The sequence below is a fragment of the Nonomuraea sp. NPDC049269 genome, from assembly GCF_043197155.1.
In the GTDB taxonomy this organism is placed as follows: domain Bacteria; phylum Actinomycetota; class Actinomycetes; order Streptosporangiales; family Streptosporangiaceae; genus Nonomuraea.
On sequence record NZ_JBICSO010000001.1, the window covers coordinates 756791 to 870253 of the forward strand.

Sequence of the window (113463 nt, forward strand, 5' to 3'; positions counted from 1 at the left end):
GCGACGCTCGGGCCCAGGAGGCGTCGGGTGACTCAGGGGGAAGAGGCAGTTGTCCGGCTACAAGTACAAGATTGAGCACTCGGCCGACACCACCGATCCGAGCGGCTGGACCAGCCTGGAGGACCACACGACCGCCCTGACCACGTACTTCCCTGCCCCCGAGCGCGGTGAGCGCCCGAGCAACGGCTCGAGCTCCTCGGGTGGCGGCATCTACGAACTCGGCGTCTACGGCGCTCCGGCCGCCGGGTGAAGCGGGTCGGCTGAGCTGGGCCATCCGCGCCACCGCCTGGTGGCGCGGACAGCGAGGGTTACCGCACGGCTGCGAACGCCACAGCAGTGGTAGAGGCGATGGCCGTCGTCAAGACCACCATCAAGAGCACCGTGCCCAGCGGGTTCTTCCGCGGTCGCGGCGGCACGGCGCGCTTGGCGCGGACGTAGGTCACCGTGGGCTTGGGGGTCGGCTTGATCGTCGGTTCGTGCTTCGGTTTCGGAGTCGGCTTGGCCCGGACGGGCGCGGGTACGACAGCGGGCACCCGCACCCGGTTGGGGGTCGGACGAGAGGTCGGTCGCTGGGTCGGCTTGGGTTTCGCGGGGCGGGGAGTGATCACGACCCGGACCCTGGGCGTCGCCTTCGGAGTGGCGACGGGTCGCGGGTTCAGGGTGACGCCGGGCTGTGGGTTGGGGACGGCTTGGGGCGGCGGGTTCGCGGCCGGCGACCCGCATCGTCCGATGTGCACACTCACCAGTGGCACGTCCACGCAGACGGCCACGTCGGCGCTGACGCTCACGGTCGAGTCGCCGGGGTCCGGGTCGGCCGCGGCGGGAGCGCCCGCGGACAGCGCCAACAGCGTGCCCGCGAGGAGCAGTGGCATGCGCCAGGCGCCCACGGTCAGACGCCTCCGGAAATCCGTGCGAACTCCTGCAGCGCGCTCTTGTACGCCTCAGGCTCCACGGCCAGCGGGCCGTTGAAGGCGTGGGAGATGTCCCAGGTGAGGTAGATGCCGAAGCCGAGCATCGCGGCCATCGCCACCACCGGCAGGAGCGCCAGGCCGCGCGGCCTGGCCCCGGCCAGGAACGGGAACAGGACGACCAGCAGGCCGGTGATGATCGTCAGGGCCAGCAGTCCGTCGGGTGGGGTCGCGGCGGCGTCGGCGGTGCGCTGGGCGCGGGCGGCGGCGATCGCCGCGAGGTGGTCGAGCACCGCGGTCCTGGCCTCCTTCTGGTCCGTGGTCACCTGCAGCGCGTCGACGCGGGCCCGGAGCGCGTCGAGCCGCTCCGTGCCGACGGGGTCCATCGAGCCACGCTCCATGACGGGCCACTCGTCCTTGACGATGAACGTGATGTAGTCGCGCAGGCCGGCGCGTACCAGGGCGGGGGCGGTGCCGGGCAGGCCGGAGGCCGACCAGTAGGCCTCCACCGCGGCCTGGCTCTCGGTCTGCGTGTTCTGGGCGGCGGTGTCGGCGGTGGTCCACGGCACGATGATCGCGATGGCGAAGACCAGCAGGAACATGGCGGACAGCATCGCGCCCGCGTGCCCGGCCGACGGTCCGCCGGCGTCGTTGTCGTCGCTGCCCTTCTTCGCGAGCCGGAACAGCGTGGCGGCGACAGCTACCACGCCTACCGCGGCCGCGGCCGCGATGATGTATTGCAGCATAAGGATCTCCCCAATCCCCACCGGACACTGAGCGTGACATTACTATCACAGATAGCACGGCTACTCAGGGGATACATTGCGGTACAGGACGTCACCGAATGGTCTCGGCCGGGCGCGAAGGTGAGGTCACCGGTCAGCCCGGCACTGAAGAGCCGGATTCGTGACAAGTCCCGATTCGTGGCCCTTGCGGCTGGACGGATCGCCGACGAGATCATGGCGCGGGGAGAGAAATGTCCAGGCTGACTCTCCGTGTCATGAAATATCGGGACCATGGGCGGCGTGAACCTTCTCAACGGCCGCAGATTCGTGATGGTGAGTTCGACGGCGAGCGTGGTGGACCTGGAGCGGCCCACCGAGTTCGACTACTGGGAGGCCGACGGGGTGGTGTGGGGCAGCTACACCGGCGACACCGTCGCGCACGGCCGTTTCGTCGGCACCAGGGACGGCGACGTCGTCTCCATCGCCTACGCGCACGCGCTCAAGGCCGGCGGCAAGGCGGGCGGCCAGAGCAACAGCCGTATCGAGACCGACGCCGACGGCCGGCTGCGCCTGATCGAGGAGTTCCAGTTCGAGGGCGACGACACCCGGCACGTCAGCGTGTGCACGGAGGTCGTCACCCCCTGACCGCCCAAAGCACGGTGAAGGCCCGGCCGATGCCAGATCAGCCGTCCTTGCGCAGGGCGGCCCTGCCCTCCGCGGCGCCGACGAAGCGCATCTTGCCGAGCGGCACGTCGCCGGGGGCCTCCTGGGCCGCCCGCCGTACCGGACGGGCCTTGTCACGGTCGCTGGGCAGCACGTACGGCCGCCTGAGCACCTCGTCCAGGATGAAGACAGTCTCGGTCGCCTTCACGGCCGGGATGTTGGCCAGCCGGTCGGTCACCATGGCGTGCACCTCGGCCACGTCAGACATTCGCACCTGGATCATCGCGTCGTGCTGGCCGGTGGTGATCGCGCAGTACTCCACCTCGGGCATCCTGGCCAGCTCCGCCCTGAACTGCTTCCACATCTGCTGCCGCACGGTCACGAAGATCAGCGCGGTGATGCCGAGCCCCGTCCTGACGTGGTCGATCTCGGCGGTGAACCGCTTGATCGCGCCGTCGGCACGCAGCGCCTCGAAACGGGTGTACGCGTTGGCCCGGGAGATGCCCACCCGCTCGGCCAGTGCCGAGACCGAGATCCTGCCGTTCTCCCGCAGGACCTCGAGGATCTTCATATGGACCGCGTCGAGCTCGAGGCCGATGCCGATCCGTCCAGGCTGACCACCAGCACCGGCACCATTTCTGGAAATTTCACTCATAGTTACCCCCGGCCTATTTATATACGTCTCAGCGACCGCACAGCGCCTGGACGTTCTGCCGGACAATCCTCGGCATCTTTCGGCCAATCGTCCAACTGGAGGACTCAATGGCGACCCGCTCGCAGACGGCGGCTGTGCTGCTCGCCGGTGCACTCGCCCTCGCCGCCTGCGGAAGCGGCGGTTCCCAGACCCCCGCCGCCCAAGGTGGCGGCGGCAAGACCCTGGTGATCGACACCTCCTTCGACCTCAAGACGGCCGACCCCGGGCGTACGTACGAGCCGACGGGCCTGTTCGTGGAGAAGGCGATCTACGAGACGCTGCTCACCTTCGAGGGCGCCGACGTGACCAAGCCGGTCCCGGCGCTGGCCGAGTCGTACGAGCTGTCCAAGGACGGCAAGGTGCTCACGCTCAAGCTCAAGCAGGGCGCGACGTTCGCCGACGGCTCCCCCGTCACTGCGGACGACGTGGTGTTCTCGCTGACCCGGGTGCGGGACATGAAGGGCACCCCGTCGTTCCTGCTCGACGGCGTCGAGGTGGCCAAGAAGGACGACTCGACGGTCACGCTGACCTCCAAGGCGGCCAACCCCGCGCTGCCGTTCATCCTGCCCAACCCGGCGCTCGGCATCATCAACAGCAAGCTCGCCAAGCAGCATGGCGCGACCGCGGACGCGCAGGACAAGGCCGAGCAGTACCTGAACTCGGCCGCCGCCGGGTCGGGCCCGTACACGATCGAGTCGTTCAACGTGAGCAGCCAGGTCGTGCTGAAGGCGAACGCCAAGTACTACGGCACCAAGCCCGCCTACGACAAGGTCGTCATCCGCAACGTCGAGGCCGCCACCCAGAAACTGAACGTCCAGCGCGGCGACAGCCAGGTGGCGCTCAACCTGTCGGGCGACCAGGTGACCGGCATGCCGGCGAACCTCCAGGTCAAGAAGACCGCCTCGGCCAACGTGATCTTCCTGCTGGCCAACCAGGACGACAAGGTCAGCAAGACCACGCCGAACGCCAAGTTCGTCGAGGCCGTGCGCAAGGGCGTCGACTACACGGGTCTGCTGGAGCTGGCCGGTGAGGGCTCCACGCAGGCGCCCGGCGTGATCCCGTCGCAGCTGCTCGGCGCGCTGCCCGCCGACCAGGCGGCCAAGCGCGACGTCGAGGGCGCCAAGGCGGCCCTGGCCGCGAGCGGCGTGGCCAACCCCACGGTGAAGCTGGAGTACCCGAGCGAGCTGACCGTGAACGGCCTGTCGTTCCAGCCGCTGGCCGAGCGGATCCAGGCCAACCTCAAGGAGGTCGGCATCACGGTGGACCTGCAGCCCGCACCGGTCACCACCGCGCTGGACAACTACCGCAACGGCAAGGAGGAGATGGGGCTCTGGTACTGGGGCCCGGACTACCCGGACCCCAGCGACTACCTGGCCTTCCTGCCGGGCAAGACGGTGGGCCTGCGCGCCGGGTGGAAGACCGGCGCGGCCAAGGAGATCGAGGCCGCGGGTGAGAAGGCCGCGACCGCGATCGGCGACGACGCGCGCAAGCAGGCGTACGCCGACGTGCAGACGAAGCTGAACGCCTCGGGCCCGTTCATCCCGCTGATCCAGCCGAGCCAGAACATCGTGACGGCCGCCTCGGTGACCGGCCTTGAATACCACCCGGTCTGGACGGTCGACGTCGCCCGCCTGGGCGCGAAGTAAGCATGTCCGCCACGGACGACACGCCCCGCGCGCCCCGGCGGCGCGGGGCGCACCCCCTCGCCCGGTTCCTGATCCGGCGCATCCTCCTGGCGCTCCTGCTGGCCTGGGGCATCACGCTGGTGACGTTCGTGCTGACGAACCTGGTGCCCGGTGACCCGGTGGCCGCGAACCTGGGCCAGCGGGCCCTGGGCGACCCGGCCATCGTCGCGCAGTGGCGCTCCGAGCACGGCCTGGACAAGCCGCTGTGGGAGCAGTACCTGCTGCACCTCCAAGGCGTCGTCCACGGCGACCTCGGCACCAGCCAGCAGAGCCATCGGCCGGTGAGCCAGGACCTGGCCGAGTTCGTGCCGGCGACGCTGGAGCTGGCCGGGGCGGCGATCCTGGTCTCGCTCGTGCTCGGTGTGGCGTTCGGCGTGATCGCCGCGCTGCGCAGGGACCGGCTGGCGGACCACGCGCTGCGGGTGCTGAGCCTGATCGGCATCTCGGTGCCGACGTTCTGGCTGGCGCTGGTGGCGTTCTACGTGTTCTTCTACCGGCTGCAGATCACCCCGGGCAGCGGCAGGGTCGACGCGGCGCTGGGCTCGGCCCCGGCCGTCACCGGCCTGCAGACCGTGGACGCGCTGCTCGCGGGCCGATGGGACATCTTCGGCTCGGCCGTCGGCCACCTGATCACGCCCGCCCTCGTGCTGGCCCTGTACACGATCGGGCTGCTCACCCGCTTCACCCGCTCCGCCGTGCTGGAGGTCCTCGGCCAGGACTACGTGCGGGCCGCCAGGGCCAAGGGCCTGCCCGGCCGGACGATCCTGTTCCGGTACGTGCTGCGCTCGGCGCTGGTGCCGATCATCACGGTCGCGGGCCTGGCGTTCGGCAGTCTGCTGTCCGGCACGGTCCTGGTCGAGGCGATCTTCGCCTGGCCGGGCGTCGGCCAGTACGCCTACAAGAGCGCCACCACCCTCGACCTGCCCGCCGTCATGGGCGTCGGGCTCGTGGTCGGCGTCGTGTACCTCGTCATCAACCTGATCGTGGACGTGCTGTACGGCGTCATCGATCCCCGAGTGAGGCTTCAGTGAAACGGGATCCCCTGGCCCGCAAGGGCCTGACCGGGCGGCTCCCCCACGCGTGGCGTCAACCGCTGGCCGTCATCGGCGCCGTGATCGCGATCCTCTGGCTGGTGGTCGCGCTGGCCGCGCCGGTGCTCGCGCCGCACGACCCGCTGGCCCAGGACCTGCCGCGGCTGGCGGCCCCCGGGCCCGGGCACTGGTTCGGCACGGACCAGCTCGGCCGCGACATCCTCAGCCGGGTCATGCACGGCGCGCGGGTGTCGATCCCGCTGACGCTGATGCTGGTGGCGCTGTCGGTGCTGGTCGGCGGCCTGCTCGGCGCCTGCGCCGGATATTTCGGTCGATGGGTGGATGAGACGATCATGCGGGTGGCGGACCTGGTGTTCGCCTTCCCGACGGTCATCCTGGCCATGGTGGTGGCCGCGGCGCTCGGGGCGAGCCTGACCAACGCGGTGCTGGCCGTACTCGTCGTGGCCTGGCCCGCCTACGCCCGCGTGACCCGCGGGCTGGTGCTGGGTGTGCGGGAGCGGGAGTTCGTGCTGAGCGGGCGGCTGCTGGGCTTCTCGGCCTGGCGCTCGCTGCGCGTGGACGTGCTGCCGAACGTGACGGGCCCGGTGCTCGTCCTGGCCACGCTCGACATCGGCACCGCGCTGCTGCTGCTGTCGGGGCTGTCCTTCCTCGGTCTCGGGGCCAAGCCGCCGTCTCCGGAGTGGGGCGCGATGGTGGCCTCCGGCGTGGAGGTCTTCGACAGCTGGTGGGTGGCGACCTTCCCCGGCCTGGCGATCCTGACCGTGGTGCTGGCCTTCAACTTCCTCGGCGACACGCTGCGGGACGCCCTCGATCCCCGTACGGCCCGCGCCATCAAGGAGCGTGCGCTTTGACATCCTCCACCCGCCTGAAGACGGGGGATTTCAACAGCGACTACCTCGCGAGGAGGAGGTCGCGTTGAGGTTCGCGGTTCACGGGCCCGCCCAATGGCGAGCTTCCCCGCGCAGCAACGGCATGCCCTGCCGCCGTGTCGCGTACGTTCTTGGCCGCGTTGACGTCGGCGTTGTCCTGGTGCCCGCACGCGACGCACAGGAAGAGGGCTTGGCTCTCGCGGCTCTCCCTGGCGATGTGCTTGCAGGCGTTGCAGGTCTGCGACGTGTAACGCGGGTTAACCGTCTGGACACGACCCGGAGCCTTGTGCTCCAGCCGGACCGCGAGTCGGCCCCAACCGGCGGCGAGGATTGCCCTGTTGAGCCCTGCCTTCTGGCGGACGTTCCTGCCAGGCTCGGCCAGGGTGCCCTTCGCGGAGCGGGTCATGTTGCGAATCTGAAGGTCTTCGATGGCGATCATGTCGAACCGGCGGGCCAGATCGGTCGAGGTCTTCTCGATCCGGTCCTTGCGCCGGTCGCTCTCGCGGGCCTTAAGCCTGGCGATGGCCTGCTTGACCTTGACGCGGCGCTTCGACCCGCGCTGTGCGCGGGCCAGCTTCCGCAGCACCCGCAGCAGACGCACCTTCTCCGTGCCGTGGTATGTCGGCACGGACAGCAGTTCGCCCGTGGACAGAGCCGCCGACACGCAGACACCCCGATCTACTCCGACGACCTCGCCCGTACCCGGCGCGGGGATAGGCTTTGGGATCGCGGCGAAGGCGACATGCCAGCGGCCCGCCCGGTCACAGGTGATGCGATACGACTTCATTCCCTCGGGCATGTTGCGGGACCAGCGGAACCGAACCCAGCCCACCTTGGGCACCTTGACTTCGCCCACGTTGCGGGACAGGCGGCGCACATCTCCCGCCTTGACCGCCACGATCCGGAAACCTTCTCCCCGTCCGCGCTTACGCCAACTCGGGCGCCTGTGGGTCTTGCCGAAGAAGTTCGCCATCGCCTGCGCAAAGTCTTTGAGCGCCTGCTGCTGCACGATGATCGACCCGGCACGCAGCCACGCGAACTCTGCTCGCGCCTCCGTCAGTTGGCGGCACTGCTCGGCGAAACCGGGCGCGCTCGCGCCCCCCGCCTTCCAGTGCTGATGCTGCTCGACCGCGAGATTCCACACGAACCGGGCATGCCCGCAATGCTCGAGCAACGCCGCCTCTTGGGCAGGCGTGGGCTGGAGCCGGTAGCGGGACATGCCGATCAAGCTACAGATCAACACCGACAAAACCGGGAGCCAGAGTGTCTGTCCGCTTCGCGTTTCCTCCCTGTCCTAAAGGACGGGGCATCCACGCTGAAGGTGCTTGGTGACCCTGGACATCACCGATCTGAAGGTGACCATCGGCGACAAGAAAATCCTTCGCGGCGTGGACCTGTCGCTCCAGGAGGGCAGGGTGCACGGGCTGGCGGGCGAGAGCGGGTCCGGCAAGACGATGACCGGGCTGGCCGTCCTGGGCCTGCTGCCGCACGGCTCGCGGACCACCGGCAGCATCGCGCTCGGCGACCGTGAGCTGCTCACGCTGCCGCCGAAGGAGCTGAACCGGGTCCGCGGCGGCGAGGTGGCCATGGTCTTCCAGGACCCGGCCACGAGCCTGCACCCGATGCTCACGATCGGCAAACAGCTCACCGAGCACATGCGCCACCACCTCGGCGTCGACAAGCGGGAGGCCCGGCGGCGGGCCGTCGAGCTGCTCGGCAAGGTGCGCATCCCCGGCGCCGAGGAGGCGTACGGGCGCTTCCCGCACCAGTTCTCGGGCGGCATGCGGCAGCGCGTCGCGATCGCCATCGCGCTGGCCTGCTCCCCCAAGGTGCTGATCGCCGACGAGCCGACGACGGCGCTGGACGTGACCGTGCAGGCGGGGGTGCTGCGGCTGCTGCGCGGGCTCTGCGACGAGCTGGGGCTGGCCGTGCTGCTCGTCACCCACGACCTGGGCGTCATGTCGGCGGTGGCGGACGAGGTGAGCGTGATGAAGGACGGCCTGGTCGTGGAGACGGGGCCGCGCGGCCAGGTGCTGCGCGAACCCGCCCATCCGTACACCCGCTCCCTGCTCGACTCGCTGCCCGAGACCTCACTGCCCGAGACCTCACTGCCCGACGCCGAGCCCTCTCCCGCTCCCCGTTCGGAGGATTCATGACCCTGCTGGCGATCGACGACCTGGTCGTCGAGCACCGCTCGCCCGGGCGCCCGATCGTCAGGGCGGTCGCCGGGGCGAGCCTGTCCGTCGGCCCCGGCGAGGTCGTCGGCCTGGTCGGCGAGTCCGGCTGCGGCAAGTCGACGCTGGCCCGCGCGGTCTGCGGGCTCAACCCGGTCACCGAGGGGTCGATCACGTTCGACGGGCAACCGGTCACGCCGCTCGGGCTGCGCCGGCGGAAGCTGACGGGCATCCAGATGGTGTTCCAGGACCCGTACGCGTCGCTGAACCCGCGCCGCCGCGTGGGCGACCAGATCGCCGACGGGCTCCGTACCTCAGGCGACACCGCCACCGCGCCCGCCGACCTGCTGGAACGCGTCGGGCTGCCCCGTGACTTCGCGGGCCGGCACCCGCACGAGTTCTCGGGCGGGCAGCGGCAGCGCATCGCGATCGCCAGGGCGCTGGCGGCCAGGCCCCGGCTGCTGATCGGCGACGAGCCCATCTCGGCGCTGGACGCGTCGGCCCAGTCGCAGGTCGCCACCCTGATGCGCGACCTGGCCGTGGACTCGGGGGCGGGGCTGCTGTTCATCAGCCATGACCTGTCGGTGGTGCGGCTGATCGCCGACCGGATCGCGGTCATGTACCTCGGTAAGATCGTTGAGGTGGGCAACACGGCCGAGGTGTGGGCGAACCCCCGGCACCCGTACACACAGGCGCTGCTGCGCGCCATCCCCAAGCCCGACGGGATGGGCGTGCTGCCCGCCGAGCTGCCCGGCGACGTGCCGGATCCGGCGCACCCGCCGCGGGGCTGCCGGTTCAACCCGCGCTGCCCGCAGGTCATGGACGTCTGCCGGGACAAGGAACCCGACTTCGGACCGGTCGCCTGCTGGCTGCACGAGCCTGCGACGTGACCGAGCCCATCCTGGACGCCGTGCGGGCGGCCATGGTCGAGGCCGAGGTCGACGCCCTGGTTCTGCGGCCCTCACCCGACTTCAGGTTCCTGGGTGGGAAGGGCGAGGGGTTCCTCGTCGTCACCCTGGACACGGCCGCCGAGACCGCCGATCCCGGCCCGCTCGTGCCCCGCGCGGCGCGGCGGGTCGGCGTGGACCCCGAGATGCGGGTCCGCGAGCTGTTCGGGCTCACGATCGAGGCCGAGCTGGTGCCGGCCACGGCCGTGCTGGCGCCGCTGCGGCTGCGCAAACGGCCGGAGGAGATCGAGGCGGTCCAGCGCGCCGTCGTGGCCGCCGAATCGGTGCTCGGCCAGGCCCGTGAGCTGGCCTGGTTCGGCGCCACCGAGGGCGCGATGGCCGCGCGGCTGCGGCGGCTGCTGCTGGAGAGCGGCTGCGAGGAGGTCCTGTCGCTGCGGGTCGCGGCGGGTGAGCACACCGCGCGTCCCGCGCACCAGCCCGGCGGCCGGGTGATCAACCCCGGTGACGCGCTGCTGGTCTCGCTCTGCGGCCGATGGAACGGCTACTGCGCGGAGGTGGCGCGTGTGTTCGCCGTCGCCGAGCCGCCGGAGGACTTCGAGGCCATGTACTCGGTGGTACTCGCCGCGCGGGCCGCCGCCCTCCGCTCGGCACGGCCGTCGGCCGCCGCCGAGAGCGTGGCCAGGGCGGTCAGGGACGTGATCGACGGCAGCGGGTACGGCCGTTTCGCCGCCGCGCACTTCGGCCGGGGCGTGGGGCTGGGCCATGATGAGGGCCCGCGGGTCGTCCCTGGTGACGACACGCCGCTGGAACCGGGGATGACCCTGTGCCTGGAGCCCGCGATCTACGTACCGGACCTGTTCGGCGCCCGGGTGGCCGACGTGGTCGCCATGACGGCGGAGGGCCCCGTCGCCCTCGGCTCCGGCCACCACACCCTGCACGTCCTCGACCGCTGACGCCGCCTCCCCCACGGCTGACGCTTCACCGAGGCCGTCCGTGAGCTCGGCCGACCACCCGTCTAGGCTGATTCGGGGGATCATCGGAGGGCGTCTTGGACCAGTTCGTGCTGCTCATGCTCATCCTGCTGGGCGCACTGATCACGGTGCCGCTCGGCGACCGGCTCGGGTTGCCGTCGCCGGTGCTGATGACGCTGCTCGGCATCGTCCTGGCCCTGCTGCCGTTCGTGCCGGACGTGGACGTACCGCCCGACATCGTGCTGCCGCTGCTGCTGCCTCCGCTGCTGTACGCGGCCGTGCGGCGGACGTCGTGGCGGCAGTTCGCGGCGAACTGGCGGCCGATCTTCCTGCTCGCCGTGGCGCTGGTGTTCGTGACGACGGCGGTCGTGGCGGTGACGGCGCACGCGCTCATCCCAGGCCTGCCGATCGCGGCCGCGGCGGCGCTCGGCGCGCTGGTGGCGCCGCCCGACCCGGTGGCGGCCACGGCGGTGGCGGGCCGGCTGGGGCTGCCCAGACGGCTGGTGTCGCTGCTGGAGGGCGAGGGTCTGTTCAACGACGTCACGGCGATCGTGCTGTACAAGGTGGCGATCACGGCGGCGGTCACCGGCGTTTTCTGGTGGCCGGGCGCGCTGGGCGAGTTCGTGCTGTCGGCGGTGGTGGCGGTCGCGGTGGGTCTGGCGCTCGGCTGGCTGGCCGGTCGGCTGATGGCCGTGCTCGGCGACGCCACGCTGCAGGTGGGGCTGTCGCTGCTGGTGCCGTTCGTCAGCTACGCGCTGGCCGACAGGTGGCACGGCTCGGGGGTGCTGGCCGTCCTGACCACGGCGTTCTACCTGAGCGAGCACATGTCGGACGCCGACGACGTGAAAGGCAGGTTCGCCTCGGCGACGTTCTGGCAGATCGTCGACACGCTCGTCACGGGGGTGGCGTTCGGGCTGATCGGCCTGGAGCTGCACACCGTGTTCGGCACGCTCGGCGGGCGGCTGGGCGAGGCGCTCGGCTGGAGCGCCGCCGTGGTGGGCGTCGTGGTGGTGGTACGGCTGGTCTGGCTGCTGCCGGCCGCCTGGGTGGCCAGGAAGACTCGCCGGGCCGGGGACGACGAGTCGGAGGTGCCGCTGAGCTGGCGCGAGACGGTCGTCATGTGGTGGGCGGGCATGCGTGGCGTCGCCTCTGTGGCGCTCGTCCTGGCGATCCCGCTGCGGACGGATGACGGGGCGCCGTTCCCGCAGCGGGCCATGCTGGTGTTCATCGCGTTCGCGGTCATCCTGGCCACGCTGGTCGTACAGGGGCTGACGCTGCCCTGGCTGGTGTCCAAGCTGGGCGTCAAGAGCGACACCGCGGCCGAGCGGGACCTGGAGCGGCGGCTGGCCATCAGCGCGGCGACCGCGGCCAGACGGCGGCTCAAGGAGATCGACGAGGCCGAGGACCTGCCCGAGGAGGTGGTGGAGCTGCTCGCCAAGCGGATGACGGACATCGGCATGCGGATCAGCGCCGAGGCCGCCGACGCCGAGCGGCGCGCGGCCTACGAGAAACGCGCCGAGCGGGTACGCACGGTCAGGCGGGTCGAGTCGGAGATGATGTCCGCCGCCCGCCAGGCGGTGCTCGACGCGCGACGCGACCCGAACGCCGACCCGGAAGTGGTCATCCGGGTGCTGCGCCTGCTCGACGCGCGGAGTCTGCACTGACCGTCATGCCGGCGCCGCCTGCCCGGTGAGGATCGACTGATGCAGCGCGGCCAGCCGCTCCCCCGGATCGAGCCCGAACTCGGCCCGCAGGTGCCGGGCATGGGAGCGGTAGGCATCGAGCGCTTCGGCCTGCCGCCCGGCCAGGTAGAGGGCGCGCATCAACTGGCTGTTGAGCCGCTCGCGCAGCGGGTGCCGTCTGGTGACCGCGATGAGCTCGGCGATGAGTTCATGATGGTTGCCGTGCGCCAGTTCGAGCTCGAAACGCTGCTCGCTCGCCTGAAGGCAGCGCTCCGTCAAGGCGGGGACCACCTGGTCGTGCAACGTCATCGACGGCACATTCGGCAGCAGCGGGTCGCGCCACAATGCCACCGCCCGCCGAAGAGGGCTCAGCATCCGAGCCGGATCTCCGGCAACCTTTCTGGCCAGCTCGCACAGCGTTTCGAACTCGGCGAGGTCCACCTCACCATTCAGCAGATAGCCGTCCCCCGAATTGTGGATCCCGTGGCCGTGGCCGAGAATCTTCCGCAGCCGCGAGATGTACACCTGAATCGCGCACCGCGCGCCGGCCGGTGGCTCGTCGTCCCATACGCGTTCGATCAATGTCCGCACCGTTACCGGATGGCCGGCGGCCAATGCCAGGCTGGCCAGAATCGTGCGCTGCTTGGCGGCGGGCACCGCGACGATCCGCCCGTCCCGTACGACCTTGAGCGGTCCGAGCACTTCGAACCGGAGAACGCTCCCCATGGGAACGACTGTGACCGATTCCAGCGTCGTGGGGCTGTCCGCCCGCTGACGCCGACCTGACGCCGCCTCAGTCGATCAGCAGGAGCCGCGACCAGGCGAGCGGCTCTCCGGCGGCGGCGGACAGCAGGGCGAGCGCCACGCCGGCCGCCCCTCTGAGCAGGCCGGGATGGTCGACCGCCACTCCGTTGTCCTCCACGTCGAGGTAGCCGAGGAGCGAGTCGGACCGGTAACGATTGAACAGTTCGCCGACCAGCCGCTGCACGGCGTGCCGGAAAGCGGGCTGGTCGGTGTCATGGGCGAAGGCCAAAGTGATGAGGAGCTGTCCGGCCGTACCGTGGCAGAGGTTGGGAGAGGGCAGCCACGGCGGTAGCGCGCAGTGGGTCAGGAAGGCGTCCACCGCGAACTCCTGATAGCGCGGCGCTCCGACGGCGGCGCCGGCCAGGTAGAGCGCGCGGGCGATGCCCGAGCCGCCGTGGCACCAGGATCCGGCGTTGACCCGCGGCCGGTCGGAGCTGCCGCTCGGATCCAGTTCGACGGCATCCGGCCAGAGGACCACCCCGCCCTCGGCCCCGGCCTGAGCCATCAGCCACCGGGCGCCCCAGTGGATGGCGGTCTCGACGTCGGGCCGCTGGAAGCGGTGGTGCCGTTCGAGCAGGGACAGCGCCGCGAGCGGTCCTGCCACACCGTGCGCCAGCCCGCAGTCGACCAGCCTGGCTCCCTCCCCCTGCCGGAACCGGTAGCTCAGCCGAGGGAGCCCGTCCTCGCTCAGGACCGCGACCAGCGCGTCGGCCACCGAGGCCGTGACCCGGTCGGCCTGTTTCGAGCCGGCGCGGCCACGCAGGTAGCCGCACCAGCCGGAGATTCCCGTGACCGTGTCGTATCCGCGAGGCGCGGGCCGCTCGTCGGCGGCCAGCCCCTGCGCGAAGCCGCCCATCCTGGCCAGCAGCCGGTCCTCGAAGGGCAGGAACGACGCGCGGTGGGCACCGAGACCGGGCTGCCAGGCCGCGGTGGCGTAGCCGACGGTGCCGGAGAACAGCGACAGCGTCGCGTCCGGCGCCCTCGCCTGATCGAGGCCGGCCGCCAGGAACTCCTGTCCGAGCGCCTCCCACCCCGTGTCCGGGAACCGATCGGCGAACGCCGCGGACATGAGCCCCAGCCCGGCGTCCCCCATGGACAACCCGGCCGCGGACCAGGTGTTCGCCTGCCGTTTCGCGGTGACGCGCGCCAGTGTGGCCAGAGCCCGCCGGCGCAGCCGCGCATCCGCCACCTGCCCGGCGACCTGCCGCGCGCACACCGCGATGAGCGTGTTCATGGTCAGCAGAGCTTCGATCCTGCTTCGCAGCAGGTGTCGTAACACGTCGCCCAGACCGTGCCGCACCCTTCCACGCCGTCCAGGCACAGGGTCTGATGCACCGTGTCCGCCATCGGGACGGTCGCCGCGACGGCCGGATCAGGCAGGCTGCGTAGCTGCAGATCAAATGAATTATCCATGTATCGAGTCCTCGAGTCTCAGCAGACGGTGGGCGGCGACTGGCAGGTGTCCTTGCAGGTCTGGTAACAGGTGGCGCCGCTGACGGTGGGGCAGTTGCGCGTGTTGCACATTTCGATGGTCATCGACATGTCATGGATCCCGTATTCCGCGGATTTCGTCGGCAGGCTGCGCAATTGCAGGTCGAAAAGCTTTTCCATGTTCCACTCCTCCGGCTGGCATTCGCATGCTGAACCCAGAACGTATCTCACGCTTCCTTCGTATCGTTTACGCGCCGCCTACGCGGCTCGCGAAATCGGCGCGTAAGCGGCAGGTATGCGCGGCCGATTAATCTGGGGGCGCGGTAATACCAAATGAAGGGGTTTCTGTGCCGGAGGAAATTGAATTCGCCGTGGCCGACTTCGCCCTGCTGCGTACGCCGGCCCTTTCCGCCGGCCATGCCGCGGTGACCCTCGAGGACCTCGACCCCGACGATCCGGGGCAGTGCGATCGGATGATCGACTATCTGCGTCGAGTGTCGGCGCCGCCGCTGGTCCGCGAGGCGCTGGAGGTGTCCAGCCGGTCCTTGGCCAGGATTCTCGGCAAGGTGGAGCGCGGCGAGGACGTCTCTCACGCCAGGCTGCGCCGGGCGATCTACGCGGTGACCAAGTACGTGCTGCGCATGTCCACCAGGCCGACGCCCTTCGGGCTGCTGGCGGGCGTGGAGATCGCCGGGTTCGGCGACCGGACGCGGGTGTCGCTCGGCGGCGCGCACCGTAAGGCCGTGCGGCCGGACATGGACTGGCTGCTCGCCGTCGTTCGCAGGTGGGAACGGGATCCGGAGATCCTCCGGGGGCTCCGGGTGGTCGTCAACGATCTCGCGCAGGTTCGCGGGGATCGGCTGGTGCTGCCGTACATCCGCGCCGACGACCAGGGCGGGCACGCGCACGAGACCTCCGTGCGGCACTCCGCCGCGGTGCGCAGGGTCTGCGAGCTCGCCGGCACGGCAACGCCGTACGCGGAGCTGGTGGCGCTGCTGACAGCGGAGTTTCCCGAGGCGTCCGAGCAGGTCGTCGAGTCGATGCTGGCGGAGCTCGTCCGGCACGAGTTCCTGCTGACCGACCTGCGGCCGCCTTCGTACGGCCGCGATCCGGTCCGGCATGTGCTGGACCGGGTCGGCGCGAGGGAGCCGGAGGCCGTCGCGCTCGCCGAGATCGACCGCGCGCTGCAGACCTACGCGCGGCGGCCGCCTGGGGAGGGGATCGCGCAGCTCAGGGCCGTCATGACGGCCATGGACCGGCTGCGGGCCGCCGACCAGCCCGTACAGGTGGACCTGCGGGTGGACGCGCGGGTCACGCTCCCGGCCGCGGTGGTGAACGAGCTGGAGCACGCGGTCACCACGCTGCGGCGCGTCACGGCCGACACCGGGCTCACGCACCTGTCGCAGTACCACGAGGAGTTCGTGGAGAAGTACGGCATCGACAACCCGGTGCCGCTCAAGGAGCTCCTCGACCCGGCCAGGGGACTCGGTCCACCGGCGGGCTATCTGCGGCCGTCCGGCTCCCGGCGTCCGGCTCCGCATGCCGACGTGCCGTCCGGCAGGGCCCGGCTGCTGGCCGAGCTCGCGCAGCAGGCCGGCCGGGACGGGCGCCAAGAGGTCCTCCTGGAGGCCGACCACGTGCGACGGCTCAGCGTCAACGGCGCCGACGCGCCGCCGTCGGCCATGGAGCTGCCCGTGACGGTGCTGGCGGACTCGGCCCGCGCTCTCGACGAGGGTGATTTCCGGCTGGTGATCCCGGCAGCCTCAGGCTCGTCGCAGTTGGGGGCGTTCTTCGGCCGTTTCCTGCACCTGTTCGCGGACTCGCCACGGCCGATCGCCGGCCTGCGTGATCTCCACACCACTACAGCCGGCGCGGTCGCGGCGCAGCTCACCTTCCAGCCGCACCGGACCCGCCTGGGCAACGTCTCCCAGGTGCCACGCGTTCTCGACCAGTTGGTCAGCGTCGGCGTCTACGTGGCCGATCCCGGTGTGCTGGGTGTGGACGACCTCGCCGTCTATGCCGACCTCGCGCGGCTCCGCGTGCTGTCCCTGTCGCTCGGGCGTGAGATCAGGCCGATGCCGTTCCACCTGATGAACCTGTACACGGGCGCGCCGAACGCCGCGCGGCTGCTCGCGGAGATCTCCCAGGCGGGCACGGGTGTCTGGCGCGGCTGGCAATGGGGTTCGCTGAACCATCTGCCGTTCCTTCCGCGCGTGCGGTACGGCCGGACGGTCGTGGCATCGGCGCGCTGGCTGCCGCCCGCGTCCCTGCGCGACCCCGCCCGGCAGGGCGGCCAGTGGCCCGGCCTGCTCGACGAGTGGCGAGCCCGATGGGCGGTCCCCGACCAGGTCGAGGCCACCCTCGGCGATCAGCGGATCACCCTCGACCTCACCTCCCCGCTGCATCGCGGGCTGCTCAGGCGCGAGCTGGCCCGGCAGCCGGACCTGGTGCTCCACGAAAGACCGTGCGGGGGCGAGCCGGGCACCGGCTGGCTGCACGGCCTGGCCAACGAGGTCGTCGTCCCGTTCGTGCCCCGGCACCGGCCGCCGAGCGCACCCCGCGCTCCCGTCCGCCTCACCTCGTCCCGGCCCCGTCACCTGCCGGGCGGGCAGTGGCTCTACGCCAAGCTGTACGTCCCGGCCGAGCAGCAGGACGACCTCCTGGCCACGGCCGTTCCGCCGCTCATCAACGCGGTGCGATCCCGGATCGGCCGCTGGTACTTCCTCAGGTACGCCGACCCCGATCCGCATCTGCGGCTCCGCTTCCACGCCGGCCGGCGCGTGCTGCCGCTGCTGCACGACTGGGCGCGGGACCTGTGTGATTCGGGAAGGGCGCAGCGGCTCGTGCTCGACACCTACGAGCCCGAGGTGGCCCGCTACGGCGGGGAGAAGGCCATGGAGCTGGCCGAGCAGGTGTTCCATGCCGACTCCGAGGCCGTGCTGGCCCAGTTGCGGCTCCGGCTGGACGGGATGGATGGCCTCCCGTCCGAGGTGCTCGCGGCGGCCAACTATGTCGACATCCTGCGCGGGCTCGGCGACGAGTCGTGGCAGCAGTGGCTGCTGGCGAACTATCCCAAGGGCGCCCACCATCACGCCTTCCGCCGCCACCGCGAACCGGCCATGCGCCTCATCGATCCGGCGGGTGACTGGCACGCGCTGCGGGCGTACGAGAAGAACCTTCCGGCGCTCTGGGCACCCCGGTCGAGAGCGGTCTCCGAGTACGGCGAGGTGCTGCGCCCCGGAGAGCCGAGCTGGACGACGGCCGTCAACAGCCTGCTCCACATGCACCACAACCGGCTCGTCGGCGTCGACCGCGAGACGGAGAGCGCGTCCTACGCCATCGCCCGCGGCGTGGTGCGGGCGGCGCACGACCGGCGGGCGTTCGGGACATGAACCTGCTCCAGGTGACGGCGGAGCACGTTCTGGGCCACGTCGCCGACGGACTGAGTGACCCGGGGCGAATGGCGAGCGCGGCGACCGTCATGTCGAGCCTGCCCCCCGATCTCAGGGTCATCGACACCGGCGCGCTGTCCATGAGCGGCGGCCACACCGGCGTCGCGCTGCTGTTCGGTGTCCTGGGCGACCGTGAGCGCGCCTACGCGCACCTCGCCAGGGCGGCTTCGCTGCCCGATCCGCCCGGCAGCGGCGGGCTGTGGACCGGGCTGCCCGCCCTGGCGATGGCGACCTGCCTCACCGCCGCCGCTCCCGGTGACTACGCGACACTGCTCGGGCAACTCGACACGTTCGTGGCCGGCGTCGTCCGGCGACGGCTGCGTGCCTTCCGCCAGGAGCTCACCCGGCGGCGGCCCCGAGGATTTCATCACTACGACATCCCCTACGGGCTGACCGGCCTGGGCAGGTATCTCCTCCTGCGCGGGGAACACGACCTCGTCGCCGACGTACTCGCCTCATTGGTCGAGCTCACCCGGCCCATCGCGGTTGGCGGCGACGAGCTCCCCGGCTGGTGGGTCGAGGGCGGTCCCACGCTGAGGGACGTCGACGGATACGAGCTCGGCCACGGCAACCTGGGCGTCGCGCACGGGATCACCGGGCCGCTGTCGTTGCTGGCCATCGCCATGGAACAAGGGGTCCGTGTCCCCGGCCAGGACGCGGCCATGGAGCGGATCGTGGAGTGGCTGCTGGACCGGCGCCTTGAGGACGGTCATGGCCCGTTCTGGCCGGCGACCGTGACGCTGCCCGAGCAACTGGGGATCCGGCCGCGGTCCGACACGGCGTTCCGGGCGAGCTGGTGCTACGGCACGCCCGGCATCGCCCGCGCCCTCCAATTGGCCGGGCGGGCCCTGGGGCGTTCCTCGTGGGAAGAGGCCGCCGTGGGCGCCATGCGGGCGATGCGCGATCGGCCGGTGGCGGACTGGGGAGTCTCCGGTGCGTCGCTGTGCCACGGGTGGGCCGGGATACTCCGGACAAGCTGGCGGATCGCCGAGGATTCTGGAGATAGCGCGGTCCGCTCCATCGTCGGCACCGCGGCCACCCGGTTGCTCGCCCTGTACGACGCCGGGTCGCCCTTCGGCTTTCGATACCCGCTCGGACACGGAGTCGAGATCGACGTGGCCGGCGCCATCGAGGGTGCGGCCGGGATCGGCCTCGCGCTGCGGAGCTGCCTCCTCGCGGAGGCACGCTCCGACTGGGACACGCTCCTTCTGCTGAGCTGACCGAACGGGCCTCGCCGGGGAATCGCCCCGGCGAGGCCCGCATTCGGCCCGATCAGCAGCACCTGGTCACGGTCACTGGATCTTGTGAGTCTCGGTGACCATCGGCGTGTCGGACCCGCCGTCGGCGGCCTGGGCCACGGACGCGGCCCCGTACACCGTCACGGCCGCGAACAACACGGCCCCGATCATCGCCGCCACTCTCGATCTGCCGCGCATAGCGACTCTCCTTCGCCTTCGATGGGATGTCTCCATCTTGGAGATCTCGCATGTCGTGCTCCTGGCGGCGCGATGTCGTCACGCCGACCGGTGCGCCGTCACCGCGGGCTCAGGCGCCGTACCACCACACCGACCAGCCGATCCGCGGCCACGTACCCGAAATGCCGCGAATCCAGTGACTGATCGGGGTTGTCGCCTACCAGCACCAGCCGACCCACCGGCACGGTGTCCCCCGCCACGTCACGCAGCGCGGGGACGCGGTCCCTGGGCACCGGGTCGCCGGGGATCGCCACCGCCCGCTTCAGCAGCCACGCCCCGTCCTCGGAGGCGCCGGTGACCACCACGACCTGCCCGCGCCGTACCTTGCCCGCGGTCGTACGGCGCAGCAGCACCCGCTCACCCTGCCGGTAGGTCGGCCGCATGCTCGGTCCCCGCACCACGACCACCACATAGCCGGTGCGCCCCCACCACAACGCCCCTGCCACGGCGATGGCCAGGACGGCCCACCCGATCATCCCGACCGCGCCATCGCGTAGCCCTGGGCCTGCAACGTGAACAGCCGCGCGTACGTCCCGCCCGCCGCCAGCAGGTCTGCGTGGCTCCCCCGCTCCGCGATCACCCCGTCCACCAGTACCGCGATCAGATCCGCCGCACGCACCGCACCCAGCCGATGCGAGATCAGCACTCCCGTACGGCCCGCGCGGATCTGCCGTAACCGCGTGTGCAGGTCGTACTCGGCCTCGGCGTCCAGCCCCGCGCTCGGCTCGTCCAGGATCATCAGATCCCGGTCCTCACGCAGGAACGCCCTGGCCAGTGCGAGGCGCTGCCACTGCCCGCCCGACAGTGTCACCCCGCCACCCGGGTCGTCGGGATCCTGGTGGAACATCCGTGTCAGCAACGTGTCATAGCCGTGCGGCAGGGCCTCGACCATCTCGTGCACCCCGGCGTGCCCGGCCGCCGTCTCGATCCGCCCCTGATCACCGAGGGCCGCCAGATCGCCCACCGCGATGTTGTCCGCGGCGCTGAAGTCGTAGGCCATGAAGTCCTGGAACACCGCCCCGATCCGCTCGCGTAGCCGCCCCACCTCCACGTCGCGGAGGTCCACCCCGTCCCACAAGATCGCACCGCGGGTCGGGTCGTAGAACCGGCACAGCAGCTTGACCAGCGTGCTCTTGCCGCAGCCGTTGCGCCCGACCAGAGCCACCGCTTCGCCGTACGGGATGAACAGGTTGAGCCCCCGCAGCACCCACGGATGCGCCGGGCTGTAACGGAACCACACGTCACGCAGCTCGATGCCCCGCCGTAACACGGGCAGCGCGCCGGCGGGCGAGGCGGCCGCCGGCAGATCCGGATCGGCCTCGACCACGTCGACATAATGGCCGAACATCAGCAGTTGCTGATGCGCGCCGGCCGCCGTGCTCACCAGCCCCGCGACCGCCGACTGCACACCGGCCGCCGCCGCCGCGAACATCGACACATCACCCACGCTCAGCCTGCCCTGACCCGCGCTGACGAGCACCCAGATCAGCCCGCCACCGGAGATCGCCGCCGACAGCAGCGACAATCCCGCCTGTGCCGACAGCTCCCGCCGCTCCAGCCGCCGCTTGGCCGCCGTGGACGTACGCAACTCATCGATCATCCGGCCGCGCAGGAACGGGCCGATGCCCAGCAGCCGGATCTCCTTGGCGGCGTTCACCGTCGACAGCAGTTGCCCGTAGAAGAACTCTCGCCGCTCCACCGGGCCGATCTTCCACATCACGTCGGCCCGCCGCCGCGACAGCCGCAACTCCACCATCAGCGCCGGAACGGCCGCCACGACCACCACGCCGGTGAACACCGGCGTGAGCACCGCCAACGACACCATGAACCCCACCAAGGTGACCACACCGCGCGCCAGCCCGAAACACGAGTCGACCATCAGCTGCAGAGCCCGCGCGCTCTCCTGGGCGAACCTCAGCCGATCCAGGAAGGCCGGGTCCTCGAACCGCGCCAGACCGTCCAGCCGCTCCACCGACGCGAACAGCTCGTCCTTGGCCACCAGCGTCGTCCTGCGGCTCACCTCTCCGCGCAGGTACTGGCTGCCCTGCAGGCTGACCGAGGTGAACAGGCCCGCCACCGCCAGCCCCACCGCCAGCCCCAGCAGCACCCCCGGCGGCCCCGGAGCGGCCACCCGGTCCAATGCCAGCTTGGTCAGCCACGCCACCACGATCGGCACCAGACCGGCGACCAACGTCACCGCCAGATAGCCCAGCACCGGCACCGGAGCCGCCCGCCACACCAGCCGGGCCGCGACCAGCGCCTGCCTCACGACCGGCTCGGCGCGGGCAGGACCGCCACGTTCACCGACGAGGCCGTGACCACCCCGTCCGCCACCTGGCAGAACGACGGATAGCCCCGCACCCCGAACGCGTCGTTGACCGCCTTGCCCTGCGGCTCCAGCACGATGTCGGCGACCCCCGCCAACGGCTCGACGAGCTGCGCCGCCTCGGCCTCCGGCCCGGACACGACCGCCACGATCCGCTCCCCGCGATGTTCACGCGCCCGCTCCAGCAGCCGCGGAATCTGCGGGCCGCACCCCCCGCAACCGGCGCTCAGGAACGCCACCAGCGCCCCCTCGCCCAGCGACTCCCGCGACAGGATCCGCCCGTCCCGCGCCGCCACCTCGAACTCACCCACCACCGCCCCCGGAACCGGCAGGCCGACCGGCGACGACGTCCCCTGTCCTTCCTTCAGCCGCCGGATGACGCCGAACGTCAGCAGCAGATTCACCACGCACAGCACCCCTGTCAGGGCCACCGCGACCGCGAGCATGCTCATCACCATCCTCCTTATGCGACTGTGGAATCCTGGCGGGCCGCGCTGTCGTGACCCTGTCGGCCCGCTGACGCGGCCATTAGAGAGAAAACCCAGGCCGGTGCGAAGACTCCCGGCCTGGGTTTCCTGTGAATGGGCGTCCGTGATTACGGCACCTTCCACCAGAAGTAATAGTAGTGCGCCACATTCGAATAAAGGCAGGGTCCGGTCAGCGGGTCGGTCTCGTACCGCGATCGGGTGACCGCCAGATCGATATTGCAGAGAAATTGGACGTCGTAGGTGGCGAAACGCCACTCCTCGGCCGTCACCGCCGCCGAGGCTGACGGCGGGGAGTCGGCGTTGGCGGCCGCGGGCATCATGGCCCCGAGCCCCAGCGCGGCGACGAGAATCGCCGATCGGGCTGACTTGCGCATTGCGCCCTCCACTTGTTCTCGCGACGACGATAAAGTCAGGCGCAGTTACGCACCTCCCAGTCGTTGGTCACCAGGGGGTCGGCGAAGTAGCCGAAGCTGTACCCCGGTATGTAGTGGCACCCGGCCCAGCTGTACCGCCCAGCGGTCGGGAAATATATCTGGACGTTGATTCCGCCCGAGCACTTGTTCCGGACGATGTAGGTGAGCTGTAGCCCGGGGCCGGCGGTGGTTCCGTTGCGGACGCCGCAGAAGCCCGGGTCCGCGAGGGCTGAATTCGGCGAGACCGGAATGAACAATGCGGCCGCCGCGGCTGTGGCGGCGAGCTTCCCCGCCCAGCGTTTTGTCGGTGATGACATGATCGCGATGCTCCTCCGACCAGATCTAGCAGGCCCTGATGGTCCAGTTCGAGTCGTCAGCGGGGTAGGTGTAGGTCTGGTAGCCGCCCGGCAGAACATAGTTGCAGGACGTGTCCCGCCCGTTGCCGGGGAGATGGACCAGCAGGTTCAGCCCGTAGCCGCATTTGTTCCTGACGGTATAAGCCCAGTAATAAAAGGTGCCCCCACCCGTTATGGGCGTCGGACCTTGTACGCGTACGCCGCAGAACCCTGGGTCGGCCACCTTTGCCGCCTGGGCCGATTGCGCGGGGAGCGCCATGGTGGCGGCGCATACCAGCAGAGCCGTTGTTGCGATGATTTTCATCTTTTCTCCGTCGACTCGTTCAGCAGCAGTTGGTGCACACGCCGTACCAGTTGTTACAGTGAACGCCGTCCCTGGTCAGGCAGCAGGTCCGGTGATAATAGACCGACCCTTGCGAGTCCCGGTCGCACCAGTAGTCCTCCCAGCAGTCGATGGCGTGCGCTTGAGTCTTGGGCAGGAAAGCGCCCAGCATTCCGTCGATCAGTTTCTTGACCACTGTTTCTCCCCTCGTCGGCTGATGTACGCACACTGCCGTATTCGGCTGTCGCGTCCCTGACCTCGTGCTGACTCGGCGGCCGGAACACGGCTGTCGCGTCGCTGTCGTCACGCCCATGGCTCCTGCCTGGCCGTCTTCAGCCGCGAGGATCCCGGCGGACCAACGGCGTGAGGGGGCTGAAAGAGAAATGTGAGTGGAACGTGAGGGCTGATCGTTACGATCGAAAACCACCGCTGTGACGTCAGGATCATTGTGGATACAGAATCAGAACCGTTCTTCCATTTCGGGGTGCTGGGCACACTGGAGATCTCGCGTGCCGGCCGACCGGTTTCCCTTCCAGCCGCCAAGCAACGGGGCGTTCTGGCCACCCTTCTCCTGCAGGCCAACCAGAAGGTGTCGCACGACCAGCTGATCGAGCGGATCTGGGACGGCACACCGCCGAACGACGCCCGCGGCGCGCTGCACACGCATGTCGCGCGGCTACGGCGCGCGCTGGGCGACGGCCACCATGACGCCCGCCGCCTGATCCATACCTTCAACGACAGTTACGTCATCAACCTCACGCCGGGCAGCCTCGATCTGTCGACGTTCCGGGATCTGACCGTGCGGGCCGCCGCCACCCAGGACGCCACCGGTAAGGCCGATCTTCTCCGGCAGGCGCTGGCGCTGTGGCGGGGACCCGTGCTGGCCGATGTCCCGTCGGAGTCGTTGCACCGCGACGAGGTGCCCTGGGTCATGGAGGAACGGCTCCGGGCCATAGAACGGTGGTTTCAGCTCGGCCTTCAGCTCGCCCGTCACGACGAGACGATCATCACGCTGAAGGAGGCGACGGCGGACCATCCCTACCATGAGCGACTGTGGGCCCAGTTGATGATCGCGCTCCACAAGGCCGGTCGCCGGGCGGAAGCGCTGGAAGCCTATCGGACCATCGACACCCTGCTGCGGAAAGAGTTCGGCATCGACCCGACCCAGGAACTGGTCCGGGTCCATTCCGCCATTCTGAACGACGATCCCGAACCTGCCCGGATCCTTGACGAGACTCAACCGGGGCAACTGGCGTCTCCTCGGCAGGTGCTCCCACCCGACAGCGGCGAGGTGCCGGATTCAGAAGTCAGCGATGGCGTCCCTCAGCAGCTTCCGTCCGGCATCGCCTATTTCACCGGGCGCGACAAGGAGCTGAAAGCTCTCGACGGTCTCCTCGCGGGCGACGACCACGAGACGTCGCCGCCCATCGTGATCGCCACGATCAGCGGCATGGGCGGCGTGGGCAAGACGACGCTGGCGGTGCACTGGGCCCATCGGGTGATGGACCGGTTTCCGGATGGGCTCCTCTACCTCGACCTGCGCGGCTTCGGGCCGGGCGGGCACGTCGACCCCGGCACCGCGCTCGAACTGCTCCTCCACACGCTCGACGTGCCGGCCGAGCGGATCCCCGCGCGAACGGACGCCCGCTCGGCGATGCTGCGCAGCGTGCTGGCCGGACGCCGGGTGCTGATGCTGCTCGACAACGCCCGCGACTCGGCGCAGGTGCGGCCGTTGCTGCCGGGTTCGCATGCCGTCGTGCTGGTCACCAGCCGCAGTCAGCTGCGTGGACTGGCCGTCCGCGAAGGGGCGCACCGCGTCCTGCTCGACCAGTTCTCCCCCGCCGAATCCACTGCCCTGCTGACCAGGATCCTCGGCCCTGAGCGGATCAGCGCCCAGGCGCGGGCCGCCGAGGAGCTGGCCCGGTCGTGTGTTCACCTGCCGCTGGCTCTGACGATCGCCGCCGAGCACGCCACCTGCCGTCCTGGCAGCTCTCTGAAGGACCTGGCCGACGAGGTACGGGACCAGCGGACCGCCTTGGACACGCTCGACACCGCCGACGACCATGAGGCCAGTCTCCGGGCGGTGTTCTCCTGGTCGTACCGGGCGCTGGAACCGTCGGCCGCGCGCATGTTCCGCATGCTGAGCCTGCACCCGGGCGCCGACTTCAGCCCGCCCGAAGCGGCGGCGCTGGCCGGCGTCACCACCCCCGAGGCGCGGCGGCTGCTCGAACTCCTCACCGATCGGTCTCTGCTGGAGCGGACCACCCGTGATCGGCACCGGTTCCACGACCTGCTCCACGCGTACGCCATCGAGCAGTCCCACCAGGAGGACAGCGAAACCGAGCGGACGACCGCGATCCGCCGCGCGCTGGACTGGTACCTCCACACCGCCGATCGCGCCGCCGACCTCCTCGAACCCACCAGGAGACGCTTCCCCCTGGCGATCACCCATGAGCCCGCCGACCCGCCCGTCCTGGCCGGCCCTGCGGACGCGATGGCGTGGCTGGACGAGCAGCGGGCCAACCTCATCGCGGCCATCACACTGTCGGCCGAGTACGGATGGCATGCCCTCACCTGGCGGCTCCCCCATGTCCTGTGGCGGTTCTTCTTCGTCCGCGGGCATGTCAGCGACTGGATCGACACGCATCTCCTGGCCCTCGACGCCGCGCGGAACGCCGGCGATCCGCGCGCGCTGGCCGAGACGACGAAGAATCTCGGCTTCGCGTACTGGCGATCCGGGCACCTGTCCGAAGCGCTCAAGCATCACCACCGGGCGCTCGTCCTGGACCAGGAGAGCGGCGACTGCTGGGGCGAGGCCAAGACGCGGAACCATCTGGGTTTCATCTATGACCGCTCGGGCCGATTCGCCGAGGCGCTCGACCAGCAGCACCGGTCTCTCGCCCTCTATGAGAAGGCGGGCGACCGGTGCGGCCAGGGTCGCGCCCTCATCGGCATCGGCAACGCCTACCGCCAGCTCGACCAGCACGCCGCGAGTGTGCCCCCGCTGCAAAGGGCCCTCGCCATCACCCGGGAGATCGGCGACCGCTGGGGCGAAAGCCTCGCACTCATCGCCATCGGCTTCACCTACCTCGCCACCGGCCGCCACCCCGAAACCACCGACCACCTCCACCAAGCCCTCGCCATCACCCGCGAGATCGGCGACCGCTGGGGCGAAAGCCTCGCACTCATCGCCATCGGCTTCGCCCACCTCGCCACCGGCCGCCACCCCGAAACCACCGACCACCTCCACCAAGCCCTCGCCATCACCCGCGAGACCGGTGACCGGTGGGGCGAAAGCCTCGCACTCATCGCCATCAGCTTCACCCACCCCGAAACCACCGACCACCTCCGCCAAGCCCTCGCCATCACCCGCGAGATCAACGGCATGGGCGACGACGGCCTGCTCGAAGAGCCGCACTTCGCCCCCGTCCATGGCCGCGAAGCCGTCATCTCCGCCTTGCACCTGCACACCCGGCTCCAGCTCGCGTCGGCTCGGGGAGACTCCCTTCCCTCTTCCGCGTAGGGCTTCCGCGTAGGGCTCGGCGACGAAGAACCCTCGCCTCTTGGTGGGCCGGCACGAATCCGGCCGCCCTCACTCTGGCGTACGGTCGCGGGTGACATCGACGACTCGGAGGGCCGGCAGGTTGATCGCGGTCAGGGAACTACAGGAGATCGCGGAGTTCGAGGGACTGTTCGCGCTGTTCGACGGCATCTGGCGGTTCGACCAAGGCGGGCAGCCGATCACGGTCGAGCTGATGCGGGCGCTGTCGCACGCCGGTGGCTACGTCGCGGGCGCCTTCGACGGCGACCGGCTGGCCGGCGGGTCCGTCGGGTTCCTGGCGGCGGGCAACGCGCTGCACTCCCACATCACCGGCGCGTCCGCCGGACGCGGGGCCGGGTTCGAGCTCAAGCTGCACCAGCGCCGGTGGGCGCTGGAGCGCGGGCTGGAACGCGTCACCTGGACATACGATCCACTGGTGCGCCGCAACGCCCATTTCAACCTGGCGAAGCTGGGCGCCCGGCCGCACGAGTACCTGCCCAGCTTCTACGGCACCATGGGGGACGAGATCAACCAGGGCGACGAGTCCGACCGGATGCTGGCCATCTGGGAGCTGTCCGCGCCGCATGTCGAGGCGCTGGCCAGGCGGCAGCCGCGTCCCGTCCACGTGCCGCGGGACGCGGTGGTCGGCCTGGCCGACGACGGGGGCCGGCCGGTGCCGGGCCGTACGGACGCCGAGGTCGTGCTGGTCGCCGTGCCCGCGGACATCGAGGGGTTGCGCCGGGCCGACCCGGGAACGGCCAAGGCATGGCGTTATGCCGTACGGGACGTGCTGGGCGGTCTGATGGCCGAAGGCCGCATCGTCACCGGGTTTCACCAGAAGTCCTCTTATGTAGTGGAGTCAGGATGAAGATCACAGGAGTTGAGCTGCGGCGGATCGCGATGCCGCTGGTGGCGCCGTTCCGCACCTCGTTCGGCACCGAGACGGCCCGTGACGTGCTGCTGGTCCGGGTGGTGACGCCCGACGCCGAGGGCTGGGGTGAGTGCGTGGCCATGTCGGAGCCGTTCTACTCCAGCGAGTACGTCGACGGCGCGGCCGACGTGATCCGGCGCTTCCTGCTGCCCGCCCTGCCCCGCACCCTCGACGCGAACGCCGTCGGCCGGGCCCTGGAGCCGATCAAGGGGCACCGGATGGCCAAGGCCGCCCTGGAGACGGCCGTGCTCGACGCCCAGCTCAGGGCGGCGGGCGAGTCGTTCGGCCGGTTCCTCGGCGCGGCCCGCGACCGGGTGCCGTGCGGCGTCTCCGTCGGCATCATGGACTCCATCCCGCAGCTGCTCGACGCCGTCGAGGGCTACCTCGACGAGGGGTACATGCGGATCAAACTGAAGATCGAGCCCGGCTGGGACGTGGCGCCGGTCAGGGCGGTGCGCGAGCGGTTCGGCGACGACGTGCTGCTCCAGGTGGACGCGAACGCCGCCTACACGCTCGTGGACGCCCGCCAGCTGGCCAAGCTCGACGACTTCGGCCTGCTGCTCATCGAGCAACCCCTGGCCAACGACGACTTCGTCCAGCACGCCAAGCTGGCCACCCAGCTCAGGACGCCGATCTGCCTGGACGAGTCGATCGAGTCGGTCGAGCACGCCGCGGCCGCGATCGCGCTGGGCTCGTGCTCGATCGTCAACATCAAGCCCGGCCGGATCGGCGGCTACCTGGAAGCCCGCCGCATCCATGACCTGTGCCGGGCGAACGGGATCGCGGTGTGGTGCGGCGGCATGCTGGAGACCGGGCTCGGCCGGGCCGCGAACGTGGCGCTGGCCGCGCTGCCCGGGTTCACGCTGCCGGGCGACACCTCGGGGTCGCGCCGCTACTTCGCGACCGACATCACCGAGCCGTTCGAGCTGAGCGACGGCCACCTGGCGGTGCCGACCGGGCCGGGCCTGGGCGTCGCGCCCATCCCGGCCGTGCTGGACGAGGTCACCACCGCCACCGAGTGGATCACCCTGTAAGCCTGGGTACCGCCTCCAGCAGGGCACGCGTGTAGTCGTGGGCGGGCTCGCCGACGACCTGCTCGGTGGGTCCCGTCTCGACGACGCGGCCCTGGTGCATGACCGCGACGACGTCGGAGACGTACCGGACGACGGCCAGGTTGTGCGAGATGAACAGCATCGACAGGCCCAGCTCGTCGCGGAGTGAGCGGACCAGGTTGAGCACCGCGCCCTGGACGGACACGTCGAGCGCGCTGGTGATCTCGTCGGCGACGAGCAGATCGGGGGCGGCGCCGAGCGCCCTGGCGACGGCGACCCGCTGCCGCTGGCCGCCGGACAGCTCGCGCGGGTAGCGTCCGGCCAGGTCCGCGGGGAGCGAGACGAGCCCCAGCAGCCGCTCCACCTCGGCCCGCCGCCCCGCGCGGTCGCGTCCGCCCGGCCATCCCGCGCGGTCACGTCTGCCCGGCCGTCCCGCGCGGTCACGCCTGCCCGTCCGTCCCGCGTGGTCCGGACGCACCCCCTCCCCCACCGAGTCGCCGACCGTCATGCGCGGGTCCAGCGAGGCGTACGGGTCCTGGAAGACCATCTGGACGTTGCGCGCCCCGTCGATCCGGCCCGTGTACGGCACCAGCCCGCTGACCGCCCTGGCCAGGGACGACTTGCCCGACCCCGACTCGCCGACCAGCCCGACGATCCGGCCTGGGGGGATCTCCAGGGTGACCCGGTCGACCGCGGTGAAGGCGCCGAAGCGCACGGTCAGGTCTTCGATGATCACGTGACCTCCCAGCAGGCCACGCGGCCCGCCTCGCCGTACGGGATGAGCGGGGGACGTTCGGCGGCGCAGCGGGTGCGCACCAGGGCGCACCTGTCCGCGAAGGCGCAGCCGGGGCCCACGTCCGAGGGTGCGGGCTGGCGGCCGGGGATGCTCGCGAGGGGCCGGTCCCGGTCGGTGTCCATGTCGGGCAGGGAGGCGAGGAGCGCCCGCGTGTACGGGTGCGCGGCCTCGGCGGCGAGCCGGGCGACGGGCAGTTCCTCCACCACCCGGCCCGCGTACATGACCATGACCCGGTCGCACAGCTCCCCCACCACGGCGATGTCGTGCGAGATGAACAGCGCGGCCGCGCCGGTCTCCTCGGTGACCTCGCGCAGCAGCCGCAGGATCTGCCGTTGTACGGTCACGTCGAGCGCCGTGGTCGGCTCGTCGGCGATGATCAGCCGCGGCGTGGCCATGAGGCCCATCGCGATCACCGCGCGCTGCCGCATGCCCCCGGACAGCTCGTGCGGGTGCTGCCGGGCGCGCGCGGCCGGGTCGGGCAGGTGGACGTGGCCGAGCCGGTCCACGGCCCGCCGGTTCGCCTCGGCACGGCCGGCGCCTTGGTGCACGATGGCCACCTCGGCGAGCTGCCCGCCCACCCGGAGCGCCGGGTTGAGCGAGGCCATGGGGTCCTGGAACACCATGGCCAGCGCGGTGCCGAGCTCCTTGCCCGACAGCGTGGCGACGTCCCGGCCGCCGAGCAGCAGCCGTCCGTAGGTGACCGTGCCCGGGTAGGGGACGAGCCCGCCGATGGCCGCGGCGGTCAGGCTCTTGCCGCTGCCCGATTCCCCCACCAGGCCGACGATCTCACCGGGGGCGATGCTCAGCGACAGCTCGCGTACGGGCGTCGCGCCGCCGGGGAACGCGACGGTCAGGCCCCTGACCTCCAGCACCGCGCCGGGATCCGGCTCGCCGGGCTCGGGCGGCACCGCCGCGATCCGCTTCTTCCCGGCCGGGGCGGTACGGGCGGCGGCCTTGGCCATGGCGTCGCCCAGCAGGTTGAACCCGATGCCCGCGAGCGCCACGGCCGCCGCCGGGCCGAGCGCGACCTCGGGCGTGACGTAGATGCGGGCGAACCCGTCGAACAGCAGCCTGCCCCAGTCGAAGGACGGCGGCTGCACGCCCAGGCCGAGGAACGACATCCCGGCCAGGCCGAGCAGGGCGCCGCCGAGCGACTGGGTGAGCTGCAGGATGAGCGGCTCGGCGATGTTGGGCAGCACGTGCCCGGTCAGGACCCGGCGGCGGGACACGCCGAGCATGCGGGCGGCCGAGACGTAGTCCGATCCGGCGACGGTGGCGGCCAGCGTCTGGGTGAGCCGGGCGAAGCCGGGCGCGATGGCGACCCCGATGCCCAGGACCGCGCCGCGGGCGCCCAGCCCGCTGACGACCGCGGTGAACATGGCCAGCAGCAGCCCGGGGAAGGCGACCAGCGCGTTGACCGCTCCGGTGATCAGCCGTGCCGCCCGGCCGGGCAGCACCGACGGCAGGGCGCCTAGCACGATCCCGGTCAGGCCACCGATGAGCGTGGCGGCCAACGCCAGGGCCAGGGAGAACCGCCCGGCCACGAGCACCCTGGCGAGCAGGTCGCGGCCCAGGCTGTCGGTGCCGAGCGGGTGGGCGGCGGACGTGCCCTGGAGGATGGCCGCCGCGTCGATGCGCTCGGCGGTGGCGCCCCAGATGGGCGGCCCGGCGATGGCCAGCACGACCATGGCCGCGACCAGCGCGGCTCCGGCGACGGCGGCGGGCGTGCGGGGTGCGCGGGGCAGGCGAGGCGGGCGGGGCAGGCGAGGCTTCACTTACGCCTCTCTGATCTTGGAGGTGGGGTCGAGCGCGGCCAGGGCCAGGTCGACGGCGAGGTTCACGACGAGCACGATCGCGCCGTAGACGAGGATGACGCCCTGGGCGACCGGATAGTCCTTCTGCGTGATCGACTCGACGATCTTCAGGCCGAGCCCCGGCCAGGCGAAGACGTACTCGACCAGCACGCTGCCCGCGATCAGCGCCGACAGCAGCAGGCCGCCCAGCGTGAGGGTGGCGGTGAGCGTGTTGGGCAGCACGTGCCGGAGGTAGAGGCGGGCGGCGGGCAGGCGTTTGGCGCGCGCCAGCCGTACGTAGTCGGAGCCCAGCTCGCGCAGCGTCTCCGCGCGGGAGATGCGGGCGATCATCGCGACCGGGCCGATCGCCAGGGCGAGGACGGGCAGCACGTACGAGGCGGCGCCCGCCTTGCCCGCGGGCGGGAACGCGCCGAGGCCGATGGCGAAGACGGTCACCAGCGCGATCGAGTAGAGGAACTCGGGCACCGCGACGGCGGTGCCGGTCACGGTGGTGAAGGCGTACTCGGTGCCGCGGTTCCTGCCGTTCTCGGTGCGGACCGCCGCCCACATGCCGAGCGGCACCGCCACCAGCAGCGCCACCGCGGTCGCCAGCAGGGCCAGGGCCAGCGTGTTGGGCAGCCGTCCGGCGATGACCTCGCCGACCGGCTCCCCCGATAGGAACGAGGTCCCGAAATTTCCGGACAGCACGTTGCCCGTGTAGGTGAGGAACTGCTCGAGGATCGGACGGTCGAGCCCCAGCGCCGCCGTACGCGCCTGGACGACCTCGATCGGCGCGGCCGGCCCGAGCGAGGCCCGGACCGGATCGCCGGGAATGAGGTGGATCATCGCGAAGGACGCGACGAGCAGCGCGGCGAGCGAGACGGCGAACCGCACGGCCTGCCGCACCGCCCAGCGCGACCCGCGTGCCCGTACCCTCTGGAGGCCGCGCACTCAGCCTCCCTGCGTGAGGCGGATCGAGGTCGGCACGACATCCCCGGCCGTCATGGTGAACGTGGCGTTCTTACCGGCGGCCAGGACGGTGTTCTCCACGACCGGCACCAGATCACTGTTCTCGAACAGCGCCGACTCGGCCTCCAGCCACAGCTCGCAGCCTTCGGCCGCCGGCAGTTTCGCGGCCCGCGCGATGAGCGACTCGTAACGGGTGTTGGCCAGGTGGGCGAAGTTGGCGCCCTTGGGCGCGGCCGGTCCCGACAGGAAGCCGACGAGCTGGGTCGGCAGGGTGACGGAGATCGGCAGCCAGATGGCGTCCCAGTCCTGGGTGACGTTGAGCGACTCCGCCAGCTTGGCGTCGATGATGCCGTTCAGCTTCACCTCGACGCCGGCCTTCTTCCAGGCGGCGGCCAGGTACTCGGCTGCGGCCTGGACCCCGGATCCCCTGGTGGTGGGGTAGACGAAGCGCAGCGTCAGCCGCTTGCCGTCCTTGACCCGGACGCCGTCGGCGCCCGCTCTCCACCCCGCCGCGTCCAGCGCCGCCCCGGCCGCGGCCTGGTCGTAGGCGGGCAGGTGCCCGGTGACCGTGTCGCCCTGGCAGGGCCGCGGGTCGAGGATGAGCCCGGTGACGGGCCGGCCGGTGCCGCTCGCGGCGATCCCGGCCAGTTCCTTGAGGTTGACGGCCTGGGTGAGCGCCTTGCGTACGGCCGGGTCGTGGGCGGGCCGGTCGTCGCCCTGATGGTAGAAGAACTGACCGTTCCCGAAGGGCAGGACGTTCTTGACGACTCCCGGGGTGGCCGCCACGCGGGCGCGGTCGGGGCCGTAGAAGGTGGCGCCGTTGAGCGTGCCGGAGACGAGCAGGTTGGCGGCGGTCTGCTCGTTGGGCACGACCTTCAGCGTGACCGTCTCGGGCAGGTCCTTGGCCGTGGTGCCGCCGGGACCCCAGACGTACTCCCTGCGGGCCTTGAACGTGTAGTGGTCGCCCGAGACCGCCTCGGTGAGCCGGTACGGGCCGGAGCCCGAGGTGCCGTGGGCGAGCACCGAGCGGTCCTTGACGCCCTTGCCGCACACGATGTACATCGCCCGGGTGCTCTCCAGGATGAAGCTGAAGGGCTCGGGCGTGGACAGGGTCACGGTGCCCGCCGCGTCGTCCGCCTTGGCCTTCATCCCGATGGGCACGAGCACGCCGTAGATGGGCGACTTGGTGGCGGGGTCGGCGATGTGGTTGACGGTGTCGGCCACATCGGAGGGGGTGAGCTTGGCGCCGTCCGCGCAGGTGGCGTCCCCGCGCAGGGTGAAGGTCACCGAATCGGGCTTGACCTGCCACTTCTCGGCGAGCCCCGGGACGGTCCTGCCGTCGGCGCCGACGTCGACGAGCGTGTCGTAGGCGAACCTGAGGACCTGGTTGGTGACCGACAGGATGCCCATGGCGGGGTCGAGCACGCCGGGATCGGCGCTGATGGCGAAGGTGAACGTACCGCCGGTGACGGGCGCGCCCGTCTGTGTGCCCGTCTTCGTGCCCGCCGTGCCGCCGCACGCCGCGGCCAGCAGGGCCAGCGCGACGAGCGCCGCTGGTGTTCTCATGTGAGGCGCTCCAGGGGAGTGTGGTCCGGGGCACCACCCTCGCCGCTGGCCGTTGATCGTTCTTCGTGCCCGGCCACGAAAAGCGCGGCGGGCATGGTGCTAGCGCCCGAAAATGCGCATCTGGAGCATGACGGTGAGCCGGGCGTCGGCGTCGGACAGGTCCAGTCCGCTGATCTCGGTGAGCCGCTTGAGCCGGTACCTGAACGTGTTGGCGTGCACGTGGACCCGCGCCGAGGCGGCGTTGACGTCGCCGAACGCGTCGAGGTAGGCCCGCAGCGTGGCGACCAGCTCGCTGCCGTGCTCGGCGTCGTGCTCCAGCAGCCGCTGGTAGGGGCCGGTCGGCGCCTGGTCCTCGGCGGCCGCCACGTCGGCGACCTGGAGCAGCAGCGACTCGAAGTGCACGGTCGTGTAGCCGGCGACCTGGCCTACCGCGCCCCGGGCCAGCAGCACGCGGAGCGCCCGGTCGGCATCCGCGCGGGACCTGGCGACCTGGGCCAGGCTGGCGGCCAGGCGGCCCACGCCGATGCTGGCGGAGTGCCGCGGCCCGACCCTGGCCAGGAAGCTCTCGGCGACGCGTACGGCCCGCGTCTCCTCCTCGCCGCCCGCCTGCAACGGCAGCACGGCGTAGGCCACCGAGCCGACGAGCGCGGCGGCCGCCTTGGGGTGGATGGCGCCGACGTGCAGCGCGAGCGCGTCGGCGAAGCGCTGCCGGTCGCTCTCGCCGCGCGCCGGGTCGTCGTCGGCGCCGCGCGCGAGCTGGGCGGCGAGCACGCACAGCCGGGCGGTGGCGATGCCGAGCCGCGCGGCGGCCTCGGGCGCGTCGCCGCCGCCCGCGAGCACGGTGGACAGCAGGTCGGCACGGAGCCGCCGCTGGGTGTCGGCCCCGGCCCGCTCACGCAGCAGCTGCAGGGCGACGATCTTGGCGGCGTCGGCGAGGGCGTGCTGCCGCTGGGCGGTGAGCGGCTCGCGGACCGCGACCCAGATCGAGCCGAGGATCTCGTCACCCGTCCGCACGGCGATGGCCACCCGGTTGATGCTGCCGTCGTGGAGCTCGACGTAGACGGGCTCGCGGCTCTGGTAGAGCTGCTTGAAGAAGCCGAGCTCGTCGAGCATCCGCTGGTAGCGCTCGGGCACCTGGCGGCCGAGCACGGTCTCGATCCGGCCCGGGTCGGCCTCGTGCTGCCGTTCGGAGTAGGCCAGCACCCGCGAGGACCTGTCCTCGATCGTGACGGGCGCGTCGAGCAGCGCGCAGACGGCATTGGCCAGCGAGAACAGATCGCCCTGCGGCCCCTCCCCCGGCCCGGCCAGGTCGCCCTCCGCCAGCAGGGAGCGCACCAGGGCGGCGACCTGGGCCCAGGAGGCCGCCCTGGTGAGCCCGAGGACGGCCACGCCGGTCTCCAGCACGGTCGCGCGTACCTGCTCGTCCACGTCCACGGGCAGCTTGACCACCACGCCGGCCGCCCCCGGAACCCGCGTGAGCAGCTCGCGGATCTCCGCCGTGCCGTGCACGCCGACCGCCAGCAGGATGCCGCCCGGCGGGACGATCAGCTCGTCGAGCGGGTCGAAGATGTGCACCCCGGTCACCTCGACGTCGAGGTCGCCCGGCGAGGCGGCCACGTCGATCACCGTGCTGCCCAGATCGTGCAGGATCCGTCCGAGGCTGGCGCGTGGGCGGTCGTTCATCCACTCACCGTAGTCGGGTCCTGGATCGGCGTGCGGGCGGCCGGTCGCCCGCACGATCAGCTGATCTTCGGAGTGGCGCGCGCTCCCACATGGATGTACGGCGAGCCGTCCGCGAGCCGGTAGAACACGGCGGACATCCACTCCGGGTCCCCCGCCCGGCGGCCGACGAAGGTCACCTCGTCCACGGGGACGAACTTCATCTCCATGGGCTCCTGGAGCGCGGCGAGAGCGCCGGTGGCCTCGCCGTACATCCACAGGTCACCGTCGCGGACGGTCAGCGTGGTGCGGAACCCGGCCCGCTCGTACACGCCCGCGTACCCCTCGACCTCGACCTGGACGGGCGTCTCCGGCGGGCCGAGCCTGGCCGGCACGGTCAGGCCGTCGAGCTCGGCGAACAGTTCGGTGGCGACGGCGTGCGTGAACGCGCCGCTGTGGCCACCGTTGGCGGTGACGCACACGATCGTGCCGGTGTCCGGTACGGCCCAGAGCATGGCGTGCTGGCCGATGGTGTTGCCGCCGTGGGAGATGACCTGGTGACCGTCCCACTCGTCCAGGATCCAGCCGATGCCCCACTGCTTGCCCAGCGCGTACGGGTTGGGGATGTCGACCTGCGGCTCCCACATGGCGCGCGGGTCGTCCAGGAGGCCGCCTTCGAGGTGGGCGCGGGCGAACGCGACCACGTCGGCGGGCCGCGAGCAGATGAGCCCGGCGGGCCCGGCCGAGCGCATGAGACCCCAGACGGGGGCGGTCCTGCCGTCGACGTGGCCCATGGCGGCGCGGAAGCGCAGCACGTCCTCCGGCAGGGTCCAGGTGTGGGTGAGGCCGAGCGGTTCGACGATCTGCTCGCGCAGCACGTCGTCCCAGCGCTTGCCTTCGAGCTTCTCCAGGATCCGGCCGGCGATGGTGAAGCCGGAGTTGCAGTAGGACTGGGTGGCGCCGAGCGGGTGGTTCTGGGCCAGGTCGGCGCAGGCCTCGACGTACTTCTCCACGCAGTCGTCGCCGCGGCCGGTGTCGAGGAACAGGTCGCCGTCGATGCCGCTGGTGTGGGAGAGCAGGTGCCTGACCGTGACGGCCTTGGTGACCTCCGGGTCGGCCACCCTGAACTCGGGCAGCACCTCGGCCACCGGCGTGTCGAGCGTCAGCCTGCCGCGTTCGACCTGGCGCATGAGCAGGGTCGCGGTCCACACCTTGGTGACGGACCCGATCTGGAACAGCGAGTCGGGAGTCGCCTCGACACCGGTGTCCTTGTTGAGCGTCCCCGCGGCGAACTCGTGCACCTCGCCCTGGTGCAGGTAGGCCAGCGCGGCCCCCGGCACCTCGTGCTCGGCGATCAGCTCGGCGAGCCGGTGACCCATTGCTCCAGCCACGTGATGATCCTTTCGTTGAGGTCGTACCGGTGTGAGGGGCGTCCGTTGAGGAGGAACAGATGTGCGGCGTTCGGATAACGCACCAGCCGCACGGGTACGCCCTGCTCGCGCAGCGCGGCGAACCACTGCTCGGCCTGGCCCACGGGACAGCGGTCGTCGGCGTCGCCGTGCAGGAGCAGGGTGGGGGTGGTGACGCGGGCCACCTGGGCGATCGGCGACTGGGCCTGGAGGTCGCCCCGGCACTCGTACGCCTTGATCAGCGACCCGAGGTCGGACGTGCCCGCCATGCTGGCGAGGTCGCTCACGCAGCCGCCGGGGATCGCCGCCTTGAACCTGTCCGTCCTGGTCGACAGCCAGCACGCCATGTAGCCACCGTAGCTGTAGCCGGCGACGGCCAGCCGATCAGGATCGGCGACGCCGTCCGCGACCAGGTCGTCGACGGCCGCGAGGAAGTCCTGCTCGTCGGCCAGCCCCCACGCTCCGACCGTGGCGGTGTAGAAGTCCTCGCCGTACCCGTCGCTGGCGCGCGGGTTGACCAGCAGGACGGTCCAGCCGTCGGCGGCGAGCCGCTGGTGGTAGAGGTGGGCGCCGTCGAAGGCGGGCGACCACGCGTTGTGCGGGCCGCCGTGCACGTCGAGCAGCAGCGGGCCGGGGCCGGTACGCGTCTCGTCGCGCAGCACGAAGCCCTCGATGGTGGTGCCGTCGGGGGCGGTGAAGGTGCGGGGGCGCGGGGTGAACAGGTCGACGTCCGGGAGGGTGTGCTGGGTGAGGGGCTCGCCGTCGAGGTAGACGTCGCCCGCGCTCGTCGGGGAGGAGGCGATCCAGGCGACGCGGCCCGCGGCCGCGGACATGCCGGACACCGTGAAGTCGCCGTCGACGATCTTCTCAACAGGTCCTTCGCCGGCCGGCAGGCGATACAGGTGGGTGCGGCCTTGGTCGCGGGCGCAGAACAGCAGGTCGTCGCCCAGCAGCGCGGGGACGGCGCCGGGGTAGCCGGGAGCGCCGATCATGACGTTGCGGTCGAGCCCGGTCACCACCTCGTCGAGTCCGCCGGGGCGCAGCGCGTACAGGCGGGTGTGGCCGATGACCTCGCGCAACCCGGCCACCATCAGCCGGTCACGGCCACCGCCGCCGTTCCGGCCGCCGTCGCTCTCCAGGCTGCGGTCGCCGTCGCCGTGCCACCACGCGCCGACGCAGATGACGCCTGGTTCGGTGAGCCGCTCCGGCTTGCCCGGTGCCGGGCCGGTGGCGTCGACCGCGTACACCGCGCTCTCCACCACCAGGTCCCGGTCGGGCGCCATACTCGCCACGAACGCCAGCCGCCGGCCATCCGGCGACCACGACGGCTCCCCGGCATGGAACCCGCCCTCGGTCACCTGAACGGTTTCGCCCGTCGCCACGTCCGCCACGAACAGGTGTGTGGTCAGTCCGCGCAACAGCCCGGTGCCGTCGGCCTTGTACTCCAGGGTGTCCGCGACGACCGGCGCGTTCGGGTCGAGCTCGCCGTGCGGGCCGCCGTACGCGATGCGAGCGCCGTCGGGCGACCACACGGGCACACCGGCACCCAGCGGCGCCGAGGTGAGCAGGCGCGGCTCACCGCCCTCCATCGGCAGCAGATGGATCTGAGCGCACCCGCCGACAGGGCGCAGGAAGGCGAGCAACCGACCGTCGGGCGACCAGCGCGGCGTGCTGCCGGCGGCGAGGCGGCGAGGCTCGGCACCGGGGACGGCGAGCCAGATCTCGGCCCGGTTCTCGTCGGAGTCGCGGTCGGCGGTGGTGAGCGTGTAGGCGACGGCGCCGCCATCGGGGCGCAGCCTCGGGTCGGATGGGACCGCGATGCGGTAGAGGTCGTCGAGGACGAGGCGTGGCATGACCGAACCGTAGGCCGGACCAGCCCACGGCATCTTCGGCACATCCGACGAACGCCACCCCTCCCGTTGTGCGGAAGACCAAAGCCCACGGGGGCGAGCGACTCCATGTACGTCGTCTATGACATCGGCTGGCCGTTCTAATCCTTTGATGATCTGGCAGCGGCCGGCCCGCGACTTCCGCGCGGGCCGGCCGCCTGAACGGGCGCGTCGCGCAGCCGGGCTCACCCGCCCTTCGCGACGGCGTTCCTGAGGTCCGCCGGGTGTGAGATCGCCTTGTAGGCGCGGGCCAGATCGGCGACCCGCTGGAGCTCTGCCAGGTCCAGCTTGGCGGGATAGGAGCCCAACGCAACGTTCGCCGTCGTTGCCCTGGAGATCTTCGTGTACGAGGGCAGCACGTCGCGCACCTGCTCGGGGTCGCTCGCGATCAGGCGCTGGGCCTTGGCCAGCGCGCGCTGGAAGGCCGCCAGTGTACGAGGGTGCCGGCTGATCCACTTGTCGGTGGCCGCCATGCCCGCGGTGTACAGGTTCGCGAACTCCTGGGTCATCGCGTCCTCCACAATCCGCGTACGCCCTTTCTCGCGGCCTGAAGTGAGGAACGGTTCGGCCAGCAGGGCAGCGTCGATCTGCCCCTTGTCCATCGCGGCGAGCATCTCGTGGTAGGGCTTCTCGACCTGCACGACGTCGTTCAATGTCAGTCCGGCCCGCTTCAGCACGGCTGCCAGCGCCAACGAGTCGAGCACCGCGAGGTTCGGGACCGCGACCTTCTTGCGTTTGAGGTCGGCCGCCGTCCTGATCTTCGACTTGGCGTTCACGACGATCGCGAAGCTTCCTGGCGCGGCCTGGTACAGGCTAGAGACGATCTTGAACTCTCCCACGCCAAGCTCGTTCGTCCTGAAGAGTGTGGCGTAGTCGGTCTGCGCCAGATCCAGTCTCCCGCTTGCGATCTGGGGCACCGCGGCCGCCGCGCCGGTGATGCCCCTCGGCTCCACCGTCAGCCCTTCCTCCTTGAAATAGCCCTTGGCCAGGGCCACGTACACGGGCGCCGACTCCACGGACGGCACCACGCCGACAGTGATGGTGGACAGCTCGGGCGGGCTGGACGGGCGGGCGGCGGCGCGCGGCTCCGTGGGCAGCGCCCGTACCCCGATGGTGGCGGCGAGCACGGTGATGACGACCACCGCGGCGGCGGTGAGCGCCACGAAGTTACGCCGCCTGCGCTGATGGGCCTCGATCGCCCTGGCGGCCAGGTCGCGCTCCGGCATGTCGTCCGCGATGCGGCCGAGTTGCTCTCCGAGCCAGGTCATCGGCGTGCCTCCTCACTGTGGGCGTCCAGAACGGGCAGCTTCGGCGCCAGCTCGGGAGCCAGAGCGCGCAGGCGGGCCATGGCGTGGTGCGCCTGGCTCTTCACCGTGCCGACGGAGCATCCCAGCAGGTCGGCGACTTCACGTTCGGTCCGATCCTCGTAGAAGCGCAGGACGAGCACGGCGCGCTGCTTGGGTGTCAGCCGCATGAGCGCCTGACGCAGGACGATCCGCAGGATGGCGGAGTCCTCGGACGAGTAGGCGCGGTCGGGCGGCTCGGCGCTCGGCACCTCGCCGGAACCACGGCGCCGCCGCCATGAGATGAACTGGTTCACCATGGTCTTGCGCGCGTACGCGTCGAGGTTGTCTATGTGGTCCAACTTCGCCCAGCGCCCGATCATGCGGACCAGCACACTCTGTACGAGGTCCTCTGCGAGGTGGACCTCTCCGGTGAGTAGGTAGGCCAGGCGCATCAACGGGCGTTGGTGAGCATCCACGAACGCCTGGAAACTGGCATCGCGATCCAACGTCTCTCCTCATGTCGATACCCCCCAGACGCTGTGGGCGCGGCGAAAGGTTGGCACTCCTGAGGTCAGATGGCTTCACGTCGCCAGGCGGTAAACGGACACGTGGGAACGCGACTCGGCGGTGAAGTCGGCTCCGGCCCAGTCGGCATGCCGGGTCTCCAGCTCGAACCCCGCCAACTGCGCCATGAGGTCCAACTCGGCCGGCCAGATGTAGCGGTGCGGGCTACGGAACAGCTCGGCCTGTCTGCCCTCGTCGAACCTGAAGTGGTGCGAGACGACGTGCTGGCGCAGCACGTCGTAGGTGTCCAGGCCGATGTAGCCGGGCTCGCAGTGGTAGACCGTGGCCTGCTGACCCGGTGGCAGCTTGCGCAGTTCGGGCACCCAGAGCTCGATCACGAACCGGCCGCCCGATGAGAGGTGGCGGGCGGCATTGCGGAAGCAGGCGACCTGCTCGGCCTGGGTGAGCAGGTTGGAGATCGTGTTGAAGACGAGGTAGACGAGCGTGTACGTCCCCGGAGCGACGGCGGTCGCCATGTCGCCGACGACCACCGGGATCGTCGCTTCGTCCGCCTTCACCCGCAATTGGTCGATCATCGGAGGCGACAGCTCGATGCCGGTTACGGGCACCCCTCGCTCGACGAGCGGCACGGCCACGCGGCCGGTCCCGATCGCGAACTCGAGCGCCCGTCCGTCGCCCGCGAGCTCGGCGAGACGGCCGACGGTCGGCTCCAAGACCTCGGGCGCGAACATCCCGGTGCCCGGCGTGTCGTAGCGCTGGGCGGTCTCGGCATCCCAGATCTCCTCCTGCTGCATGCCGCCCACGATGCTCAGGGGCGTACGCGTTGTCCAACGATTTTGCGGCGTGGCGCAGGTCACATCACCGCGCTGTCACAAGGAGCGGGTCACCGGCATCTTCATGTTCGCCGGAACGCCGCGCGAACGATCCGCGCGGCATAAAGCTCCACGAGTGAGGACGAAGTCATGGAAACACGCATGAACCTGAATGCCAGCGAGCTCGGCGCCAAGATCGGCAAGCGGTTCTACAACGTCAGCCTGGCGATCGAGCAGTCGACGCTGCCCAAAGCCACCCAGGACCTGGTGATGCTGCGGGTCAGCCAGATCAACGGCTGTGGCTTCTGCGTCGACTACCACTCCAAGGATGCCGCGGCCGCCGGGGAGACCGCGGTCCGGCTCAGCCTGGTCGCCGCCTGGCGCGAGTCCACCGTGTTCACCGAGGCCGAGCGGGCCGCGCTGGCGCTCGGCGAGGAGGGCACCCGGCTCGCCGACGCCCACCTCGGCGTGTCCGACGAGACCTGGGCCCAGGTGCGCAAGCACTACGACGAGGACCAGATCGCCGCGCTGGTCTACCTGGTCGCCATGATCAACGCGGCCAACCGGCTCGGCGTGATCGCGCGCACCAAGGGGGGCTCCTACGAGCCGGGCATGTTCGCCGGCATGTCGAGCTGATCGGCGGCTGCGGTAGAAGCCCGGGGGTGCGATTCCCCCGGGCGACCCGACCAGATGGTGTGAGCAGCTCCTATTGCCCTACCCGGCCGTCGATGCATTCGCGCAGCAGATCGGCGTGCCCGCAGTGGCGGGCGTACTCCTCGATCATGTGCACCCACAGCTCCCGGACGGCGATGCCGTCCTGACCCACCCGCGCGCCCAGATCCGGATACGCGGCCAGCACCGCGTCGAATGCCGCCTGTTCGCGAGCAAGATCGGCGAATGCGCCGTCGACCACCGCCTGCTCCCCAACGGCTCCCTCGAAGTCACCACCCGGTCCGTACAGCTTGGGTGCCGGGTCTCCTGGCGCGACCCAATTGCGCCAGTCTCGCTCCACCTCGGCAAGATGGCGGACCAGACCCAGCAAGGACATGGTCGACGGCGGCACCGACCGTCGTGCCAGTTCCTCCGGATTCAACCCCTGGCACTTCAGCCGCAGGGTCAGCCGATAGTTCGTCAGATAGTCCTGCAGCGTCGCCAACTCGCCGTCCGGGCTGACTCCGTCGTTGTTGCGGGGATCCTCGTCGGGATCCGCCCACATGTCGGGATAGACGCTGGCCTTGCTCCACCGCTCGGGCATATCGCTCACCGTGATCACTATGCTGAGCGGCGGCCCGCCAGGCAAGCGAGTATTTCAGCCCGTCGTCAAAGAGCGAGCGCGCGGACCACCTGCTCGTCCACGCCGATCCCCAGGCCGGGGCCGGTGGGCACGTGGGCGACGCCGTCGGCGATGGTGATGACCGGATCAGTGGCGTAAGGGCTGGTGATGAACTGCCGGCCGTTGAGGTCCACGGGCGTGTCCACGCCGAACGCGGCGAACAGGTGGAGCGAGGCGGCCAGCCCGATGTCGGACTCGGTGAGGCCGGAGCCCATGATCGCCAGGCCGCTGTCCTCGGCGAGCTGGCACTGGCGCAGAGCCAGGGTCAGCCCGCCGCAGCGCTGCACCTTGGCGACGGCGACGTCGATGGCGTCGAGCCGGACGAACGTCGCCAAATCGCTCGGGTGGCGCAGGCTCTCGTCCACGGCCACCGTGATGGGACTGTCGTCACGCAGGCGGCGCAGGCCGGCGATGTCGTTGGACGGCACCGGCTGCTCGAAGACGGCGATGTTCAGGCCGGCCAGGCGCCTGGCCACCCGGAGCGCGGCGGCGGCCGTGTAGCCCTGGTTGGCGTCCACCCAGAGCACGGCGTCGGGGGCGGCGGCGCGTACGGCCTCCACGATGGCCACGTCCTCGTCCTCGTCGTGCAGGCCGACCTTGACCTTGAGGTGGCGGTAGCCGTGCGCGCGGCCCTCGGCCACCGAGTCGGCCGCCTCGGCCGCCGACTCGGTGGCCACGATCCAGGCCAGCTCGATGGTGTCGCGCCGGCGCCGGCCCCACAGCTCACCGAGGGACACGCCCAGGCTGCGGGCGAAGGCGTCGTGGCAGGCCACGTCGACCGCCGCGCGCGCCAGCGGCATGCCGATCGAGAAGCCCTTGCTGATGGTGCGGTCGAAGGTACGGCAGAGCCCGTCGAGGTCCCACAGCGGGCGGCCGACGGCCGCCGGGGCCAGGTAGCCCTCGATGGTGGAGACGATGGACTCGGTGGTCTCGTACGTCCAGGAGGGGATCGGAGTGGCCTCGCCCCAGCCGAAGGCGCCGTCATCGGCCGTGATCTTCACCAGGACCCTGACGGCCGGGCGGCCGCTCTGGACGACGGACCCGCCCGCGACGGCGAAGTCGCGCAGCGAGGGCAGGCCCACGGTGAAGGTCTCGACCTGTGCTATCCGGTTCACGTGACACGAACCCCTTCAGTACCATTCGGACTTGTCAACCAGATTGATCAGTTCTCGCCCGCTCACGAAGCGCCGGGCGTTCTCCAGCAGCACGGCGAAGCGCCGCTCGTCGGCGTGCGGCCCCACGCCGCCCACGTGCGGGGTGATGAGCACGTCGGGACGCCGCCAGAGCGGGTGGTCTGCGGGTAGCGGCTCGGTCTCGGCGACGTCCAGGGCCGCGCCGGCCAGGTGCCCCGTGGACAGGGCGGCGGCGAGGTCGTCGAGCCGGACGGTGGGGCCACGGCCGATGTTGACGAAGTACGCCCCGGGCTTGGCCAGCGCCAGCCGCCGCGCGTCCATCAGGCCCTCGGTGGCGGGGGTGTGCGGAACCGTCAGGATGACCAGGTCCGCCTGCGGAAGCAGCCGGTCGAGGGCGTCGGCCGGCAGCACCTCTGCGTAGCCGGGCACGGGGCCGCCGCGCCGGGCGTCCACGCCCACGACCCTGGTGCCGAACGCCGCCAGCAGCCTGCCGACCTCGGCCCCGATCGCGCCCACCCCCACCACCAGGGCGGTCGCCTCGCTCAGGGCGAGCACGGCGCCGGGGTCCCAGTCGGGCGCCCAGTTCGCGCGCGCCTGTTCGCGGGCGTACCTGGGCAGGCCCCTGGCCAGCGCGAGCACCAGCGCCAGTGTGTGCGCGGCCACGTGGTCGGTGTAGGTGTCCCGCATGTTGGTGACCCGCACGGGGTGCGCGACCAGGGCCGGATGGTAGAACCCCGGAGGCGGGCCGGCCTGCGGGGCCTGCAGCCAGCGCAGCCGCCCGGCGTGCGCCAGCAGGTCCGGGGGCAGGGTGCCGTAGGCGGCGTCGGCCTCCGCCAGCGCGCCCACCGCCTCCTCTCGGGTCCGCGGCCGGCGCACGACGAGCTCCGGCACCGCCTGCCCCAGCCGGTCCGGCCAGCTCTCGGTGGCCGGATCGTGCGGTGGGAGCAGCACCAGGGTGGTGGTGCTCACGCCCTTCTCGCCAGGCCGGACTCGGTGATCTCGTACAGCAGCGGCTCCTCCGCGACGTAGCGGGCGAGCTCCTCGGCCATGGTCTCCCCGTGGCGGCGCCGCTCGTGACCCAGGCTGCCCGCCACGTGCGGGGTGACGACGATGTTGGGCATCGTGAACAGCGGCGACCCGGCGACGGGCGGTTCCGGGTCAGTGACGTCGAGGACGGCGAACAGGTCGGTCCGCCGGCTCAGTACGTCCACGAGCGCGGCCTCGTCGACCAGGCCGCCGCGCGCCGAGTTGATCAGTGTGGCGTCGTGCTTCATCGACTCCAGCAGTTCGGTGCCGACCAGGCGCTCGGTCTCAGGGGTGAGCGGCGAGTGCAGGCTGACCACGTCGGACGTGGCGAACAGCTCCGCCAGGCCGACGAGGCGCACCCCGAGTGCCTCGGCCTGCGCCGGGTCGGCGTACGGGTCGTAGGCCTGCACGTCGAGCTTGTGGTGGGCGAGCAGCCGCGCCGTGGCCCGGCCCGTGGCGCCGAGCGAGACCAGGCCGACCGTCGCGCCGTAGGCCCCGAGCTCGGGTCCGCGCGGGGCGGAGGCGGCGGCGGCGCGCGCGGCCAGCACGTAGCGCCAGCCGTGTTTGAGCGCGTACAGGATCTGCGAGAGCGCGAACTCGGCCACAGGCTCCGCGTTGGCGGTGGCCGCCGAGGTGACGCGCACTCCCCTGGCCCACATCTCCGGGGTGACCATCGGCTTGATGGAGCCCGCCCCGTACAGCACCAACGAGAGCTTGGGCGCGGCGGCGAGGAACTCGGCGTCCAGCTTGGGCGCCCCCCAACCGGTCACGAGCACCTCCAGGCCGGCCAGCACATCAGGGGTGAGCTGGTCACGGGTGAGCAGCGGCGAGTCGATGGCCAGGTGCCGCTCGATCGCGGCCCGGGCCTCCGGGCCGTAGACGTCGTCAAAACGGTTCGGGTCCATCACGTACAAGCCGTTCATCATGGTTTCTCCTTCAAGCGAGCCGCCGCTCGCACACTGGCCAGGCGGGCGGGCGAGCCGAGCCCGGCGTGGTAGTAACGTAGCTGCCGCGCGCCCGCGGCGATGAGGTCGGCGGCCAGGACCGGGGTCCGGGCGTGGCCGTCTTCCAGCACGGTGAGGTTGGCGACGAGGGGGGTTTCTGTGCGGCTCGCCGCGGCCTTCATCTGGGCCAGGGCCGCCTCCTCCTGGCCCCAGCACTTGAGCACGTAGGCGTCGACCGGCGCGTCGAAATCGGCCAGGTCGATGCCCACGTCGGGACCGGTGACCTGCGGGTCGTCGGTGGCCATGAGCAGCAGTTCGCGGCCACCGGCCAGGGCCGCCACGCCGCGGACCAGCTCGGCGATGACCTGGCCGCGGTGCGCGTACAGGGCCTGGGCGCGCTCACGGCCGAGCGCTTCGTCCAGGCTCGTCCCGGCCGGGACGCCCTGCTGGAGCTCTCCGTCCACGGCGGCGCGCACGTCGCGCGCCAGCTCCTCGACGTCCAGGCCGCGCCCGGCCAGCCCGGCCCGGCAGGCCGGGCAGAGGCAGAGGGACAGCAACGCCCTGCCGCAGGCGGACAGGGAGGCGCCGGAGGTCTTCTCGTGGTGGCCGGCGTGCTCCATGCCCAGCCAGCCGCACGCCTCCAGCATCAGCGCGGGCACGTCGTACTGCTCGCAGACCTCGCGTACGAGAGTGAGCGCGTAGTCGTGCACGGCGGGCTGGGCGGGGCAGAGCGCGTGGGGGAAGGTCTCGCCGTAGGCGTTCATGACCGTCTGGTCGGGCGCTTCGCCGCCCAGCACCGAGGAGTGCGTGAGCACCATCCAGGCCTCGGTCCGCAGCCCGGCCCCGGCCAGCGCGGCCAGCGCCGTGCCGAACCTGTCCTCGTCGGGCACCCCCCAGCTCGGCGGGTACGGCCGGAGCCGCCCGCGCCAGCGCTCGGGGCGCAGCCGGAAGTAGGCCGCCGCGTGGTCGGCCCGCACGATGCGGTGGCGCGGATGCCACGGGGTGGTGGCCCGGACCGAGTGGTAGGCGGCCTGCAGGGTCACCGTGCTCACGCCGAGGCCGGCGATGCGCTCGGCCCCCGCGGGGTCGCCGACGATGTCCCAGGTGTAGGCGAACGCGCCGTGCCTCAACGGGAAGGTCACCCTTTCGTGGCGCCGGCCAGGCCGCGCGTGAAGTAGTTCTGGAAGAACAGGAAGATCATCAGCATCGGCAGGAACGAGATCGTCATCCCGGCGGCGAACCCGGTCCAGTCGGTGGCGTGCTCGCCCTGGAAGGAGAGCATCCCGACGGCGAGGTTCTGCAGGTCGGGCTGGCCGAGGGTGAACACCAGCGGGATGTTGAACTCGTTCCAGCTACTGATGAACTGGAAGATGACCACCACCGCGATGACCGGTTTGGCCAGCGGGATGATGAGACGGAACGTCTTGAGGAAGCCCGCCCCATCGAGCTTGGCCGCCTCGAACAGATCGGTCGGGACGCTGGAGAAGAACCCGACGAACAGCAGCACGTAGAGGGCGCCGGCGCCGCCGGACATGGCCAGGATGACCCCGGCCCGGGTGTTCAGCAGGCCGAGCTGCTCGATCAGCACGAACTGCGGGACGATGATCGAGGCGACCGGGATGAACAGCGTCCCCACGATCATCCGGTAGAGCAGGGTGCGGCCGGGGAACTCGTACCTGGCCAGCACATAGCCGCACAGAGCGGCCTTGACCAGCTCGACGAGGGTCGAGGCGACCGAGTAGAGCACCGTGTTGACGAAGTATCCGGAGAACCCGGCGTTGACCCAGGCCCGGACGAAGTTGTCGAAGTTCAGCTGGTCGGGCACGAGGCTCGCGCCGCTGGTGAACATCCCGGCCTGGGTCTTGAACGCGGCCGAGATCGTCCACAGGAACGGATAGACCCACACGAGCCCGACGACCAGCAGGATCGGCAGGGCGATGAGGTTGGCCCGCACGGCCTGGCTGCGCCCGGTGGGCTTGGTGTGCTTGGTGATCGTCGCCATCAGACGCCGTACTCCTTCCTGAGCCGCTGGGCCCGGCGGACCGCGACACCCTGGGCGGAGACCAGGACGAAGGCGATGACGGAGAACAGCAGCGCCGCGGCCGAGGCGTAGCCGTAGGCGAACGGCACCGCGCCGAAGGCGTTCTGGTAGATGAAGTAGGACACCATGTAGGTACTGGTGCCGGGCCCGCCCGCGGTGAGGGTGACGACCAGGCCGAAGACGTGCATGGCGTTCACGAGGCCGAGCAGGGTGATGATCACCGCGACCGGCCTGATCATCGGCAGCGTGATGCGGGTGAGCTTCTTCCACTCGCTCGCGCCGTCGATGGCGGCCGCCTCGTAGACCTCCTCCGGCACGTTCTGCAGCGCCGCGATCCAGTAGATCATGTACTGGCCGAAGATCTGCCAGACGGAGACGAGCACGAGCACGAGCAGCGCGCTCCACCGGTTGGCGAACACGTCGAACCCCTCGTCGACCAGACCGAGGTCGCGCAGGATCGCGTTCAGCGCGCCGTTGGACGGGTTGAGCAGGTACGTGAAGACCAGGCCCGCCATGGCGACGGGGATGATGAGCGGCGCGAAGAACATGGTCCGGAAGAACCGCTTGCCGCGCAGCCACTTGCGGGTGAGCAGGATCGCCGCCAGCAGCGAGATCGGCAGCTTGATGGCGGTCGTCAGCAGGGCGAAGACCAGGGTGTTGACCACCGAGAGCCAGAACAGCGGATCGACCAGGATCGAGCCGTAGTTGCCGGCCCCGACGAACTGGTCGATCGGGCCGATGCCCGACCAGTCGAAGAAGGAGTAATAGATCGTCGCGACCAGCGGCCAGATGGTGAAGCCGAGGTAGAGCAGGAGGAAGGGGGCCAGGAAGACGATCAGCCAGACCCTGTCGAGGCCGCGGACGCGCTCGCGGGAGTGATCGGCGCGTTCGGGCGCACGCTTGGCGGGCGACCGGTCCCTGTCCGTCACCTTCTCCCTGCCGGGGGCGGGAGCGGTGGTTGTCATGGATGTCCTCACGAGCAAGAAGGGGCGCCGCCGGCGCGCGCGGCCGGCGGCGCCGTCCGGTCAGTTGCGGTACTTGTCGGAGGTGTAGTCCTTCATGTAGTCCCAGTCGGAGAAGGTGTAGCAGTCCATCGACACCTTCAGGCCGCTGGCCGCCTCCTGTTTGAGCCCTTCCTCCAGGGCGGTCTGCCGCTGCTTGACGATGGCGGCGCCCACGGTCGCCAGCGACTGGCCGCTGTTCAGCGCCTCACCCATGGCCGCCCACTCCCCGTCGGGGTTCTTGGCCAGCGCGTTGACGTACGCCTTGGACTTGGCGATGTCCGGGCACTTGAGCAGGGGCACGGGAAGCTGGACCCGGTAGCCCGGCTGCGCGGCGATCTGCATGATCTGCTTGAGCGCCGGGTCGGTGACCATCTTCTGGTTGTCGACATAGGCCAGCGTGCCGAAGGCGCTCTTGTAGTACTGCTTGACGAAGTAGCCGTTGGGGTCGGTCATCCACTGGATGAACGTCCACATTTCATCGGGATGCTTGGTCTGCGAGCTGACCCAGTACTTGTTGCCGTCGTACTTACGACCGGCCGCGCCGGTCTGCCCCTCGTCCGGGTGGACCCGCGGCGCCACCACGTACTTGTCGCTGCTGAAGCCCTGGCTGGCCCACACGCTCGGCACCCAGGTGCCGTCGAAGAAGATGCCGGACTGCCCGGCGGCGAACTGCTGGCGGGAGAAGTTCTTGTCGTTGGTGCCCGGCGCCAGGTACCCGAGCTTCTTGAGTTCCTGGAGGAAGGCGAAGGTCTTGACCTGCCCGGGCTCGGTCAGGTCGAACTTGCCCGTCTTGTAGTCGAAGAACTCGTCCGTCGAGACGCTGCCGATCAGCCCGAACCAGGGCCGCTGCATGTCCACGCCCTTGGTGGGGGCGCCGATGCACTGCGCCTTGGTCTTGGCCTTGATCTGCGCGCAGGTGTTCTTGAGGTCGGTCCAGGTCTTGGGCGGGTTGTTGATGTCCAGCCCGGCCTCCTGGAAGACCTGCTTGTTGAGGAACATGTAGCCGGGGCCCCAGTACAGGTTCTCCGAGAACGGGAAACCGTAGGTCTTCCCGTCCTGCACGTTGATGCCTTCCAGGAAGGACCCGTCCGGCCAGCGCTTGGTGAAGTCGGCGGGGATGGTCCCGCTGGGGTTGAGCGGGCGGATCCACTTCTGGTCCAGCAACTGCGACAGCCCGGTCGCGTTCCAGTAGAACATGTCCGGCGCCTGGTTGCTCTGGAAGGCCAGCGGCAGGGTCTGCATGTAGTCGGCCTGGGTGATCGAGCGCCACTCGATCGTGATGTTGGGATGTTCCTTGGTGAACTGCTTGGCGATGTCCTTGTGGAAGTTCACCTGTTCGGCGGAGAAGTCCCAGATCTGCAGCTTGGTCTGCGAGCCACCTCCGCTCCCGTTGCTTGAGGTGCCGCACGCCGTCACGAGCAGTGACGCCATGGATACGGCGATCATCGCGGCGGTCCAACGCCGATGAGAATTCATGGACCCTCCAAAGGAGGCGGAGGTCAGGGGGGTTTCAGGCGGCGGGTAAGCGCTTACCCGAGGGTGGGTCCGAGGGTAACCCGCCTCATAACCTGATACAAGGCTTGTGAGAAAGCGATTTCAGGTCGATGCTCACTTGTGAAGGTCTGCCGATCGATGCCTTCCCTGGCCCACCGATGCCCGTTATACAGGGATTTCTCAGCAGAATCGCGCCGGGAAGGCCTCGGAAGGGTTGCCACGATCGGCGCCTTGGAAGAAGTTCAACAAGCGCTTTCTCACTTCAGGAGTACGTGTTGCGGCTGCTCGCCTTCACCAAGCCCTTCGGCCCCATCGACGCGGCCCCGCTGGCCGAGGCCGTGGCCTCGGTCGGCGCCGAGGGGGCGGACCTCCTCGTACGCGAGGGGCAGACGGTCGGCCCCGCCGACCCCGGCGGCATCGCCGTCGTCGCCAAGGAGCTCGAACGCCGCGGGCTCACCCTCGACATCGTCACCACCGACCTGCTCGACGCCGGCCCCGACGCCGAACCGATCATCGCGGCCTGCGGCGAGAGCGGCGTCCCCCTCATGCGGACGGGCTTCTACCGCTACGACCCCGCCGTCGGGTACCGCCGCGGGCTGGAGGAGTCCAAGGCCGCGCTGGCCCGCCTGGCCGACCTCGCCGCCCGGCACGGCGTACGGCTGGCACTCCAACTGCATCAGGGTACGATCCATCCATCCGCCGCGCTCGCCCTCGCACTCGCGGGCGACCTCAACGACGTGCGCGTCTACGCCGACCCCGGCAACCAGGCCAAGGAGGGCAGCGAGGCATGGGCGCTCAACTTCGATCTGCTGGGCGATCGGATGGCCTGCATGGGAGTGAAGAACGCCGTCTGGCGCTCCACCGCGGACGGCTGGGTGTGCGAGTGGCAACCGTTCGCGGACGGGGGCGTGGTCCGCTGGCCGGAGATCATCTCCGGGTTGCGCGCACGCGACTACACCGGGCTGCTGTCGCTGCACGTCCACTACCCGGCGGCCGACCCGGTGGCGGCCGTACGGAGAGATCTGGATCATCTGCGCGGGCTGCTCGGCTGACCGGCGCCGCACGGGGCTAGGAGGAGCAGGTGCGCAATCCGCGGCAGGGCCGCCCGACCCGGGTGACGATCAGCGACGTCGGGGCGGCCGCGGGGGTGTCGGCCTCGACGGTCTCCCGCGTGCTCAACGGCACGACCAAGGTCGACCCCTCCCTGGCGGCGCGCGTCCACGACGCGGTCAGGCAGTTGGGCTACCGGCCCAACGCCGCGGCGCAGGGGCTGGCCCGCGGGGAGTGGGGCACCATCGGCGTGCTGGTCCCCGACCTGGCCAACCCCTACTTCCCCGAAGTGCTCAAGGCCGTCTCGGCCGTCGCCCGCTCCCACGGGCGCCGCGTCATGGTCATGGAGTCGGACGAGGACCCCTCGATCGAGCACGACCTGGTCGAGGACCTGATGCGCAGTTGCGACGGGGTGCTGCTCTGCTCCCCCCGCATGGAGCGCGCCGACCTGGTCGTCCTGACCGCCCGGGACCATCCGCTCGTCCTGCTCGACCGGATAGTCCCCGGCCTCGCCGCGCCCGCGGTCTCCGCCGACTTCTTCGGCGGGATGATGCTGATCTGCGGCCATCTGGCGCAACTGGGCCACCGCCAGGTCGCCTACCTGAGTGGGCCCGAGGTGTCCTGGGCCAACTCCGAGCGGATCAGGGCGCTGGAGGCGGCCAAGGCGTTCGGCCTGTCCGTCACGATCCTGCCGTGCGGGTCCACCAGCCGCTGCGGGTACACGGCCGCCGCCGAGGTGCCCGCCACCGGCGCCACCGCGCTCACCACCTACAACGACCTGGTGGCCCTGGGGGCGGTGACCCGGATGCGCGAGCTCGGGGTGCGGGTGCCCGAGGAGCTGTCGGTGGTCGGGTTCGACGACATCGCGCTGGACCACGTGGCGCACACGGGCCTGACCACGGTGTCGGCACCGCGGGGACAGCTCGGCAGGCAGGCGGCCGAGATGCTGGAGACCCTCATGACCGAGCGGCACGACGGGGAGCCGGTGTACCTGCCGATGGAACTGCACGTCCGCGACAGCACCGCCCCGCCCCGCGCGACGCGCGAACTCGCCGGCTGACCGCACGGTCCTGCGCGAACTGGCCAGGCGACCGTACGGTCATGCGGGATTCGGCCGGTCAGGCGGGATCTGGCCGGGTGATCGTACGGCCGCGCCTTCCACGGCCGGACGGCCGGGCTGTTGACAATCGAGGGCGGCGGCGGGAACCCTGTCTGTGAAAGCGCTTTCCCAGCAGAGGAGCTAGCCTGTGGACACCGACCACCGCGCAGGACGGCCTGGCAGCGACCGAGACGACCTGCGGCACCAGGTCCTTGACCTGGTAGCACCGCTGATCTCCCGGTTCAGCCCGGGCAAGGGGCGGCTGCGGCTGGGGGTCAGCACGGCGCACTACGACCGGGAGTCCGCCGAGCTGGAAGCGTTTGCACGCCCGCTGTGGGGGCTGGCGCCGCTGGCGGCCGGCGGCGGGACGTTCGATCACTGGGACCTCTGGCGCGATGGCCTCGCCGCCGGAACCGACCCTGAGCACCCCGACTACTGGGGCGCGGCCTTCGACCGGAACCAGCGGCTGGTCGAAACCGCCGCACTCGGCCTGACCCTCGCCCTGGCTCCCGAGCAGATCTGGGACCCGCTGACCGGTCGGCAACGCGACACGGTGGCCGCCTGGCTGCGGCACTCGGTCACCGTGGAGCCGAACGACAACAACTGGCTGTTCTTCCCGGTCATGGTGGGGCTCGGGCTCGACCGCGTCGGGGTCTCCCACGACCACGACGCCAACAGGGCCAGGCTCGACCGGCTGGAGGAGTTCGACCTCGGACGCGGGTGGTACTCCGACGGGCCCAAGTGGCAGCGCGACTACTACATCCCGTTCGCCATGCACTACTACGGCCTCATCTACGCGGCGCTCGGCGACGACCCTGCCCGGGCCGAGCGCTTCCGCGAGCGGGCCGCGGCGTTCGCCCAGGACTTCCAGCACTGGTTCACCGGCGAGGGGGTCGCCGTCCCGTTCGGCCGGAGCCTGACCTACCGCTTCGCGCAGTCGGCTTTCTGGGGGGCGCTGGCCTTCGCCGGGGTGGAGGCGCTGCCTTGGGAGGTGACCAAGGGGCATCTGCTGCGGAACCTGCGCTGGTGGTCCCACCGGCCCATCCGTGATTCCTCCGGGCTGCTCACCATCGGTTACGGCTATCCCCAGCCGCACATGGCCGAGCAGTACAACGCGCCTGGCTCGCCGTACTGGGCCATGAAGGCGTTCCTGCCGCTCGCCCTGCCCGCGGAGCACCCGTTCTGGGCCGCCAAGGAGGCCGACGCGCCCCCGCTGCCCGAGGTCAGCACCCAGCCGGAGGCGGGCGTGGCGCTGCTGCGCTGCGAGGAGGGGCGGCACGTGGTGATGCTGAGCGCGGGGCAGCACGCCCCGTGGGCGCGGCACGGTGCGGCCAAGTACGCCAAGTTCGCCTACTCCACGCGTTTCGGCTTCAGCGTGCCCGCCGGGACGCTGAAGCTGGAGCAGGGCGCCTTCGACAGCACGCTGGCGCTCAGCGAGGACGGCGAGCACTGGAGGCCGTGCGAACTGCCGTACGACGTCTCCGCCTCCGACGGTGTGCTGCACGCGCACTGGACTCCCTGGGACGACGTGGAGATCGAGACCTGGCTGGTGGCGCTGCCCCCGTGGCACGTACGGGTGCACCGGATCAGGACCGGACGGGCGCTGCGCACGGCCGAGGGCGCCTTCGCGATCGACCGTGATTCGCCGCCCACCCGGGTCGACACCGGTCCCGGCCGGGTCAGGCTCGACTCGCCGCACGGCCTGTGCGTGATCGAGGACGTGTCCGGTGGACGGGAGGGGGCTCTGGTCGCCGCCCTGTCCGGCACCAACGTGCGGCGGGAGGGCGTCCTGGTCACGCCCCTGCCCGGCACCAACGTGTTCGCCCCGCGTACCACGATCCCCACGCTGACGGGCGACCTGCCGCCCGGCGAGCACCTGCTGGCCTGCGTGGTCATCGGCCTGGAGGGCCGGGACGCGGGCTCAGCATCGGCATCGGCGGGACCGGACGCCGCGGGTGACGACGGGTGGCCGGAGCCTCCCACGTGGGATTCCATCGAGCCCATGCTCAACCCGGCGCCCACACCATGAGGCCGCAGGGCCTTCATCCTTAGGTCAGGCGGCCGGTGGGAACGCAACCGCCCTCTCACACCTGCGGGCCTCAGCCGAGGCTTTCAAGCGCGGCGGCGGCACGGCCGCGCTCGTCCTCGTCGCCGGTCTCGGCGGCGATCTCCAGCGCCAGCCGGTGCCGCTGCGCCGCCTCGCCGTCACGGCCCATGGTGCGCAACGTCTCACCGATCGCGTTGAGGACACTCGCCTCACCGTACCGGTGCTTGGTCGACTGGAAGATCTCGAGCGCCTGCTCCAGGTGCCACAGGGACTCGTCGAATTTCGCCTGACGGCACAGGGCGGTGCCGAGGTTGCTCAGCGCGGTCGCTTCCCCGTCACGGTGCTCGATCTCGCGGAACAGGCTCAGCGCCTCGCGCAGTTTCGCGACGGCAAGAGTGTCCTCGCCCAGCGAGCTGTAGATCTGGCCGAGGTTGGACAGGGCGATGGCCTGTCCGGCACGCTCGCCGAGCGCGGCGAAGATGTCGTGCGCGGCCAGGAAGTGCTGCGCCGCCTCGGTGTCCTCGCCGATCGACTCCTCGAGGTTGCCCAGGTTGGTCAGCGCCGCCGCCTGGCCGAAGGGGTCGTCGATCTCGCGGTAGAGCGAGATGGCCTCGCTGTGCCGGGCGGCCGACGAGGCGAACTCGCCGAGGCGTTCCTCGATGATGCCCAGATTGGACAGCGCGCGGGCCTGGCCGTGGCGGTTGCCGGTGCGCCGGCACAGTTCCAGCGCCTCGCTCAGTTCCTCAACGGCCGAAGCGTACCGGCCGAGCAGCCGCAGGATGACGCCGGCGTTGGTCCGCAGATGCGCCTCGGCCTCCGTGTCTCCCATCTCCCGCGCGGCGTCGACGGCGCACTCGTAGATCGACAGGGCCTCGGTGCCGTGCCCCGCCTCCAGGTAACGGTGTAACGCGGCGGCAAGGGTGACCGCCCGCTCCGGCCGTCCCTGCCTGACCGCGAACTGGCAGATCGTGCCGAACGACGCCAGCTCGCTGTCCAACCACGACAGTGCCGCGCCCGGCGAGAGGGCGACGCCGCTGGGCTTGAGGGCGAGCCCGGCGTGCCGCCAGCTCCCGCTCCACCCTGGGTAGAGGGCGCCGCTCGCCTCGACGGCGGTCCCGCAGTAGTGCTCCAGCAGCCTGTCCATGGCCGCCTGCCGCTCGGCCTCACCGTCCGTGGCAAGGCTCATCTCGGCGGCGTACGCACGCAGAAGGTCGTGAAACCCGAAGCGCCCCAAGGCATCGCATCGCAGCAGGTGGGCCGAGGCGAGCCGGTGCAGGAGCCGGGCCGCGCCGATCTCGTCGACGTCCGACAGCGCCGCCACGCAGGCCAGCGTGGAGTGCGGCGCCGGGTTCAGGCTCAGCAACCGGAACAGGCGCTGCGCCTCGGCGTCGAGCAGCCGGTACGAGCAGCCGAAGACGTGCCGGATCGCCGCCCCGCCACCCGGGTCGAGCAGATCCAGCGGTCCGGCCCGGTGCAGCCGCGTCACCACGCCGGCCAGCGGCAGGTGCTCCACCGCCCCGGCGTACTCGGCGGCCAGGCGCAGCGCCAGCGGCAGGCAGGCGCAGATGGTGGCAAGCGAGTCGACGCTGTCGGGATCGGTGCCCGCCCGCTCGCCCAGCAGCCGGCGCAGCAGGTGGACGGCGTCGGTGCGGGGCAGCAGATCCAGTTCGATGCGGTGCGCACCGTGCAGGGCGACCAGGGTGGCCAGCCTGTCCCGGCTGGTGATCAGCATGAGAGTGTCGTGCGTGCCGGGCAGCAGCGGCCGTACCTGCTCGGCCGAGGCCGCGTTGTCAAGCAGCACAAGCAGCCTGCGGCCGTCGGTCTCGGTGCGCCAGCGCGCGGCCCGTGACTGGGTGTCGGCAGGAATGTCCTGATCGGACACGCCGACGGCGGTCAGCAGGCGGCCCAGCGCCTCGTGCGGGGGCAGCGCGTGTTCGGCGTGGTCGCCGCGCAGGTCGAGGTAGATGCGCCCGTCGGGGAACAGCTCGCGGTTGTGGTGACCCCAGTGGACGGCGAGCGCCGTCTTGCCCACGCCCGCGGTGCCGCAGACGACCGCGATCCCCGGTGGGCGGCGAACGTTCGTGGCGTCAAGCAGGGCCAGCTCGTCGGCGCGTCCGGTGAAGTCCGGCACCGGCGCCGGGAGCTGCTGCGGAATCCTTGGCACACCACGGCTTTCCTGCTCCTCGAGCAGCTGCCGGTGCGCCCGTTCGAGCTCCCCGCTCGGCTCCACGCCCAACTCCTCGGCCAGCACGAGGCGGGTGGCCTCGTACCGCTCGAAGGCGATCGTCCGCTGGCCCGTCGCCTGGTACGCGCGGATCAGCGTGGCCTGCACCGCCTCGTCGAGCGGGTTCGCCGCGCCCTGCACCGCCAGCGCGGCGATGACCTCCGCGGCGTTGCCCGCCCGCAGCATCAGGTCCCAGTAGGACAGCTGCGCGCGGCGGCGCTCAGCCTTGAGGCCCCACACCTTGGGGTGGCCCTCGAGCGCCGGCACGTCGCACAGGGGATCGTCGCCCTCCCACAGCCGCAGCGCCTCGCGGAAGAGCGCGGCCGCTCGCGCCGGGGCGCCGTCGCTTCCGGCCTGCTGCGCGGCTGCCACCATACGCCGGAAGCGCAGCAGGTCGAGGGCGTCCTCCGGCAGGCGGAGCAGGTAGCCGTCGCCGACGGTGGAGAGCACACCACCCTGGTCGCGTGGGCTGTGCCTCGGGTCGAGCAGGCGGCGCAGGTGTTTGGTGTAGGTGTGCACCATGCTGACCGCGCTTGACGGCGGCCGTTCGCCCCACAGTGACTCGATCAGCTCCCGGCGGGTGGTCAGCCGCCCGGCGTTGAGCGCCAAGACCCCCAGCATCAGGCGGCGGGCGGGCGGCCCGGCATCGACCTCGCGATCATCGTGCCACACGCGCAGGCGGCCAAGCACCTGGATGACAAGCACCGCCACAGTGTAGTGGCGATGTTCAGTAAAGATCCAGAGCCTGTCCAGCGGCTGACGATCTCCTTCGCCCAACGCTCTTCCACGAAGGGAGTACCCATGGCCAGATGGAAAGCGGGGATCGCGAGCGTCGCTTTAGGACTGTTAGCCCTGCTCGTCCCCGCCACTCCGGTGACGGCGGAACCGGACAAGCCCGCACCGGAACCCGCCGTCTCAGAGGAGTCTTGCTCAGCACCCGCAGCGGCTTGCCCCCACCGCAGCCGACCATCGAGCTGACGGAATGCCGAGATCACTCTCGTTTGCGCCGGTGGACAGCGGGACCGAACAAGGTGAAGCCAGGGCGCACAATCCGACCGTAGGACCACGCCCCCACGACAAGAGCGCTCCCGAGCCCTCCGAAGGCCAGCCCCCCAAACAAGATCATCCATGTCACGTCCCCACTGGTGGTGAAGGGCGCCGGTGGCGCAAACCGCGAAATCACCCCGACAAGGCTGAGCGGCACCATGACCAGCAGCACAGCCCCGTACACCCCCAGGCACAGCCCCACCCCCCAGGCCGGAATCAGGGGCAAGAGGGCAGGCACCCGACGCCCAGCGAGAAGCAGGGTCCATCGCGGAAAGACCATCCCCCACCGATGCACCAGCCCAAGAGCGAGAAACACCCCAAGCAGCGCCATCAGCACCGTCAGATCAACGCCAACAGCCGCCAACGCCCGATAGACGGCATCCCCATCGCTCTCGACCCCCCGCAGCCAGACCGCGCCTCTCACTCCAAGGGCATCACCACCAAAAGTCCACACCGTCTTCACCGCAGCCCACGGCACCAGCCCACACAGCAGCAGATAAACCGCCACCCGCACCCGCAGCGAAGCAGCCACATGCCCTCCAGACGTCGAACATCTATGACGCCGCAAGCCTCCCGTCAAGGGGCAATGGCGCGCCTCCCTCGTACGGGGGAATCCCCTTCACGCCACCGGGTGAGAACTCGACATCCACGCTCGGGGCGTTCGAACACGGTGTGATCACCGAGGACCATCTGATCGAGCCGGGAACCGCCCTGACGGACGGCGCGCCCAGCAGCACAGGACGCACGGTCTTCAAGACCGCCAGCGTTGCCATGCAGGACTGGGCGATCGCCCATCTGCTGGCTCAGCGCTACCTATGACTACGTTGGTGAGCGTCTTGGTCGGCCTTGCCCGGAATGCACGCCTCACTCCCCCGCCGACGTCGGGGCTATCGCCCTGCTGCCCGGCGGTCACCACCGCGGCCGACAGCTTGCGGCCCTGCTCACAGACCAGGTGGGTCTTCGTGCGTTCCAGCCTGACCACACCCATCAGCATAAGCGATCAAAACGATCGAAAATCATCACTTTTCACGATGAAGCTGCCAGGCATAGCGTGCCGGACATGAACACTAATCAATCCAACGGCGAGCAGCTCCTCGAGATCAACGGCGTCGAGTTGTGTGTCGAGACCTTCGGAGACCGCGCCACCCCGGCGATCACACTGGTGGCCGGGGCGTCTGCCTCAATGCTGTGGTGGGACGCCGAACTGTGCGAACGCATCGCCGCCCGTGGCCGGTTCGTGATCCGGTACGACCATCGCGACACCGGCCGGTCGACCTACTACCCGCCGGGACAGCCGGCGTACTCCTTCACCGACCTGACCCTGGACGTACTCGGCGTCCACGACGCCTTGGGCATCGAGCGCGCCCACGTGGTCTGTCAGTCGATGTTCGGCGGGAGCGGGCTCATCCTCGGTGTGGACCATCCCGATCGGGTCGCGTCGCTGACGTTCGTCTCGGCCTCGACCGGGGCCGACGACCTCCCGCCGCCCTCGAGCGGGCTGGCCATGCCGGCCGAGCCTGATTCCCGCGACGCGGCCGCGGTCGTCGAGTACGTGGTCGCCGGTGCGAGGGCGTTCGCCGGTGGCTCTCCGTACTTCGACGAGACCGCGATTCGAGCGTTGGCCGAACGTGACGTGGCGCGCACCAGGAGCTACGCCTCGACTCTGGTCAACCACTACGCCATCGGGCTCGATGGGCCTGCGCGAGGCGGCTTCGGCGACATCGCGGCGCCGACGCTCGTGGTCCACGGCGACCACGACCCCTTCCTGCCCCTGCCGCACGGACAGGCGCTACGCGACGCGATCCCCGATGCCGAGCTACTGGTCCTGGAGGGGGCCGGACATGACCTGCCGGGGCCGGTGTGGAATGACTTCGTGTCGGGTCTGGTGCGGCACACGGAAGGGGGCCGCTCATGAACCGGCTACGGTCGGCACTCTGGCTGCCGCTCTTCGACGACCTCGCCGACCCACGGGCAGTGGCGCGCCTGGCCGCCGACGCTGAGGAAGCCGGGTGGGACGGTTTCTTCGTGTGGGATCACCTGTCCTGGCGGGCGCCGGTCCATCAGGTCGCCGACCCGTGGATCGCGCTGGCGGCGGTCGCGACCGCGACCGAGCGGCTGCGGCTCGGCCCGATGGTGTCGACGCTTGCCCGCCGGCGACCGGTCAAGGTCGCACGCGAGACCGCGACACTGGATCGGCTCAGCGCCGGCCGCCTCACCCTCGGCGTCGGCCTGGGCAGCGACCGGTTCGGCGGCGAGCTGTCCAAGACCGGCGAGCAGCTCGACGACCGGCAGCGCGGGCGGATGCTCGACGAGTCCTTGACGATCCTGGCCACCGCATGGTCCGGCGAGCCGGTGCGCCATCGCGGCGAGCACTACACCGTCGACGACATCACGTTCCTGCCGCGGCCGGTTCAGCGGCCCGGCGTGCCGGTGTGGGCCGCCGGATTCCCCGGCAACGCCAAGCCGATCCGCCGGGCCGCCCGGCTCGACGGCTTCTTCCCGATCAATCTGGAGCACCCGGACCAGCTCGCTGAGGTCGTCGGCACCCTCACCGAACTGCGACATGGCGAAATGGCCGCCTACGACATCGCCATCAGCCTGCCGCCCGGCGTCGATCCCGAGCCGTACGCGAAGGCCGGCGCAACCTGGTGGCTGCCGGAGCTCGACCCGGGTGTACGGCTCGACACCGTGCGTGGCGTACTCCGCGATGGCCCAGCGGTGTGAGAAGGCGCCGCGGACCGCGGCGGGAAGGTGTTCTGGCACTTCACGATGTCACTGGACGGCTTCATGGCGGGGCCGAACCCACGAGACGCACGGGATGGCCACCGGGATGTGGGCCTGATCGACTCACGTAATGAGTCGCCGCCAGGCGGGATGGTGGGCTGCTGAGCGCCGCCGCGTCCGGAATGGATGTGCTGTAGACCGTCATGTCGATGACCTTAGAGTCACCCAGAACATCAAGAAAAGCGATTGTTTTCGATCAAATTAATCGCTATTCGCTATGCTGTGGCGTTATGGCGGACGTCGAGCTGCGCTATCTGAGGACCATGGCCGCTATCGCCGAGGAAGGAACGTTCGGACGAGCCGCGGGTCGGCTCGGCTACACCCAATCGTCGGTGAGCCAGCAGATCGCCGCGTTGGAGAAGGCCGTCGGTGGTGCCGTCTTCGACCGGCCCGGAGGTCCCAGGCCGGTACGGATCACTCCACTTGGCGAGGTGGTCTTGACCCACGGGCGCGAGCTGCTCACGAAGGCGGAGGCGCTGGCCGACGCCGTCGATCGTTTCAGGGCGGGTAACGGCCGGATCGACATCGGCACCTTCCAGGGCTCGACCAAGCTGATCCTGCCGGCCGTCGTGCGCCGGCTGCTGGAGGAGCACCCCGGCTGCGACATCAGGCTGTCCGAGGCGGGGCCGGAGGATCCGCAGATCGGAGATCTCGACCTGTTGTTCCACTACGGCCGGATCGAAGGCGACGTCGAGCACGTCGAGCTGCTCGAAGAGCCGTACCTCCTGGTGGCCCGCGCCGGCGCGTTCCCCGATGGTCCAGTACGGGTGGAGTTGCTCGACGATGCTCCGATGGTCGCCTGGCCTCCCACCGATCACCAGAAATGGTTGGAGCGGACGCTCGCCGGCGATGGCGCGCGGCCGCGGATCGTGTTCCGAACCGCGGGCCACGAAACCATCGTGTCAATGGTACGGGCGGGCATAGGCTCGGCGGTGCTGCCATGGCTCGGCCTCCACGGGTCCGATGTCTGGTCCGACGACCGGCTCAGCATCCATCGACTGCGACCATCGCCCGCCTGCACGTGGTACCTGTACTGGCCGGCCGGACGCACCCAATCGCCACTCGCGACCCGCGCCATCGACATCGCCGTTGAAGCCGCCAACGGGCTGGCCGACCAGATGTGACAGCGAACGACTGGGCCTACCGGCACGCCCTGGCAGGAAACTCAACGTCCGTGCCGCGTGTTTGATCAACTGTGGTCGAGCATTGGGTCGCCGGGGTCGCGTGGCGGCCCGGCCTCTCCGATCTTGTTGAGGGCGCCAGACGGGTGACGGCGAACCGGCGGACGGCACTCATCGCACCCGAGGTGTCCCAGCGCGGTTCAACAGCCGCCGAGTGGCATCCGGGCTGCGGTCGCCCACCCACTCGGCGACCGTCCAGCCGTTGCGTTTCAAGGGACACACTGCCCGGTGCCTGACGATCGGGGCGGTGCCGGAAGACCGGCGGGAATATTGCGTTGCGTGGCGGCGCTGAGGGTCCCACTATGGTCCTCATGTTCAGGCACGATCACCTCGCGACGCCCGCCAACGCGGGCGCGTTCGAGCGTGCCTGCGACGGCCTGGAGCGCTGACCTCTTCCCGTAAGTCTTTTTCCCGGATGTCTCTGTGGTGACCCGGCGGGGGGAGGTAGTCGGCCCGTGCGGGTCACAGCACATCCAGGACTCCAAGAGGAAGAACATCATGGCCAAGCAGGCCTATGTCCGTAACAAGCCGCATCTCAACATCGGCACGATGGGCCACGTCGACCACGGCAAGACCACGCTGACCGCCGCGATCACCAAGGTGCTCGCGCAGCGGGGGCAGGCGACGTACACGCCGTTCGAGCGGATCGACCGCACGCCCGAGGAGGCCGTGCGCGGCATCACGATCAACATCTCGCACGTCGAGTACGAGACCGACACCAGGCACTACGCCCACGTGGACATGCCGGGCCACGCCGACTACGTGAAGAACATGATCACGGGGGCGGCGCAGCTCGACGGCGCGATCCTCGTCGTGTCCGCCCAGGACGGCATCATGCCGCAGACCAGGGAGCACGTGCTGCTCGCCCGGCGCGTCGGCGTCGAGCACCTGGTCGTCGCGGTCAACAAGGCCGACGGCGCCGACCCGGAGCTGACCGACCTGGTCGAACTGGAGCTGCACGACCTGCTCGCCGAGCACGGCTACCGGGACGTCCCGATGGTCCGGGTCTCCGGGCTGCGGGCGCTGGAAGGCGACCCCGAGTGGACGGCGTCGATCGGCACGCTGCTCCAGGCGGTCGACGACCACATCCCGGTGCCGGTGCGGTACGTGGACGCGCCGTTCCTGATGCCGGTGGAGAACGTGCTCACGGTCACCGGCCGGGGCACGGTCGTCACGGGCGCCATCGAGCGCGGCACGGTCCGCGTGGGCGACACGGTGGGCGTCGTCGGGTTCGACGACGGCGCCGGGCCGGGTGCCGGGGCCGGCGGTGGCTTCACCGCGGTGGTGACCGGGGTGGAGACGTTCGGCAAGACGATGGAGCGGGGCGAGGCGGGCGACAACGCCGCCGTACTGCTGCGCGGTGTCCGCCGCGACCAGGTGCGGCGGGGCATGGTGCTGGCCGCGCCCGGCAGCCAGCGGGCCCGCCGGTCGTTCACCGCCCGGATCTACCTCCTCACGCCCGAGGAGGGCGGTCGACGCCGGCCGATCGCGTCCGGCTACCGGCCGCAGTTCTACCTGCGCACCACCGACGTACCCGGCGAGCTGCTCCTGGACGACCCCGCCCAGCCGGGCGACACGGTCGAGGTGCGGGTCGAGCTGGGCAAGGCGGTCGCGCTGGAGCCGGGTCTCGGCTTCGCGATCCGCGAGGGCGGCCTGACGGTCGGCGCGGGCACGGTACTCGACGTACCTGCTTGACGGCGGTCGCGAGTACGGTCCACGCGGTCGGGGGGGGGGGGGGGGGGGGGGGGGGGGCCCCCGCCCCCCCCCCCGCGCCCCCCCCCCCCCGCGGGGGGCGCCCCCCCCCCCCCGGCCGCCCGCCGGACGCGACGGGGGTGGGGGTGGGGCCCCCGCCCGGGGTGGGGGGGGGGGGGGGGGGCGGCCCCGGGGGGGGGGGGGGGCCCGGGCCCGGGCCCCCCCCCCCACGACTGTCGCAAGCACGATTCGTGACGCGGCGCAGGCACAGCACTCGACGCGGGCAACGTAGTACGTCGGGCTTCGGGTGCTGCTGCTGGTCCAGCGCAATGCGGTAGACGGACGGACATGTGGGAACGCGACTCGGCGGTGAAGTCGATTTGGTGCGAAGATGCCTCAGCCTCGGCAGATCTACTATGAAAGATAGTGAACCGGTTCGGCGAATCGCTGGACGAGCTGCAGCCCGGGGACCTGCTCTTCAGCAAGGGGCTGGGACACATGGGCATGTACGCGGGCAATGGGAAGATGGTCCACGCGCCACAGACCGGAGACGTCATCAAGGTGTCCGACCTCGACGACTACTGGCGCGCCCGCCTGCTCGGCGCGGTTCGCCCTTGACCTCCTTGCTCGGAGATCAAGTGTCCGCCGAACCAGTGAGACCGCCCACACTGCGCCAGCTTTGGTCCTCCACGCTCTGATCCCGATCATGGATGGTGGAACGACCATGTGAAAAGCTTGACGTTGTTCGAGATTCGACCCGCGTCACCCTCGACGCCTCAGCGGCCCAGCAGCGCAAGGCCAAAGCCGACGCACTAGACACATCCCACACCGGTGCCGTCAAGGCGTCCACGCTGCCTGCGCGATGCACATGACCAGGCTGACGACCACAAGGAGGCCGGTCAGGGAGAAGATCACTCCGGCTCTGGACGGCCTGCGGATCGGCAAACTGTCGCCTAGCAGTTGAGCGACCCTGGCCTCGGCGGCGCCGTCGAAAGCCGCGGCTGTTGCCGGTGCGAGGCCGGCGCCGTCCATGCGGGTCAGTGCCCGTGCCACCGCCTTGGCGCCCAGCCGGTCGATCGCGGCTCGGTCGGCTGACAGCTCGGCCCGTTCGCTCTGCCGCCGGAACCACCATCGTGCCAGAGGAAGGTAGAACAGCACGTCAGCGGTGGCGCGGAGGATGAGACGGCGCAACGGGTCGCGGCGCCGGGCGTGTGCGGCCTCGTGGATGAGGATCGCGTCGAGCTCCTCGGCCGGGAGCATCTCGGCGGCCCCGGCGGTGAGGTAGAGCCGTGGCCGCAGCGCTCCCGCGCAGAAGGCCGCCGGGTCCGCACCGGCCAGGCAGACGACACCTGGAGCGCCGGTTCGCCGTATCGCGCCCTTGAGACCGGCCGGTTCGGCCGCCCGCGGGAGTACGGCCAGGCTGCGGGCGGCGGCGACGCCGAGCCAGGTGGCGCGGGCGGCGACAGCCAGCAGGCTTGCCCCGGACACGACGGCGATGGAGACGAGCCAGCACTGGGCCATCGTCATCCCGGCGGAAACGTTGGGGTGCCACACCAGGCGGACGCCGACCAGTCCGGTCAGCACGGCCAGGCCGATGCGGTTGTGCCGCCAGAGGTAGACGATCACTCGGTCAGCTCCTGCAGGCGGCGCCGCTGTTCGGGCGACAGGCCGTCGAGGTGGGCGGCGAAAGCGGCCAGTGCGGCGTCGCCGTACTTGTCCACGAAGCTCGCGGCGGCCTGACGGCTCGACTGGGAGAGGAACTGAGCGGGCGTGACCGCGGCCCGGTACGCGTGAGCGCGGCGGCCCGGCTCGGCATGAGCGGCCAGCAATCCCTTGTCGGCCAGCCTTCGCAACGTGGTCATCACGGTGGTGTAGGCCAGCTCCGGCACCAGTTCCTGCACGTCCCGGACCACGAACGGCTCCGCGACCGCTCCGGTCCAGACGGCCCGCATGAGCCGCCCCTCCAGCGGGCCGAGAACGGCGACCGCCCGATCCAGTTCATCCTGCACGGCGTCATACTACTATCCGACATGAGTACTATCGATTGATAGTAGATCGTCCGATAGGGTCTTCTCGTACATGAACGTACGAGTTAAGGGAGTTTTCTATGTCGCACAACGAACTTACGTCCGTCGCCAACCCCGAACAGGCCAAGGCGTGGAACGAGGGCGACGGCCGACACTGGGTCGCCCACCGGGATCGCTACGACCAGATGATGCAAAGGATCAGTCCCCACCTGTTCGAGGCGGCCGCCATCGCTCCCGGGGACCACGTGCTCGACATCGGGTGCGGAAGCGGCCAGACCACCTGCATGGCCGCTCGGAGCACACAAAACGGCCAGGCACTCGGCATCGACCTGTCCGCTCCCTTGCTGGAGCAGGCCCGCCACCGAGCCGAGAGCGAGAACCTCGGCAACACGCGCTTCGAACAGGCCGACGCCCAGGTTCACCCCTTCGCCGCGGCGAGCGTCGATGCGGTGATCAGCCGTTTCGGGGTGATGTTCTTCAACGATCCCGTGGCGGCCTTCACCAACATTGGGCGGGCGACTCGCCCCGGTGGGCGTCTGGCGTTCCTGTGCTGGCGGAAACCGCTCGAAAACGAATGGATCGCCGAGCTGGGCGCGGTCCTGGCCTCGTTCGTCCCGTTGCCCGGTTCCCTTGCCGGCGACGGCCCGGGGCCCTTCTCCCTGGCGGCATCCAGTCGGATCACCGATCTCCTGCATACAGCCGGCTACACCCAGATCAGCGTGGACCCCGTAGACGAGCCCATGAGGCTCGGGGACAACGTGAACGACGTGCTCGGCTTCGTCGCCCAGATGGGCCCGGTGAGCAGCCTGCTCGACAAGGCTGACGAAACGACGAGAGCCAAGATGCTCGACGCGCTCCGCGAGCGCCTCGCCTCGCACGAGACGGCGGCCGGAGTCTTTCTCAGGAGCGCGGCCTGGCTGGTCACCGCTCGATGGTGAACGTGCTCGCCGCGGACGACCCCTCCCGGCCAGGGCGTCACGAAGGTTCTCGATCCAGACTGCCGGCGATGACGTCGAATCCGGGCGGCCTGGCCACTGTCGTTTCTTCCGTCAGGCCGTAGGAGGTCCATCCGCGGTCGGCAAAGCCCGCCCCCGTCGCCACGGCGGCCGAGGCATGGTTGTCGAGGGCATGCATGTACGTGGGTATCGCCCCTTCGTCGAGAACCCGCCGCGCGGCCTGCGCGATGAGCCCGCGCGCCAAGCCTCGCCCCCGCACCTCGGGGACGGTCACGACGGCCAGCTCATGCCCGTACACGTCATGGCGCTTGACCCCCACACCCGCCAGGTGGGCACCCGTCTCCACATCCCGGGCGACCAGCACGTCCCCGCCGAAGACGCGCAACCACTCCGGAACCTCCGGATCGGCAGCCGAAACCCACGCTCCCGGCTCAGGAAGGACTGCGGGGTCGGCCGTCCACCGGTACACGGCGGTGAACCAGCCCCGCTTCGGATAACCGACCATCTCGGGAAGCCGCGGCCCCAACGCCGTGAGCGTCCCCACTCCGGCGTATCTCCGCGCGACCGGATCGGCATGCTCCGGTGGGACAGAGAGCACGCCGCGCTCCGGCGTCGCAACCCCGAGCACGGGATGAAACCTGCCATCCCAACCGGGCAGCGCCCGTCCCGGCTCGCCGACGATGTCAAGCTCGCGACGCGGCGGCCATGAGCCGAGCCAACGGGCGAGGTGTTCGGCGAGCCGGCATTCTGGCGACATGATCCACTCCTATACGGTGCAGGGGTATAGTATCCACACCATAAGTCTGAGGAGGGAACATATGCGACGCCTGACCGCACTCGACCCCGCTGATGCGCCCGGCAAGTCACGCGAGCTGCTGAACGACATCATCAGCCGCAGGGGGAATGTCGGTGAGATGGTGTCCACCATGGCCCACTCGCCGGCGATGCTCCAGGGCTACCTCGACCTCTCAGGCGCCATGAAACGGAGCAAACTTCCCCGTAGCCTGAGCGAGAAGATCTCGCTCGCCTTGCAGGAATGGATCGGCTGCGGCCTCTGCATGGACGCGCACACGCAGGCAGCCCGGGCGGCGGGGCTGAGCGACGCCGACATCGCCCTTGCCCGGCAGGGCACCTCCGCCGACGCCCGTGAGGCCGCCCTCATCGCGGTCGCCGTCCGCGTCCTGGCCGAACCGTCCTCACTCACCGACCAGGACATCGCCGACCTACGCGGACACGGATGGAACGACCGGATCATCGCCGAGATCCCCGGTCTGGTCGCCCTGAACCTGCTGACCGGCTCCTTCAACCTCCTCGCCGGACTCGAACCCGCCGAGCAGACGGTATAGACGGACAGGCGCCGCCGGGCTCGTCACCCTGAATGAGCCCTTCCGGACGCGGGGCATGCCGGCGTCCGGAAGGGCACCTGGTCAGGAGCTCAGGATGTCGCAGCCGGCGGCATCGATGGCGTCCCTGATCCAGGCGTCGTCGACCGGGCCGTCGGTCAGGACGCTGATCTTCGACTCCTCGGCGTTCAGGTCGACGCCGACGATGCCGGGCACCAGGATGAGCTCGGAGCGAATGCTCGCCAGGCAGTGTTCGCAGCTCGCCTCGGAAAGGCCGTTAACGCGGTAGGTGGTCAGGCTGTAGGCGACAGTGATCATCCATCCTCCAAGTATCGAAACGGTGGAAATCGGCGCGCGCCTAGGTGGAAATCTTGCCGCACCGGGAGCCGAGTGGCGGGCCTTGGAGGGTTCGAGATCACGCCATGGCGCGAACAAGACACGCCGGTTTGGTGAATCACTTGGCGATATGTCATGTTTTTCGCGATGACGGGGACTGTGACGTGAGCGATGATCCCCCTGCCGAGGCCGACCGCCTCGCGCAGGCCCTGTACGAACGCGTCCACACCAGAGGCGAGAGCGTCGCCGACGCGTCGGCCGCTCTGGGCCTCACCGCACGGCAGCGGGCCGCCGCGCGCGACCGCCTGGTCCGTCTCGGCCTGCTCATCCCCGGGTCCGAGCTGAGCGTCGAGACGTCCACAGCGCTGGCGCTCAGCCTCGAACACGGTCATCGAGCCCTGGACAAGCTCGTGGAACAGCACGTTCTGACCGCCTCTCTGGCTCGGGACTACCTGGGGCTGGCACAGCGGCCGCACGACGACACCCAGGTGGAGTTCTATCCGCGGCAGGAGCGTGCCACCCGGCTCAACCAGCGCCTCAACGAACTGGCGGAGATGGCCCGGCACGAGATCGTGGGCATGCACCCGGCCGCCACCTGGTCCGCGCGGGGACTGGACGGTGGCACCGAACGCACCAAGATCTCGCTGGGCAGAGGCGTCCGCATCCGCAGCATTCACGCGCAGATCACGCTGTCCGACCCGCTGATGCGCGATCATCTGCGCGACCGCGTGGCGGAGGGCGTCGAGGTCCGGGTCGCGCCGGTCGTACCGACGCGCATGCTGGTGTACGACCGGCGGGTCGCGGTCGTCCAGGCCGACCCCGAGGACGTCGGGGCGGGGGCCGTGCTGATCCGCGGCGCCAACGTGGTGAGGTCCCTGGCCACGATCTACGACTACCTCTGGCTGACGGCGTCGGAACCGCAGGACGTACCTCGCTCCGCTGACGGCACGGCGCTGACTGAGCAGCAACGCGCGGTGCTCCTCCTGCTCGCGGCCGGCACCAAGGACGACGTGATCGCCCGCAGGCTGGGTGTCTCCACGCGCACCGTGACCCGGCTGGTCGGCGAGCTGACAACGATGCTGGGCGCGAGCAGCCGCTTCCAGGCCGGCGTACGCGCGGCCCGCTTGGGCTGGCTGGACTAACCTCCCCAAGTCCGTAAATGTGACCCCCTTACCCGACAACCTTGGCTACTCACCCGTGATGAGCAGCACATACGACAAATTACCCCGTGGGGGTACTTGACGCTCCGGACATTTTGGCCCACCGTATGTGCCATGGACAGATAAGCCCTATCCAGGGGATGTCCACGGTTCACGGGGGTTCAGAGCCGGGCTACTACCGCGTCACAAGGAGCCCACGGTGGCAAACAACGTACGTATCCGATCAAGCCTCGTGTCCGCCGCTCTACTGATCGCCCTGTCCGCGTGCGGCCACGGCTCCGCGGACGCCGCCGATCTCCTGCAGCGGGTCAAGACGTCCGGCATCCTCCGGGTGGCCCAGACACAGGCGAACCCGCCGTGGAACTTCCTGGACGGCGGCAAGCCCGCGGGCTACGACGTCGACGTCGCCAACGAACTCGCCAAGCGGCTCGGCATCGCCAAGGTCGAGTTCGTCGCCTCCAACTACCAGAGTTTCATCGCGGGCGTTCAGGCCGGCCGGTTCGACGCCGTCATCTCCGGCCAGACCATCACACCGGAACGTGCCAAGCAGGTGGACTTCTCCCGCCCGTACCAGGTCAACGGGATCTCGATCTTCGTGGCCGACACCAATTCCGCCATCGGCGGGCTGACCGACCTCCAGGGCAAGAAGATCGCCGTGACGGCCGGGACCACGCAAGCGGCCTTCGCCAAGAAGAGCGTCGCCGACGCCGACATCAAGACCTACGACAACGCCACACTCGGGCTGACCGAGGTAGCGCGAGGGCGGGCCGACGCCGTGCTGGTGTCGCGGTTCCAAGGGGCGTTCCTGGCGGCGAAGAACAATCTGAAGGTCAAGACCGCAGGACCACTGCTCGAATCGGAGGTCAACGGGATCTCCTTCGCGAAAGGCTCGGCGAGCTTCAAGCAGGCCGTCGACAAGGCGCTGGGCGCCATGATCGCCGACGGCACCCTGGCCGCCATCTCCCGCAAATGGCTGGGCGGCCTCGACATGACCCAGGAACTGGCCAAGGTTCCGGCGAACTGAACAGGGAAGGCACTGATGGATCTGCTGGTCGACTCCTTTCCCGACCTCCTCACCGGCATGATGATCACGCTTCTCCTCGGTGTGATCTCCTTCATCCTCGGCAGCATCCTCGGGGCCGCGATCATGCTGGCGAAGATCTCCGGCAACCGCGTCCTCTCGGCCGTGGCGACCGCGTACGTGTCGGTCTTCCGCGGCACACCGCTGCTGATCCAGATCATGATCATCTACTTCGGGCTGCCGCAGATCGGCCTGGAGATTCCCCCCATCCCGTCGGCGATCATCGCGTTCACCCTGTTCACCGCCGCCTACCTCAGCGAGAACTTCCGCGCCGGCGTCCTGAGCGTCGACAAGGGACAGTGGGAGGCGGCGGCCTCGATGGCGATGCCGTACTGGAAGACGCTGCGCCGCGTCATCCTCCCCCAGGCCATCAGGATCGCTCTGCCGCCCGTTGGGAGCCGGTTCATCGCGCTGATGAAAGACACCTCACTTGCGTCCGCGGTGACCGTGGTGGAGCTGACCAGGGTGGCTGAGGGCATCGGCACCTCGACGTTCCGCTACATGGACGCGTTGCTGATCGTCGGGCTCATGTACTGGCTGATCAACACTCTCCTACAGGTCGGCCAGCAGGCCCTCGAACGCCGGATGAGAAAGGCCTACGCCACATGACCACCCCAGAACCCATCGTCAGCGTGCGCGGGCTGCGTAAGCGCTTCGGCGACAACGAGGTGCTCAAGGGCATCGACCTGGACGTACGGCCCGGAGAGGTAGTCGTGGTCATGGGCCCGTCGGGCTCCGGCAAGACCACCCTGATCCGCTGCCTCAACTTTCTCGAAGAGCCCGACACCGGCACGGTGAGCATGTGCGGCAACCAGGTGGACTGCGGCGGGCGCGGGCGTTCCAGGGCCGCGCGGGTGCGCGAGATCCGGCGGCGTTCGGCGATGGTCTTCCAGCAGTTCAACCTGTTTCCGCACCTGACGGCACTGCAGAACGTCATGGAGGGTCCGATCTCCGTACGGGGCCTGCGCCGGACCGAGGCGGACGGCCTCGGACGGCGACTGCTCGCGCTCGTGGGCCTCGACGAGAAATGCGACTGCTATCCGGCCACCCTGTCCGGTGGGCAGAAGCAGCGCGTCGCCATCGCCCGGGCACTGGCGATGGAGCCTCAGGTCATCCTGTTCGACGAGCCCACCTCCGCGCTCGACCCCGAATTGCACGCCGAGGTCCTGCAGGTCATCCGAGACCTGGCCGGAAACGGCATGACCATGGTGATCGTGACGCACGAGACCGCCTTCGCCCGTGACGTGGCCGACCGGGTGGTGTTCATGGACGGTGGGAACGTCATCGAAGAGGCTCCCCCGCAGCGCTTCTTCACCGCGCCCGCCCACCCCCGCGTACAGGCTTTCCTGCGCCTCATCGGCCCTTCACACAACGGCCACCCCTCACCCCAGAACGTGGAGCGAACGTGATCGACCTCGCACGGGCCCGGGAGCTGACCCCGGGCACCGCGAACACCGTCCATCTCAACAACGCCGGAGCCTCGCTGCCCTCCACGCCCGTGTTGGAGGCGACCGTCGGGCATCTCCGGCTGGAAGCCGAAATCGGCGGATACGAGGCGGCTGCCCGCGCCGCCGAAAACGTCGAGGCGACGTACGGCTCCGCCGCCAGGCTGCTGAACTGCTCCCCCGACGAGATCGCCATCGTCGACAGCGCGACCCGCGCCTGGGACCTGGCCTTCTACGCCATCCCCTTCCGCCCCGGGGACCGGATCCTGACCAGCAAGGCCGAGTACGCCAGCAACTTCATCGCCTACCTGCAGGTCGCCCGCCGCCATGGCGTGCGGGTCGAGGTGGTGCCCAACGACGGGCTCGGCCAGCTCTCCGTGGACGCGCTGCGGGCGATGATGGACGAGCGCGTACGCCTCATCTCGGTCACTCACATCCCCACCAACGGCGGCCTGGTCAACCCGGCCGCGGAGATCGGCAAGATCGCGGCTGAGGCGGGCGTGCTGTACCTGCTCGACGCGTGCCAGTCGGTGGGCCAGATCCCCGTCGACGTCGAGCACATCCGCTGCGACATTCTCTCCACGACCGGCCGCAAATACCTGCGCGCGCCCCGCGGGACCGGGCTGCTGTACGTCCGGCGGGCCGTGCTCGACCAGCTCGATCCGCCCTTCCTCGACCTGCGTTCCGCCAGGTGGACGGCGCCCGACCGCTTCGAGATCCAGCCGGGCGCCCGCAGGTTCGAGAACTGGGAGTACGGCGTCGCAGGGCGGGTCGGCTTGGCGACCGCGATCGACGAGGCCCTGGCCTGGGGGCTTGAGGACATCCGGGACCGGGTCTACCTGCTCGGCGACACCCTCCGGGAACGACTGGCGGCGATCCCCGGCTGCACCGTGCGCGACGTCGGCGCCGAACGCTGCGGCATCGTCACCTTCACCCTCGACAGCTTTGCCGCCGAGACGATCAAGGAGTACTTGGCGGAGCGCCGGATCAACGTCAGCGTGTCGCGGGCCCCGTCAACGCTCCTGGACATGACCGATCGCGACATTTCCGAACTTGTGCGTGCATCGGTCCACTACTACAACTCCGAGGAAGAGTTGGCCCGCTTCTGCGAGGAACTGACCCGACTCCGTGCATGACGAAATCTCCCCGGGCACGGTGCCCGGGGAGATCGCGTTCAGTGGTGGTGTGCCACCGGTTCGTGGTGGTGGGTGTCGGCGGGTTGGCGGCGGTCAAGGGCCGCCCAGGTGATCAGGGCTGTGAGCAGGCCCGCGGTGGTCAGCAGGCCGCCGACCCAGTTGACCGAGGCCAGTCCGAGGCCGCCGTCGATGGCCGCGCCGCCGAGATAGATGCCGACGGCGCTGCCGAGGGTGAAGGCGGAGATGTTGGCCGCCGAGGCCACGTCAGGCGCGTGCCCCGCCGCGGTCATCACCCGCAACTGCAGCGGCGCCACCACGGCGAAGGCGGCGGTGCCGAACACCAGCATCATCACCACGGCCGTCGCCTGCGCCTCGATCGTGTACGTCATCACGAACAGCGCGATCGCCAAGGCGGCGAGCGTGCCGATCACGGCGGGCATGGTCCTCTTGTCGGCCAGCCGCCCACCGAGCGCGTTACCCGCGAACAGGCCCACCCCGAACAGCAGGAGCAACGGCGTCACCCAGCCGGACCCGAACCCGGTCACCTCGGTGAGCTGCGGAGCGATGTAGACGTAACTGGTGAAGACACCGCCGTAGCCGAGCATCGTGGTCAGCAGCGCGCCCCACACCGCCGGGCGGCGCAGCGCGGCCAGTTGCTCGCGCATCGACGGCCCCTGGCCACCGCCTCCCAGATGGGCCAGCGCGTGCGCGTCCAGCCCCTCGAACTCACTCCCGGCAACGTGCTGCTCATGACTGGCTGCGGGCCCGTGGTGCTCGTGCTGGTGCTCGGGCTGGTGTTCGTGCTGGTGGACGTGCTGGTGGACGGCGGTCTGCTGGGGCAAGGCGGCCAGCAGGCCGAGCAGCGCCAGCCCGCCGAAGGCCACCAGCGTCCAGAACGTGAACCGCCAGCCCAGCGCCTGCCCAACCGCCGCCCCGATGGGCGCGCCGAGGATCGTGGAGGCGGTCAGCCCGGAGAACACCACCGCCACCGCCCGCCCCTTGCGGGCCGGATCCACGAGCTCGGCCGCGAAGACCGCCGCGATGCCCAGGAACGCCCCATGTGCCATCGCGGAGACGACCCGGCCGGACATGATGAACGCGTACGTGGGCCCAAGGGCCGAGATCAGGTTCCCGAGCAGGAAGACGCCGGTGGTCAGCAGCAGCATCGACCGCCGGCCGAACCGGGTGCCCAGCGCGGTGAACACAGGGGCGCCGACGGCCACGCCGAGCGCGTACACGCTCTCCAGATGACCGACCGCACCGATCGAGACGTTGAGTGCCTGTGCTATCTCTCGTACGACTCCGGCGACGATGAACTCGTCGGCCCCCATGGCAAAGGCGCCGAGCACCATCGCCCAGATCGCGAGCGGCAACTTCCTCATCGCAAGCTCCTCTGAGGTTGGAAGACCGGCCTCCCGGAAGATCCGGCAGACCCTCACACCCGCCCGGAACCATATACCCCCTATGGGTATTCCGATTACGATGCGGATTTCTCAGGGGACGCTTCATCTGCTATGCCATTTAGTAGCGAATAGTCCGCAGTTGCTAGCCTTGTGCAGAAGCTACGGAGGGCTCCCATGCAGACCAGCAGTCGACGATTCACCCGGACCGACGTCCTACGTCTGATCCCCCTGTTCGGCGTCGTCGCCGCCCTGCACGTGGCAGGCTTCGGACTGTTCGCCTATTACAACGCCCAACCCGCCTATCACAACCTGACCGACGGCCGCGGCCAGCTCGTCTTCGCCTCCGCCGCCGGGATCGTCTACCTGCTCGGCATGCGCCACGCCTTCGACGCCGACCACATCGCGGCCATCGACGACACCACCCGGCTCCTGCTGCAGAAGGGCCGGCCCTCGCAGGGCGTGGGGCTGTTCTTCTCGCTCGGCCACTCCACCGTCGTGCTGGCGTTGTCCGTGGCGGTCGCGTTCGCCACGCAGGCGGCCGTGCGGTTCCAGAGCTCGTTCGCCGACATCGGCGGCATCATCGGCACCACCGTCTCAGGCGCCTTCCTCTACCTGGTGGCCGGGCTGAACCTGGTCATCTTCGCCGGCATCTGGAAGATGTGGCGACAGGTACGCCACGGCGCCTACGAACCGGAGCGGCTCGAACGCCTGCTGGCCGAACGCGGCCTACTGAACCGCCTGCTCAAAGGCCGCTACACCCGGCTGATCAACGCCAGCTGGCACATCTACCCGGTCGGCCTGCTGTTCGGGCTCGGCTTCGACACCGCCACCCAGGTCGGCCTGATCGGCGTCTCCGCCGGAGCAGCCGCGGGCGGCCAACTCCCTCCGCTGGCCATCATCTCGCTACCGTTGATCTTCGCCGCAGGCATGTCGCTGTGGGACACCCTCGACGGCGCGTTCATGTCCCACGCCTACGACTGGGCCTTCAGCAACCCGCTCCGCAAGATCTACTACAACCTCTCCACCACCGGCCTGTCCATCTTCGTCGCCTTCGCCGTCGGCACCGTCGAACTGCTCGGCATCCTCGCCGACCAACTCGGCCTGGCCGACCGCCAGCCCTGGGCCGCTCTCGCCGCCATCGACCTCAACACCATCGGCTACGTGATCGTCGGCGCCTTCCTGCTGACCTGGCTGGGCAGCGTCGCGTACTGGAAGCTCGCCAAGCTCGAACAGCGCTACGCCCAAGCGGTGACCGCCGAAGCCGACTCCCGATGAACAGATCTACTATTCACGTGTAGTACTAATGTGGACACGGGGAACATCGCGCATACGGAAACCGGGACGGGGGAAGACGTCGTCCTCATCGGCGGGTCAGGCATGACCGCCGGTGTCTGAAACCTGCCGTTCAAGCCCTCGCGGAGCCGCTACGGACTGGCATCCGGCGAGCGCGAACACCGACGGGCATCCAAACGCACCGCTCATGGCGTACATGGGATCGGTATCGGACTTCAGCATCTGCGAACCGAACCTGTCCTTCTCTCTCGGTGACCGGAACCGAGTCCACACCCAGTACAGCGAGCCGACCGCCTACAACAGCTCGATGGGCATCATGGTGGCGTTCGGAGGTGGTTGAACGGGGCCGCGGGAGGCTCGGATCAGGGGGTACACCCCGGCGACAAGAACTACCCCCACCGCCACGAGCGCGATGCGAAGGCGCCGTTCCCCGGACATTGTCGAACCCTCCATCGAGATGAGACCGCCCGGGCGCGGGAGCGCGCCCGGGCAGGTCTTCGGCTGTCAGAGCCTGTCGGCGATCTTCTGGAGTTGTTCCACCTCGGCCTGCTGCGCGGTCTCGATGGTCTTGGCCAGTTCCTTGGCCTCCGGGTCGGAACCGTTGGCCTGCTCGGTCTTGGCCATGTCGATCGCACCCTTGTGGTGTTCGATCATCTGCTGGACGAACAGCTTGTCGAACGCCTTACCCTTGGCGGCCTCCAGCTTCTTCATGTCCTCCTCCGACATGACGCCCGGCATCGCGTGGCCCATTCCGCCCTCGGGTAGAGGCTTGCCCCAGTCGGTCAGCCAGCCCTTCATGGTCTGGATCTCCGGGTCCTGAGCCGCCTTGATCTTGGTAGCCAGCTCCTTGACCTCCGAATCGCCGGCACCCGTGGCGGCCATGTCGGCCATCTCGACGGCCTGCTCGTGGTGCGGAATCATCATCTGCGCGAACATCACGTCCGCGTCGTTGAACGTCGCTGACGCCGACGGCTGCGCGCTGGCCGAGGTGGCGGCCGGGGCGCTGCTGCTGGCCATTCCCCCATGTGTCGCCATGGAGTCGGCGTTGGAGTCGCCGCTGCTCCCGCAGGCGGTCAGCAGAGCGAGCGCGCCCCCGGCGACGATGTACGAAATCTTGTTCATGGTGGTGTGTTCTCTCGATGTGTTGGGACTGCCGGCCTGGTCGCGGACAGCCTCGGAGCCCGTCCGCGTGGGCGGCGGCCTATATGCGCAACATCGAAAGACGTGCCAGGCGCAAGGAGGTGGTCTTCGGCGGGGGTCTGGCGACCCGCTGGACAGATGAGGAGGACCGGGTGTTCGCGCTGGTACGGCGCCGGTCCTTGATCCAGGCGGCCAGCACCAGCACGATCACCAACGAGGTCAGGACGGCCAGGCACACGCTCGTCGGATCGAGCCCGGGCATACCCCCACCGGGCACGACCCCCTGGCTTCCCGAGGAAACAGACTCCCGCAGCATGACGGACGCATCGCCCGGCGAACCACCGTGCCTGCACTCGGCATGCCCCAGCGTGTGCATCCCGTATACGCCCAAGGCGAGGATGACGAGCAGGAAGCCGCGCACGACCCGCAACGCGAGACGCCGCTCCAGCACTCCCACCAGCCCTCTCCTCGGTGAACGGATACCTTCCGTGGCGCACCACTCTACTAACACACTTCGTAGTACGCCGATATGGAGAGGTACGGCGCGCAGCAGGCATCCGTTCACCGGAAGGAAGGTCAGACTGCGGTCAGTTCGTAGCCCGCCCCTTCGACGGCGTCGCGAACCAGGGCCTCCTCAGCGGTTCCAGCCACGGTGACCGTGCCGCTGGTGAGTCAACTTCGACGCCGGTGACCACGTCCACCTTGGAAATCTCCGTCCGCCGCAGGTCATTCGCTCACCTTGTACGTGCCGCTCATGACGTCTGTCTCCTCTTGGTGCAGATAACTAACCCCCGAGGGGCGCCTCCCTGGCCGGCCTGCGTGCCGTGCAGACGCTCAGGCGAGAAGGCTTCACCGGCGACATCACCCTGATCGGCGCCGAGCGCCAAGCCGGATGCCGGCCTCCCCTCCTTCGCCACCCATATGCACGGCGCCCGCAGCCAGACCGCCGGACTGCCGCACCTGGCTGACGAGAGCTGCCTGGTAACCGGGGAACCGGACGTGAACCGATTCGCGATCGCCTTCGCCAGGAGCGGCGTGCCCGTCGGCGCCGTGAATACCCCCAAGGACCTGATCCGCCTCCAGCGCGCCACAGTCGCGGCCGACCGCCTGGACGCTGTCGCGTGACCCAAGGCCGCTATCTACGATCCCCGGTAGCATGGGACTGACCGAAGGTGGAGAGGACTGTCCGATGGTGCGTGGCCTGGGAGAGCTGGAGTCCACGATCATGGATCGGATGTGGGCCATCAAGGCGCCCGCGTCGGTCAGGGACGTCCTCGAGCACCTGTTGAATGACCGCACCCTCGCCTACACGACCGTTATGACCGTGATGGACAAGCTCCACACCAAGGGCCTGCTCAAGCGAAAGCCGATTGGCCGGGCCTACATCTACGAGGCGGTGTCCTCGAAGGAGGCGTACACCGCCGACGTGATGCGCGAATCCCTGGGCAGGAGCGGCAACCAGGCGGCCACGCTGGTGCACTTCCTCGAAGGACTCAGCCCCGAGGAGGCGAGCGCGCTGGAGACGGCACTTCAGGTCTACCCGCGAGCAGGACGCCACTCATGACGGTGGCGGTCATCCTCGCGCTGTACGCCGTCTTCGCGGCCGTGGTGCTGCCGAGGGTGCTGGGGCGGGTTGGCTGGGCCGATCGCGCGCCGAGGCTGGCGATCGCGATGTGGCAGGCGGCGAGCGCATCGGTGGTCGCCTCGGCGTTGCTGGCCGCGTTCGCGGTGGCGGTGCCCGCCTCCGTGGTGGGGCACGGGCTGGCCGGGCTGTTCGAGGCGTGCGCCATGCTGCTCAACGACGGGGCCACGCTGAGCACCACCAGCACCCGGATCGGCCTCACGGTGGGCGGGCTGCTGCTGGCGCGACTCGCGTACATGGGCGGCGCGGTCTTGTTCGGCGCCCGCCGGGAACGACGGCGACACGCCGACGCGCTGGCTCTGCTGGGGCGGCACGACGTCGATCTCGGAGCGATGGTGGTCGACTACGAGCAGCGGCTGGCGTACTGCCTGCCCGGCCGGAACGGGCACGCGGTCATCACCACCGGGGCGCTGCGCTCGCTGGCACCCGAGCAGGTCGCGGCGGTGCTCGCACACGAGCAGGCGCACCTGAACGGACACCACCATCTGGTGCTGGCCGCCGCCGACACCTTGACGCGAGCCTTCCCGAGGGTGCCGCTGTTCGCGCGGGCCCGAACCGAGATCATCCGGCTGGTCGAGCTACTGGCCGACGACGTCGCGGCACGCCGCCACCCGCGCATCCACATCGCCGCCGCCCTCGTCCAGTTGGCGACGGGCAAGGTGCCCGCGTTCGCCCTCGGGGCCGGCGGTGCGACCGCCCTGGCTCGGGTACGTCGGATGCTCGGACCGCAAGCGCCGCTGGACCGGCGGGAACGCCTGGCCGGCCTGCTCGCGGTGACGCTGCTGCTCGCGGGTCCCGTGACCCTGGCCATGGTGCCGGGGGTGAGCGCGTTCCTCGCCCACCACTGCCATTCGCTCCTCGGTCTCTGACTTCACTACGATAGACCGTAGTAGTATCTGGCCATGCAACATGTGGGTCGGCGGCTGCTTTCGGCAGCCGCGCTGAGCTTCGCCTTGGTCGCGTGCGGACAGGCACCTCCAGAGCACGGCGGAACGAGCGGGTCCGATCTTGGGGTGGGCCACGTCCACGGAGTGGGCGTCGATCCGGCCGATGGCGCCCTGTACGTCGCCGGGCACTATGGGCTGTTCAAGGTCACCTCCCCGACCACCATCGCCCGCGTCGCCGACCGGAACCAGGACCACATGGGCTTCACGATCACCGGCCCCAAGACCTTCCTGGCCAGCGGCCATCCCGCCGCCGAGGACGTCTCATCGGATCGTCCGCCGCACCTCGGACTGATCCATTCCACCGACGCGGGGCTCACCTGGAAAACGATCTCGCAGGACGGCTCCGCCGACTTCCACTCCCTCCAACTCGCGGGCGAGAACCTGTACGCCTTCGACAGCCAGACCTCGAAGGTCTGGCGCAGCGCGGACGGCGGCGCCACCTGGACCCAAGGCACCGAAGAGAAGGTCCTCGACCTGGGCGTGAGCGCCGAGAAGCCCACCCGCCTGTACGCCACCACCCCGCAAGGACTGAAGGTGAGCGAGGACGGCGGCGTGAACTTCGTCGAGGTGCCGAACGCCCCGCTGCTCAGCCATGTGGACGTCCTGGCGACCGGCCTGATGGTGGGCGCAGGGGCCGACGGCCGCATCCACACCAGCCAGGACGACGGCAAGACCTGGACGACCGTCGGCAAGCTACCCGGCCAGGCCACCGCGTTCACCGCCGTGGACCGCCGGCGACTCCTGGCCGCACTGGAAGACGGCACCGTCCTTGAGTCCAAGGACGGCGGCAAGACGTTCACCACAGCCTTCGCCCCCGCGAACTAACCTGCCAGCGCATACGCCACAAGCCGGCCTGCCGCCCGCTCATGCGGCCATGCCCGGATGCCTGCCGGGTTGCTGCGCCGCCGACGGTCGCGGATCGCCGTCCACGCAGCCTGCGGGAGCTCCCCCGTAGCGGCAGAACCTCGGATGGGCGATCGGCTGCGACTGCCCATCCGACGTGACATGCCGATGGCTCCGAGCGGTGCTGCTCGGAGCCATCGGATGGGGGGTTACTTGAAGCGGCGCAGCCGCAGGCTGTTGCTGACCACGAAGACGCTGGAGAACGCCATCGCGGCTCCGGCGATCATCGGGTTGAGCAGCCCGAGCGCGGCCAGCGGCAGGGCGGCCACGTTGTAGGCGAACGCCCAGAACAGGTTGCCCTTGATGGTGGCCAGCGTGCGGCGGGACAGGCGCAGAGCGTCAGCGGCCACCCGCAGGTCGCCGCGGACCAGGGTCAGGTCGGAGGCCTCGATGGCGGCGTCGGTGCCGGTGCCCATCGCCAGCCCCAGGTCGGCCTGGGCCAGCGCGGCGGCGTCGTTGACGCCGTCGCCGACCATGGCCACGACCTTGCCCTCGGTCTGCAGCCGCTTGACCACGTCCACCTTGTCGGCGGGTAGCACCTCGGCGATCACCTCGTCGATGCCCACCTCGGCGGCCACCGTCCGGGCCACGGCCTCGTTGTCACCGGTCAAGAGGACCGGTGTGAGGCCGAGGCCGCGAAGCTGCGCGATGGCTTCCTTGCTGGTCGGCTTGACCACATCAGCGACCACGAGCACGGCGCGGGCCTCGCCGTCCCAGCCCACCGCCACCGCGGTGCGCCCGGCGGCCTGCTCGTCGGCCAGCTTGCGTTCCAGCTCGACGGGCAGGTGCTGCGACCATTCGGCCAGCAGCCTGGGGCGGCCGACCAGCACCGCGTGCCCGTCCACGATGCCCTGGACGCCGAGGCCTTCGACGTTGGCGAAGTCCTCGGGGGTGGGCAGGTCACCGATGCGGGCGGCGGCGCCCTTGGCGATGGCCTGGGCGATCGGGTGCTCGGAGGCGTGCTCCAGCGCTCCCGCCAGCCGCAGCACCTCGCTCTCGTCCTGACCTTCGGCCAGATGAACGCCGGTCAGCGTCATCTTGCCCTCGGTCACCGTGCCGGTCTTGTCCAGCACGATCGTGTCGATCCGGCGCGTGGACTCCAGCACCTCCGGTCCCTTGATCAGGATGCCCAGCTGGGCGCCGCGCCCGGTGCCGACCAGCAGCGCCGTCGGCGTGGCCAGGCCCAGCGCGCACGGGCAGGCGATGATCAGCACCGCCACCGCGGCGGTGAACGCCGCGCCCACGCCGTCACCGGTGCCCAGCCAGAACCCGAGGGTGCCGATGGCCAGGGCGATCACGATCGGCACGAAGATGCCGGAGATCCGATCGGCCAGCCGCTGGACCTGTGCCTTGCCCGTCTGCGCGTCCTCCACCAGCTTGGCCATCTGGGCCAGTTGGGTGTCGGCGCCGACTCTGGTCGCGCGGATGATCAGGCGGCCGCCGGCGTTGACGGTGGCGCCGGTGACGGCGTCGCCGACCCCGACCTCGACCGGCACGGATTCGCCGGTCAGCATGGAGGCGTCAACCGCTGAGGTGCCCTCTTCGATCATCCCGTCGGTGGCGATCTTCTCGCCGGGTCGCACCACGAACCGGTCCCCGACCTGAAGCTGGTCGCTGGGGACGCGGGTCTCGACGCCGTCGCGCAGTACCGCGACGTCCTTGGCTCCCAGTTCCAGCAGGGCCCGCAACGCGGCGCCGGCGCGGCGCTTGGAACGGGCCTCGAAGTAGCGCCCGGCCAGGATGAACGCGGTGACCCCCGCTGCGGCTTCGAGGTAGATGTTGCCGGAGCCGTCGGTGCGCTCGATGGTGAAGGCGAACGGGTGCGTCATGCCGGGCGTGCCCGCGATGCCGAAGAACAGCGCCCACAGCGACCAGCCCAGCGCAGCGATGGTGCCGATCGAGATCAGCGTGTCCATCGTGGCGGCGCCGTGCCGCAGGTTGGTCCAGGCGGCCTTGTGGAACGGCCAGCCCGCGTAGACCACCACCGGCGCGGCCAGCGTCAGCGACAGCCACTGCCAGTTGGTGAACTGCAGCGGCGGGATCATCGCCATCGCGATCACCGGCACCGCCAGCACCACCGAGGTGATGAGACGGCTGCGTAGCGGACGCAGTTCGTCCTGCGCCTCTTCCTCGGCCGTCGCCGTCTCGCTCCTGGGCGGCGCGGGCAGGGCGGCGCTGTAGCCGGCCTTCTCGACTTCGCTGATCAGCGTCTGAGGGTCGAGGTCGTCGGAAAAGGTGACCTTCGCCTTCTCCGTCGCGTAGTTGACCGTGGCCGTGACGCCGTCCAGCTTGTTCAGCTTGCGCTCGATCCGGTTGGCGCACGACGCGCAGGTCATGCCGCCGATCAAGAGTTCGACCGCGTTGAGCGGACGGTCATCAGTGATAGAAGACATCACCGTTCTCCTTCCTGTCTCGATCAGTGGCCGTGCGTGTCTTCGGCGGCCGGAGTGCCCGCCGTCGCGGGTGCCGCCTCGGCGGTGAAGTCGGCGGTACGGACCTTGTCCTGGTGCTGGAAGTCCAGGAACAGCCGGTAGTCACCACCGGAGGGCACCTCGGCGTAGAAGGTGATCTCCGGCCCCGCCTTCTCGCCGGCCTCGGGGTGTACGTGCAGGTAGGCCAGGTCCTTGGCGCGCAGTGCGACCAGATGGCCGTACGCGCCCAGGTACGGCTGCAGGTCGGTGACCGGCTTGCCGTCCTTGCTGACCTTGAGGGTGAGCTTGCTGGCCTTGCCCGGAAGCAGGTCCCCTTCGAGGGTGACCGTGTAGCCGTCGACCGTCGCCGTACGGCTGACCGGAGGCAACGCCTTCGGCTGGTAGGCGCCTGCGACGGACAGATCGGTGCCGAGGGTCAGCCCGCTGCCGCCGGTGGGGGCGAAATCGGCGAACGCACGGTAGGCGCCCGCCTCGGGCAGCGTCAGCTTGACCGACCAGACACCGCCCCCTGCCTCGACCGGGTGCAGGTGCTGGAAACTCGTCAGATCCCGGGACGCGACGATGAAGTGCAGCTTCTTGTCGTGCTCCACCTGGTAATCAGTCACCGGCCTGCCATCGGGACCGATCACGGTGAATTGGAAATCGGTGGGCTCGCCCGGCTTGATCGCCGTGGTGAGCGCGTTGAGGGTGTAGCCGTTTTCGGACACTTGGAGCCCCCCAGGGGTATCACTCTTCGCCTGCTCGGCAGGCATCGCCATTGCGGCGTGGTCCTCGGCCGGTGGGGCGCCGATCGGGCCCACCACCTTGCCCGCGCCCAGGGCGCCGCCGAAGACGACGGCGAGCCCGAGGACGTAGGAGCCGAGTTTGGCGGCGGTATTCATGACCCGCTCACCACCTCGTAGCCGGCCTCCTCGACAGCGGCGGCGATCTTCGCCGCGCCAACCGGGCCGTCACTGGCAACGGTCAGCAGGCCACTGGCCAGGTCCACCTCGACGTTCGTCACGCCGGGCACCTCGCCGACCTCTTCCTTGACCGAGCTGACGCAGTGTCCGCAGGTCATGCCCTTAACGGTGTAAGTAGCGGTGCTCATATCAATGTCTCCTTCAACGCGGTCAAGAACGGACGAGCCTGGCGATGGCATCGGAGGCTTCCTTGACCTTGGCGTCCGCCTCGGGGCCGCCCTTCAGAGTGGCCTCGGCAACACAGTGGGCCAGGTGCTCCTCCAGCAGCGACAGGGAGAACGACTTCAGCGCGCTGGTCGCCGCCGACACCTGGGTCAGGATGTCGATGCAGTACTTGTCCTCGTCGACCATCCGTTGCAGGCCGCGGATCTGCCCTTCGACGCGACGCAGCCGCGTCGCGTGATCCTGCTTGCTGTTGCTGTATCCGGCCATGTCCAGCCTCCCGTCGGGTGCGTCGCCGAGAACAACACCATACCCCCCTACCGTATTCCAGCCGAACCTCGGAATGTTGAAATGCCACACGTGATCCGCAAACCAGGCGTGCTCGAAGGGCCCGCCGAAGCCTCCCGGCGACACTCGAGGCGGCGCTGGACAGCACGGGCAGCCCGCCCTCGACCGCGACCCGACGGCGCCGAGATGCGGTGCTCGACACGACGACAAGTCCTGGACCGGAAATACTATGCACAATAGGCGGTGGCACTATTCTGGAGGCATGAGCCGAGCACATCGCATGGTCTTGCGACTAGTGTTGCTCGTAGCTTTGGTGCTCGGCGTTGTGGCGATGCACTCGCTGGGCCATCTCAGCGAACCCGGCATGTCCATCGACACCCACCATTCCTCCATGCAGGCCACCAGCCTCTCCCACACCGGACAGCCTCCTGCCGGCGACCACGCCACCATGGCGGGCTGGGTGTGCTTGGCGATCATCGGCATGGGTGTGCTCCTGCTCTGCCTGGAGTCGCGCGGTCGCCGCACCTCCAGCGCACCCTCCCGTACCGGCCGCTGGTTGCGGCTCTGGTCACAGGTTCTGCGCGACCCACCGCCGACTCGCACGGTCGTGTTGCGGATCTAGAGCGTCCCCGGACCAGCTCTCGATCCCTTCCCTGTACGACCTTCCAAGCGAGGCATCACCATGACCATCGATCGACGCACCCTGCTCAAAACCGGCCTCGGCCTGCTCGGCGGGGCCGCCCTCACAGCCTGCAGCGGCAATGAGAGCCGTACCTCCTCCCCCTCCTTCGTCACCCCGACCGGGACTCAGGTGCGCGCCGCCGAGCAGGCCCGCCGCCCGGGCGCTGTCAGGGATTTCCGCCTGGTCGCCGCCGAGACCCAGGCCGACCTCGGCGGCCTGACCGTACGGACCTGGGCGTACGACGGCCGCATCCCCGGCACCCCGATCCGGGTGAACGTCGGCGAGACAGTACGCGCCCGCCTGGACAACCGACTTCCCGCTGACACCAGCATCCACTGGCACGGCCTGGCGCTGCGCAACGACGCCGACGGCGTGCCCGGCGTCACCCAGCAGCCGGTCAAGACCGGTGCCGGGTACGTCTACGAGTTCACCGCACCCGACCCGGGCACGTACTGGTTCCACCCGCACTCCGGCACCCAGCTCGACCGTGGCCTGTACGCGCCGATGATCGTCGAGGATCCACGCGAGCCGCTCGGCTACGACGAGGAGTGGGTCGTCGTCCTCGACGACTGGCTCGACGGCGTCACCGGAACTCCAGAGGACGTCCTGGCCGAGCTCTCCCGAGGCATGGGCGGCATGAACCACGGCGGCATGATGGGCGACGGCGCGTCCCCCAGCCCATCGCCCAGCTCATCGCCAGGCAAGGGCGGCCACATGCTGATGGGCGCGAGGAGCCCGCTGCTCGGCGGCGACGCGGGCGACGTCCGCTACCCGCACTTCCTGCTCAACGGCCGCCTCCCCACCCAGCCGGAGACCTTCACCGCCAAGCCCGGCACCCGGCTGCGCATCCGCCTGATCAACGCCGGCGGCGACACCGCCTTCCGCGTCGCCCTGGCCGAACACCGCCTGACCGTCACCCACACCGACGGCTTCCCCGTACGGCACACCGACACGCAGGCACTGCTCATCGGCATGGGCGAGCGCTACGACGTGCTCGTCACCCTCAAGGACGGCGTCTTCCCCCTGGTCGCGCTGGCCGAAGGCAAGAACGCCACCGCCCGCGCCCTCATCCGTACCAGCGAACAGTCCCGGGCCCCACGCGCGGACCAGCGCCCTCGCGAACTCGACGGCACGGTGATCCGCTATGCCGACCTCCGGGCAGACGATTCCGCGCGGCTGCCGTCCAAGCAGCCGGACCGCACCGTCAAGCTGGAGCTCACCGGCGGCATGATGGCCTACGACTGGGCGATCAACGGCCGCAAGTACGACCCAAAGATCATCACACCGATTCGCTCCGGGGAACGGGTGCGCCTGTCCTTCGTCAATCGCACCACGATGTGGCACCCCATGCACCTGCACGGTCACACCTTCGCCCTGCAGAGCGGTGCCCGCAAGGACACCGCGATCGTCCTGCCGAACAGCACCCTCGACGTCGACTTCCAGGCCGGCAACCCGGGCATCTGGATGATCCATTGCCACAACGTCTACCACGCCGAGTCCGGCATGATGACGTTGCTCGGCTACGAGCAAACCTGACCGAGCTACCGTGCTGTCCCCTGGGCAGGCTTCAAGCGACAGACCGTCTCGTGGACCTGCCCCAGGCGGCGGCCGCCGGCCAATGGGACCGCGAAGGAGTGATCGGCGTACGGGAGTCGTCGCCGAGACCGATGGTCAAGATCCGCGCTAGAAGAGGACCACGCCGGACGGCTCCCTCTAGTGGACGTCAAGCCGCACCTGATCGAGTCCGCACACACCGAACAGGTCCGGGAAGCGACCCGTCTCCTGCAGGAGCACCACAAAGCTTGATCAGGATTGGCGGCGGCTGCGGTAGGCGGCGGTCTTGGCGCGGGCCGTACACGCCGTGCTGCAGTAGCGGCGGGAGGCGTTGCGGGTCAGGTCGATATAGACCGCCTCGCACTGGTGCGCCTCGCATATCCCGAAGCGGTCGGGGCCGTAGCCGTCCACGATGAGGGCCAGCGCCGTGGCGAACTCGCCGCCGAGGGCCTCCACCTGAGTACCGAACGAACCGTGGAAGTGCAGGTGGAACGGCTGGCCGACGTCCTCGACCAGGTACGGTTGCGCCCCGTACTTGCGGATCATCGCGTTGATGCGGGCGGCCTGGTCCGCCGGACGCTCGGCCAGCAGCGCATGCCGCAACTCGGTGGCCAGCTCGGCCAGACGCTCCCCCGCGTCCGGAACAGCGCGCAGGGCCGCGCTCGTACGGTCGCCGAACTGGGCGGCGAACGCCGTCGCCAGGTCCTCTCCCGACAGCGGCTTCACCGAGCCGCCACCCCGCGAGCGCGTCGTGGCCAGATTGACCAGCTCAGCGATCAGCGGAGCCTGCCGAGTCACGTTACAGGCTATCTCCACTTGACCAGTAACACCTTTCCTTGTGTTATAGGCGTAATCGAGTTAGATAGTAACGGAGCCTCAATGTTCGCGCCCTATCGCCGTCTGCTAGCCCATCCGGGCGTCCTCAACTTGCTCATCGCCGGGCTCATCGTCAAGCTGGGCACGCCTGTACTCAGCCTCGCCCTGCTGCTGGCCGCTGTCGACCGGCTTGGCTCCTACTCCACCGCCGGACTCGTGCTCACCGGCCACGCGTTAGCCCTGGCCACGTGCGCGCCGCTCGGCGGACGTCTCGCCGACCGGTACGGCCCGCGACCGGTGCTGACTGGCTACCTGACCGCCCACGCCCTCGCCTACGCCCTGCTTCTGCTCGCCCCACCTGCCCTGATGATCAGCGCGGCGGTACTGCTCGGCGCCACCACCCCGCCCGCCGGATCCGTCATCAGAAGCGCTTGGCCACGCCTCGTCCCCGCCGCCTCCCTGTCCGTGGCCTACGCGGTCGACAACGCCGTCAACGAGTTGATGTTCATCGCCGGCCCCCTGTTCGTGCCGGTCCTGACCTGGGTCATCCCAGCCCACAGCGTGGTGACCGCCGCCGGTGCCGCCGTACTGCTCGGCACCGCGCTACTTCTGACCTCCCCCGCGATACGGCAGGCCGCGCCCACCCCGCCAGGCAAGTTTCACCTGGCCGGGCCGCTCACCCACCGGCGCACCCTCCTGCTGCTGACCGTCGCCGCCTTCGGCACCTTCACCTTCGGCTGCCTGCGTATTGCCACGGTCGCCTCGGCCACCGCCTTCGGCTCGGCCGCCTCCGCCGGCGTGATGATGGGCCTACTGTCAGCCGGCGCCCTCCTCGGCACCCTCGGCTACGGCGCGCGGGCATGGCCCATCACCGGCAGTCGCCTGCTCGTCCTGCTCTCACTCGCCGAGGCAGCCGTCCTGCTCGGCGGGGCCTGGGCACCCGGCTTCGCGGCACTCGCCGTACTGATCACTCTCATCGGACTGGTGACCGGACCGCGCGACGCCGTTGTGCCAGCCCTGCTCGCCGACCATGCCCCCGCCCGCTACCGCACCGAGGTCTTCGCCTGGCTCAACACCTTCATGTGGACCGGCTACGGCCTGGGCACCGCCGTCGCCGGCCAGCTCACTGGTCCCCACGCCACCGGCGGCGCCGCGTTCGGCGCCGCCACGGCCGCGGCCCTGACGGGTGCGATTCTGGCAACCGTCGCCTGCCGGTTCGTCTCGCCCGTACCGACGCCCATGGCAGTGCCGACCGAGGGCCCTCACCGCGAATCTGATCACAAGGCTGACAACTGAGGCTCAACCGAGGGCCAGGTAGAGATTGCTCGTAGGCGCATTTGGACAGTAGGAAAGCGAGGCCCGGGTCAGTCCTCGCCTACGACGGTCAGGGCGTCGTCCAGCGCAACGGCGATCGCCGCGGCGCGGGAATGATCGTCCAGTCGTCGCGTCAGGTAGGCACAGCCGTGCCGGTGCTTGAGCGACCACCTGAAGGTGGACGGGCAACCCCAGGAACAGACCGCACCAGCCGATCCGCCGCCTCGCTCTTCGCCTGCCGACTCGGAACTGCTCTCTGACCTGTAAAAAATACCCCCGCCGCCCAGACCGCTGGAGCCGCCGCAGGAGGGCGGGCCGGCTCCAGGGTGCGGACGTCACATGGCGTTCAGACGCGGGTCCACTTCTGGTTGTTCTGGCTGTTGCACGCCCAGATCTGCACCTTGGTGCCGTTGGCGGTGCCGGCGCCGGCGACGTCCAGGCACTTGTTCGCCCCCACCGCCGTGATCGTGCCGTCGGCGTTGAGGCGCCACTTCTGGTTGTTCTGCCCGTTGCAGTCCCAGATGATCGCGGCAGTGCCGTCCGCCGTCCCGGCCCCGTTCACGTCCAGGCACTTGTTGCCGAACACCCGCAGCTCACCCACGGCGGTCGACGTCCACTGCTGGCCGGACTGCCCGTTGCAGTCAAAGATCTGCATCTGTGTGCCGTTCGTCGACGAGGCTCCGTTGAGGCACCGGTTCGACCCCACACCCCGCAGCGCGCTCGTGCTGCCGGGGGGCGGGCCGTCACCCTGCCCGACGCCCTTGCCGTTGAAGGTGAACGAGTCCACGTCGAACGAGTTCGCCGACGACGCCTTGAACACGACGTAGACATTGCGGGTGCCACCGGGGTCGGTGACCCGCACCGCGGGCAGGGACGCGTAGGTGTTCCATCCGCCGGTGGCCGTCACGGGACTGGAGGCGATGAGCGCCCCGGTCGGCGAGTCGGCGTGCAGTTCGATGGACGCCCCGGTGTTGGACGGCGCCGAGACCCGGAAGGACACCGTGTCGATCCCGGACAGGTTGATCGGGCTGAAGGAAGTCCAGTCGTTGTTGGAGATGTCGCCGATGCGCCTGCCGCCTTCGGCTCCGGGCTCGTCGACGATCCGGATTCCGGACGAGCCGGTGAAGTGCTCGGCCTGCTTGTGCTTGGGCTGCAGGGTGATGCCGGCGCTGCCCTTCAGACCGCCCTTGTCGGTGTAGTCGGCGGACAGGGCGTAGTAGACGTTGGACGCCTCGTCATGGCCGGAGGCGGTGGTCGTGACCGTTCCGGAGCAACCGGTGTACTGGCCGGTGTCGTGGGCGTGCTGGTCATGGCCGAGCGCCGTGATCACGTTGACCTTGGTGCAGTCGACGGCGCCGTCCTCGAGGTCGGTGACGTTCACCGTGTAGGCCACTCGGTCGCCGAAGTCGATGAACCCGCCGTCGGGCGGAGCCGAGAAGACGACCTTGGGACGGGTGTTGCCGACGACGATGGGCAACGTGACGCTGCCTGTCTTCCCGCCGGAGTCCCGTACGGTCAGTTTGACGGTGTAGGTCCCGTTGACGCTGTAGGTGTGGGACGGGTTGGCGCTGGTGGAGGTCCCGCCGTCGCCGAAGTCCCACGCGTAGGTGATCGCGTCGCCGTCGGGGTCGGACGAGCCGGCCGAGGAGAACGCCACCGTCAGCGGCGCCGCGCCCGAGTCAGGGTTGGCGTTTGCCTTGGCCAGGGGTGCGCGGTTTCCGACCACGTAGTCGACCCGATAGACGCTGTCATCGGTGTTCTCGTGGCCGAAGCCGTTGCCCCAGTCGGCCATGTACAGGGCGCCGTCCGGACCGAACTTCATGTCGATCGGCGCATGCGGGGCGAGCTGTGCCACAAAGGGGTTGATCTTCAGGAGGTTGCCCGAGGAGTCCAGCCGGAACTCCTTGACGAAGTTGCGGCTCCATTCATAGAGGAACGGCGTGCCGTCGAAATACTCGGGGAACTTGCGGTCAGAGCCACTGGCCGGGTCGTAGCGGTAGAAGGGGCCGCCCATCGGGGCGGCACCGCCGCAGCAGTTGATCTCGGGAAACTCGGCCGAGGCATGGTAGTTGTACCAGACGGTCGCGGGCTTGGCCGCGGGCAAACTGGTCACGCCGGTGTTGTTGGGCGAGTCGTTGACCGGTGCCGAGCAGTTGAACTTCGCGCCGGAGGTGTTGGTGGCGAAGTTGTAGTCGTTGAACGGGATGTTGTTACCGACGCAGTACGGCCAGCCGTAGAAGCCCGGCTGCTTGATCAGGTTCCACTCGACGGTGCCCTCGGGACCGCGACTGGGGTTCGCGGCGCCGGCGTCCGGGCCGTAGTCACCCAGCGAGATCCAGCCCGTCACCTTGTCGACCGAGAAGCGGAACGGGTTGCGGAAGCCCATCGCGTAGATCTCCGGCCGCGTCTTGGCGGTGCCGGACGTGAACAGGTTGCCGGACGGAATCGTGTAGGTGCCGTCGGGCTCGGGGTGGATGCGCAGGATCTTGCCGCGCAGGTCGTTGGTGTTGGCCGCGGACCGCTGGGCATCGTAATGCTCCCGGCCCGGCCGCTCGTCGATCGGGGCGTAGCCGCTGGACCCGTTGGGATTGGTGTCGTCACCCGGGCCGATGTACAGGTTCCCGCCCGGCCCGAAGGCGAGGTAGCCGCCGGTGTGGCCGGGTTCGTCGACGTTCCGGTACGCCGGAACGTCGATGATCTTCTTCTCACTCGCCAGATCGAGGCTGGTGCCGTTGAAGGTGAACCTCGATACCCGGTTCACCTCACCGCCATTGGACGGCGAATAGTTGACGAAGATCCAGCCGTTGGTGGCGAAGTTCGGATCCAGCGCCAGCCCGATGCCACCGTCCTCACCGCCGTCGTACACCGGCAGGGTGGCGATGACGCGCGTGCCCCCGCCATTGGCGGGGATCAGATTCACCTTGCCCGAGCGCGAAACGTAGAAGACCCTGCCGTCGCCGGCCACGTCGAGTTCCATCGGCTGGTCCGGTGCGCCGTCGAGGGTCACCTTCTGGAACCGGGCCGCGACGGTGCCGCCGCAGTCACCCGGCGCCGCACCCGCCGCCCACTTCACCCCACCCAGCAGGTGCTGCTTGAACGGCGACTCCGAATAGGAGGACGCCTGGTGGCCCATCGCGGTGGCCCACACCCGGCCGCCCTCCGGATTGTGACACCAGGAGATCGGGTGATCGGCACCCATCTTGCTGGGCCCCGCGTCATAGGTGGTCTCGTCCGCGCTCACCAGCACGTGCACCGAGCCCCGCAGGTTCTTGTCGAAGTTGTACCACTCCTCCGAGCGCACCCACCGATCCGGCAGCCCCTTCGTGGAAGGGTGAACCTTGTCGGCCACCTTGGCGGTGCCCTGCAGGATCGCCGAATGCGCGGTCATGTGCGCGCCGGCCAGGGCGACCTGGTCCCACCAGGGGAACTGCGTCTCGATGTTCATGTCGGTGGCGTTGTGGATCGCGACGACGCCGTGGCCGCTGCGCACGTACGCCTGGAAAGCCTGACGCTGGGCGTCGTTGTCCCACACCATGCCACTGGTCTGCAGCATGATCACAGCGTCGTAGGTGTTCAGGGTCGCGGTCGTGAAGACGGCGGAGTCCTCGCTCTGGTCGAGCTGGAAGTTGTTGTCGGCCGCCAGCTGCTGGAACATCGCGACACCGGCGGGGATGGAGTCATGCCGGTAGGCGCCGCTCGCGGTCTTGCTGAACAGCAGCACCTTGAACTGCGGAGCGGCCGCGTGCGCCGCCAGCGGCACCGCGGACAGCCACAGCCCTAATAAGGCCGCGGCGAGGGCGGAAAGCAGGCGTGATCTTCGCATGAAGGATCTCCTGGGGGGTTACCGGCAACGGTCGGAGCTGAAGGGCGGGAAGGCGTGCGTCGTCTCGGCCGATGCCGGTCGTCTTCAGCAGCGGCCCACCCATCGATCCGGGCGGCGGGGCCTGACCATGCGACAAGGTGTCGAATCGATTCGAAACGAAAATAGGTCGGGCCAAGGTAGGTGTCAAGCATGCTTATCCGGCCAGCTGATCCACGACCACCTTTCCGCTTCTCCTGGCCAGGGTCTCGCTTCCTTTATCGGAAATCTGCAGGTACAGGCGGTATCGCGAGTGCTGCGCCGTCCTACCGACATTCAATGGGGCAAGAAAAGCCAGTAAATAAGTATGAAACTTTCATGGCCGGATGCCGCCGGCTCGCCCAATGAGTCCTTGATCAGAGGGTGCGCAGGTAGGCGAGGCCGTCCACGGCCAGCGCGTCCTGGCTTTTCGCGAGGGGCCGCCAGATGGAGGCCGCGGTGGCGATGGTCTGGTTGTAGGCGGTGAACGACTCGATGACGAGCGGCCCTCGATAGCCGACGTCGTGCAGGGCTCGGGTGAAGCCGGGCCAGTCGAAGCGGTCGGCCCCCGGCGTGCCGCGATCGGTGCCGCACACCTGCACGTGCGCGATCCGATCCGCCGCGACCCGCACCGCCTGGGCGGGGTCTTTCTCCTCGATGTTCATGTGGTAGGTGTCGAGCGCCAGGTGGCAGTCCTCAGGCAGCGCGTCGAGGGCCTGCTCGACGGTGTTGACGAGGCTGGTCTCGTACCGGTTGAGCGGCTCGACCGCGAGCCTCACCCCATGCTCGGCCGCGTAGTCCAGGACAGGCCGCAGCCGCTCACGCAACTCGGCGTAGACCGCCCGGCGCTCGTCCGGTGACAGCCGCCACGTACGGCCGACCGAGGCGTACGCCGGCCCCCCGATCACCGGGGAGCCGACGGTCACCGCCACGTCGACGCAGTGCCGCAGATAGTCCTGGGTGTCGCGGACGGTCTCCGGGGAGGCGGCCACGAGCTCGCGCCCCGGCGGCATGACCAGCACCACGGACGCGGCCAGCCCGTGCTCGGCCAGCACCGCCGCGGCCTTGTCCGGGTTCCAGTCGCCGGGTTGCTCGACGGGCAGCTCGATGACGTCGAAGCCCCATCCGGCGATGCGGGGCGCAAGCCGCGCCAGGTCGTCGTCGGTCAGCGGGGAGACCCAGACCCAGGTGTTCACTCCGATGGAGAACATGGCGTCCCTCTTCGTCGTCGGTTCGCGGAAGGAGCCGATCAGCTCTTCTTCCCGCCCCAGGCCTCCGGGAACCCGGGAAGGTCCTCACAACCGCACAGGGCGTAGTGCAGCGGCGGCATGTTGGGCTTGAGATAGGTCGACAGGTTCTCGCTGGTGACCTTCGGCTGCGGCAGGTTCCACATCTTGGGCACCTCCGCGCCCTTGAGGATCTTCAGCGCGGCGATGATCGGCGTGCGCCACTGGTAGGTGGGGTAGGTGGGTGCGACGGCGGTGAGGCCCGCGTCCTTCCACTTCTGCAGGAAGTCCTGCTGGTCCTCGCCGTTGATCGGCGGCACCGGCACGCCCGCGTCCTCGAACGCCTCGATCGCCGCCACCGCCGTGGCGCCCGAGTCCATCCAGACGCCGTCGATCTTGCCGTGCCGCTGGATGTAGTCACTGACGATGCTCTTGGTCTTGGCGGCGTCGCCGTCGGTGAACTCCACCCCCACCACCTGGAGCCGGCTCTTGTCGAAGGCCACCTTCGCCGCCGACCAGCGGGTCTCCAGCACGTCCACGCCCGGCAGGATGCGCAGCGCCAGCACCTTCCCGCCCGCCGGCACCTTCTCGACCAGGAACTCGGCGGCGTCGGCGCCGAAGGCGTAGCCGCCGATGGGCTTGATGAACGTCACCGGGCAGTCCGTCTCCACACCCCGGTCGAACACGATGACGGGCACCTTCCCGCAGGCGGCCGTCACGGCGGGGGTGAGCGTGGCCGTGGTGTTCGGCGAGACGATCAGCGCGTCGCAGCCCTTGGCCTGCAACTCGGCGATGTCGGAGATCTGCTTGTCGTCCTTGCCCTCGGCGTCGAGGGCCGTGAACTTCTCGATCTCCTTGTGCAGGCCGGCCTCTGCCTGCATCGTCTTCCAGCCGACCTGGCGCCAGGGGTTGTTGACCGCGGCGTTGGAGAAGCACAGGTGGTACGGCCCGTCCTTCTTGTACTTCGCCGTGTCGACCATCTTCGGGGAGATGGCCTGCTCCCAGGGCTTGTCCGTGGGCCCCTGCGGCGTCTGGGAGCGCATCGCCAGCTGGGCGTCGAAGTCCGCCCGCACGAAGAACTTCGACTGCGCGCCCGTGCCCGAACCCCGAGCGCTCGCGGCGGGCGCCGCGGGTTGTGTGGTGGCCGCCGGCTTGTCGGTGGTGCAGCCGGCGAGGACGAGCGTGGTGACCACGGCGACCGCGGCCTTATGACGCGGCATGTGCGTCTCCTCTTCGGGGGGTGAACTTCCGGGGAAGCCGGATGGCTCCCGCCGCGACCGCGGCGATGATGATGACGCCCTGCACGGTGAACTCCAGCGCCCCCGAGATTCCGTACAGGTTGAGCAGGGTGAACAACGCCTCCAGCGTGAAAGCACCGGCCATGGCGGCGAGCACGGAGCCGCGGCCGCCGCCGAGCACCACGCCGCCGAGCACGACCGCGGTGATGGCCGAGAACTCCAGTCCCTGGCCCGCCTGGGCCGAGACGCCGGCGAAGCCGCCGAGCAGGATCGCCGCGACGGCCGCGGCCAGACCGGAGAGCAGGAAGGCGAAGATCTTGGCCCGGTCGACCCGGACCCCGGACAGTGCCGCGGCACGCTCGTTGTCACCGGTGGCGATGAGCGTCTTGCCGAAATCGGCGCGCGTGAGCCAGATCGCCGCCGCGCCCACGGCCAGCAGGATCAGCACCGACCACGGCACCGGCCCGAGCCCGCCGCGGCCGAACGTCCGGAAGCCCGCCGACAGCGCGCCACGCGGCGCGCCGCCGGTCCAGAGGAAGACCGCCCCGCTGAGGACGAGCAGCATGCCGAGCGTCACGATGAACGACGGCACCCGCAACTTGGTGGTGACCACGCCGTTGAGCAGTCCGACGAAGAGCCCGAGGACGATCAGCAGGGCGAGGACCGGCCAGGTGGCGGACTCGTCGCCGTCGATGAGCCGCGCGGCGATCACCACTTCGGCCGTCACCAGTGAGCCGACCGACAGGTCGAACTCGCCGGAGACGATGACGAAATACTGGCCCGCGGCGAGGATCACCAGCGGCGCGGCCCGTTTGAGGAACGCCAGGAACCCGGCGGGCTCCAGGAAGTAGGGGTTCACGACCGCGATCGCGGCCAGCAGCACCACGAGGACCGCGAGGATGGGAAGTGCCCGCTTCATGCCGACCGCCTTGTTCCGCGCCGGGCGTAGACGGCCACCGCGATGACGATGACCACGCCGCGGACCACGTCCTTGACGAAGGAGTTGACCTCGAGCTGGTTGAAGATGGTGTCCAGGACGGCCAGCAGCAGGACCCCGCCCACGGTTCCGGCGACACCGCCCTTGCCGCCGGCCAGTGCGGTCCCGCCGAGCACGACCGCGGCGATGGACTCCAGGTCGTAGCCCCCGTCGGTGCCGACTGTGGGCGCCCCCGCCCCCAGCCTGCCGGCCAGCAGCAGGCCCGCGACGCCGGCGCAGACGGAGCAGAGCATGTGGGTGATCACGATGACGCGGCCCGTACGGATCCCCGACAGGCGGGCGACCTCCTCGTTCCCGCCCACCGCGTAGATCCGGTATCCCAGCCGGGTCCTGCTCAGCAGGAACCAGGCCAAGACGGCCACGCCCGCCCAGAGCATGGCGGAGACGGGGATCGGCCCGAGGCGGGAGTAGCCGAGGAGCTGGAACGACTCGGGCACCTTGCCCGCCGGGCCGTCGTACAGGTGGTCCACGATGCCCTTGATGATCAGGGCGACGCCGAGCGTGGCGATGAAGGCGTGAACCTGGAGCCCGGTGATGACCAGCCCGTTCACCAGCCCCACCAGCGCGCTGATGGCCAGCACCGCGGCGACCGCGGGCACGATGTTCCCGTCCTGGCCCGCCATGATCTCCGCCGCGACGAGCGAGGCCAGGCTGATCAGGTACGCCACGGACAGGTCCAGCGACCCGGCGAGGATCGCCAGCGTCTGCCCGATCGCCACGATGCCGAGCGCCGCCGAACGCTGCTGGATCCCGACGACGCTCTCCATGGTGAGGAACTGGTCGCCATGGAGCGCGACGAGGGCCCAGCCGACCGCGACCAGAGCGAGCAGCGCGAGGAACACCACCTGCGTGGGTTCGCGCAACCGCGCCGCCAGGCCGCCGCGCGCCTCACCGCGGCGGGCGGGACGGCGGACGCGCACGAGCAGGTTCATTCAGGCCACCTCTCCGGCGGCCAGGCGCATGATGGCCTCCTCGGAGGCCCCGGCCGGCAAGGTGCCCGCGACGCGGCCGTCGCGCAGGACGACGACGCGATCGCTCATGCCGATGAGCTCGGGCAGCTCGGAAGAGATCATCATGATGGCCATGCCGTCATTCGCCAGTTCGCGCATCAGGTCGTGGATCGCGGCCTTGGCTCCGACGTCGACGCCCCGGGTCGGTTCGTCGAAGAGCAGCACCCGCGGCGCCATCGTCATCCATTTGGCGAGCACGACCTTCTGCTGGTTGCCTCCGGACAGGTAGCGGACCTCCTGTTCCTGGCGCGGAGGCGAGAGGCGTACCCGTTGGAGCAGGTCGCGGAGGTCGTTGCGGTGCCTGGCGCCAACTGCGCGGGCGACGAGCAGGGCGTTGTCGCGCACGGACTGGCGCGATGCGAGCCCTTCGGCCTTGCGGTCCTCGGTCACCAGCCCGATGCCCATGGCCACGCCTTCCCGGACCGAGCGCGGGCGCGACGGGCTCATCTCGCCCGTGGTGAACGGCTCCGCGCCGAAGATCGCTCTAGCGAGTTCCGATCTGCCGGATCCCTGCAGGCCCGCGATGCCGACGATCTCCCCGGCACGCAGCTCCAGGTCGATGTCGCGGAGCTTGTGGTTGCCCGCTCCGCGGAGGCTGACCCGAACCTCGCCGGCGCCCGCCGAGCGGGGCGGGAAGTAGGTGGCGAGGTCGCGGCCCACCATCAGGCGGATCAGCTCGTCAGGGGTCACCTCGCCGATCGGGCACGTGGTGACGCGCGAGCCGTCCTTGAGCACGGTGACCCGGTCGGCGAGGTCGAACACCTCGCGTAATCGGTGGGAGATGTACACGACGGCGACGCCGCGTTCCCTCAGCCGCCCGATCAGCCGGTGAAGCAGCTCGACCTCGTGCTCGGCGAGCGCCGCGCTGGGCTCGTCCATGACGACGAGCCGGGCCTTCACCGACAACGCCTTGACGATCTCGACAAGCTGCTGCTGTGCCACCGACAGGCGTTTGACGGCGTCGCGGGGGCCGAAGGGGTCCTCACCCAGCTCGTCGAGGAGCCGTGCGGTCGCCGTCTCCATGGCGGTCCGGTCGACCAGGCCGCGCCTGACGGGCTCACGTCCGAGGAAGACGTTCTCGGCGACGGTGCGCTCGGGCAGCAGGTTGAACTCCTGGTGGATGATCGCGATGCCGGAGCGCTGCGCCTCGAGCGGGTGGCCGAAGGAGATGGGGCGACCGTCGATCTCGATCGTGCCCTCGTCCGGCGCGTGAATCCCGCAGATGATCTTCATCAGGGTGGACTTGCCGGCGCCGTTCTCGCCGACGACGGCGTGGACCTCACCGGCCGTCACGTCCAGGTCCACTCCGGACAGCACCCGCACGCCCAGGAAGCTCTTGCCGATGCCGCGCATGCTCAGCACGCGGCCCACCGGCTATCGGCAAGTTCCCGGCTTATATCTCTCATCCTGCGGGATGCTAAGCGGGCTTATATCGACGGTCAAGCAGAGCTCGCACCTGATACGAGCGGTGATGCCGGTAAGCGGCGGATGATTGGACAAACAATAAGCCTGCTTATGCTTGACCATTAACAAAATTAACTCATACCATCGCAGATACTTACATATCGGATGCCTTCCGCATCCAGGGCTAGTCCCGACACGATGGAGCTTTCATGGACAAGCTCGGTGTGTGGCTTATCGGGGCACGGGGATCCGTGGCGACCACTGCCATCGTCGGCGCCGCGGCCATCAGGGCGGGAGCAGCGACCCCCCAAGGATGCGTGAGCGAGTCCCCCGGCTTTCCCGGGCACCTGGTTCCGCTGACCGAACTGGCTTTCGGCGGCCATGACATCACCGAGACGTCCTTACGCAAGCGCGCCGAGCAGCTGGGCAGAGCAGGGGTCATGTCACCGGACCTGCCGGGGCTGCTCGCGTCCGATCTGGACGCCGCCGACGCCGAGATCCGGCCCGGCTACGTCACCGGCGACGGCGGCCGGGCCGCGACCCGGCTGATCGGCGACATCGCCGGCTTCCGCGCCCGGCACGGGCTGGCCCGGGTGGTCGTCGTCAACCTGTCGTCGACCGAGCCCCCGGTGGGTCCGCACCCCGAGTTCGAGAGGCTGGCCGACCTCGAGGAGCGGCTCGCCGCGGGGGACGACGTCCTGCCGCCGAGTTCGCTGTACGCCTATGCGGCCTTCCACGCCGGGTGCGGCTATGTGGAGTTCACCCCCTCCACCGGGCCGACCCTGCCCGCCCTGGCGGAACTCGCCGCCCGGCGGGGCGTGCCTTACGCGGGACGCGACGGCAAGACCGGCGAGACCCTGGTCAAGAGCGCCCTGGCGCCCATGTTCGCCGACCGGGCGCTGCCGGTCCGCTCCTGGTCCGGGCTCAACCTCCTCGGCGGCGGCGACGGGGCGACACTCGCCGATCCGGCCGCCAGATCCAGCAAGCAGCTCTCCAAGGACCAGGTCGTCGCGAAGGTCCTGGGAGGACCCGTCGAGGGTGAGACGCACATCGACTATGTCCCGGATCTCGGAGAGTGGAAGACCGCCTGGGACCACGTGACCTTCGACGGCTTTCTCGGCGTGCGGATGACGCTGCAGTTCACCTGGCAGGGCTGCGATTCGGCGCTGGCCGCTCCGCTAGTCCTGGACCTGGCCCGGCTGGTCGCCCGTGCGCACGAGAAAGGGCGGCACGGCGTCCTGCCCGAGCTCGGCTACTTCTTCAAGAGCCCGCTGGGGACGGACGAGCACGCGCTGGCCGCCCAGTACGCCCGGCTGCGCGCCTTCGCCGAGGAGCTGTCATGAGGGCGATGCTCGAGCTGGTCCGCGCACCGGCCGCGCTGTCGGTGCCGGGGGACAGCATGGCGGGGGCCGCCGCCGCGGGGCGGCGTCCGGCACCCGGCCTGGCCCTGGCGTCGGTGCTCATGTACTGGTCGGGAATGGCGCTCAACGACTGGGCAGACCGTGAGGCGGACGCCGTCGAGCGTCCTGAGCGCCCGATCCCGTCAGGCCGGGTCCGCCCGGGCGCCGCGCTCGGGCTCGCGGCCGCCCTGACCGGCGCGGGCCTCGCCACCGCCGCCCTCGCCGGCGGCCGACGCGCTCTCACCGTCGCCGGCCTGCTGGCCGGTGCGGTGTGGGCCTACGACCTGGGCCTCAAACGGACGGCGGCCGGACCGGCGTCGATGGCGGCCTGTCGTGTGCTGGACGTGCTCCTGGGCGCGGGCGAGCAGGCCGGGGCCGCCGTGCCGGCGGCGCTGGCGATAGGCGCGCACACCTACGGGATCAGCGTCCTGGGCCGGGCCGAGGTGACGGGGGCGGCACGCGGGACCGCCGAGTGCGCGTTCGTGGCCAGCACCGCGGCGGCCGGGCTCGCGGCCATCTCCTGCGTGCGCAACGGAGCCGCCGCCCGGGCCGGAGCGGGCGTCCTCATCGCCGGCTATCTCGCCTCCACCCTCCAGGTCCAGGCCGGATTACGGGCCCGTCCCGACCCCGAGAGCGTGCGGCAGGCCGTCCGCCTGAGCATCCTCGGCCTGATCCCGCTCCAGGCGGCGGCGGTCGCCGGTGGCGGGCGGTTCGCGACGGCGGGCGCGTTGCTGTGTTCGCTGCCCCTCGGAAGGTGGCTCTCGTCCCGGCTGGCGACATCGTGAAGTGGGCCTACTGCACCAACGGCTTCGCCGGCCACCGGCTTCCCGAGGCGCTCGGGGTCTTGGCCGATCTGGGGTACACCGGTGCGGCGATCACGCTCGACCACGGTCATCTCGACCCCCACTCCCCCGGCCTGGCCGCGGAGGTGTCGCGAATCGCCGGGCTCCTCGAACGCCTCGGCCTCGATGCCGTCGTCGAGACGGGCGGGCGTTACACCCTCGATCCCCTGCGCAAACACCATCCGACCCTCATCAGCGACGACGCCGAGCGCAGAGTGGAGTTCCTGACCACCGCGATACGGGTCGCCGCCGATCTGGGCGCTCCCGTGGTGCATCTGTGGAGCGGGGTACGGCCCGGCGGCATGCCGGAGACGGAGGCGTACACGCGGCTGGCCCGCCAGTGCGCGCGGCTGCTCGACGCGGCCGACCAGGTGGGCGTCACGCTGGGATTCGAACCCGAACCCGGGATGCTCGTCGCCGATTTGGATGGGTTCGAGCGGCTGCGTGCGATGCTCGGCGCCCATCGTCGGTTCGGTCTCACCCTCGACATCGGGCACTGCCACTGCGTAGAGCGGGAGGACCTGGACACCTGTCTCCGCCGGGCGCTGCTGCACACCGTGCACGTGCAGATCGAGGACATGCGCCGAGGAGTCCACGAGCACCTGGAATTCGGCGAGGGGGAGATCGACTTCGTGCCGGTGCTCGCCGCTCTGCACGGTTACTCGGGTCTGGTGGCCGTGGAGCTGGCCCGGCACAGCCATGCGGCCCCGCAGGTCGCCCGCCGCTCGATCGACTTCTTGAGGAGAGCGCATGAACGAGCCGGCACAGGAGTGGCTGACACGGGCCGTCCGGCAGGTCGAGGCTGACCCGTGCGCGATCCACCGGCTCTTCCCGCAGGCCGAACGGCGGGGCGGCCCCGGTGCCCGCCGCGCGCTGCTCGGCGCGCTGCACGGCGACCACGCGGTGATCCGCGGCCTGTACGAGGCCGGCGACAGCGGCGAGCGGCTGGCGATCCTGACCGTCCTGCATGAGCTCGACCTGGGAGGGACGGCGGTCGGGCTGGTGGAGGACGCGCTGCGCACCAATGACGCGCGACTGGTCGCCGCGGCCCTCGGCCCGTACGGCTCGACGTGGCTGGACGACCACTCCTTCCGGCAAGGGGTGCTCAAGTGCGTCTTCATGTCGATCCCGCTGGCGGCGGTGGCCGGGCTGGACCGCCGCTTCGACGCCGAACTGGCCCGGATGCTGTCGGACTACGCGGCGGAACTGCGGGCGGCCGACCGGCCCGTCCCGCGCGACGTCCTGGAGAGGAGCTGAATGCGCATCTTCGATCCCCACATCCACATGACCTCCCGGACCACCGACGACTACCAGCGCATGCACGCAGCGGGGGTCCGGGCCGTCGTCGAGCCCGCCTTCTGGCTGGGGCAGCCCCGTACCAACGTGGGCAGCTTCCTCGACTACTTCGACGCGCTGCTCGGCTGGGAGCCGTACCGCGCCGCGCAGTACGGCATCCACCACCGCTGCGCGCTCGCGCTCAACCCGAAGGAGGCGAACGATCCGCGGTGCGCGGGGGTGCTGGCCGAGTTGCCGCGATACCTGCTGAAGGGCTCCGTCGTCGCGGTCGGCGAGATCGGCTACGACTCGATGACCGCGGAGGAGGAACGGGCCTTCGAGGCCCAGCTCGCCTTGGCGCAGGAGAATGACCTTCCGGTGCTCGTGCACACTCCGCATCGGGACAAGGCCGCGGGCACCCGCCGGACGCTCGACGTGGTCCGGGCCGCTGGGATACCCCCTGTGCGGGTGCTCGTCGACCACCTCAACGAGCTGACCGTCGGCATGGTCGCGGACTCGGGTTGCTGGATGGGATTCTCGATCTACCCCGACACCAAGATGGACCCGGACCGGATGGTGGCCCTGCTCAAGGAGTACGGCACGGACAGGATGCTGGTGAACTCGGCCGCCGACTGGGGTCGCAGCGACCCGCTCAAGACGCGCGAGGTAGCCGATGCCATGCTCGCGGCCGGCTTCGGCGCGGACGATGTGGATCGGGTGCTGTGGCGCAATCCGGTCGCGTTCTACGGGCAGAGCTGCCGCCTCGACCTCGAGACCGGCTCGGAAGCCGGCCCGGACTATGCCGGCAACACGATCAAGCGGGGCTGACCATGCGGCTGCGCCATCCGGACGGCTCGACGGTGCACCTGTCCTACTGCACCAACGTCCATGCCGCCGAGGATCTCCCCGGCATCCACGCTCAGTTGTCCGGCGTCGCGGCGCGGGTCAGGCGCCTGCTCGGCGTAGAACGGCTCGGGCTCGGGCTGTGGCTGTCGCAGCACGCCGCCGCGGACCTCCTCGCCCGGCCCGAGGAGCTCGCCGGGCTGCGCCGGCGGCTGACCGTGCTCGGGCTGGAGGTGGTGACCCTCAACGGATTCCCCTACCGGGGCTTCCACGACGAGATCGTGAAGCACCGCGTCTACACCCCCGACTGGGCCGACGCGGAGCGGCTGCGCTACACGCTCGGGCTCGCCGAGATCCTCGCCGCGCTGCTGCCGGACGACGTCACCGAGGGCACGATCTCGACCCTCCCCCTCGCCTGGCGGACGGGGTGGACGAGAGAGAAGGCGGCGGCGGTCATGGCCAATCTCGACGCGGTCGCCCAGGGGCTGCGCGCGCTGGCCGGCCGTACCGGCAAGGTGATCCGGCTGGGCTTCGAGCCGGAGCCCGGCTGCATCGTCGAGACGACGCCTCAGGCGACCGCCCTGCTGGGCGACGTGGATCACCACCATCTCGGCCTCTGCCTGGACGCCTGTCATATGGCCGTGGGTTTCGAGGAGCCCGGTGCGGGCGCCCGCACCGGGCTGCCGATCGTGAAGCTCCAGGCGTCGTGCGCCTTGGTGGCCCCGCCGGGGGCGCAGCGGGCGCTGGCCGCGTTCGACGAGGCCCGTTTCCTCCACCAGACGCGCTCCGCCACCGGATACGCCGACGACCTGGGCGAGGCCCTGGCCGGCGGCCTGCCCGCGGACGAGAGCTGGCGCGTGCACTTCCACGTCCCACTGCACGACGCGCCGCCCCCTCCGCTCGCCACCAGCGCCCCCTACCTGCGTGACCTGCTGAACGTGCTCCTCGGCGGAAAACTGCCGCTGACCAGGCACGTCGAGGTGGAGACCTACACGTGGAACGTGCTTCCCGGCGCGCCGCCCGACCTCGCGGAAGGCATCGCCGCCGAGCTCGACTGGATGCGGGGGCAGCTCGCCGCCCTCGGGCTGAAGGAGACGTGATGGCACCGCTGATCGTGATCAATGTCGTCGGGCTCACTCCACGCCTGCTCGCGCACATGCCGAACGTGGCGAAGGCGGGCGCGGCCGCCGCGCTGCGGCCCGTGCTCCCGGCCGTCACCTGCTCGATGCAGGCCACCCTGCTGACCGGTTCGATGCCGCGCGACCACGGCATCGTCGGCAACGGCTGGTACTTCCGGGATCTCGGCGAGGTGCTGCTGTGGCGCCAGCACAACGCGCTCATCCAGGGCGACCAGCTGTGGACCGCCGCGCCCGGTCTGCGCACCGCCAATGTCTGCTGGTGGTATGCGATGGGCGCGCCGGCCGACCTGCTCGTCACCCCGCGCCCCGTCTACCACGCCGACGGCCGCAAGTCGCCCGACTGCTACACGCGCCCGCCCTCACTCCACGACGACCTCGAGGCCGCGCTGGGGCCGTTCCCCCTGTTCACCTACTGGGGCCCCAACGCGGGGATCGCCTCCTCCGAATGGATCATCGCCGCGGCCCGCCGCATCCTGGCCCGTGAACGGCCGGATCTGCTGCTGGTCTACGTGCCTCACCTCGACTACGACCTCCAGCGGTATGGCCCCACCGGTCCCGAGGCGATCGCGGCGGCGCGCGCCGTCGACGCCGCGCTGGCTCCGCTGCTGGCCGAGGACGCCGAGGTGGTCGTGCTCTCGGAATACGGCATCACCCCGGTGTCCCGCCCGGTGGGCATCAACCGGGCGCTGCGTACCGCGGGCCTCCTGGAGGTCTACACCCAGGCCGGGATGGAGTACCTCGACCCGTGGACGTCCCGGGCCTTCGCCGTCGCCGACCACCAGGTGGCCCACGTGTACGTCCGCGACCCCGCCGACCTCGACCGCACCCGCGCCGTCATCGCCGAGCTGCCCGGCGTGGACGAGGTGCTCGACCACGCGGGGAAGGCGAAGTACGGGCTCGACCACGAACGTGCCGGCGAGCTCGTCGCGGTGGCGGAACCCGACGCCTGGTTCGCCTACTATTACTGGCTCTCCGACGACCGCGCCCCGGATTTCGCCAGGCTCGTGGACATCCACCGCAAACCCGGCTACGACCCCGCCGAGCTGTTCATGGACCCGAGTGATCCGTTCGTCAAGCTCCGCGCGGCGGCGGCGCTGGCCAGGAAGAAACTGGGCTTCCGGTACACGATGCGGGTGGTGCCGCTCGACCCGGCGCCGGTGCGGGGCAGTCACGGCCGGCTGCCCGACCGCCCCGACGACGGCCCGCTGATCATCGGCCCGTTCGACCGTGACTCCTACGAGGCGACCGAGGTCAAGGACCTCCTGGCCGGCCTGGCCCGGGGAAGCCGCTGACCGCGGACACCCCGGGCCGCCATATCGGCCTCAGACGCGGGTCCAGCGCTGGTTGGTTCCTCCATTACAGGTCCAGATGCGCGCCTTGGTGCCGTTGGCGGTGCCGCTGACGTCCAGGCACTTGTTCGCGCCGACGGCGGTGATGGTGCCGTCTGCGTTGAGGCGCCACTTCTGGTTGTTCTGGCCGTTGCAGTCCCAGATGATCACCGCGGTGCCGTCCGCCGTCCCGGCCCCGTTCACGTCCAGGCACTTGTTGCCGTTCACCCGCAGCTCACCCGAACCGGTCGACGTCCACTGCTGGTTGGCCTGCCCGTTGCAGTCCCAGATCTGCGCCTGCGCGCCGTTGGCCTGCGAGCCGCTGACGTCCAGGCACCGCCCAGACCCCGCACCCTTGAGCGCGCCCGGACCGCCCGGTGCGCTGGTCAGTTCCTTGACGCGGATGTTGCGGAACGACACCACGTCGCCGGACCCGTGGTTCTGGATGCCGATGTAGCCCTGCTGGAGCGAGCGGACCGGATCGGTGTTGGTGAAATCATTGATCTTGGTGCCGTTCAGGAACACCTGCAGCCGCTCACCTTCCACCAGCAGCTCATAGGTGTTCCACTGACCCGGCGGGTTCAGCGCCGCGTCGCGGGCGGCGATGTCGGCGGTCTTGAACCCGTAGATCGCCCCGGTCGTCTTGTCCGGGGTGTCGGTCGCGTCGATCTGCACCTCATATCCGGTGTTGAGCGCCGCGTCGGGGTTACTGGTGGCCGGGAAACCGACGATCACGCCGGAGTTGGAGTCGCCGGTCATCTTCCAGTCGAGCTTGACGGAGTAGGAGCGGAACTCCTTGGCGTTGTACCACAGCATGCCCATGCCGCCCTGGGAGGTCAGCGTGGCGTCGCTGTTGGCGAACGACCCCGGCCCGGCCTGCGCCCAGCCCGTCGTCGAGCCGTTGTACAGCGTCGTGTACCCGGTCTCCGGGCGGCAGTCGGCGTTGGTGGCCTTGGCCGCGTACCGGATTCCGCCCAGCAGCAGCGTGCGGAAGTTCGGATCGGCGTACGACTCCTTGGTGTGGCCCAGGCCGGTGTAGAAGGCGCGGCCGGAGGACTGGGGGTGGCACCAGGTGATCGGGTGATCGCCCATGCCGCCGCCGCTGTAGCTGCCCTCGTCCAGGCTCTGCAGCACCCGGACGTTCGGGCGGGGGTTGGTGCGGTAGTTGTACCACTCGTCGGTACGTGACCAGGTCGCTCCGAGGTGGGCGGTCGCGGCGTGCGCCCGGTCCTCGGTCCGCACGGTGGCCTGCTGGATGGCCGGGTGGTTGTTGAACCAGGCCCCTATCAACTGCCCGTAGTACGCCCAGTTGTACTCGGTGTCGGCGGCCGAATGCACCCCCAGGTAACCGCCGCCGCCGTCCACGTACGTCTGGAAGGCGGCCTGCTGGTTGTCGTTCAGCACATCACCGGTGGTGCTGAGGAACACCACCGCCTTGTACTGGGCCAGGTTGGCCGTGCTGAAGGCGTTCGAGTCCTCGGTGGCGTCGACGGCGAAGTCGCCGGCGGCCCCTAAGTCGCGGATGGCCTGGATCCCGTTGGGGATCGAGTCGTGCCGGAACCCGGCCGTCTTGGAGAACACCAGCACCTTGAAGGCGGCGGCCTGGGCGGGGATGGCGGGGATCACCGTCGCGGCGGCGGTGATCGCCACCACCGTCATCGACAGGCGTCGCAGCACAGATGTCTTTCGGTCGCTCCCCGCGATGCGCCCGAGCGCGGCGGGGATGAGGTGTCGCAGCATGGGTGTCCTTTCAGACGCGGGTCCAGCGCTGGTTGGTTCCTCCGGTGCAGGTCCAGATGCGCATCTTGGTGCCGTTGGTGGTGCCGCTGACGTCCAGGCACTTGTTCGCCCCCACCGCCGTGATCGTGCCGTCGGCGTTGAGGCGCCACTTCTGGTTGTTCTGCCCGTTGCAGTCCCAGATGATCACGCTGGTGCCGTCCGCCGTCCCGGCCCCGTTCACGTCCAGGCACTTGTTGCCGTACACCCGCAGCTCACCCACGGCGGTCGACGTCCACTGCTGGCTGGACTGCCCGTTGCAGTCCAAGATCTGCGCCTGCGCGCCGTTGGCCTGCGAGGCTCCGCTGACGTCCAGACACCGCCCCGACCCCACGCCCTTGAACGCACTCGTGCTCCCCGAGGGCGGGGCGCCGGTGTCGAGAGTGAAGGCATCCACGTCGAACAGGTAGCCCTGTCCGGTCGGGCCGCGGAAGACCAGATAGAGCGTCGTGGCGCCGGTCGGCGCGCCGCTGAGGTTCGCCGAGACGTCGGTGAAGGTGTCCCAACTGCCGGTGCTCGCCACGTTCACCGTTCCCAGCAGTGTGCCCGTCGCCGAGCCCGCGCGCACCTCGATCCGGCCGCCCGCGCCGGCCGAGGACACCCGGGCGGTGATCCTCGTCGCGTTGCCCAGGTTGTACGGCTGGAAGGAGATCCAGTCGCCGTCATCGGTGAAGCCGACCGTCTTGCCGCCTTCCGCGGTGGCGTGGTCAGCCGTCTGGACGCCCTGCTGGACGCCGAAGTGCTCGGCCTGCCGGTGCCGCGGCTGGAGCGTACGGTCGCTTGTGGAGGTCAGACCGCCCTTGTCGGTGTAGGAGGCCACGAAGACGCCGTAGATGTTGGCCCCGGCGTCATGCTCGCCGTCCACCGGCACTGAGATGGAGCCCGAGCACCCGGTCTTGGAGGTGATCTGGTGGCGGTGGCTGTCGTGGCCGAGGAAGTAGGCGACGGTGACCGCGGCGCAGTCGATCGTGCCGTCCTCCGGGTCGGTGACGGCGACCTGGAAGGGCACGGTGTCACCGAAGGAGAACAGCTGCCCGGCGGCAGGGGTGGTGAGGACGACCGTCGGCGCGGTGTTGCCGACGTTCACGATCACACTCGCCGTGCCGGTGAGACCCTGCGGGTCCCGGACCGTGAGCGTCGCCGTGTAGGCGCCGTTCGTGGTGTAGGTCTTGCTCGGATTCGCCGCCGTGGAGGTGGTGCCGTCGCCGAAGTTCCACGAGTACGTCAGCGCGCCACCCTCCGGGTCGGAGCTGCCCGCCGAGGAGAAGTTCACCGTCAGCGGAGCCGGTCCCGACGTCTTGTCGGCGGACGCCTTCGCGATCGGATTGCGGTTGGCACTGCCGATGTACTCGACTCGATACAGCGCCTGGTTGTTGTTCCCGTCGCCGTAGTCGAGGACGTACAGGGCCCCGTCAGGACCGAAGGCCATGTCCATCACCTGCGTCCCCGACCAGGGGAACGCCGAGATCTCGCCATAGGCGCCGTCCGGCTTGACCTCGATCGCCTTGATCCAGCGCCGGCCGTACTCACCGGCGAAATACCGCCCGTCGAGCGCCTGGGGGAACTTGACGGCGGAGTTCAGGTTGGGGTCGTAACGGTAGACCGGACCACCCATCGGCGACTCCGACCCGGAGCCGAACTCCGGCGGACTTCCGGCGTCCCCCGCGTACCTGATCCACGCCGGCTTCGCCGGAGGCAGCGTGGTCAGGCCGGTGTTACGGAAGGAGTTGTTGGTCGGGCCGCCCGCGCAGTTGTACTTCGGACCGGTGCTGTTGGTGGCGAAGTTCCATTCGTTATAGGTCTCGCTGGTGGTGTTCGTGCCCGTGCAGTACGGCCATCCGTAGTTGCCCGCATCGGTGATGCGGTCGAACTCCACCTGCCCGCTCGGCCCCCGGTTGGCGTTGGTCACGCCCGCGTCCGGCCCGTAGTCGCCGAGGTAGACGATGCCGGTCGCCTTGTCCACGCTCATCCGGAACGGGTTGCGGAAGCCCATCGCGTAGATCTCCGGCCGGGTCTTCGCCGTCCCCGGCGGGAACAGGTTGCCGCTGGGAATCGTGTAGGTGCCGTCGGGCTGCGGCTTGATGCGCAGGAGCTTGCCGCGCAGGTCATTGGTGTTGCCGGCCGAGCGCTGGGCGTCGAACTGCGGGTTGCGGTCGCTCCGCTCGTCCAGCGGGGAGTAGCCGCTCGACTCGAAGGGGTTGCTGTCGTCGCCGGTGGTCAGATAGAGGTTTCCGGCGGCGTCGAAGTCGAGGTCCCCGCCCACGTGACAGCACAGGCCGCGGTCGTTCTGGACCCGCAGGACCACCTTCTCGCCGGCCAGGTCGAGAGTGTCGTCCGGCTTGAGGACGAACCGGGACACGTACAGCTCGCCCTTCCACTGGTCGAACTGCGCCTGCGAGCCGTTGCTCGGCGCATCACCGTTCGGCGTGCTCAGCCGCGGCGAGTAGTAGAGCCAGATGTACCGGTTGGACGCGAAGTCGGGGTCCACCGCCACACCCTGCAGGCCCTCCTCGTCGTGACTGTAGACGTTGAGCCTGCCGGCCACCTTCGTGTTGCCGTTGACATCGGTGACCCGCACCGTGCCGTCGCGCGCCGTGTGCACCACCGACCGGTTCGGCATGACGGCCAGCGACATCGCCTCACCCAGCTCGGCACTTCCCGACGCGAGAGACACCTGCTGGTAGTCGGCCGCCGGAATGGCGAGGGCGTTCGCCGGGGAGGCGTCGAGCGCGAGCGCTCCGGGAATGATCAGCGCCATCGTGGTCAGCAAGGTGAGCCACGGACGTCGGGACATGAGCGTTCCTCTGCTATCGAATCGATTCGAACGAAAGGAGGGCCTGCTTCTCGTCCACGCCAGACGGTGTCAGGCGCGGGCCCACTTCTGGTTGGTGCCGCCGGTGCAGGTCCAGATGCGCGCCTTGGTGCCGTTGGCGGTGCCGCTCACGTCCAGGCACTTGTTCGCGCCGACCGCGGTGATGGTGCCGTCGGCGTTGAGGCGCCACTTCTGGTTGTTCTGCCCGTTGCAGTCCCAGATGATCACGCTGGTGCCGTCCGCTGTCCCGGCCCCGTTCACGTCCAGGCACTTGCCGGCGTAGACCCGCAGCTCACCGGAGTTGGTGGCGGTCCACTGCTGGTTGGACTGCCCGTTGCAGTCCCAGATCTGCGCCTGCGCGCCGTTGGCCTGCGAGGCTCCGCTGACGTCCAGGCACCGCCCAGACCCCACACCCTTGAACGCACTCGCACTCCCCGAAGGCTGGCCCTGGGGACCGGCGGACGCCATCACCGCCTGAGCGCCCGCCGGCCAGGCGCCGTTGGTGACGGTGACGTTGTTGTTCACCACATTGCCGCGGTCGCCGTTGGTCACGTTGGTGCTGCCGTTGGTCGACCAGTTGCCGGTGACGGTGAAGTTCCCCATGTTCTCGCCGCCCCAGTAGTTGGCGGTGGCCCAGGTGCCGGTGTTCGAGAGCACGTTGCCGTTGACGGTGTAGTACTTGGAGCCCTCGTCGAAGTAGATCCCGAACCAGCCGTTGGTCCGGAGGCAGTGGTTGCCGCTGATCACCGCGTTCGGGTTCCACGACAGCGTGTAGATACAGCCCCCATCGGTCATCTGCCGCATGACGTCATGCACGTAGTTCCCGATGAGCTTGTTGCCGGACGCGGTGGTGGGAGTGGTGTAGCGCGGCTGGTAGTTGTACAGGCCGCGGTTGGCGTACTGGTTGCTGCCGCCCGGCTCGTTGGCGCCCCAGCCGTACCCGATCGACATGCCGGTGTACGGCAGGTTGTAGACCTCGTTGTGTGACACGTCGGTGTTGGTGACGTAGGTGGTCAGGACCGAGACGATGCCCCGGTAGTCCAGGCCGAGGTCGTGGATGCGGTTGTTGCTGACGGTGATGTTCCGGTTGACCATCCGCTGGTCACCGGGGTGGTGCGCGTCGGCGCGCACGCCGCCGACCACGATGCCGCCGGCCGAGCTCTGGGCGATCTCGGACCGGGTGACCGTGATGTCGGCGGCGCCCAGGCCGACACCGCCGGCATGCGCGTTGGCGTCGTTGCCGATGCCCACGGCCGTCTGACCGAGGTTGACGAACCGGGAGTCGGTGAAGGTGATGTTGTTGGCCGCGGACACCTGTACGGCCGCCGGCATCTGGTACCAGTTCGGCCGCGCGGCCTCGAACTGCTGGCAGCCCTCCTGACAGGAGGTCAGCCTGTCGGCGGGCCAGTTCCAGTTGCCCGCGATGTAGGCGCCGGTCTGCTGGTCCGCGTAGCCCTGGTTGCCGCTGGGCCCGAGCCAGGTCGTGCCGGAGAACGTGATCCCGCTGAACGTGATGTGGTGCGCGGGCGCGTCGTAGGTGCCTCCGACGTTCACCAGGGACTGAAGAATCGGCAGCTCGACGCTGATGTCGCTCATGTTCTGCCCGGCAGCCGGGATGTAGTACAGGACGCCGGTGCCGGGGTTGATGTACCACTCCCCCGGCGCGTCCAGGAACTCGTAGGCGTTCTCCAGATACAGCGGACCCGCCCGGTGCGGCTGCGTGAAGGTGTCGTACCCGAAGGTGTTGTTGTTCCAGCCGGGCTGCTGCATCGTGATGACGTTCCCGCTGATGCCCTGCACCGTCACGTAGCGGTCCGTGAACGAGCCCACGCTCTCCATCTCGACCCGGTTCTGGTTGGCCAGGTTGTTCAGATAGTTCAGCGCGCTGTTGCCGAACCTCAGGCCGGTGCTGCTCGCGGTGAAGTCCGACCGGTTCACGACCGTACGCGCCCGCGTGGCGAGGGCGCCGTTGACGTACAGCTGCCGGGTGTCGATCCCGGTGCCGACGTCGGCGCGCCAGATGTTCTTCCCCGAGTCGGCCACGGTCCATCCGGTGACCGCCCTGGCTCCGCTGATGACGGGATGGGCGCCCGCCGCGGCCTGCCATTTGACGGAGTAGCCGTTGTTCCCGGAATCGGCGGCGGACAGCCGGAGCGGCGCGGAGAGCCGGTACACCCCGTCGGCCAGTTCCACGACGATGTCACCGGACATCGCGCCGTTCAGCGAACGTACCGCTGTCTGCGCCGCGGCCGGGGAGCACGGCTGGGCGGACGTGCAGGCGGTGCCGGTGCCGGCAGGTGACGCGTACAGGGTGGCGGTGGCCGCTAAGGCCGGGGTGGCGGGGGCGACGAGGGCGAACGCCGCGGCCAGCGCCGCGGCGACGATGCCGATCAGAGTCGGTCTCGACTGCACAGTTGTTCCTTTGGGGGGTACGGGTGTGGCCAGGTCACGCCCTGCTGCTCAGGCAGGTGACACGAGGGTCCTCGCTTCTCATTACGTTGTGAGTATTGACACCCGTCAAGCCCTTAAGCCCGCTTATTTCATCATTCGCACACCCAACGCATGGCCATAGTTAGCCGCATTCCTCCTCCACCAGCGGCAATACCGGCGATCGCGGATACCCGCGCCAATCGTCCTCGTATGAACCGTTCATATGTGTCGTACTAATCGGCACAACGTCTGAGCTGGGAAGGCACTCACATCAGTCATACTTTGCAGGGAACGGCGAGGAGGAAGCACGGTGACCGACACCCCGCGCGAAAGCGGATACCGGCCGGGCTACGAGGTGGCTGCCGAGCAGGTACTCGAATACATCGTCCGGCTCGGCCTGCGGCCGGGCGACCGCATGCCGACCGAGATCGAGCTGGCCCGGCAACTGGGCACCAGTCGCACCGTGGTGCGCGAGGCCGTGAAGATACTCTCCGCGCTCGGCCGGGTACGCGCCCAGAAGGGCCGCGGCCTGTACGTGGCCGACGACGAGGGGATGTTCGGCACCGGGCGCTGGGCCTCCTTCTTCCTCCCGACCGACCTCGACCACGTCTACATGCTGTTCGAGTTCCGCCGGGCACAGGAGATGGAGACCAGCAGGCTCGCCGCCCGCCGCGCCACCCCCGCGGAGCTCAGGGCCATCGAGGAGGCGGCCGGCGTGTGCCGCCACGGCTTCGAGACCGGGCAAGAAGACCTGTTCAACAAGGGCGACGACACCTTTCACACCGCCGTCGCCACGGCCTCGCACAACATGTTCCTCCAGGTGGCGGTGCGGGAGTCCCGCAGGCTGCAGGCGCAGTCCAACCTCATCGGGCTGCGCGGCTCGGTGGGCGGGCACGCCGCCAAGGCCGTCGAGGAGCACGAGGCCATCTACCAGGCCATCCGCGCCGGCGACCCGGAAACGGCCGCCCAGGCCGCGGCCACGCACATCGACAACACCCTCGACGACTACCGGAGAGAGATCCAGCAGCGCCTCTTCTCCTCCCAGTGATCCGCCCCTCCGAACCGGTTCGCCCAGCGGGAGTTGACGGGACCTGATCAGCCGGGCCCACGGCGGCTGAACGTTTCATCGAGCCCGGCTACGAGCGTCGCCGATGAGCG

General features: G+C 69.9%; 105 protein-coding genes. 48 read left to right on the forward strand and 57 right to left on the reverse strand.

The features are described from left to right. Positions 1-49: 49 nt before the first annotated feature. Entirely contained in the window at positions 50-250 is a 201-nt protein-coding gene (locus ACGFNP_RS03580; RefSeq protein WP_358340106.1) for a hypothetical protein, read from the forward strand. Between the two features lie 58 nt (positions 251-308). On the opposite strand, the gene ACGFNP_RS03585 is transcribed toward ACGFNP_RS03580, so the two are convergent. Together ACGFNP_RS03585 and ACGFNP_RS03590 are read right to left on the reverse strand one after the other, a co-directional pair. After that, positions 309-872, reverse strand: coding sequence for a hypothetical protein (locus ACGFNP_RS03585; RefSeq protein WP_358340104.1), 564 nt, complete (start codon positions 870-872; stop codon positions 309-311). A gap of 17 nt (positions 873-889) precedes the next feature. Next, positions 890-1654, reverse strand: a complete 765-nt coding sequence (locus ACGFNP_RS03590) for a hypothetical protein (RefSeq protein WP_393314336.1) — start codon at positions 1652-1654, stop codon at positions 890-892. Positions 1655-1933: 279 nt separating this feature from the next. Between ACGFNP_RS03590 and ACGFNP_RS03595 the strand changes: the two genes are divergently transcribed. Next, the gene (locus ACGFNP_RS03595) at positions 1934-2278 is read left to right on the forward strand and encodes a hypothetical protein (protein WP_358340101.1); all 345 of its coding nucleotides are present in this window, start codon (positions 1934-1936) and stop codon (positions 2276-2278) included. A 37-nt stretch (positions 2279-2315) separates the two neighbouring features. Here ACGFNP_RS03595 and ACGFNP_RS03600 read toward each other — a convergent pair whose 3' ends face one another. After that, entirely contained in the window at positions 2316-2951 is a 636-nt protein-coding gene (locus ACGFNP_RS03600) for an Lrp/AsnC family transcriptional regulator (protein ID WP_358340099.1), read from the reverse strand. A 107-nt stretch (positions 2952-3058) separates the two neighbouring features. Between ACGFNP_RS03600 and ACGFNP_RS03605 the strand changes: the two genes are divergently transcribed. From ACGFNP_RS03605 to ACGFNP_RS03615, 3 genes are read left to right on the forward strand one after another with little or no spacing between them, the layout of a single operon-like run. Continuing rightward, positions 3059-4636 (forward strand): ABC transporter substrate-binding protein, encoded by a 1578-nt coding sequence (locus ACGFNP_RS03605; RefSeq protein WP_393314340.1) that lies wholly within the window; start codon positions 3059-3061, stop codon positions 4634-4636. 2 nt (positions 4637-4638) lie between these two features. Further along, positions 4639-5706, forward strand: a complete 1068-nt coding sequence (locus ACGFNP_RS03610) for an ABC transporter permease (protein ID WP_358340095.1) — start codon at positions 4639-4641, stop codon at positions 5704-5706. Then, entirely contained in the window at positions 5703-6578 is an 876-nt protein-coding gene (locus tag ACGFNP_RS03615) for an ABC transporter permease (RefSeq protein ID WP_358340093.1), read from the forward strand. The genes ACGFNP_RS03610 and ACGFNP_RS03615 overlap by 4 nt, the downstream gene beginning before the upstream one ends. A gap of 40 nt (positions 6579-6618) precedes the next feature. On the opposite strand, the gene ACGFNP_RS03620 is transcribed toward ACGFNP_RS03615, so the two are convergent. Further along, entirely contained in the window at positions 6619-7815 is a 1197-nt protein-coding gene (locus ACGFNP_RS03620) for an RNA-guided endonuclease InsQ/TnpB family protein (protein WP_393314344.1), read from the reverse strand. Positions 7816-7924: 109 nt separating this feature from the next. Here ACGFNP_RS03620 and ACGFNP_RS03625 point away from each other — a divergent pair, with 109 nt between their 5' ends. The 4 genes from ACGFNP_RS03625 (at position 7925) to ACGFNP_RS03640 (ending at position 12313) form a co-directional block, all read left to right on the forward strand. Continuing rightward, positions 7925-8752, forward strand: a complete 828-nt coding sequence (locus ACGFNP_RS03625; RefSeq protein WP_358340089.1) for an ABC transporter ATP-binding protein — start codon at positions 7925-7927, stop codon at positions 8750-8752. Continuing rightward, a complete protein-coding gene (locus ACGFNP_RS03630) occupies positions 8749-9660 on the forward strand; it encodes an ABC transporter ATP-binding protein (protein ID WP_393314348.1) in 912 nt (303 codons plus the stop codon). The genes ACGFNP_RS03625 and ACGFNP_RS03630 overlap by 4 nt, the downstream gene beginning before the upstream one ends. Next, on the forward strand, positions 9657-10631 hold the full coding sequence (locus tag ACGFNP_RS03635; protein ID WP_358340085.1) for a Xaa-Pro peptidase family protein: 975 nt from the start codon (positions 9657-9659) through the stop codon (positions 10629-10631). The genes ACGFNP_RS03630 and ACGFNP_RS03635 overlap by 4 nt, the downstream gene beginning before the upstream one ends. A 95-nt stretch (positions 10632-10726) precedes the next feature. After that, positions 10727-12313 (forward strand): Na+/H+ antiporter, encoded by a 1587-nt coding sequence (locus tag ACGFNP_RS03640; RefSeq protein WP_393314352.1) that lies wholly within the window; start codon positions 10727-10729, stop codon positions 12311-12313. Between the two features lie 3 nt (positions 12314-12316). Here ACGFNP_RS03640 and ACGFNP_RS03645 read toward each other — a convergent pair whose 3' ends face one another. The 4 genes from ACGFNP_RS03645 to ACGFNP_RS03660 form a co-directional block, all read right to left on the reverse strand. Beyond that, positions 12317-13057 (reverse strand): BTAD domain-containing putative transcriptional regulator, encoded by a 741-nt coding sequence (locus tag ACGFNP_RS03645; protein ID WP_393314355.1) that lies wholly within the window; start codon positions 13055-13057, stop codon positions 12317-12319. A gap of 67 nt (positions 13058-13124) precedes the next feature. Then, entirely contained in the window at positions 13125-14369 is a 1245-nt protein-coding gene (locus ACGFNP_RS03650) for a lanthionine synthetase LanC family protein (RefSeq protein ID WP_393314358.1), read from the reverse strand. A gap of 2 nt (positions 14370-14371) precedes the next feature. Next, entirely contained in the window at positions 14372-14548 is a 177-nt protein-coding gene (locus ACGFNP_RS03655; RefSeq protein ID WP_358340077.1) for a hypothetical protein, read from the reverse strand. Positions 14549-14566: 18 nt separating this feature from the next. After that, positions 14567-14746 carry a hypothetical protein gene (locus tag ACGFNP_RS03660; protein ID WP_358340075.1) on the reverse strand — a complete coding sequence of 60 codons (180 nt, stop codon included), beginning with the start codon at positions 14744-14746 and terminating at the stop codon, positions 14567-14569. Between the two features lie 167 nt (positions 14747-14913). Here ACGFNP_RS03660 and ACGFNP_RS03665 point away from each other — a divergent pair, with 167 nt between their 5' ends. After that, positions 14914-17958 carry a lantibiotic dehydratase gene (locus ACGFNP_RS03665; RefSeq protein WP_393314362.1) on the forward strand — a complete coding sequence of 1015 codons (3045 nt, stop codon included), beginning with the start codon at positions 14914-14916 and terminating at the stop codon, positions 17956-17958. Further along, positions 17955-19238: a lanthionine synthetase C family protein gene (locus tag ACGFNP_RS03670; RefSeq protein ID WP_393314364.1), complete on the forward strand. Its 1284-nt coding sequence runs from the start codon at positions 17955-17957 to the stop codon at positions 19236-19238. Before ACGFNP_RS03665 ends, ACGFNP_RS03670 begins: the two co-directional genes overlap by 4 nt. Positions 19239-19310: 72 nt before the next feature. On the opposite strand, the gene ACGFNP_RS03675 is transcribed toward ACGFNP_RS03670, so the two are convergent. From ACGFNP_RS03675 to ACGFNP_RS03710, 8 genes are all read right to left on the reverse strand, one after another. Continuing rightward, complete coding sequence (locus tag ACGFNP_RS03675; RefSeq protein ID WP_358340069.1) at positions 19311-19454, reverse strand: hypothetical protein; 144 nt, start codon at positions 19452-19454, stop codon at positions 19311-19313. 98 nt (positions 19455-19552) lie between these two features. Further along, positions 19553-19969 (reverse strand): S26 family signal peptidase, encoded by a 417-nt coding sequence (locus tag ACGFNP_RS03680; RefSeq protein WP_358340067.1) that lies wholly within the window; start codon positions 19967-19969, stop codon positions 19553-19555. Further along, the gene (locus ACGFNP_RS03685; RefSeq protein WP_393314368.1) at positions 19966-21762 is read right to left on the reverse strand and encodes an ABC transporter ATP-binding protein; all 1797 of its coding nucleotides are present in this window, start codon (positions 21760-21762) and stop codon (positions 19966-19968) included. Before ACGFNP_RS03685 ends, ACGFNP_RS03680 begins: the two co-directional genes overlap by 4 nt. Continuing rightward, a complete protein-coding gene (locus ACGFNP_RS03690) occupies positions 21759-22271 on the reverse strand; it encodes a peroxiredoxin family protein (RefSeq protein WP_393314371.1) in 513 nt (170 codons plus the stop codon). Before ACGFNP_RS03690 ends, ACGFNP_RS03685 begins: the two co-directional genes overlap by 4 nt. Before the next feature lie 143 nt (positions 22272-22414). Then, positions 22415-22681 carry a hypothetical protein gene (locus ACGFNP_RS03695; protein WP_393314374.1) on the reverse strand — a complete coding sequence of 89 codons (267 nt, stop codon included), beginning with the start codon at positions 22679-22681 and terminating at the stop codon, positions 22415-22417. Between the two features lie 35 nt (positions 22682-22716). After that, entirely contained in the window at positions 22717-23037 is a 321-nt protein-coding gene (locus tag ACGFNP_RS03700) for a hypothetical protein (RefSeq protein ID WP_358340060.1), read from the reverse strand. A gap of 25 nt (positions 23038-23062) precedes the next feature. Next, on the reverse strand, positions 23063-23380 hold the full coding sequence (locus tag ACGFNP_RS03705) for a hypothetical protein (protein ID WP_358340058.1): 318 nt from the start codon (positions 23378-23380) through the stop codon (positions 23063-23065). A gap of 19 nt (positions 23381-23399) precedes the next feature. Beyond that, positions 23400-23594, reverse strand: a complete 195-nt coding sequence (locus ACGFNP_RS03710; RefSeq protein ID WP_358340056.1) for a hypothetical protein — start codon at positions 23592-23594, stop codon at positions 23400-23402. Positions 23595-23846: 252 nt separating this feature from the next. On the opposite strand from ACGFNP_RS03710, the gene ACGFNP_RS03715 reads away from it, so the two are divergent. The 3 genes from ACGFNP_RS03715 (at position 23847) to menC (ending at position 28904) form a co-directional block, all read left to right on the forward strand. After that, positions 23847-26921 carry a BTAD domain-containing putative transcriptional regulator gene (locus ACGFNP_RS03715; protein WP_393314378.1) on the forward strand — a complete coding sequence of 1025 codons (3075 nt, stop codon included), beginning with the start codon at positions 23847-23849 and terminating at the stop codon, positions 26919-26921. Positions 26922-27012: 91 nt separating this feature from the next. Continuing rightward, a complete protein-coding gene (locus tag ACGFNP_RS03720) occupies positions 27013-27807 on the forward strand; it encodes a GNAT family N-acetyltransferase (RefSeq protein WP_393314381.1) in 795 nt (264 codons plus the stop codon). Beyond that, positions 27804-28904 (forward strand): o-succinylbenzoate synthase, encoded by a 1101-nt coding sequence (gene menC, locus ACGFNP_RS03725; protein WP_393314384.1) that lies wholly within the window; start codon positions 27804-27806, stop codon positions 28902-28904. Before ACGFNP_RS03720 ends, menC begins: the two co-directional genes overlap by 4 nt. Here the strand turns inward: menC and ACGFNP_RS03730 are convergent. From ACGFNP_RS03730 to ACGFNP_RS03775, 10 genes are all read right to left on the reverse strand, one after another. Next, on the reverse strand, positions 28894-29658 hold the full coding sequence (locus ACGFNP_RS03730) for an ABC transporter ATP-binding protein (protein ID WP_393314387.1): 765 nt from the start codon (positions 29656-29658) through the stop codon (positions 28894-28896). The two genes, menC and ACGFNP_RS03730, sit on opposite strands and share 11 nt — an antisense overlap. Continuing rightward, positions 29655-31493: a dipeptide/oligopeptide/nickel ABC transporter permease/ATP-binding protein gene (locus ACGFNP_RS03735; protein WP_393314390.1), complete on the reverse strand. Its 1839-nt coding sequence runs from the start codon at positions 31491-31493 to the stop codon at positions 29655-29657. Before ACGFNP_RS03735 ends, ACGFNP_RS03730 begins: the two co-directional genes overlap by 4 nt. Beyond that, a complete protein-coding gene (locus ACGFNP_RS03740) occupies positions 31494-32462 on the reverse strand; it encodes an ABC transporter permease (RefSeq protein ID WP_393314394.1) in 969 nt (322 codons plus the stop codon). Next, complete coding sequence (locus ACGFNP_RS03745; protein ID WP_393314397.1) at positions 32463-34046, reverse strand: ABC transporter substrate-binding protein; 1584 nt, start codon at positions 34044-34046, stop codon at positions 32463-32465. A gap of 99 nt (positions 34047-34145) precedes the next feature. Then, positions 34146-35729: a PucR family transcriptional regulator gene (locus ACGFNP_RS03750; protein ID WP_393314400.1), complete on the reverse strand. Its 1584-nt coding sequence runs from the start codon at positions 35727-35729 to the stop codon at positions 34146-34148. Between the two features lie 56 nt (positions 35730-35785). Further along, the gene (locus ACGFNP_RS03755; RefSeq protein WP_393314403.1) at positions 35786-37096 is read right to left on the reverse strand and encodes a serine hydrolase domain-containing protein; all 1311 of its coding nucleotides are present in this window, start codon (positions 37094-37096) and stop codon (positions 35786-35788) included. Then, positions 37060-38967, reverse strand: a complete 1908-nt coding sequence (locus tag ACGFNP_RS03760; protein WP_393314406.1) for a S9 family peptidase — start codon at positions 38965-38967, stop codon at positions 37060-37062. Before ACGFNP_RS03760 ends, ACGFNP_RS03755 begins: the two co-directional genes overlap by 37 nt. Positions 38968-39188: 221 nt before the next feature. Further along, positions 39189-40271, reverse strand: a complete 1083-nt coding sequence (locus ACGFNP_RS03765; protein WP_393314409.1) for an ABC transporter substrate-binding protein — start codon at positions 40269-40271, stop codon at positions 39189-39191. Further along, on the reverse strand, positions 40268-40795 hold the full coding sequence (locus ACGFNP_RS03770) for a SigE family RNA polymerase sigma factor (protein ID WP_393314412.1): 528 nt from the start codon (positions 40793-40795) through the stop codon (positions 40268-40270). The genes ACGFNP_RS03765 and ACGFNP_RS03770 overlap by 4 nt, the downstream gene beginning before the upstream one ends. Before the next feature lie 75 nt (positions 40796-40870). Beyond that, positions 40871-41608, reverse strand: coding sequence for a class I SAM-dependent methyltransferase (locus ACGFNP_RS03775; protein WP_358340032.1), 738 nt, complete (start codon positions 41606-41608; stop codon positions 40871-40873). Between the two features lie 180 nt (positions 41609-41788). On the opposite strand from ACGFNP_RS03775, the gene ACGFNP_RS03780 reads away from it, so the two are divergent. Further along, entirely contained in the window at positions 41789-42262 is a 474-nt protein-coding gene (locus tag ACGFNP_RS03780) for a carboxymuconolactone decarboxylase family protein (protein ID WP_393314416.1), read from the forward strand. 70 nt (positions 42263-42332) lie between these two features. Here ACGFNP_RS03780 and ACGFNP_RS03785 read toward each other — a convergent pair whose 3' ends face one another. The 8 genes from ACGFNP_RS03785 to ACGFNP_RS03820 all read right to left on the reverse strand — a co-directional run bounded on the left by ACGFNP_RS03785 (position 42333) and on the right by ACGFNP_RS03820 (position 50583). Continuing rightward, positions 42333-42881, reverse strand: a complete 549-nt coding sequence (locus tag ACGFNP_RS03785) for a DinB family protein (RefSeq protein WP_393316590.1) — start codon at positions 42879-42881, stop codon at positions 42333-42335. Positions 42882-42946: 65 nt separating this feature from the next. Continuing rightward, complete coding sequence (locus ACGFNP_RS03790) at positions 42947-44074, reverse strand: mandelate racemase/muconate lactonizing enzyme family protein (protein ID WP_393314419.1); 1128 nt, start codon at positions 44072-44074, stop codon at positions 42947-42949. Positions 44075-44089: 15 nt separating this feature from the next. Next, positions 44090-45061: a D-2-hydroxyacid dehydrogenase gene (locus tag ACGFNP_RS03795; RefSeq protein ID WP_393314422.1), complete on the reverse strand. Its 972-nt coding sequence runs from the start codon at positions 45059-45061 to the stop codon at positions 44090-44092. Next, positions 45058-46044 (reverse strand): hydroxyacid dehydrogenase, encoded by a 987-nt coding sequence (locus tag ACGFNP_RS03800; protein ID WP_393314424.1) that lies wholly within the window; start codon positions 46042-46044, stop codon positions 45058-45060. The genes ACGFNP_RS03795 and ACGFNP_RS03800 overlap by 4 nt, the downstream gene beginning before the upstream one ends. Next, entirely contained in the window at positions 46041-47204 is a 1164-nt protein-coding gene (locus ACGFNP_RS03805; protein ID WP_393314427.1) for a hypothetical protein, read from the reverse strand. The genes ACGFNP_RS03800 and ACGFNP_RS03805 overlap by 4 nt, the downstream gene beginning before the upstream one ends. Then, positions 47201-48064, reverse strand: coding sequence for a carbohydrate ABC transporter permease (locus tag ACGFNP_RS03810; RefSeq protein ID WP_393314430.1), 864 nt, complete (start codon positions 48062-48064; stop codon positions 47201-47203). The genes ACGFNP_RS03805 and ACGFNP_RS03810 overlap by 4 nt, the downstream gene beginning before the upstream one ends. Further along, a complete protein-coding gene (locus tag ACGFNP_RS03815) occupies positions 48064-49068 on the reverse strand; it encodes a sugar ABC transporter permease (RefSeq protein ID WP_358340018.1) in 1005 nt (334 codons plus the stop codon). Before ACGFNP_RS03815 ends, ACGFNP_RS03810 begins: the two co-directional genes overlap by 1 nt. A 60-nt stretch (positions 49069-49128) precedes the next feature. Then, a complete protein-coding gene (locus ACGFNP_RS03820) occupies positions 49129-50583 on the reverse strand; it encodes an extracellular solute-binding protein (protein WP_358340016.1) in 1455 nt (484 codons plus the stop codon). Between the two features lie 293 nt (positions 50584-50876). Here ACGFNP_RS03820 and ACGFNP_RS03825 point away from each other — a divergent pair, with 293 nt between their 5' ends. From ACGFNP_RS03825 to ACGFNP_RS03835, 3 genes are all read left to right on the forward strand, one after another. After that, on the forward strand, positions 50877-51653 hold the full coding sequence (locus tag ACGFNP_RS03825; RefSeq protein WP_393314433.1) for a sugar phosphate isomerase/epimerase family protein: 777 nt from the start codon (positions 50877-50879) through the stop codon (positions 51651-51653). Between the two features lie 29 nt (positions 51654-51682). After that, positions 51683-52711: a LacI family DNA-binding transcriptional regulator gene (locus ACGFNP_RS03830; RefSeq protein ID WP_358340012.1), complete on the forward strand. Its 1029-nt coding sequence runs from the start codon at positions 51683-51685 to the stop codon at positions 52709-52711. Between the two features lie 187 nt (positions 52712-52898). Continuing rightward, entirely contained in the window at positions 52899-54779 is a 1881-nt protein-coding gene (locus ACGFNP_RS03835) for a DUF2264 domain-containing protein (protein WP_393314437.1), read from the forward strand. A 70-nt stretch (positions 54780-54849) separates the two neighbouring features. Here the strand turns inward: ACGFNP_RS03835 and ACGFNP_RS03840 are convergent, their stop codons facing one another. Together ACGFNP_RS03840 and ACGFNP_RS03845 are read right to left on the reverse strand one after the other, a co-directional pair. Beyond that, positions 54850-57726, reverse strand: a complete 2877-nt coding sequence (locus tag ACGFNP_RS03840; protein WP_393314440.1) for a tetratricopeptide repeat protein — start codon at positions 57724-57726, stop codon at positions 54850-54852. A 286-nt stretch (positions 57727-58012) separates the two neighbouring features. Then, on the reverse strand, positions 58013-58600 hold the full coding sequence (locus ACGFNP_RS03845) for a hypothetical protein (RefSeq protein ID WP_393314443.1): 588 nt from the start codon (positions 58598-58600) through the stop codon (positions 58013-58015). A gap of 140 nt (positions 58601-58740) precedes the next feature. Here ACGFNP_RS03845 and ACGFNP_RS03850 point away from each other — a divergent pair, with 140 nt between their 5' ends. The 6 genes from ACGFNP_RS03850 to ACGFNP_RS03875 all read left to right on the forward strand — a co-directional run bounded on the left by ACGFNP_RS03850 (position 58741) and on the right by ACGFNP_RS03875 (position 64343). Further along, positions 58741-58887: a hypothetical protein gene (locus ACGFNP_RS03850; protein ID WP_393314446.1), complete on the forward strand. Its 147-nt coding sequence runs from the start codon at positions 58741-58743 to the stop codon at positions 58885-58887. Between the two features lie 241 nt (positions 58888-59128). Continuing rightward, positions 59129-59983, forward strand: a complete 855-nt coding sequence (locus ACGFNP_RS03855; protein WP_393314449.1) for an alpha/beta fold hydrolase — start codon at positions 59129-59131, stop codon at positions 59981-59983. Continuing rightward, positions 59980-60792, forward strand: a complete 813-nt coding sequence (locus ACGFNP_RS03860) for an LLM class flavin-dependent oxidoreductase (protein WP_393314452.1) — start codon at positions 59980-59982, stop codon at positions 60790-60792. Before ACGFNP_RS03855 ends, ACGFNP_RS03860 begins: the two co-directional genes overlap by 4 nt. 290 nt (positions 60793-61082) lie before the next feature. Beyond that, complete coding sequence (locus tag ACGFNP_RS03865; RefSeq protein ID WP_393314455.1) at positions 61083-61976, forward strand: LysR family transcriptional regulator; 894 nt, start codon at positions 61083-61085, stop codon at positions 61974-61976. 555 nt (positions 61977-62531) lie between these two features. After that, positions 62532-63728, forward strand: a complete 1197-nt coding sequence (gene tuf / locus ACGFNP_RS03870) for an elongation factor Tu (RefSeq protein WP_393314458.1) — start codon at positions 62532-62534, stop codon at positions 63726-63728. Between the two features lie 423 nt (positions 63729-64151). Beyond that, positions 64152-64343, forward strand: coding sequence for an NlpC/P60 family protein (locus tag ACGFNP_RS03875; RefSeq protein ID WP_358329793.1), 192 nt, complete (start codon positions 64152-64154; stop codon positions 64341-64343). A 219-nt stretch (positions 64344-64562) separates the two neighbouring features. Here ACGFNP_RS03875 and ACGFNP_RS03880 read toward each other — a convergent pair whose 3' ends face one another. Next, positions 64563-65351 carry a M56 family metallopeptidase gene (locus tag ACGFNP_RS03880; protein WP_393314461.1) on the reverse strand — a complete coding sequence of 263 codons (789 nt, stop codon included), beginning with the start codon at positions 65349-65351 and terminating at the stop codon, positions 64563-64565. After that, on the reverse strand, positions 65348-65734 hold the full coding sequence (locus ACGFNP_RS03885; protein WP_393314464.1) for a BlaI/MecI/CopY family transcriptional regulator: 387 nt from the start codon (positions 65732-65734) through the stop codon (positions 65348-65350). The genes ACGFNP_RS03880 and ACGFNP_RS03885 overlap by 4 nt, the downstream gene beginning before the upstream one ends. Before the next feature lie 98 nt (positions 65735-65832). Here ACGFNP_RS03885 and ACGFNP_RS03890 point away from each other — a divergent pair, with 98 nt between their 5' ends. Further along, the gene (locus ACGFNP_RS03890) at positions 65833-66690 is read left to right on the forward strand and encodes a class I SAM-dependent methyltransferase (protein WP_393314467.1); all 858 of its coding nucleotides are present in this window, start codon (positions 65833-65835) and stop codon (positions 66688-66690) included. A 37-nt stretch (positions 66691-66727) separates the two neighbouring features. Here the strand turns inward: ACGFNP_RS03890 and ACGFNP_RS03895 are convergent, their stop codons facing one another. Beyond that, entirely contained in the window at positions 66728-67465 is a 738-nt protein-coding gene (locus ACGFNP_RS03895; protein WP_393314470.1) for a GNAT family N-acetyltransferase, read from the reverse strand. Between the two features lie 61 nt (positions 67466-67526). On the opposite strand from ACGFNP_RS03895, the gene ACGFNP_RS03900 reads away from it, so the two are divergent. Next, the gene (locus ACGFNP_RS03900) at positions 67527-68054 is read left to right on the forward strand and encodes a carboxymuconolactone decarboxylase family protein (RefSeq protein ID WP_358329778.1); all 528 of its coding nucleotides are present in this window, start codon (positions 67527-67529) and stop codon (positions 68052-68054) included. 81 nt (positions 68055-68135) lie between these two features. Here ACGFNP_RS03900 and ACGFNP_RS03905 read toward each other — a convergent pair whose 3' ends face one another. Next, positions 68136-68369 (reverse strand): heavy-metal-associated domain-containing protein, encoded by a 234-nt coding sequence (locus ACGFNP_RS03905; RefSeq protein ID WP_393314473.1) that lies wholly within the window; start codon positions 68367-68369, stop codon positions 68136-68138. 182 nt (positions 68370-68551) lie between these two features. Between ACGFNP_RS03905 and ACGFNP_RS03910 the strand changes: the two genes are divergently transcribed. The 5 genes from ACGFNP_RS03910 (at position 68552) to ACGFNP_RS03930 (ending at position 73209) form a co-directional block, all read left to right on the forward strand. Further along, positions 68552-69529 (forward strand): LuxR C-terminal-related transcriptional regulator, encoded by a 978-nt coding sequence (locus tag ACGFNP_RS03910; RefSeq protein ID WP_393314476.1) that lies wholly within the window; start codon positions 68552-68554, stop codon positions 69527-69529. Between the two features lie 217 nt (positions 69530-69746). After that, positions 69747-70571, forward strand: a complete 825-nt coding sequence (locus ACGFNP_RS03915; RefSeq protein ID WP_393314479.1) for a transporter substrate-binding domain-containing protein — start codon at positions 69747-69749, stop codon at positions 70569-70571. Positions 70572-70586: 15 nt separating this feature from the next. Further along, entirely contained in the window at positions 70587-71237 is a 651-nt protein-coding gene (locus ACGFNP_RS03920; RefSeq protein WP_393314482.1) for an amino acid ABC transporter permease, read from the forward strand. After that, positions 71234-72037: an amino acid ABC transporter ATP-binding protein gene (locus tag ACGFNP_RS03925; protein ID WP_358329764.1), complete on the forward strand. Its 804-nt coding sequence runs from the start codon at positions 71234-71236 to the stop codon at positions 72035-72037. Before ACGFNP_RS03920 ends, ACGFNP_RS03925 begins: the two co-directional genes overlap by 4 nt. After that, positions 72034-73209, forward strand: coding sequence for an aminotransferase class V-fold PLP-dependent enzyme (locus tag ACGFNP_RS03930; RefSeq protein WP_393314485.1), 1176 nt, complete (start codon positions 72034-72036; stop codon positions 73207-73209). The genes ACGFNP_RS03925 and ACGFNP_RS03930 overlap by 4 nt, the downstream gene beginning before the upstream one ends. Positions 73210-73247: 38 nt before the next feature. Here the strand turns inward: ACGFNP_RS03930 and ACGFNP_RS03935 are convergent, their stop codons facing one another. Further along, positions 73248-74591 carry an MFS transporter gene (locus ACGFNP_RS03935; protein WP_393314488.1) on the reverse strand — a complete coding sequence of 448 codons (1344 nt, stop codon included), beginning with the start codon at positions 74589-74591 and terminating at the stop codon, positions 73248-73250. 195 nt (positions 74592-74786) lie between these two features. Between ACGFNP_RS03935 and ACGFNP_RS03940 the strand changes: the two genes are divergently transcribed. Next, positions 74787-75887 (forward strand): HoxN/HupN/NixA family nickel/cobalt transporter, encoded by a 1101-nt coding sequence (locus ACGFNP_RS03940; RefSeq protein ID WP_393314491.1) that lies wholly within the window; start codon positions 74787-74789, stop codon positions 75885-75887. A 214-nt stretch (positions 75888-76101) separates the two neighbouring features. After that, positions 76102-76245 carry a hypothetical protein gene (locus ACGFNP_RS03945; protein ID WP_393314494.1) on the forward strand — a complete coding sequence of 48 codons (144 nt, stop codon included), beginning with the start codon at positions 76102-76104 and terminating at the stop codon, positions 76243-76245. A 164-nt stretch (positions 76246-76409) separates the two neighbouring features. Here the strand turns inward: ACGFNP_RS03945 and ACGFNP_RS03950 are convergent, their stop codons facing one another. Together ACGFNP_RS03950 and ACGFNP_RS03955 are read right to left on the reverse strand one after the other, a co-directional pair. Beyond that, complete coding sequence (locus ACGFNP_RS03950) at positions 76410-77027, reverse strand: DUF305 domain-containing protein (RefSeq protein ID WP_393314497.1); 618 nt, start codon at positions 77025-77027, stop codon at positions 76410-76412. 79 nt (positions 77028-77106) lie between these two features. Then, complete coding sequence (locus tag ACGFNP_RS03955; RefSeq protein ID WP_393314500.1) at positions 77107-77502, reverse strand: DUF6153 family protein; 396 nt, start codon at positions 77500-77502, stop codon at positions 77107-77109. Positions 77503-78044: 542 nt separating this feature from the next. On the opposite strand from ACGFNP_RS03955, the gene ACGFNP_RS03960 reads away from it, so the two are divergent. From ACGFNP_RS03960 to ACGFNP_RS03975, 4 genes are all read left to right on the forward strand, one after another. Then, complete coding sequence (locus ACGFNP_RS03960; protein WP_393314503.1) at positions 78045-78170, forward strand: hypothetical protein; 126 nt, start codon at positions 78045-78047, stop codon at positions 78168-78170. Positions 78171-78234: 64 nt separating this feature from the next. After that, positions 78235-78609, forward strand: coding sequence for a BlaI/MecI/CopY family transcriptional regulator (locus ACGFNP_RS03965; protein WP_393314506.1), 375 nt, complete (start codon positions 78235-78237; stop codon positions 78607-78609). Further along, entirely contained in the window at positions 78606-79556 is a 951-nt protein-coding gene (locus tag ACGFNP_RS03970) for a M56 family metallopeptidase (RefSeq protein ID WP_393314509.1), read from the forward strand. Before ACGFNP_RS03965 ends, ACGFNP_RS03970 begins: the two co-directional genes overlap by 4 nt. Positions 79557-79589: 33 nt before the next feature. After that, on the forward strand, positions 79590-80459 hold the full coding sequence (locus ACGFNP_RS03975; protein ID WP_393314512.1) for a F510_1955 family glycosylhydrolase: 870 nt from the start codon (positions 79590-79592) through the stop codon (positions 80457-80459). A 227-nt stretch (positions 80460-80686) separates the two neighbouring features. On the opposite strand, the gene ACGFNP_RS03980 is transcribed toward ACGFNP_RS03975, so the two are convergent. The 4 genes from ACGFNP_RS03980 to ACGFNP_RS03995 are packed head-to-tail and all read right to left on the reverse strand — an operon-like array spanning position 80687 to position 84363. Next, on the reverse strand, positions 80687-82930 hold the full coding sequence (locus ACGFNP_RS03980; RefSeq protein ID WP_393314515.1) for a heavy metal translocating P-type ATPase: 2244 nt from the start codon (positions 82928-82930) through the stop codon (positions 80687-80689). Positions 82931-82953: 23 nt separating this feature from the next. Further along, on the reverse strand, positions 82954-83850 hold the full coding sequence (locus ACGFNP_RS03985) for a hypothetical protein (protein ID WP_393314518.1): 897 nt from the start codon (positions 83848-83850) through the stop codon (positions 82954-82956). Beyond that, positions 83847-84059, reverse strand: coding sequence for a heavy-metal-associated domain-containing protein (locus ACGFNP_RS03990; protein WP_393314521.1), 213 nt, complete (start codon positions 84057-84059; stop codon positions 83847-83849). The genes ACGFNP_RS03985 and ACGFNP_RS03990 overlap by 4 nt, the downstream gene beginning before the upstream one ends. A 22-nt stretch (positions 84060-84081) precedes the next feature. Then, on the reverse strand, positions 84082-84363 hold the full coding sequence (locus ACGFNP_RS03995) for a metal-sensitive transcriptional regulator (RefSeq protein WP_358329727.1): 282 nt from the start codon (positions 84361-84363) through the stop codon (positions 84082-84084). 280 nt (positions 84364-84643) lie between these two features. On the opposite strand from ACGFNP_RS03995, the gene ACGFNP_RS04000 reads away from it, so the two are divergent. Continuing rightward, positions 84644-85003 carry a DUF6153 family protein gene (locus tag ACGFNP_RS04000; RefSeq protein WP_393314524.1) on the forward strand — a complete coding sequence of 120 codons (360 nt, stop codon included), beginning with the start codon at positions 84644-84646 and terminating at the stop codon, positions 85001-85003. A gap of 60 nt (positions 85004-85063) precedes the next feature. Further along, entirely contained in the window at positions 85064-86599 is a 1536-nt protein-coding gene (locus ACGFNP_RS04005) for a multicopper oxidase family protein (protein WP_393314527.1), read from the forward strand. Positions 86600-86869: 270 nt separating this feature from the next. On the opposite strand, the gene ACGFNP_RS04010 is transcribed toward ACGFNP_RS04005, so the two are convergent. Then, on the reverse strand, positions 86870-87415 hold the full coding sequence (locus ACGFNP_RS04010) for a CGNR zinc finger domain-containing protein (RefSeq protein ID WP_393314530.1): 546 nt from the start codon (positions 87413-87415) through the stop codon (positions 86870-86872). A gap of 81 nt (positions 87416-87496) precedes the next feature. On the opposite strand from ACGFNP_RS04010, the gene ACGFNP_RS04015 reads away from it, so the two are divergent. After that, positions 87497-88729, forward strand: a complete 1233-nt coding sequence (locus ACGFNP_RS04015; protein ID WP_393314533.1) for an MFS transporter — start codon at positions 87497-87499, stop codon at positions 88727-88729. 364 nt (positions 88730-89093) lie between these two features. Here ACGFNP_RS04015 and ACGFNP_RS04020 read toward each other — a convergent pair whose 3' ends face one another. The 6 genes from ACGFNP_RS04020 to ACGFNP_RS04045 all read right to left on the reverse strand — a co-directional run bounded on the left by ACGFNP_RS04020 (position 89094) and on the right by ACGFNP_RS04045 (position 98409). Then, positions 89094-92570 carry a ThuA domain-containing protein gene (locus ACGFNP_RS04020; protein ID WP_393314537.1) on the reverse strand — a complete coding sequence of 1159 codons (3477 nt, stop codon included), beginning with the start codon at positions 92568-92570 and terminating at the stop codon, positions 89094-89096. A gap of 392 nt (positions 92571-92962) precedes the next feature. After that, a complete protein-coding gene (locus tag ACGFNP_RS04025; RefSeq protein WP_393314540.1) occupies positions 92963-93796 on the reverse strand; it encodes a sugar phosphate isomerase/epimerase family protein in 834 nt (277 codons plus the stop codon). Between the two features lie 38 nt (positions 93797-93834). Continuing rightward, complete coding sequence (locus ACGFNP_RS04030; RefSeq protein WP_393314543.1) at positions 93835-95031, reverse strand: ABC transporter substrate-binding protein; 1197 nt, start codon at positions 95029-95031, stop codon at positions 93835-93837. Further along, positions 95018-95968 (reverse strand): ABC transporter permease, encoded by a 951-nt coding sequence (locus ACGFNP_RS04035; protein ID WP_358329698.1) that lies wholly within the window; start codon positions 95966-95968, stop codon positions 95018-95020. Before ACGFNP_RS04035 ends, ACGFNP_RS04030 begins: the two co-directional genes overlap by 14 nt. Further along, positions 95965-96978, reverse strand: coding sequence for an ABC transporter permease (locus ACGFNP_RS04040; RefSeq protein ID WP_393314546.1), 1014 nt, complete (start codon positions 96976-96978; stop codon positions 95965-95967). The genes ACGFNP_RS04035 and ACGFNP_RS04040 overlap by 4 nt, the downstream gene beginning before the upstream one ends. Further along, positions 96979-98409, reverse strand: coding sequence for a sugar ABC transporter ATP-binding protein (locus tag ACGFNP_RS04045; RefSeq protein ID WP_393316593.1), 1431 nt, complete (start codon positions 98407-98409; stop codon positions 96979-96981). It abuts the gene before it with no gap. Between the two features lie 260 nt (positions 98410-98669). On the opposite strand from ACGFNP_RS04045, the gene ACGFNP_RS04050 reads away from it, so the two are divergent. The 7 genes from ACGFNP_RS04050 to ACGFNP_RS04080 are packed head-to-tail and all read left to right on the forward strand — an operon-like array spanning position 98670 to position 105251. Then, a complete protein-coding gene (locus ACGFNP_RS04050) occupies positions 98670-99803 on the forward strand; it encodes an inositol-3-phosphate synthase (protein WP_393314549.1) in 1134 nt (377 codons plus the stop codon). Next, positions 99800-100645, forward strand: a complete 846-nt coding sequence (locus ACGFNP_RS04055) for an SCO3242 family prenyltransferase (protein ID WP_393314552.1) — start codon at positions 99800-99802, stop codon at positions 100643-100645. The genes ACGFNP_RS04050 and ACGFNP_RS04055 overlap by 4 nt, the downstream gene beginning before the upstream one ends. Then, a complete protein-coding gene (locus ACGFNP_RS04060; RefSeq protein WP_393314554.1) occupies positions 100615-101508 on the forward strand; it encodes a sugar phosphate isomerase/epimerase family protein in 894 nt (297 codons plus the stop codon). Before ACGFNP_RS04055 ends, ACGFNP_RS04060 begins: the two co-directional genes overlap by 31 nt. Beyond that, positions 101453-101959, forward strand: a complete 507-nt coding sequence (locus tag ACGFNP_RS04065) for an EboA domain-containing protein (RefSeq protein ID WP_393314557.1) — start codon at positions 101453-101455, stop codon at positions 101957-101959. The genes ACGFNP_RS04060 and ACGFNP_RS04065 overlap by 56 nt, the downstream gene beginning before the upstream one ends. After that, positions 101960-102805: a TatD family hydrolase gene (locus ACGFNP_RS04070; RefSeq protein WP_393314560.1), complete on the forward strand. Its 846-nt coding sequence runs from the start codon at positions 101960-101962 to the stop codon at positions 102803-102805. Positions 102806-102807: 2 nt separating this feature from the next. Next, a complete protein-coding gene (eboE, locus tag ACGFNP_RS04075) occupies positions 102808-103920 on the forward strand; it encodes a metabolite traffic protein EboE (RefSeq protein ID WP_358329677.1) in 1113 nt (370 codons plus the stop codon). Further along, positions 103920-105251: a nucleotide pyrophosphatase/phosphodiesterase family protein gene (locus tag ACGFNP_RS04080; protein WP_358329674.1), complete on the forward strand. Its 1332-nt coding sequence runs from the start codon at positions 103920-103922 to the stop codon at positions 105249-105251. Before eboE ends, ACGFNP_RS04080 begins: the two co-directional genes overlap by 1 nt. Before the next feature lie 30 nt (positions 105252-105281). Here ACGFNP_RS04080 and ACGFNP_RS04085 read toward each other — a convergent pair whose 3' ends face one another. The 3 genes from ACGFNP_RS04085 to ACGFNP_RS04095 form a co-directional block, all read right to left on the reverse strand. Beyond that, the gene (locus ACGFNP_RS04085) at positions 105282-107027 is read right to left on the reverse strand and encodes a ThuA domain-containing protein (protein WP_393314564.1); all 1746 of its coding nucleotides are present in this window, start codon (positions 107025-107027) and stop codon (positions 105282-105284) included. A 10-nt stretch (positions 107028-107037) separates the two neighbouring features. After that, positions 107038-109857 carry a PQQ-dependent sugar dehydrogenase gene (locus ACGFNP_RS04090; protein ID WP_393314567.1) on the reverse strand — a complete coding sequence of 940 codons (2820 nt, stop codon included), beginning with the start codon at positions 109855-109857 and terminating at the stop codon, positions 107038-107040. Between the two features lie 69 nt (positions 109858-109926). After that, positions 109927-112287: an RICIN domain-containing protein gene (locus ACGFNP_RS04095; RefSeq protein WP_393314570.1), complete on the reverse strand. Its 2361-nt coding sequence runs from the start codon at positions 112285-112287 to the stop codon at positions 109927-109929. Positions 112288-112615: 328 nt separating this feature from the next. Between ACGFNP_RS04095 and ACGFNP_RS04100 the strand changes: the two genes are divergently transcribed. Next, the gene (locus ACGFNP_RS04100; protein WP_393314573.1) at positions 112616-113353 is read left to right on the forward strand and encodes a FadR/GntR family transcriptional regulator; all 738 of its coding nucleotides are present in this window, start codon (positions 112616-112618) and stop codon (positions 113351-113353) included. Positions 113354-113463: the final 110 nt, after the last annotated feature.

Excerpts from the sequence above, each read along its gene's own strand:
- ACGFNP_RS03690 (WP_393314371.1), bottom strand. The coding sequence starts at position 22,271 with ATGAGCATGCTCGCGGTCGCGGTGGCCCTGACAGGGGTGCTGTGCGTG.
- ACGFNP_RS03860 (WP_393314452.1), top strand. The coding sequence starts at position 59,980 with ATGAACCGGCTACGGTCGGCACTCTGGCTGCCGCTCTTCGACGACCTC.
- ACGFNP_RS04040 (WP_393314546.1), bottom strand. The coding sequence starts at position 96,978 with ATGAACCTGCTCGTGCGCGTCCGCCGTCCCGCCCGCCGCGGTGAGGCG.
- ACGFNP_RS04020 (WP_393314537.1), bottom strand. The coding sequence starts at position 92,570 with ATGCGAAGATCACGCCTGCTTTCCGCCCTCGCCGCGGCCTTATTAGGG.
- ACGFNP_RS04090 (WP_393314567.1), bottom strand. The coding sequence starts at position 109,857 with ATGTCCCGACGTCCGTGGCTCACCTTGCTGACCACGATGGCGCTGATC.
- ACGFNP_RS03655 (WP_358340077.1), bottom strand. The coding sequence starts at position 14,548 with ATGGATAATTCATTTGATCTGCAGCTACGCAGCCTGCCTGATCCGGCC.
- ACGFNP_RS04045 (WP_393316593.1), bottom strand. The coding sequence starts at position 98,409 with ATGCGCGGCATCGGCAAGAGCTTCCTGGGCGTGCGGGTGCTGTCCGGA.
- ACGFNP_RS03705 (WP_358340058.1), bottom strand. The coding sequence starts at position 23,380 with ATGAAAATCATCGCAACAACGGCTCTGCTGGTATGCGCCGCCACCATG.
- ACGFNP_RS03800 (WP_393314424.1), bottom strand. The coding sequence starts at position 46,044 with ATGATGAACGGCTTGTACGTGATGGACCCGAACCGTTTTGACGACGTC.
- ACGFNP_RS04085 (WP_393314564.1), bottom strand. The coding sequence starts at position 107,027 with ATGCTGCGACACCTCATCCCCGCCGCGCTCGGGCGCATCGCGGGGAGC.
- ACGFNP_RS04005 (WP_393314527.1), top strand. The coding sequence starts at position 85,064 with ATGACCATCGATCGACGCACCCTGCTCAAAACCGGCCTCGGCCTGCTC.
- ACGFNP_RS04015 (WP_393314533.1), top strand. The coding sequence starts at position 87,497 with ATGTTCGCGCCCTATCGCCGTCTGCTAGCCCATCCGGGCGTCCTCAAC.
- ACGFNP_RS03940 (WP_393314491.1), top strand. The coding sequence starts at position 74,787 with ATGCAGACCAGCAGTCGACGATTCACCCGGACCGACGTCCTACGTCTG.
- ACGFNP_RS03935 (WP_393314488.1), bottom strand. The coding sequence starts at position 74,591 with ATGAGGAAGTTGCCGCTCGCGATCTGGGCGATGGTGCTCGGCGCCTTT.
- ACGFNP_RS03645 (WP_393314355.1), bottom strand. The coding sequence starts at position 13,057 with ATGGGGAGCGTTCTCCGGTTCGAAGTGCTCGGACCGCTCAAGGTCGTA.
- ACGFNP_RS03675 (WP_358340069.1), bottom strand. The coding sequence starts at position 19,454 with ATGCGCGGCAGATCGAGAGTGGCGGCGATGATCGGGGCCGTGTTGTTC.
- ACGFNP_RS03855 (WP_393314449.1), top strand. The coding sequence starts at position 59,129 with ATGAACACTAATCAATCCAACGGCGAGCAGCTCCTCGAGATCAACGGC.
- ACGFNP_RS03945 (WP_393314494.1), top strand. The coding sequence starts at position 76,102 with ATGGGATCGGTATCGGACTTCAGCATCTGCGAACCGAACCTGTCCTTC.
- ACGFNP_RS04055 (WP_393314552.1), top strand. The coding sequence starts at position 99,800 with ATGAGGGCGATGCTCGAGCTGGTCCGCGCACCGGCCGCGCTGTCGGTG.
- ACGFNP_RS03585 (WP_358340104.1), bottom strand. The coding sequence starts at position 872 with ATGCCACTGCTCCTCGCGGGCACGCTGTTGGCGCTGTCCGCGGGCGCT.
- ACGFNP_RS03590 (WP_393314336.1), bottom strand. The coding sequence starts at position 1,654 with ATGCTGCAATACATCATCGCGGCCGCGGCCGCGGTAGGCGTGGTAGCT.
- ACGFNP_RS03890 (WP_393314467.1), top strand. The coding sequence starts at position 65,833 with ATGTCGCACAACGAACTTACGTCCGTCGCCAACCCCGAACAGGCCAAG.
- ACGFNP_RS03865 (WP_393314455.1), top strand. The coding sequence starts at position 61,083 with ATGGCGGACGTCGAGCTGCGCTATCTGAGGACCATGGCCGCTATCGCC.
- ACGFNP_RS03745 (WP_393314397.1), bottom strand. The coding sequence starts at position 34,046 with ATGAGAACACCAGCGGCGCTCGTCGCGCTGGCCCTGCTGGCCGCGGCG.
- ACGFNP_RS04000 (WP_393314524.1), top strand. The coding sequence starts at position 84,644 with ATGAGCCGAGCACATCGCATGGTCTTGCGACTAGTGTTGCTCGTAGCT.
- eboE (WP_358329677.1), top strand. The coding sequence starts at position 102,808 with ATGCGGCTGCGCCATCCGGACGGCTCGACGGTGCACCTGTCCTACTGC.
- ACGFNP_RS03900 (WP_358329778.1), top strand. The coding sequence starts at position 67,527 with ATGCGACGCCTGACCGCACTCGACCCCGCTGATGCGCCCGGCAAGTCA.
- ACGFNP_RS03985 (WP_393314518.1), bottom strand. The coding sequence starts at position 83,850 with ATGAATACCGCCGCCAAACTCGGCTCCTACGTCCTCGGGCTCGCCGTC.
- ACGFNP_RS03670 (WP_393314364.1), top strand. The coding sequence starts at position 17,955 with ATGAACCTGCTCCAGGTGACGGCGGAGCACGTTCTGGGCCACGTCGCC.
- tuf (WP_393314458.1), top strand. The coding sequence starts at position 62,532 with ATGGCCAAGCAGGCCTATGTCCGTAACAAGCCGCATCTCAACATCGGC.
- ACGFNP_RS03680 (WP_358340067.1), bottom strand. The coding sequence starts at position 19,969 with ATGATCGGGTGGGCCGTCCTGGCCATCGCCGTGGCAGGGGCGTTGTGG.
- ACGFNP_RS03610 (WP_358340095.1), top strand. The coding sequence starts at position 4,639 with ATGTCCGCCACGGACGACACGCCCCGCGCGCCCCGGCGGCGCGGGGCG.
- ACGFNP_RS03820 (WP_358340016.1), bottom strand. The coding sequence starts at position 50,583 with ATGAATTCTCATCGGCGTTGGACCGCCGCGATGATCGCCGTATCCATG.
- ACGFNP_RS03765 (WP_393314409.1), bottom strand. The coding sequence starts at position 40,271 with ATGACCTGGCTCGGAGAGCAACTCGGCCGCATCGCGGACGACATGCCG.
- ACGFNP_RS03700 (WP_358340060.1), bottom strand. The coding sequence starts at position 23,037 with ATGTCATCACCGACAAAACGCTGGGCGGGGAAGCTCGCCGCCACAGCC.
- ACGFNP_RS04025 (WP_393314540.1), bottom strand. The coding sequence starts at position 93,796 with ATGTTCTCCATCGGAGTGAACACCTGGGTCTGGGTCTCCCCGCTGACC.
- ACGFNP_RS03650 (WP_393314358.1), bottom strand. The coding sequence starts at position 14,369 with ATGAACACGCTCATCGCGGTGTGCGCGCGGCAGGTCGCCGGGCAGGTG.
- ACGFNP_RS03895 (WP_393314470.1), bottom strand. The coding sequence starts at position 67,465 with ATGTCGCCAGAATGCCGGCTCGCCGAACACCTCGCCCGTTGGCTCGGC.
- ACGFNP_RS03605 (WP_393314340.1), top strand. The coding sequence starts at position 3,059 with ATGGCGACCCGCTCGCAGACGGCGGCTGTGCTGCTCGCCGGTGCACTC.
- ACGFNP_RS04065 (WP_393314557.1), top strand. The coding sequence starts at position 101,453 with ATGAACGAGCCGGCACAGGAGTGGCTGACACGGGCCGTCCGGCAGGTC.
- ACGFNP_RS04030 (WP_393314543.1), bottom strand. The coding sequence starts at position 95,031 with ATGCCGCGTCATAAGGCCGCGGTCGCCGTGGTCACCACGCTCGTCCTC.
- ACGFNP_RS04035 (WP_358329698.1), bottom strand. The coding sequence starts at position 95,968 with ATGAAGCGGGCACTTCCCATCCTCGCGGTCCTCGTGGTGCTGCTGGCC.
- ACGFNP_RS03750 (WP_393314400.1), bottom strand. The coding sequence starts at position 35,729 with ATGAACGACCGCCCACGCGCCAGCCTCGGACGGATCCTGCACGATCTG.
- ACGFNP_RS03760 (WP_393314406.1), bottom strand. The coding sequence starts at position 38,967 with ATGCCACGCCTCGTCCTCGACGACCTCTACCGCATCGCGGTCCCATCC.
- ACGFNP_RS03970 (WP_393314509.1), top strand. The coding sequence starts at position 78,606 with ATGACGGTGGCGGTCATCCTCGCGCTGTACGCCGTCTTCGCGGCCGTG.
- ACGFNP_RS03815 (WP_358340018.1), bottom strand. The coding sequence starts at position 49,068 with ATGACAACCACCGCTCCCGCCCCCGGCAGGGAGAAGGTGACGGACAGG.
- ACGFNP_RS03980 (WP_393314515.1), bottom strand. The coding sequence starts at position 82,930 with ATGTCTTCTATCACTGATGACCGTCCGCTCAACGCGGTCGAACTCTTG.
- ACGFNP_RS04070 (WP_393314560.1), top strand. The coding sequence starts at position 101,960 with ATGCGCATCTTCGATCCCCACATCCACATGACCTCCCGGACCACCGAC.
- ACGFNP_RS03600 (WP_358340099.1), bottom strand. The coding sequence starts at position 2,951 with ATGAGTGAAATTTCCAGAAATGGTGCCGGTGCTGGTGGTCAGCCTGGA.
- ACGFNP_RS03920 (WP_393314482.1), top strand. The coding sequence starts at position 70,587 with ATGGATCTGCTGGTCGACTCCTTTCCCGACCTCCTCACCGGCATGATG.
- menC (WP_393314384.1), top strand. The coding sequence starts at position 27,804 with ATGAAGATCACAGGAGTTGAGCTGCGGCGGATCGCGATGCCGCTGGTG.
- ACGFNP_RS03810 (WP_393314430.1), bottom strand. The coding sequence starts at position 48,064 with ATGGCGACGATCACCAAGCACACCAAGCCCACCGGGCGCAGCCAGGCC.
- ACGFNP_RS03925 (WP_358329764.1), top strand. The coding sequence starts at position 71,234 with ATGACCACCCCAGAACCCATCGTCAGCGTGCGCGGGCTGCGTAAGCGC.
- ACGFNP_RS03775 (WP_358340032.1), bottom strand. The coding sequence starts at position 41,608 with ATGCAGCAGGAGGAGATCTGGGATGCCGAGACCGCCCAGCGCTACGAC.
- ACGFNP_RS03995 (WP_358329727.1), bottom strand. The coding sequence starts at position 84,363 with ATGGCCGGATACAGCAACAGCAAGCAGGATCACGCGACGCGGCTGCGT.
- ACGFNP_RS03630 (WP_393314348.1), top strand. The coding sequence starts at position 8,749 with ATGACCCTGCTGGCGATCGACGACCTGGTCGTCGAGCACCGCTCGCCC.
- ACGFNP_RS03965 (WP_393314506.1), top strand. The coding sequence starts at position 78,235 with ATGGTGCGTGGCCTGGGAGAGCTGGAGTCCACGATCATGGATCGGATG.
- ACGFNP_RS03950 (WP_393314497.1), bottom strand. The coding sequence starts at position 77,027 with ATGAACAAGATTTCGTACATCGTCGCCGGGGGCGCGCTCGCTCTGCTG.
- ACGFNP_RS03660 (WP_358340075.1), bottom strand. The coding sequence starts at position 14,746 with ATGGAAAAGCTTTTCGACCTGCAATTGCGCAGCCTGCCGACGAAATCC.
- ACGFNP_RS03905 (WP_393314473.1), bottom strand. The coding sequence starts at position 68,369 with ATGATCACTGTCGCCTACAGCCTGACCACCTACCGCGTTAACGGCCTT.
- ACGFNP_RS03620 (WP_393314344.1), bottom strand. The coding sequence starts at position 7,815 with ATGTCCCGCTACCGGCTCCAGCCCACGCCTGCCCAAGAGGCGGCGTTG.
- ACGFNP_RS03695 (WP_393314374.1), bottom strand. The coding sequence starts at position 22,681 with ATGCGCAAGTCAGCCCGATCGGCGATTCTCGTCGCCGCGCTGGGGCTC.
- ACGFNP_RS04080 (WP_358329674.1), top strand. The coding sequence starts at position 103,920 with ATGGCACCGCTGATCGTGATCAATGTCGTCGGGCTCACTCCACGCCTG.
- ACGFNP_RS04050 (WP_393314549.1), top strand. The coding sequence starts at position 98,670 with ATGGACAAGCTCGGTGTGTGGCTTATCGGGGCACGGGGATCCGTGGCG.
- ACGFNP_RS03990 (WP_393314521.1), bottom strand. The coding sequence starts at position 84,059 with ATGAGCACCGCTACTTACACCGTTAAGGGCATGACCTGCGGACACTGC.
- ACGFNP_RS03975 (WP_393314512.1), top strand. The coding sequence starts at position 79,590 with ATGCAACATGTGGGTCGGCGGCTGCTTTCGGCAGCCGCGCTGAGCTTC.
- ACGFNP_RS03785 (WP_393316590.1), bottom strand. The coding sequence starts at position 42,881 with ATGCCCGAGCGGTGGAGCAAGGCCAGCGTCTATCCCGACATGTGGGCG.
- ACGFNP_RS03780 (WP_393314416.1), top strand. The coding sequence starts at position 41,789 with ATGAACCTGAATGCCAGCGAGCTCGGCGCCAAGATCGGCAAGCGGTTC.